Annotated in this window: 105 protein-coding genes and 3 pseudogenes (2 of these 108 only partly in view); 47 read left to right on the top strand and 61 right to left on the bottom strand. The window is 66.5% G+C overall.

From position 1 onward, the window contains the following. A protein-coding gene (locus ACQI5H_RS08820) for a hypothetical protein (protein ID WP_427079007.1) crosses the window boundary here: on the top strand, window positions 1-264 show its 3' portion. The gene continues 180 nt to the left of window position 1, outside the view; the window shows 264 of its 444 coding nt (coding positions 181-444); its start codon lies off the left edge, out of view; its stop codon occupies window positions 262-264. A gap of 70 nt (window positions 265-334) precedes the next feature. Further along, window positions 335-535, top strand: coding sequence for a hypothetical protein (locus tag ACQI5H_RS08815; protein WP_427079006.1), 201 nt, complete (start codon window positions 335-337; stop codon window positions 533-535). 24 nt (window positions 536-559) lie between these two features. On the opposite strand, the gene ACQI5H_RS08810 is transcribed toward ACQI5H_RS08815, so the two are convergent. Beyond that, on the bottom strand, window positions 560-1225 hold the full coding sequence (locus ACQI5H_RS08810; protein WP_427079005.1) for a TetR/AcrR family transcriptional regulator: 666 nt from the start codon (window positions 1223-1225) through the stop codon (window positions 560-562). 122 nt (window positions 1226-1347) lie between these two features. Here ACQI5H_RS08810 and ACQI5H_RS08805 point away from each other — a divergent pair, with 122 nt between their 5' ends. Next, on the top strand, window positions 1348-2652 hold the full coding sequence (locus ACQI5H_RS08805) for a cytochrome P450 (protein ID WP_427079004.1): 1305 nt from the start codon (window positions 1348-1350) through the stop codon (window positions 2650-2652). On the opposite strand, the gene ACQI5H_RS08800 is transcribed toward ACQI5H_RS08805, so the two are convergent. After that, window positions 2649-3293, bottom strand: a complete 645-nt coding sequence (locus ACQI5H_RS08800) for a cutinase family protein (RefSeq protein WP_427079125.1) — start codon at window positions 3291-3293, stop codon at window positions 2649-2651. The two genes, ACQI5H_RS08805 and ACQI5H_RS08800, sit on opposite strands and share 4 nt — an antisense overlap. Window positions 3294-3412: 119 nt before the next feature. Here ACQI5H_RS08800 and ACQI5H_RS08795 point away from each other — a divergent pair, with 119 nt between their 5' ends. Continuing rightward, on the top strand, window positions 3413-4075 hold the full coding sequence (locus ACQI5H_RS08795) for a class I SAM-dependent methyltransferase (protein WP_427079003.1): 663 nt from the start codon (window positions 3413-3415) through the stop codon (window positions 4073-4075). Here the strand turns inward: ACQI5H_RS08795 and ACQI5H_RS08790 are convergent. Genes ACQI5H_RS08790 through ACQI5H_RS08780 form a run of 3 tightly spaced genes read right to left on the bottom strand, consistent with a single transcriptional unit; the run spans window position 4072 to window position 7116 of the window. Then, window positions 4072-5148: a prenyltransferase gene (locus tag ACQI5H_RS08790; protein WP_427079002.1), complete on the bottom strand. Its 1077-nt coding sequence runs from the start codon at window positions 5146-5148 to the stop codon at window positions 4072-4074. The genes ACQI5H_RS08795 and ACQI5H_RS08790 overlap by 4 nt on opposite strands. After that, entirely contained in the window at window positions 5135-5893 is a 759-nt protein-coding gene (locus tag ACQI5H_RS08785) for a class I SAM-dependent methyltransferase (RefSeq protein WP_427079001.1), read from the bottom strand. The genes ACQI5H_RS08790 and ACQI5H_RS08785 overlap by 14 nt, the downstream gene beginning before the upstream one ends. Then, window positions 5887-7116 (bottom strand): glycosyltransferase family 4 protein, encoded by a 1230-nt coding sequence (locus ACQI5H_RS08780; RefSeq protein ID WP_427079000.1) that lies wholly within the window; start codon window positions 7114-7116, stop codon window positions 5887-5889. The genes ACQI5H_RS08785 and ACQI5H_RS08780 overlap by 7 nt, the downstream gene beginning before the upstream one ends. A 169-nt stretch (window positions 7117-7285) precedes the next feature. Here ACQI5H_RS08780 and ACQI5H_RS08775 point away from each other — a divergent pair, with 169 nt between their 5' ends. Beyond that, window positions 7286-8056: a DUF1906 domain-containing protein gene (locus ACQI5H_RS08775; RefSeq protein WP_427078999.1), complete on the top strand. Its 771-nt coding sequence runs from the start codon at window positions 7286-7288 to the stop codon at window positions 8054-8056. A 154-nt stretch (window positions 8057-8210) separates the two neighbouring features. Here the strand turns inward: ACQI5H_RS08775 and katG are convergent, their stop codons facing one another. From katG to ACQI5H_RS08760, 3 genes are all read right to left on the bottom strand, one after another. Next, a complete protein-coding gene (gene katG, locus ACQI5H_RS08770) occupies window positions 8211-10451 on the bottom strand; it encodes a catalase/peroxidase HPI (RefSeq protein ID WP_427078998.1) in 2241 nt (746 codons plus the stop codon). A gap of 49 nt (window positions 10452-10500) precedes the next feature. Then, window positions 10501-10941, bottom strand: a complete 441-nt coding sequence (locus ACQI5H_RS08765) for a Fur family transcriptional regulator (protein WP_427078997.1) — start codon at window positions 10939-10941, stop codon at window positions 10501-10503. A 98-nt stretch (window positions 10942-11039) separates the two neighbouring features. Further along, entirely contained in the window at window positions 11040-12263 is a 1224-nt protein-coding gene (locus ACQI5H_RS08760; protein WP_427078996.1) for an Ig-like domain-containing protein, read from the bottom strand. Window positions 12264-12350: 87 nt separating this feature from the next. Between ACQI5H_RS08760 and ACQI5H_RS08755 the strand changes: the two genes are divergently transcribed. Together ACQI5H_RS08755 and ACQI5H_RS08750 are read left to right on the top strand one after the other, a co-directional pair. After that, on the top strand, window positions 12351-13106 hold the full coding sequence (locus ACQI5H_RS08755) for a hypothetical protein (RefSeq protein ID WP_427078995.1): 756 nt from the start codon (window positions 12351-12353) through the stop codon (window positions 13104-13106). A 60-nt stretch (window positions 13107-13166) separates the two neighbouring features. Continuing rightward, on the top strand, window positions 13167-14672 hold the full coding sequence (locus ACQI5H_RS08750) for an FAD-dependent oxidoreductase (RefSeq protein ID WP_427078994.1): 1506 nt from the start codon (window positions 13167-13169) through the stop codon (window positions 14670-14672). A 17-nt stretch (window positions 14673-14689) separates the two neighbouring features. Here ACQI5H_RS08750 and ACQI5H_RS08745 read toward each other — a convergent pair whose 3' ends face one another. Beyond that, on the bottom strand, window positions 14690-15682 hold the full coding sequence (locus ACQI5H_RS08745) for a class I SAM-dependent methyltransferase (RefSeq protein WP_427079124.1): 993 nt from the start codon (window positions 15680-15682) through the stop codon (window positions 14690-14692). Window positions 15683-15788: 106 nt separating this feature from the next. Further along, on the bottom strand, window positions 15789-16976 hold the full coding sequence (locus ACQI5H_RS08740; RefSeq protein ID WP_427078993.1) for a glycosyltransferase: 1188 nt from the start codon (window positions 16974-16976) through the stop codon (window positions 15789-15791). A 71-nt stretch (window positions 16977-17047) separates the two neighbouring features. Between ACQI5H_RS08740 and ACQI5H_RS08735 the strand changes: the two genes are divergently transcribed. Beyond that, window positions 17048-17848 (top strand): MOSC domain-containing protein, encoded by an 801-nt coding sequence (locus ACQI5H_RS08735; protein ID WP_427079123.1) that lies wholly within the window; start codon window positions 17048-17050, stop codon window positions 17846-17848. 200 nt (window positions 17849-18048) lie between these two features. Further along, complete coding sequence (locus ACQI5H_RS08730; protein ID WP_427078992.1) at window positions 18049-18333, top strand: DUF732 domain-containing protein; 285 nt, start codon at window positions 18049-18051, stop codon at window positions 18331-18333. A gap of 63 nt (window positions 18334-18396) precedes the next feature. On the opposite strand, the pseudogene ACQI5H_RS08725 reads toward ACQI5H_RS08730, so the two are convergent. The 5 genes and pseudogenes from ACQI5H_RS08725 to ACQI5H_RS08705 all read right to left on the bottom strand — a co-directional run bounded on the left by ACQI5H_RS08725 (window position 18397) and on the right by ACQI5H_RS08705 (window position 22565). Continuing rightward, a pseudogene (locus ACQI5H_RS08725) lies at window positions 18397-19406 on the bottom strand (D-2-hydroxyacid dehydrogenase family protein). Beyond that, on the bottom strand, window positions 19406-20614 hold the full coding sequence (locus ACQI5H_RS08720) for a glycosyltransferase (RefSeq protein WP_427078991.1): 1209 nt from the start codon (window positions 20612-20614) through the stop codon (window positions 19406-19408). The pseudogene ACQI5H_RS08725 and the gene ACQI5H_RS08720 overlap by 1 nt, the downstream one beginning before the upstream one ends. A 37-nt stretch (window positions 20615-20651) precedes the next feature. After that, window positions 20652-21200 carry a thioredoxin family protein gene (locus ACQI5H_RS08715; RefSeq protein ID WP_427078990.1) on the bottom strand — a complete coding sequence of 183 codons (549 nt, stop codon included), beginning with the start codon at window positions 21198-21200 and terminating at the stop codon, window positions 20652-20654. Between the two features lie 36 nt (window positions 21201-21236). After that, complete coding sequence (locus ACQI5H_RS08710; protein ID WP_427079122.1) at window positions 21237-21830, bottom strand: DUF1345 domain-containing protein; 594 nt, start codon at window positions 21828-21830, stop codon at window positions 21237-21239. Window positions 21831-21899: 69 nt separating this feature from the next. Continuing rightward, a complete protein-coding gene (locus ACQI5H_RS08705) occupies window positions 21900-22565 on the bottom strand; it encodes a cutinase family protein (RefSeq protein WP_427078989.1) in 666 nt (221 codons plus the stop codon). Window positions 22566-22660: 95 nt separating this feature from the next. On the opposite strand from ACQI5H_RS08705, the gene zwf reads away from it, so the two are divergent. After that, window positions 22661-24175 carry a glucose-6-phosphate dehydrogenase gene (zwf, locus tag ACQI5H_RS08700; RefSeq protein WP_427078988.1) on the top strand — a complete coding sequence of 505 codons (1515 nt, stop codon included), beginning with the start codon at window positions 22661-22663 and terminating at the stop codon, window positions 24173-24175. On the opposite strand, the gene ACQI5H_RS08695 is transcribed toward zwf, so the two are convergent. Then, entirely contained in the window at window positions 24172-25413 is a 1242-nt protein-coding gene (locus tag ACQI5H_RS08695) for an esterase/lipase family protein (RefSeq protein ID WP_427078987.1), read from the bottom strand. The two genes, zwf and ACQI5H_RS08695, sit on opposite strands and share 4 nt — an antisense overlap. Before the next feature lie 126 nt (window positions 25414-25539). Between ACQI5H_RS08695 and ACQI5H_RS08690 the strand changes: the two genes are divergently transcribed. Both ACQI5H_RS08690 and ACQI5H_RS08685 read left to right on the top strand, forming a co-directional pair. Further along, on the top strand, window positions 25540-26772 hold the full coding sequence (locus tag ACQI5H_RS08690) for an osmoprotectant NAGGN system M42 family peptidase (RefSeq protein ID WP_427078986.1): 1233 nt from the start codon (window positions 25540-25542) through the stop codon (window positions 26770-26772). Between the two features lie 182 nt (window positions 26773-26954). Further along, on the top strand, window positions 26955-27758 hold the full coding sequence (locus ACQI5H_RS08685) for a transglycosylase SLT domain-containing protein (RefSeq protein WP_427079121.1): 804 nt from the start codon (window positions 26955-26957) through the stop codon (window positions 27756-27758). A 9-nt stretch (window positions 27759-27767) separates the two neighbouring features. On the opposite strand, the gene ACQI5H_RS08680 is transcribed toward ACQI5H_RS08685, so the two are convergent. Next, window positions 27768-28343, bottom strand: a complete 576-nt coding sequence (locus ACQI5H_RS08680) for a cyclic nucleotide-binding domain-containing protein (protein WP_427078985.1) — start codon at window positions 28341-28343, stop codon at window positions 27768-27770. Window positions 28344-28535: 192 nt separating this feature from the next. Here ACQI5H_RS08680 and ACQI5H_RS08675 point away from each other — a divergent pair, with 192 nt between their 5' ends. After that, window positions 28536-29846, top strand: coding sequence for an FAD-dependent oxidoreductase (locus ACQI5H_RS08675; RefSeq protein WP_427078984.1), 1311 nt, complete (start codon window positions 28536-28538; stop codon window positions 29844-29846). On the opposite strand, the gene ACQI5H_RS08670 is transcribed toward ACQI5H_RS08675, so the two are convergent. Continuing rightward, window positions 29843-30319, bottom strand: a complete 477-nt coding sequence (locus ACQI5H_RS08670) for an SRPBCC family protein (RefSeq protein WP_427078983.1) — start codon at window positions 30317-30319, stop codon at window positions 29843-29845. The two genes, ACQI5H_RS08675 and ACQI5H_RS08670, sit on opposite strands and share 4 nt — an antisense overlap. 9 nt (window positions 30320-30328) lie before the next feature. Next, window positions 30329-31015, bottom strand: coding sequence for a DUF899 domain-containing protein (locus ACQI5H_RS08665; protein ID WP_427078982.1), 687 nt, complete (start codon window positions 31013-31015; stop codon window positions 30329-30331). Window positions 31016-31177: 162 nt separating this feature from the next. On the opposite strand from ACQI5H_RS08665, the gene ACQI5H_RS08660 reads away from it, so the two are divergent. Both ACQI5H_RS08660 and ACQI5H_RS08655 read left to right on the top strand, forming a co-directional pair. Continuing rightward, complete coding sequence (locus tag ACQI5H_RS08660; protein WP_427078981.1) at window positions 31178-31984, top strand: PPOX class F420-dependent oxidoreductase; 807 nt, start codon at window positions 31178-31180, stop codon at window positions 31982-31984. A gap of 64 nt (window positions 31985-32048) precedes the next feature. After that, complete coding sequence (locus tag ACQI5H_RS08655; protein ID WP_427078980.1) at window positions 32049-32495, top strand: nuclear transport factor 2 family protein; 447 nt, start codon at window positions 32049-32051, stop codon at window positions 32493-32495. Between the two features lie 13 nt (window positions 32496-32508). Here the strand turns inward: ACQI5H_RS08655 and ACQI5H_RS08650 are convergent, their stop codons facing one another. Beyond that, a complete protein-coding gene (locus ACQI5H_RS08650) occupies window positions 32509-33372 on the bottom strand; it encodes an alpha/beta fold hydrolase (RefSeq protein WP_427078979.1) in 864 nt (287 codons plus the stop codon). Between the two features lie 128 nt (window positions 33373-33500). Then, window positions 33501-33947, bottom strand: coding sequence for a YybH family protein (locus tag ACQI5H_RS08645; RefSeq protein ID WP_427078978.1), 447 nt, complete (start codon window positions 33945-33947; stop codon window positions 33501-33503). 223 nt (window positions 33948-34170) lie between these two features. On the opposite strand from ACQI5H_RS08645, the gene ACQI5H_RS08640 reads away from it, so the two are divergent. The 4 genes from ACQI5H_RS08640 to ACQI5H_RS08625 all read left to right on the top strand — a co-directional run bounded on the left by ACQI5H_RS08640 (window position 34171) and on the right by ACQI5H_RS08625 (window position 37915). Beyond that, a complete protein-coding gene (locus ACQI5H_RS08640; RefSeq protein WP_427079120.1) occupies window positions 34171-34428 on the top strand; it encodes a hypothetical protein in 258 nt (85 codons plus the stop codon). A 357-nt stretch (window positions 34429-34785) separates the two neighbouring features. Next, window positions 34786-35142 (top strand): type II toxin-antitoxin system Phd/YefM family antitoxin, encoded by a 357-nt coding sequence (locus ACQI5H_RS08635; RefSeq protein WP_427078977.1) that lies wholly within the window; start codon window positions 34786-34788, stop codon window positions 35140-35142. A gap of 13 nt (window positions 35143-35155) precedes the next feature. Then, window positions 35156-35827: a zeta toxin family protein gene (locus ACQI5H_RS08630; RefSeq protein ID WP_427078976.1), complete on the top strand. Its 672-nt coding sequence runs from the start codon at window positions 35156-35158 to the stop codon at window positions 35825-35827. A gap of 96 nt (window positions 35828-35923) precedes the next feature. Next, window positions 35924-37915, top strand: a complete 1992-nt coding sequence (locus ACQI5H_RS08625; RefSeq protein ID WP_427078975.1) for a protein kinase domain-containing protein — start codon at window positions 35924-35926, stop codon at window positions 37913-37915. A gap of 76 nt (window positions 37916-37991) precedes the next feature. Here the strand turns inward: ACQI5H_RS08625 and ACQI5H_RS08620 are convergent. Beyond that, window positions 37992-38333 (bottom strand): annotated as a pseudogene (locus tag ACQI5H_RS08620) (DUF742 domain-containing protein); the annotation flags it as partial. A gap of 135 nt (window positions 38334-38468) precedes the next feature. Then, window positions 38469-38987 (bottom strand): annotated as a pseudogene (locus ACQI5H_RS08615) (peroxiredoxin); the annotation flags it as partial. A gap of 140 nt (window positions 38988-39127) precedes the next feature. Between ACQI5H_RS08615 and ACQI5H_RS08610 the strand changes: the two are divergent. Both ACQI5H_RS08610 and ACQI5H_RS08605 read left to right on the top strand, forming a co-directional pair. Further along, window positions 39128-39595: a hypothetical protein gene (locus ACQI5H_RS08610; RefSeq protein ID WP_427078974.1), complete on the top strand. Its 468-nt coding sequence runs from the start codon at window positions 39128-39130 to the stop codon at window positions 39593-39595. 109 nt (window positions 39596-39704) lie between these two features. Then, window positions 39705-40112: a DUF4189 domain-containing protein gene (locus ACQI5H_RS08605; protein ID WP_427078973.1), complete on the top strand. Its 408-nt coding sequence runs from the start codon at window positions 39705-39707 to the stop codon at window positions 40110-40112. Window positions 40113-40144: 32 nt separating this feature from the next. Here ACQI5H_RS08605 and ACQI5H_RS08600 read toward each other — a convergent pair whose 3' ends face one another. After that, a complete protein-coding gene (locus tag ACQI5H_RS08600; RefSeq protein WP_427078972.1) occupies window positions 40145-40600 on the bottom strand; it encodes a DUF1942 domain-containing protein in 456 nt (151 codons plus the stop codon). Window positions 40601-40921: 321 nt separating this feature from the next. On the opposite strand from ACQI5H_RS08600, the gene ACQI5H_RS08595 reads away from it, so the two are divergent. Beyond that, on the top strand, window positions 40922-41530 hold the full coding sequence (locus ACQI5H_RS08595) for an LGFP repeat-containing protein (RefSeq protein WP_427078971.1): 609 nt from the start codon (window positions 40922-40924) through the stop codon (window positions 41528-41530). A gap of 436 nt (window positions 41531-41966) precedes the next feature. Here ACQI5H_RS08595 and ACQI5H_RS08590 read toward each other — a convergent pair whose 3' ends face one another. The 7 genes from ACQI5H_RS08590 to ACQI5H_RS08560 all read right to left on the bottom strand — a co-directional run bounded on the left by ACQI5H_RS08590 (window position 41967) and on the right by ACQI5H_RS08560 (window position 49333). Next, entirely contained in the window at window positions 41967-42830 is an 864-nt protein-coding gene (locus ACQI5H_RS08590; RefSeq protein ID WP_427078970.1) for an SMP-30/gluconolactonase/LRE family protein, read from the bottom strand. A gap of 196 nt (window positions 42831-43026) precedes the next feature. Next, window positions 43027-44820 (bottom strand): N-acetylglutaminylglutamine synthetase, encoded by a 1794-nt coding sequence (gene ngg, locus ACQI5H_RS08585; RefSeq protein ID WP_427078969.1) that lies wholly within the window; start codon window positions 44818-44820, stop codon window positions 43027-43029. After that, window positions 44817-46622: an N-acetylglutaminylglutamine amidotransferase gene (locus ACQI5H_RS08580; protein ID WP_427078968.1), complete on the bottom strand. Its 1806-nt coding sequence runs from the start codon at window positions 46620-46622 to the stop codon at window positions 44817-44819. The genes ngg and ACQI5H_RS08580 overlap by 4 nt, the downstream gene beginning before the upstream one ends. 48 nt (window positions 46623-46670) lie before the next feature. After that, window positions 46671-47348 (bottom strand): nitroreductase family protein, encoded by a 678-nt coding sequence (locus ACQI5H_RS08575; protein ID WP_427078967.1) that lies wholly within the window; start codon window positions 47346-47348, stop codon window positions 46671-46673. A gap of 31 nt (window positions 47349-47379) precedes the next feature. Next, window positions 47380-48093, bottom strand: coding sequence for a 2OG-Fe(II) oxygenase (locus ACQI5H_RS08570; RefSeq protein WP_427078966.1), 714 nt, complete (start codon window positions 48091-48093; stop codon window positions 47380-47382). Then, window positions 48093-48605 carry a methylated-DNA--[protein]-cysteine S-methyltransferase gene (locus ACQI5H_RS08565; protein ID WP_427078965.1) on the bottom strand — a complete coding sequence of 171 codons (513 nt, stop codon included), beginning with the start codon at window positions 48603-48605 and terminating at the stop codon, window positions 48093-48095. The genes ACQI5H_RS08570 and ACQI5H_RS08565 overlap by 1 nt, the downstream gene beginning before the upstream one ends. A 53-nt stretch (window positions 48606-48658) precedes the next feature. Then, entirely contained in the window at window positions 48659-49333 is a 675-nt protein-coding gene (locus ACQI5H_RS08560; RefSeq protein ID WP_427079119.1) for an alpha/beta hydrolase family protein, read from the bottom strand. A gap of 135 nt (window positions 49334-49468) precedes the next feature. Here ACQI5H_RS08560 and ACQI5H_RS08555 point away from each other — a divergent pair, with 135 nt between their 5' ends. The 6 genes from ACQI5H_RS08555 (at window position 49469) to ACQI5H_RS08530 (ending at window position 55918) form a co-directional block, all read left to right on the top strand. After that, the gene (locus ACQI5H_RS08555) at window positions 49469-49975 is read left to right on the top strand and encodes an RNA polymerase sigma factor (protein ID WP_427078964.1); all 507 of its coding nucleotides are present in this window, start codon (window positions 49469-49471) and stop codon (window positions 49973-49975) included. Continuing rightward, window positions 49972-50571 (top strand): methylated-DNA--[protein]-cysteine S-methyltransferase, encoded by a 600-nt coding sequence (locus ACQI5H_RS08550; protein ID WP_427078963.1) that lies wholly within the window; start codon window positions 49972-49974, stop codon window positions 50569-50571. Before ACQI5H_RS08555 ends, ACQI5H_RS08550 begins: the two co-directional genes overlap by 4 nt. 89 nt (window positions 50572-50660) lie before the next feature. Beyond that, on the top strand, window positions 50661-51602 hold the full coding sequence (locus tag ACQI5H_RS08545; RefSeq protein ID WP_427078962.1) for an alpha/beta hydrolase: 942 nt from the start codon (window positions 50661-50663) through the stop codon (window positions 51600-51602). Between the two features lie 122 nt (window positions 51603-51724). Continuing rightward, on the top strand, window positions 51725-52333 hold the full coding sequence (locus ACQI5H_RS08540; protein ID WP_076058626.1) for a TetR/AcrR family transcriptional regulator: 609 nt from the start codon (window positions 51725-51727) through the stop codon (window positions 52331-52333). A gap of 265 nt (window positions 52334-52598) precedes the next feature. After that, on the top strand, window positions 52599-53015 hold the full coding sequence (locus ACQI5H_RS08535) for an MmpS family transport accessory protein (protein WP_427079118.1): 417 nt from the start codon (window positions 52599-52601) through the stop codon (window positions 53013-53015). After that, on the top strand, window positions 53012-55918 hold the full coding sequence (locus tag ACQI5H_RS08530; RefSeq protein WP_427078961.1) for an RND family transporter: 2907 nt from the start codon (window positions 53012-53014) through the stop codon (window positions 55916-55918). The genes ACQI5H_RS08535 and ACQI5H_RS08530 overlap by 4 nt, the downstream gene beginning before the upstream one ends. Before the next feature lie 6 nt (window positions 55919-55924). Here ACQI5H_RS08530 and ACQI5H_RS08525 read toward each other — a convergent pair whose 3' ends face one another. Then, the gene (locus tag ACQI5H_RS08525; protein WP_427078960.1) at window positions 55925-56707 is read right to left on the bottom strand and encodes an SDR family oxidoreductase; all 783 of its coding nucleotides are present in this window, start codon (window positions 56705-56707) and stop codon (window positions 55925-55927) included. A 108-nt stretch (window positions 56708-56815) separates the two neighbouring features. On the opposite strand from ACQI5H_RS08525, the gene ACQI5H_RS08520 reads away from it, so the two are divergent. Next, entirely contained in the window at window positions 56816-58282 is a 1467-nt protein-coding gene (locus ACQI5H_RS08520; protein WP_427078959.1) for a multicopper oxidase family protein, read from the top strand. On the opposite strand, the gene ACQI5H_RS08515 is transcribed toward ACQI5H_RS08520, so the two are convergent. The 6 genes from ACQI5H_RS08515 to ACQI5H_RS08490 form a co-directional block, all read right to left on the bottom strand. Next, entirely contained in the window at window positions 58279-59166 is an 888-nt protein-coding gene (locus ACQI5H_RS08515; protein ID WP_427078958.1) for a universal stress protein, read from the bottom strand. The two genes, ACQI5H_RS08520 and ACQI5H_RS08515, sit on opposite strands and share 4 nt — an antisense overlap. A 92-nt stretch (window positions 59167-59258) precedes the next feature. Beyond that, on the bottom strand, window positions 59259-60125 hold the full coding sequence (locus tag ACQI5H_RS08510; RefSeq protein ID WP_427078957.1) for a hypothetical protein: 867 nt from the start codon (window positions 60123-60125) through the stop codon (window positions 59259-59261). Window positions 60126-60139: 14 nt separating this feature from the next. After that, on the bottom strand, window positions 60140-61369 hold the full coding sequence (locus ACQI5H_RS08505; protein ID WP_427079117.1) for an acyl-CoA dehydrogenase family protein: 1230 nt from the start codon (window positions 61367-61369) through the stop codon (window positions 60140-60142). Window positions 61370-61440: 71 nt separating this feature from the next. Further along, entirely contained in the window at window positions 61441-61806 is a 366-nt protein-coding gene (locus tag ACQI5H_RS08500) for a DUF1801 domain-containing protein (RefSeq protein ID WP_427078956.1), read from the bottom strand. Between the two features lie 2 nt (window positions 61807-61808). After that, window positions 61809-62810 (bottom strand): NAD-dependent epimerase/dehydratase family protein, encoded by a 1002-nt coding sequence (locus ACQI5H_RS08495; RefSeq protein ID WP_427078955.1) that lies wholly within the window; start codon window positions 62808-62810, stop codon window positions 61809-61811. Next, a complete protein-coding gene (locus ACQI5H_RS08490) occupies window positions 62810-63781 on the bottom strand; it encodes an aldo/keto reductase (RefSeq protein ID WP_427078954.1) in 972 nt (323 codons plus the stop codon). The genes ACQI5H_RS08495 and ACQI5H_RS08490 overlap by 1 nt, the downstream gene beginning before the upstream one ends. A 68-nt stretch (window positions 63782-63849) precedes the next feature. Here ACQI5H_RS08490 and ACQI5H_RS08485 point away from each other — a divergent pair, with 68 nt between their 5' ends. Then, window positions 63850-65169 carry an acyltransferase family protein gene (locus ACQI5H_RS08485; RefSeq protein ID WP_427078953.1) on the top strand — a complete coding sequence of 440 codons (1320 nt, stop codon included), beginning with the start codon at window positions 63850-63852 and terminating at the stop codon, window positions 65167-65169. Here ACQI5H_RS08485 and ACQI5H_RS08480 read toward each other — a convergent pair. Beyond that, window positions 65166-65819, bottom strand: coding sequence for a TetR/AcrR family transcriptional regulator (locus ACQI5H_RS08480; RefSeq protein ID WP_427078952.1), 654 nt, complete (start codon window positions 65817-65819; stop codon window positions 65166-65168). The two genes, ACQI5H_RS08485 and ACQI5H_RS08480, sit on opposite strands and share 4 nt — an antisense overlap. Window positions 65820-65917: 98 nt before the next feature. Between ACQI5H_RS08480 and ACQI5H_RS08475 the strand changes: the two genes are divergently transcribed. The 4 genes from ACQI5H_RS08475 to ACQI5H_RS08460 are packed head-to-tail and all read left to right on the top strand — an operon-like array spanning window position 65918 to window position 70691. Beyond that, window positions 65918-67045 (top strand): VOC family protein, encoded by a 1128-nt coding sequence (locus ACQI5H_RS08475; protein ID WP_427079116.1) that lies wholly within the window; start codon window positions 65918-65920, stop codon window positions 67043-67045. Continuing rightward, window positions 67042-67989, top strand: a complete 948-nt coding sequence (locus ACQI5H_RS08470) for a fumarylacetoacetate hydrolase family protein (protein WP_427078951.1) — start codon at window positions 67042-67044, stop codon at window positions 67987-67989. Before ACQI5H_RS08475 ends, ACQI5H_RS08470 begins: the two co-directional genes overlap by 4 nt. Further along, window positions 67986-69542: a bifunctional 3-(3-hydroxy-phenyl)propionate/3-hydroxycinnamic acid hydroxylase gene (locus tag ACQI5H_RS08465; protein WP_427078950.1), complete on the top strand. Its 1557-nt coding sequence runs from the start codon at window positions 67986-67988 to the stop codon at window positions 69540-69542. Before ACQI5H_RS08470 ends, ACQI5H_RS08465 begins: the two co-directional genes overlap by 4 nt. A 15-nt stretch (window positions 69543-69557) precedes the next feature. Next, complete coding sequence (locus ACQI5H_RS08460) at window positions 69558-70691, top strand: M20/M25/M40 family metallo-hydrolase (protein WP_427078949.1); 1134 nt, start codon at window positions 69558-69560, stop codon at window positions 70689-70691. A gap of 13 nt (window positions 70692-70704) precedes the next feature. Here ACQI5H_RS08460 and efeB read toward each other — a convergent pair whose 3' ends face one another. The 9 genes from efeB to ACQI5H_RS08415 all read right to left on the bottom strand — a co-directional run bounded on the left by efeB (window position 70705) and on the right by ACQI5H_RS08415 (window position 80911). Then, window positions 70705-72024, bottom strand: coding sequence for an iron uptake transporter deferrochelatase/peroxidase subunit (efeB, locus tag ACQI5H_RS08455; protein ID WP_427078948.1), 1320 nt, complete (start codon window positions 72022-72024; stop codon window positions 70705-70707). A gap of 2 nt (window positions 72025-72026) precedes the next feature. Beyond that, window positions 72027-73265, bottom strand: a complete 1239-nt coding sequence (gene efeO / locus ACQI5H_RS08450) for an iron uptake system protein EfeO (RefSeq protein ID WP_427078947.1) — start codon at window positions 73263-73265, stop codon at window positions 72027-72029. After that, window positions 73225-74832, bottom strand: a complete 1608-nt coding sequence (gene efeU, locus ACQI5H_RS08445; RefSeq protein ID WP_427078946.1) for an iron uptake transporter permease EfeU — start codon at window positions 74830-74832, stop codon at window positions 73225-73227. Before efeU ends, efeO begins: the two co-directional genes overlap by 41 nt. Before the next feature lie 88 nt (window positions 74833-74920). Further along, complete coding sequence (locus tag ACQI5H_RS08440) at window positions 74921-75754, bottom strand: DUF3097 domain-containing protein (protein WP_427078945.1); 834 nt, start codon at window positions 75752-75754, stop codon at window positions 74921-74923. 62 nt (window positions 75755-75816) lie between these two features. Beyond that, window positions 75817-76890, bottom strand: a complete 1074-nt coding sequence (locus tag ACQI5H_RS08435; RefSeq protein ID WP_427078944.1) for an ABC transporter ATP-binding protein — start codon at window positions 76888-76890, stop codon at window positions 75817-75819. A 3-nt stretch (window positions 76891-76893) separates the two neighbouring features. Then, on the bottom strand, window positions 76894-77736 hold the full coding sequence (locus tag ACQI5H_RS08430; RefSeq protein ID WP_427078943.1) for a carbohydrate ABC transporter permease: 843 nt from the start codon (window positions 77734-77736) through the stop codon (window positions 76894-76896). Beyond that, window positions 77723-78613, bottom strand: a complete 891-nt coding sequence (locus ACQI5H_RS08425; RefSeq protein ID WP_427079115.1) for a carbohydrate ABC transporter permease — start codon at window positions 78611-78613, stop codon at window positions 77723-77725. Before ACQI5H_RS08425 ends, ACQI5H_RS08430 begins: the two co-directional genes overlap by 14 nt. Before the next feature lie 53 nt (window positions 78614-78666). Further along, window positions 78667-79989, bottom strand: a complete 1323-nt coding sequence (locus ACQI5H_RS08420) for an ABC transporter substrate-binding protein (protein ID WP_427078942.1) — start codon at window positions 79987-79989, stop codon at window positions 78667-78669. After that, window positions 79979-80911: a sigma-70 family RNA polymerase sigma factor gene (locus tag ACQI5H_RS08415; protein WP_427078941.1), complete on the bottom strand. Its 933-nt coding sequence runs from the start codon at window positions 80909-80911 to the stop codon at window positions 79979-79981. Before ACQI5H_RS08415 ends, ACQI5H_RS08420 begins: the two co-directional genes overlap by 11 nt. A gap of 119 nt (window positions 80912-81030) precedes the next feature. On the opposite strand from ACQI5H_RS08415, the gene ACQI5H_RS08410 reads away from it, so the two are divergent. Then, a complete protein-coding gene (locus ACQI5H_RS08410; RefSeq protein ID WP_427078940.1) occupies window positions 81031-81381 on the top strand; it encodes a DoxX family protein in 351 nt (116 codons plus the stop codon). A 23-nt stretch (window positions 81382-81404) separates the two neighbouring features. On the opposite strand, the gene ACQI5H_RS08405 is transcribed toward ACQI5H_RS08410, so the two are convergent. Together ACQI5H_RS08405 and pncA are read right to left on the bottom strand one after the other, a co-directional pair. Beyond that, on the bottom strand, window positions 81405-82205 hold the full coding sequence (locus ACQI5H_RS08405; RefSeq protein WP_427078939.1) for a nuclear transport factor 2 family protein: 801 nt from the start codon (window positions 82203-82205) through the stop codon (window positions 81405-81407). Further along, window positions 82205-82765: a pyrazinamidase PncA gene (gene pncA, locus ACQI5H_RS08400; protein WP_427078938.1), complete on the bottom strand. Its 561-nt coding sequence runs from the start codon at window positions 82763-82765 to the stop codon at window positions 82205-82207. Before pncA ends, ACQI5H_RS08405 begins: the two co-directional genes overlap by 1 nt. A 104-nt stretch (window positions 82766-82869) precedes the next feature. On the opposite strand from pncA, the gene ACQI5H_RS08395 reads away from it, so the two are divergent. After that, window positions 82870-83898, top strand: coding sequence for a DoxX family membrane protein (locus ACQI5H_RS08395; protein ID WP_427078937.1), 1029 nt, complete (start codon window positions 82870-82872; stop codon window positions 83896-83898). Here ACQI5H_RS08395 and ACQI5H_RS08390 read toward each other — a convergent pair. From ACQI5H_RS08390 to ACQI5H_RS08375, 4 genes are read right to left on the bottom strand one after another with little or no spacing between them, the layout of a single operon-like run. Continuing rightward, window positions 83870-84268, bottom strand: a complete 399-nt coding sequence (locus tag ACQI5H_RS08390; protein WP_427078936.1) for a DUF2784 domain-containing protein — start codon at window positions 84266-84268, stop codon at window positions 83870-83872. The genes ACQI5H_RS08395 and ACQI5H_RS08390 overlap by 29 nt on opposite strands. A gap of 5 nt (window positions 84269-84273) precedes the next feature. Further along, window positions 84274-84762: a gluconokinase gene (locus ACQI5H_RS08385; protein ID WP_427079114.1), complete on the bottom strand. Its 489-nt coding sequence runs from the start codon at window positions 84760-84762 to the stop codon at window positions 84274-84276. A gap of 38 nt (window positions 84763-84800) precedes the next feature. Then, window positions 84801-86804, bottom strand: a complete 2004-nt coding sequence (locus ACQI5H_RS08380; RefSeq protein WP_427078935.1) for a phosphotransferase — start codon at window positions 86802-86804, stop codon at window positions 84801-84803. Between the two features lie 18 nt (window positions 86805-86822). Next, window positions 86823-88334 carry a carboxylesterase/lipase family protein gene (locus ACQI5H_RS08375; RefSeq protein ID WP_427078934.1) on the bottom strand — a complete coding sequence of 504 codons (1512 nt, stop codon included), beginning with the start codon at window positions 88332-88334 and terminating at the stop codon, window positions 86823-86825. Window positions 88335-88412: 78 nt separating this feature from the next. Between ACQI5H_RS08375 and ACQI5H_RS08370 the strand changes: the two genes are divergently transcribed. After that, window positions 88413-89105 (top strand): hypothetical protein, encoded by a 693-nt coding sequence (locus ACQI5H_RS08370; protein WP_427078933.1) that lies wholly within the window; start codon window positions 88413-88415, stop codon window positions 89103-89105. Window positions 89106-89122: 17 nt separating this feature from the next. Here ACQI5H_RS08370 and ACQI5H_RS08365 read toward each other — a convergent pair whose 3' ends face one another. Beyond that, window positions 89123-90076 carry an SDR family NAD(P)-dependent oxidoreductase gene (locus tag ACQI5H_RS08365; protein WP_427078932.1) on the bottom strand — a complete coding sequence of 318 codons (954 nt, stop codon included), beginning with the start codon at window positions 90074-90076 and terminating at the stop codon, window positions 89123-89125. Beyond that, window positions 90073-91290, bottom strand: a complete 1218-nt coding sequence (locus ACQI5H_RS08360) for a cytochrome P450 (protein WP_427078931.1) — start codon at window positions 91288-91290, stop codon at window positions 90073-90075. The genes ACQI5H_RS08365 and ACQI5H_RS08360 overlap by 4 nt, the downstream gene beginning before the upstream one ends. Window positions 91291-91380: 90 nt before the next feature. Between ACQI5H_RS08360 and ACQI5H_RS08355 the strand changes: the two genes are divergently transcribed. Further along, window positions 91381-92007, top strand: a complete 627-nt coding sequence (locus ACQI5H_RS08355) for a TetR/AcrR family transcriptional regulator (RefSeq protein WP_427078930.1) — start codon at window positions 91381-91383, stop codon at window positions 92005-92007. 5 nt (window positions 92008-92012) lie between these two features. Here ACQI5H_RS08355 and ACQI5H_RS08350 read toward each other — a convergent pair whose 3' ends face one another. The 3 genes from ACQI5H_RS08350 to ACQI5H_RS08340 all read right to left on the bottom strand — a co-directional run bounded on the left by ACQI5H_RS08350 (window position 92013) and on the right by ACQI5H_RS08340 (window position 94776). Further along, the gene (locus tag ACQI5H_RS08350; protein WP_427079113.1) at window positions 92013-92819 is read right to left on the bottom strand and encodes a mycofactocin-coupled SDR family oxidoreductase; all 807 of its coding nucleotides are present in this window, start codon (window positions 92817-92819) and stop codon (window positions 92013-92015) included. Window positions 92820-92835: 16 nt separating this feature from the next. After that, window positions 92836-93918: a dihydrodipicolinate reductase gene (locus tag ACQI5H_RS08345; RefSeq protein ID WP_427078929.1), complete on the bottom strand. Its 1083-nt coding sequence runs from the start codon at window positions 93916-93918 to the stop codon at window positions 92836-92838. Window positions 93919-93987: 69 nt separating this feature from the next. Continuing rightward, window positions 93988-94776: an SDR family NAD(P)-dependent oxidoreductase gene (locus tag ACQI5H_RS08340; RefSeq protein ID WP_427079112.1), complete on the bottom strand. Its 789-nt coding sequence runs from the start codon at window positions 94774-94776 to the stop codon at window positions 93988-93990. A gap of 209 nt (window positions 94777-94985) precedes the next feature. Between ACQI5H_RS08340 and ACQI5H_RS08335 the strand changes: the two genes are divergently transcribed. The 9 genes from ACQI5H_RS08335 to ACQI5H_RS08295 all read left to right on the top strand — a co-directional run bounded on the left by ACQI5H_RS08335 (window position 94986) and on the right by ACQI5H_RS08295 (window position 101885). After that, entirely contained in the window at window positions 94986-95585 is a 600-nt protein-coding gene (locus tag ACQI5H_RS08335; protein ID WP_427078928.1) for a TetR/AcrR family transcriptional regulator, read from the top strand. A 268-nt stretch (window positions 95586-95853) separates the two neighbouring features. Further along, window positions 95854-96564, top strand: a complete 711-nt coding sequence (locus tag ACQI5H_RS08330; protein WP_427078927.1) for a hypothetical protein — start codon at window positions 95854-95856, stop codon at window positions 96562-96564. Between the two features lie 162 nt (window positions 96565-96726). Continuing rightward, complete coding sequence (locus ACQI5H_RS08325) at window positions 96727-98256, top strand: nitric oxide reductase activation protein NorD (protein ID WP_427078926.1); 1530 nt, start codon at window positions 96727-96729, stop codon at window positions 98254-98256. After that, the gene (locus ACQI5H_RS08320; protein WP_427078925.1) at window positions 98253-99044 is read left to right on the top strand and encodes a CbbQ/NirQ/NorQ/GpvN family protein; all 792 of its coding nucleotides are present in this window, start codon (window positions 98253-98255) and stop codon (window positions 99042-99044) included. The genes ACQI5H_RS08325 and ACQI5H_RS08320 overlap by 4 nt, the downstream gene beginning before the upstream one ends. 15 nt (window positions 99045-99059) lie before the next feature. Then, window positions 99060-99188, top strand: a complete 129-nt coding sequence (locus ACQI5H_RS08315; protein ID WP_255376723.1) for a hypothetical protein — start codon at window positions 99060-99062, stop codon at window positions 99186-99188. Then, window positions 99185-99889, top strand: coding sequence for a hypothetical protein (locus ACQI5H_RS08310; protein ID WP_427078924.1), 705 nt, complete (start codon window positions 99185-99187; stop codon window positions 99887-99889). Before ACQI5H_RS08315 ends, ACQI5H_RS08310 begins: the two co-directional genes overlap by 4 nt. Window positions 99890-99905: 16 nt before the next feature. Continuing rightward, window positions 99906-100334, top strand: a complete 429-nt coding sequence (locus tag ACQI5H_RS08305; protein WP_427078923.1) for a hypothetical protein — start codon at window positions 99906-99908, stop codon at window positions 100332-100334. A gap of 21 nt (window positions 100335-100355) precedes the next feature. Continuing rightward, entirely contained in the window at window positions 100356-100781 is a 426-nt protein-coding gene (locus tag ACQI5H_RS08300; RefSeq protein WP_427078922.1) for a hypothetical protein, read from the top strand. Window positions 100782-100859: 78 nt separating this feature from the next. After that, window positions 100860-101885 carry a fused (3R)-hydroxyacyl-ACP dehydratase subunits HadA/HadB gene (locus ACQI5H_RS08295; protein WP_427078921.1) on the top strand — a complete coding sequence of 342 codons (1026 nt, stop codon included), beginning with the start codon at window positions 100860-100862 and terminating at the stop codon, window positions 101883-101885. 20 nt (window positions 101886-101905) lie between these two features. Here the strand turns inward: ACQI5H_RS08295 and ACQI5H_RS08290 are convergent, their stop codons facing one another. Both ACQI5H_RS08290 and ACQI5H_RS08285 read right to left on the bottom strand, forming a co-directional pair. Continuing rightward, the gene (locus ACQI5H_RS08290; RefSeq protein WP_427078920.1) at window positions 101906-104473 is read right to left on the bottom strand and encodes a sugar epimerase family protein; all 2568 of its coding nucleotides are present in this window, start codon (window positions 104471-104473) and stop codon (window positions 101906-101908) included. A 19-nt stretch (window positions 104474-104492) separates the two neighbouring features. Then, on the bottom strand, window positions 104493-113449 hold the 3' portion of the coding sequence (locus tag ACQI5H_RS08285) for a type I polyketide synthase (protein ID WP_427078919.1). 3565 nt of this gene lie beyond the right edge of the window; the window shows 8957 of its 12522 coding nt (coding positions 3566-12522); its start codon lies beyond the right edge, outside the window; the stop codon is at window positions 104493-104495.

Below are 113449 nucleotides of genomic sequence, written 5' to 3'. Positions count from 1 at the left end.
CTGATCTTGCGCCACCACCGATGGGCCGCCGACGCGGCGATCGCCGTCGGTTTCGGCAGCGCGCTGGTGTTCGTCTATGCGCATGTGCTGCCCACTTTTCTGCCCCGCTTTCAGGACAGCTTCGTTTCCGGACCGCGGATCAACGTCACGTGGTTCTCTTGGCTGACGGCGGTCGGCGAGATCGGGACCGGACTGGTACTCGGTTACGTGGGTTTGCACGCGCGGAGACGGTCGGCCGTGGCCTTTGACCGGCACCAAATGTGACGAATCGTCTTGCACGACAGGGCAATAACGAATGCTACACATCAATGAATACGTCGGCATCATGCTTTCGGTGCCGCGAACATACAGAACCAAGGCGCTCGCCGACCCCGCGCAGTCGCATGGTGCGCTGCTGCACGAGTTGGAGCGCTACATCGAGGCCAACAATCCCGGGATGACCGAGGTCAGCGTGATCAGCGCGGTGGATACCGGTCAGGTCGACAAGAGCGACAAGCCGGTTCGCCACTGGTACCACGTCGAGTACGAAGCGTGAGATTGCGACATAGCGTCGCTCCCGTCAACGTGGGCCAGTGATCATCGGAAGCAGGTATTGGCGCACGAATGCGCGGGTGTCGTCGATGGTGGCGAGATTGATGCCGCTGTGTTGGGTGACGATGAAGGACAGGGTCAGGCGGGTGTGGAGCTCCGCGACGGTGCGTAGGTGGCGCTCCTGGTCGGGCGTGGTGGCCTTCGTACCGTAGATTTCGGCCCTCAACTCGGCCGCGGATTGGTCGATGGCGAAGTCGAGAATGGGGCCGGCGTCGATGGTCAGGCTCGGCAGGATGGTCTCGGGCTCGGTGCGCAGCAAGTTCTTGAGCAACGCGTGCTCCCGCAGGAACGTCACGGTGAACACGGTGCCGTAGACCAAGCGATCTTCGAGCGTGGTGGCGTGCGCGCACGCTTGCTCGTTGCCCTCGAAGTAGCGCCGGGCCTCGGCGAGGACGACCGCGTCGATGAGGGCGGTTTTGGTGGGGAAGCGGCGATACAGCGTCGCACGGCCGACCCCGCTACGGCGGGCGACGTCTTCCATTGTGATGCGCCGCATTCCGACGAGTCCGGCCTGCTCGAGCGCGGCACCCAAGATGCGGGCGGTGATGTCGTCGGGGCGGTGGAGTTGGGCGAGCACGGCAGGCTCGGGCGCGGTCAGGCGCCGCACGAACTCAGCCGTTCGGCTCGTGGTCACGATTGCTCCTTGCTGGCCCATGCCGTTCGTCGTATCGTAGCCATTGATACATGCGAGACATTATTCGTCTATTTGTCTCGCTGCTACTAGCCTAGCGAGTTTTCTGCTGGTAGGGGGTTGTTATGGGGGTTCGTATGTGGGTCCGGTGGGCGGCCATGCACGGCGTGGCCCGCACGTTCATGAAGGTTCAGGCGCTGCGCGGCGAACCGTTGGGCCGCTTGATCGCCAGTCACGGTCACGCCACCGATCCCTATCCTTTGATGGAGGAGATCCGGGCACGCGGACCGCTGGTGCGGACACCGTTCACCTGGGTCAGCGTCGACCACGGCGTATGCCGAGAAGTTCTGCGCGACAAACGTTTCGGCGTGACAGCGCCGTCCAGCATGGATCTGCCCCGTCCACTGCGGGCGCTGATCGCCCGGACCGCCGACCACGGGGCGGCCAATCCCGTCGAACCGCCGGCCATGGTCGTCGTCGATCCACCCGAGCACACCCGCTATCGACAACTGGTGGCGCAAAGCTTCACTCCGCGGGCCACCGATCAGCTCAGCACCCGCGTCGTCGAGGTGACCGATCAGCTCATCGATCGCCTTGCGGACGCGCCGGATCCGGATCTGATCGCGGACTTCGCGTCCCAGCTGCCGGTCGCTATCATTGCCGAGATCCTCGACCTCGACCCCGACACTCACCCGTGGATGTTGGGGTGGGGCCACAGCGGAGCGCCACTGCTGGACATCGGGATCGGCTGGCGCACCTATCGGCAAGCCGTTACCAGCCTGCGCGGTGCGGATCGCGAACTGCGTGAGCGCTTCCACGAATTGCGTTCCGGTGAGGCCGGCGACAATCCATTCAGCCGGCTGGCCTCCCACGGCGCGATGACCGACCACGAGTTCACCGCGAACGCCGCACTGCTCATCGGCGCGGGGTTCGAGACGACGGTCAACCTGATCGGAAACGGCATCGTGCTGCTCCTGCAACATCCCGACCAACTTGCGCGCTTGCGCGCCGACCCCGAGCTTTGGCCGACCGCCGTCGAGGAAATCCTTCGGCTCGACAGCCCGGTGCAGATGACCGCGCGCACCGCGCTATGCGACATCGAGCTGGAGGGTCAACGCATCGCGGCCGGCGACATGGTTGCCTTGCTGCTCGGCGGCGCCAATCGCGACCCGCAGGTGTTCGCCAATCCCGACAATCTCGATATCGACAGGCCCAACGCGCGCGACCATCTGGCATTCGCGTCGGGGATCCACGCCTGCCTGGGCGCCGCCCTGGCACGCGTCGAAGGGACGACGGCGCTACGCGCGCTGTTCGAGACATACCCCGATCTACAGCTGAGCGGTCCCACACAACGGCGTGGACTGGTCAATCTCCGCGGATTCGCCCGGCTGCCCGTCAATCTCGGCAGCCGGAACGCGGTGACCGTCTAAAGCTTGCTGACGACGAAATCGGCGGCCTGGTTTGCCATTCCGGCGTCGATGTAGGCGCTCGCGAGGTGTTGCGGCCAGTTCTGTTTCCAGGTGTTCGGGTCCGCGGGGTTGCACACGGGGTCGGCGCCGTGGCACAACTCGATGGTCCGGTCGTTGTACGTCGGGTTGAAGTTGGTGATCGGACCCGCCCACTGGCTTCCGTTGCCGAACAAGGCGACGGCGGCGATGTGCTGATCGATGCCCGGCGGCAGCGGGCTGTCGAAGCCGAAGGCCGAGATCGGCGCCGCGAGCACGACGTCGGTGACCGCCGCCCCGAGCGAGTAGCCACCCAGCACCAGCCGGGTGTTCGGGCAGTTGTTGACCACGTCCTGGATGTGGTGACTCATGTCGTTGGCGCCGACGTCGACCTCGGTGTCGGCGGGATACTTCACGGCGTAGGTGCCGATGGTTCGGTTGCCGGCTTTGGATTCGACGGCGCTGATGAACGCGTTGCCGAGGACGCCGGGCCCCGGTGACTCGTTACGGCCGCGGGCGAACACGATTTGCACCTGGGGGCAGTTCGCCGCGGCGGCCGCCCCCGCGGCGCCCGGTGTTTCGGGCGGTAGTACGGCGGCGGCGATCGTCAGCGCAGCTGTCACCATGGCCGCAGCCAGGCCGACGTCGACCAATTTACGGAGAGGAAAGACATGCACAGCATGATGGTAAAGCGAATGCGGGCCGGCCGCTGGGCGGCCCAACATGGCCCTTCTACGATCAGCTGATGAGTCACGTACATGCCGGTGCGCCCGAGCGGTTGTTCGCGCTGGCCGAACGGGTGCCGGGTTTCATGCCCACCGACGAGGGCCGCGCGCTGTACGACGCCGCATTGCGGTACCTCGACGGCGGTGTCGGCGTCGAGATCGGCACTTACTGCGGCAAATCCACCCTGTTGCTCGGTGCGGCCGCCGCGCAAACCGGTGGCGTGCTCTACACCGTCGACCACCACCATGGCTCCGAAGAGCACCAGCCCGGCTGGGAATTCCACGATGCCTCGTTGGTCGACGCGGTCACCGGGCTGTTCGACACGTTGCCGACTTTCCGCCGCACGCTGGACGCCGCGGGACTGGACGACCACGTCGTCGCCGTCGTGGGCAAGTCACCCATCGTGGCGCGCGCCTGGTGCTCGCCGCTGCAGTTCTTGTTCATCGACGGCGGCCACTCTGAGGCCGCCGCCACACAGGACTTCGACGGCTGGGCGAAGTGGGTGACCGCCGGCGGCGCGCTGGTGATCCACGATGTGTTCCCGGACCCCAAGGACGGCGGGCGCCCGCCGTACCACATCTATTGCCGCGCCATCGATTCCGGTCAGTTCCGGGAGGTTTCTGTTACCGGGTCACTGCGGGTGCTCGAACGCACCAGCGGACGCGCGGGCGAGCCGGTCTAGCGGCCGGGCCCGGCGACCACGCATTCGCAATCGAAGTCGGTCTGCAGGCCCATCGGCAGCTCGTCGCCGCGGAAGATGCCCGCGCCCGGTGTGGTGTCCGAGAGCGCGTCGGCCGCCAGGATCATCGCCGCCCCGGTCCAGGTGGTGCGCTCCTCGGGCCAGCGCTTCCCATCCGCGAACACCAAACCCGTCCAGTACGATCCGTCACCTTCGCGCAGATGGTGCATCGCGGCGAATTGCTCATGTGCGGCGGACCGATGGCCGATGGCCTCGAGCGCCATCACCAGTTCGCATGTCTCGGCGCCGGTAACCCAGGGCCGATCGTCAACGCAGCGGATGCCCAGGCCGCGGACCACAAAGTCGTCCCACCGCTGCCGGATTCGCACGGCCGCCGCGGGGCCCCGCAGCGCACCGCCGAGGATGGGGTAGTACCAGTCCATCGAATAGCGGTCCTTCTCGGTAAACGCCTCCGGATGTGCGACGATCGCGTGGCCCAGCCGGCCGAGCGCCAGCTCCCACTCCGGCTGCGGGTCCCCGATCAGGGTGGCTAGCGCCAGCGCACAGCGAATGCTGTGAAAGATGCTGGCACACCCGGTCATCAACGCTTCCGAGAGCGGTCCGGCTTCGCTTTGCGCCCAACAGATCTCGCCGTAGCCGACCTGTAAGTCGATGACAAAGTCGATCGCCTTGTGCACCACCGGCCACATCGCGGCTCCGAACGACTCGTCGCCGGTCACCAGCACGTGATGCCAGACACCGGTGGCGATATACGCGCAGAAGTTGCTGTCGCTGTTGGCGTCTTCGACTGCCCCCGACCGGAATTGGATTGGCCATGAGCCATCCGGCCGCTGGGTGCGGCGGCTCCATTCAAAGGCGGCCCGCGCCGGCTCCAGCAGTCCCGCCGCCGTGAGTGCCATCGCGCATTCCACGTGGTCCCACGGATCCGTGTGACCACCGTCGAACCACGGGATCGCGCCCGAGGGTTCCTGCGCCGCGGCGATGGAATGCGCGGTCTGCCGACACTGCTCGGGTGTAAGGACGCCCGGAACCGCCGGCGGGTTAGACCGATGCAACTGAATATCCCGGAGTTTTCTGGCTTTCGGCCACCTGCTGCTTGACGAAATACATCGCGACGCTCTTGCCCACGATCGGATTGAGCAGTGACTCGGCCAGCTGCGTTATCTTGGGCCGGCGCATCAAATCCCACACCAGGAGCTGGTGGTAGGCGGCCACCGCCGGATGATCGGTATTCGACACGCCCACAGCGCATTTCAGCCACCAGAAGGGGGAGTGCAGCGCGTGCGCATGATGGGCGTGCGTCAATTCCATTCCGCCGCAGGCGATCTTGTCGCGCAAGCGGCTGGCCCGGTAGATACGCACATGGCCGCCCTCGTTGCTGTGATATTCGTCGGACAGCAGCCAGCACACTCGCTCGGGAAGCCACCTCGGGACGCTGACCGCCAACGTGCCTCCCACCTTGAGCACCCGGATCAATTCGGCGATGGCAGCGTCGTCTTCGGGTACGTGCTCAAGGATTTCGGACGCGATCACGCAGTCGAATGTCTCGTCGGCATACGGCAGGCTCAGCGCGTCACCGATGACCACTTTCGCCGACGCCGACGCCGGCACCTCACCGTTCTCGGCCATCGCACGCAGGATCGTGTCCACCGAACGCAGTTCGGACTCGTCGCGGTCGAAGGCGACGACGTCGGCACCGCGCCGATACGCTTCGAAAGCGTGCCGGCCCGCCCCGCAACCCACGTCGATGACCTTGGTGGAGGGCCCGATGCCCAGCCGGTCGAAATCGACGGTCAGCATCGCGCGATCGCCCGCTCATAGACCCGCACGGTCTGCGCGGCCACCGCCTCCCAACTGAAGACGTCGACGGCGCGCGCCCGTCCCGCCTTCCCCAGATTGCGGCGTTTTTCAGGGGAGTCGAGCAGCTCGCCGAGGGCGCGGGTGAGCGCATCCACGTCGGCCGGTGGCACTAGCTCGGCGCAGGCACCATCGGTGCCCAGGACCTCGGGCAGAGCACCCACCCGGCTCGCGACGATCGGGGTGCCGCTCGCCATGGCTTCGACCGCGGGCAGCGAAAACCCTTCGTAGAGAGAGGGAATGCACGCGACCTCGGCCGATGCGAACAATGCGGCCAGTTCGCCGTCGGAGAGGCCACTGGTGATGTGGACGATGTCGGAGATGCCGAGTTCGGCGATGAGTTTGTGGGTGGGGCCATTGGGTTCCACCTTGGCGACGAGCCGCAACTCCAGGTCTCGGCTGGTGCGTAGCCTGGCGACCGCGTGCAGCAGGGTGCGGACACCCTTGAGCGGGGTGTCGGCGCTGGCGATCGCGATGACTCGGCCCCGAATCCGCGGCGTCGGTCCCGGCTTGAACAGGTCCGTGTTCACGCCGAGCGGCACGACGTGTAGTTGGTCCGGCATGACACCGAAGTCGGCGACGATGTCGGCCGCCGAGGAAGACGACACCGTCAACAGGTCGGGGATCTGGCGCGCCACTTGCTCTTGCATCGTAGAAAACCCATACCACCTGCGCACCAAGGGTTTTCGCCACCAGCGCGCGGCGGCGAGATCCAGCACCCGATCCCGGGTGATGGGGTGATGCACGGTCGCCACCACCGGCAACCCCGTGCGGGCAATGCTCAGCAGTCCGGTGCCCAGGCTCTGGTTGTCGTGGACGACGTCGAAATCGTCCGCTCGCTCGGCCAGCAGCCGAGCGACACGCAGCGTGAAGGTTCGTGGTTCGGGAAAGCCCGCGGTCCACACGGTGAGGAGTTCCAACAGGTCGATCGAATCGCGAATCTCGCTCGGGCGCGGCACCCGGAACGGGTCGGGCTCGCGGTACAGATCAAGGCTTGGCACCGTGGTCAGCCGCACCCGCGGGTCGAGCAGCTCCGGATAGGGCTGGCCGGAAAACACCTCGACCTCGTGACCCAGTTCCACCAAACCGTGGCTGAGGTGGCGCACGTAGACGCCCTGTCCACCGCAATGGGTCTTACTCCGGTAGGACAGCAGGGCAATTCGCATACTCAACTCTTATCCGCTGGCCGACGCACGCCGACGGGCACCCCCCGAATCCACTGCCATCAACGCACTCCCGAAGGCGGTGACAGCAAACTGGACATGTGTCCAGACTATAGTTCGATCAGCTAATCGATGCAACGAGCATGGTCGACCCGTTTGCTACCATCGCGCGGTGCGCGGTTCGGTTTCGCGACGCGATGTCATTAAGTACGCTGCACCGGTTCTGCTGGGCCTGGGGTCGGTCGCCGCGACGGTCAACGAGCCGAACGCACGAGCCGCGGGCATCACGCTGATTGACTTTGCCGAGCGCAGGATCGCGCCGGACGAGATCAAATCGGCAGGCTACGACGGGGTCGTGAACTACGTGTCCGAGGAGCGGCCCGGGGCGCACTTCGAGGCAAAACCCATCACCCGCGAGTACGCGGACTCGCTGCGCGCCGCGGGTCTTCACATCGTCAGCAACTTCCAGTACGGCAAGCCCGGTTGGCCAACGCCGTCGGACTACACCCGCGGGTACGACGGCGGCGTGGCGGACGCCCAGACCGCGTTGCGCCTCCACGGCGCGGCCGGGGGTACGAATTCCGCGCCGATCTTCTTCAGTGTCGACGACAACATCGACGAAAACACCTGGAATGGCCCTGCGGTGCAATGGTTTCGGGGGATCAGCTCGGTCCTGGGCGTGGGCCGCACCGGCATCTATGGGCATGCCCGGGCCTGCGGCTGGGCGATCCGCGACGGCGTCATAGGGAACTCGACCACCCCGGGCCACCGCTGGGCCTGGCAGACGAGGTCGTGGTCGAACGGCGCCCGCGAACCGATGGCGGTGCTTTATCAGGCCGTGGTCAACAGCCCGTCAAACCCGGGTCCGCTGCTGGGCGGCATCAACGTGGACGTCGACGAGGTTCTCGCGGCCGACTACGGGCAGTGGGATTTGGACCGCTGACCTAAAAGTCACGCTCCACCTATACCGAGACATAAACCATTGCGACCGACCACGGCGTGTCGTGTGCGTGGTTTATGTGTCGCGGAATGGCCGAAACGACGAGGCCCCGCGAGCCAGGTGACTCGCGGGGCCTCGCCCGTGACCAGACCCTGCGTTACTTGAGGTCGAATCGGTCGGCATTCATGACCTTGACCCACGCCGCGACGAAGTCCTCCACGAACTTTCCGTGGGCGTCGTCCTGCGCGTAGACCTCTGCCAGAGAGCGCAGCACCGAATTGGAGCCGAACACCAGGTCGTTGGCGGTGGCCGTCCACTTCAGCTGGCCCGTCGAGCGGTCGAGCACCTCGTAGACGTTCTCCGCCGACTCCGATGCCTTCCACTCGTTGCCCATGTCGACCAGGTTGACGAAGAAGTCATTGGTCAACGTGCCGGGCCTGTCGGTGAAGACGCCGTGCTTGCTGCCGCCGTGATTGGCGCCGAGGGCACGCAGACCACCGACCAGCACCGCCAATTCCGGAGCCGTCACGCCCAGCAGGTACGCCCGCTCGACCAGCAGCTGCTCCAGCGGCGCCTTCTCGCCGGGACGGATGTAGTTGCGGAATCCGTCCGCGCGCGGCTCGAGCACCGCGAACGAGTCGACGTCGGTGTTCTCCTGCGATGCGTCGGTGCGGCCCGGCGCGAAGTGCACCGAGATCTCGTACCCGGCGTCCTTGGCCGCCTTCTCGACCGCCGCGGAACCGGCCAGCACGATCAGGTCGGCCAGCGAGATCTTCTTGCCGCCGGACGCCGATGCGTTGAAGTCCTGCTGGATGCGCTCCAGCACCGGCAACACCTTGTCCAGCTCGGAAGGCTCGTTGCACTCCCAGCTGCGCTGCGGCTCGAGGCGCAGCCGTCCACCGTTGGCGCCGCCGCGCTTGTCGGTGCGACGGAAGCTGGACGCGGCCGACCATGCGGTCTTGACCAGCTGCTGAACCGTCAGGCCGGATTCCAGCGCCTTCTTCTTCAGCGCCGCGATGTCCTTCTCGTCGACCAGCTCGTGGTCGACGGCCGGAACCGGGTCCTGCCAGAGCTGGGGCTCGGCTACCCACGGCCCGAGGTAGCGGGTGATTGGTCCCATGTCGCGATGCAGCAGCTTGTACCAGGCCTTGGCGAACGCCTCGGTCAGCTCCTCGGGATGGTCGAGCCAGCGACGCGTGATGTCGCGGTAGATCGGGGACTCCCGCAGCGAGATGTCGGTGACCAACATCGTCGGGGCGCGACCCGGCCCGCCGAACGGGTCCGGGATGGTGCCCGCACCCGCACCGTCCTTGGCGACGAACTGCCAGGCATCGCCGGGGCTCTTGGTCAGCTCCCATTCGTAGCCGTACAGGGTCTCCAGGAAGGTGTTGTCCCACTTCGTCGGGGTGGGCGTCCAGACCACCTCCAGGCCGCTGGTGATGGCGTCCTCGCCGGCGCCACTCCCGAACGAGCTCTTCCAGCCCAGCCCCTGTTGTTCGAGCGGGGCGGCCTCCGGTTCGGGGCCGACCAGGTCGCCACTGCCGGCACCGTGGGTCTTGCCGAAGCTGTGGCCCCCGACGATGAGCGCGGCGGTCTCCTCGTCGTTCATCGCCATCCGGCCGAACGTCTCGCGGATGTCGATCGCCGCCGCGATCGGGTCCGGCTTGCCCTCGGGGCCTTCCGGATTCACATAGATCAGGCCCATGGTGGTCGCGCCGTAGGGCTGCGCGAGGTCGCGCTTACCGGAGTAGCGCTTGTCGGTGCCAAGCCAGGTGTCCTCTTCGCCCCAGAGGATCTCTTCGGGCTCCCAGACGTCCTCGCGGCCGAAGGCGAACCCAAAGGTCTTGAATCCCATGGACTCCAGGGCGCAGTTGCCGGCGAAGATGATCAGATCCGCCCAGGAGATCTTGTTGCCGTACTTCTTCTTGACCGGCCACAGCAGGCGGCGGGCCTTGTCCAGGCTCACGTTGTCCGGCCAGCTGTTGAGCGGGGCAAAGCGCTGCATGCCCTGTCCGCCGCCGCCGCGGCCGTCGTGGATGCGGTAGGTACCGGCGGCGTGCCAGCTCATTCGGATGAACAGACCGCCGTAGTGGCCGTAGTCGGCGGGCCACCAGTCCTGCGAGGTGGTCATCACCGAGATGACGTCGGCCTTGAGCGCGTCGACGTCGAGCTTGGCGAACTCCTCGGCGTAGTCGAAGTCCTCGCCGAGCGGATTGCCCGCCGGCGCATGCGGGTGCAGCGTCGACACGTCGATCTGGTCGGGCCACCAGTCCCGGTTCGTCAGCGGGGCATGCGCTTTCGGTTGGGGTGAAGGGATTGCTGGGCTTTCGCTCTCGCTGGTGCTAGCCGTCTTGCTGTCTGGTTGGGGTGGACGGCTATCGGATGTATCAGATGACACAGCATTCCTTTCCGGGGTGGGTGATTCGGGCTGTGATCACGGCTGTGATCTACGAACTTGCGGTCGAACAGTCGGGGCAGAGGCCCCAATAGATGACTTCGGCCTCGTCGAGAACGAAACCATCCAGGACGTTGTCGGCATCCGACGGGGTTAGGCACGGCGCCGCACCGACGGCGCAGTCGATGTCGGCGATGACGCCGCAGGATCGGCACACGACATGGTGATGGTTGTCGCCGACCCGGGACTCGTAACGGGCGACCAAGCCCAACGGCTGGATCCGACGAACCAGGCCCGCCGAGGTCAGCGCGTTGAGAACGTCGTACACCGCTTGTCGGGAAACATCGGGCAGCCCGAGCCGCACCGCCGAGAAGATCGTCTCGGTGTCGGCATGCGGATGGGCGTGCACCGCCTCCAGCACGGCGACTCTGGGCCGTGTCACACGCAGATCGGCCATCCGCAGCTGTTCCGCGTAGTCCGCCGATGAGGACACCCTGCCAATATGGCCCCTTATCTGGAATCAGTCAAGAGTTTCCGGGCGGGGGATACGGACGAATCGGGCCGATCAGCGCGGCACCGGCGGCGGGCAGCTCAGGACGGCGGCGCCAAGGCGCTGCCCTTGCGCCATTGATCCCAGCTGAGTGTCCAGTCGCCGTTCTGCGACAGCTTCAACGGCGGTCCGCCGGTGTTGCGGACCTCGACGACGTCGCCGGGCACCGAGAAGTCGTAGAACCATTTTGCGTTGTCGCCGTTGAGGTTCAAGCATCCGTGCGAGGTGTCGGTGTGTCCCTGGGCCCACACCGTCGCGTCGAGCTGGTGCAGATAGATGCCGTCACTGCTGATTTTGGTGGCGTAGTTGATGGTCTCGCGGTATCCGAGGCGGGAATTCTTGGGCAATCCGAAGGTGGAGGAATCCATCACGACCGGGTTGTCCTTGTCGAGCACGGTGTAGACGCCCGGGGGAGTCCACAACGAAATCGTCTGCGAACCGATGGTTTCCGTGCCGCCCATTCCCATCGACGTGGGCATGGTCCGGACCAGGGCGCCGTTGTTGAAGACGCTGACGATTTTCGTGGCATCGTCGGCGATCGATACGTGCGCGTCGCCGATGCGGAACGATACTCGGGTGTCCTCTTGCCCGAATAGGCCGTCGCCCAACGCAATTCCGTAGATCTTGGCTTCGGCGGTGATTGTGGTGCCCGGCGCGTAGTAGCGCTCGGGTCGCCAGTGGGCGTTTTGGCTGTCGACCCAGAACCACGAACCCTGCACGGCAGGATTGGTGGTCACTTTGAGCTGTCGTTCGGCGGCGGCCCGGTCGGCGACTTGCTCGTCGAAGTGGGCGACGACAACCGTTCCCACGCCGTAGGTGCCGCCTTCCTGCAGGGGCGCCTCGGATGTCGTGGTCAGTGAGACCTTGGTCTGGTTGGGCGGCAGCAGGGTGGAGAACGTCGACACGTGAGTGGCCGCAACGCCGTTCGGCCCGACACTGGTGAGGGTCAGCGTGTACGTGCGTCCGTAGCCCAGGGCAACGGTGGGCTTCCAGACGGTGTTGTCCGGGGTCATGATTCCCTCGACCGGTCTGCCGGCGTCGTTGACCATGCGGACACCGGTCAGCTTCCCGGTGTCGGCTTTGACCATGACCGGCGTCAGCGGATCGACATCGCGCGTGTCGGGGCCGGGCATGATCGTCACCCGCGCCGGTCCGGATGCCTCCGACGTCGGACGGGCGCAGCTACCGGCACCGACCATGCCGACGACAACGAAGACGGCCAGCAGGTATCGACGAACGAGCCGTGCACGGTTGCTGGATGTCATAAGAGTTGGCCGAATCCTCGCGTTGTTGTTGATCAGGTACCCGCGGCGCGTGGGGCCTGAAACAGCGCGCCGAGGGATCATGGCGTGATGGCCGACGACGAACTTGACCGTCTGTACTGGGTGCAGCCCGGCGCATTCACCGCGCAGCGCACCGAATTGACCGCGGCCGCCAGGCAGCGCGGCGACGACGCCGCCGCCAAACGGATCTCCGCGGCGCGCAAACCTACGACGTCGGCGTGGATCGCGAACCGGCTCGTACTCCAACGCAAGGACGTCAAACAGCGCCTGGCCGACCTGGGTGACCGCCTGCGCGCCGCGCACGCCGCGATGGATGGCGACCGTATCCGCGATTTGTCCGCCCAGCAGCACCGGCTCATCGACGAACTCGTGCGGGCCGCCTTCGATGCCGCCGAGGTGAACAAGCCATCGCCGACGCTGCGTGACGACCTGACCGGCACACTGCAGGCGGCGATCGCCGATCCCGACGTCAGGGCGCGACTCGGCCGGCTGGCCAGGGCCGAAACATGGTCGGGTTTCGGCGAATTCGGCGGCGCAGCCCCGGTCGCGAAGGAACCGGAGCGCCACCAGGATGCCCATCGGGACAAGTTGAATGCGGCCCTGACCGCCGCGGAGCGGGCGAAAGCCGAAGCCGAGCGCGTGATGTCACGCCGTCGCGCCGAGCGTGATGCCGCGCGGCAGCGTCGCGACGACGCGGCGGAAAGCCTGCGTGAGGCCGAACGCGAGTTGAAAAGGGCCGACGACCGGTACGGCAAAGCGCAGCAAGAAAACCGCGCCGCCGAGGAATCGCTGAAGCAGGCGAAAGCGCAGCTGAAGCGCGCATAAGCAAGCGTGCGAGGCCGACGCTCCCGTTTCCCGACGCCGCTGCCGGGTACCAGCCCAGGCATGACTTCTTTGTGGTTTGCCGAGCGAGCCGAACAAACCTGGACCGCTAGCCGGCTTGCGGACGGCCCGGCGTCCGCCGATGTAATCGTCGTCGGGGCCGGGATCACCGGGCTGATGACCGCGGTGCTGCTGAGCCGGGCCGGCAAGGACGTGTTGGTCGTGGAGGCGCACACGGTCGGTTCCTGCGCGACCGGAAACACGACCGCCAAAATCAGCTTGTTGCAGGGGACCCAGCTGTCGAAGGTCCTGCCGAGGCACGGCAAGAACGTGGCTCGGGCCTACATCGACGGCAACCGGGAAGGCCAGGACTGGGTGCTCGAGTACTGCGAGTCACACGGCATCGCGGTCCAACGCGAGGACGCCTACACCTATGCGCAGTCCGCCAAGGGCGTGCCGTCCGCGCGGCGGGAATTGCAGGCGTGCGAGGCCGTCGACCTGCCCGCGGTATGGGAGGACGACGCCGACGTGCCATTCCCGTACCACGGCGGTGTGCGGCTGCCCGACCAGGCGCAGTTCGACCCGATGCCGTTCCTGGACATGTTGGCCACGGAGTTACTCAACCGCGGTGGGCGATTGGTCGAGCACGCCCGTGTCCGGCGGGTGTCGACCCGCGGCGCCGGGGTACACGTGCACGTCAACGACGCCGACCAGCAGGACGTGGAACTCGCGGCCGGGCAGCTGGTGCTTGCCACCGGGATCCCGATCCTGGATCGGGGCGGTTACTTCGCGCGGGTGAAACCGAGCCGGTCCTACTGCTTGGCCTTCAAGGTTCCTGGCAACATCACCCGGCCGATGATGATCTCCGCCGACTCGCCGACGCGGTCGGTGCGCTACGCGCCGGTCGCGGCCGGGGAACTGCTGATCGTCGGCGGGGCGGGCCACACCGTGGGCCGCGAAAAGAGCCCGTCCGAAGCGCTGGCGGAGCTGTCGTCGTGGGCACGCAAGCATTACCCGGGCTCGGTGCAGACGCATTTTTGGTCGGCGCAGGACTACACGCCGATCGACCATCTGCCGTATGTGGGCCCCATCCTTCCGAACAACGAAAGCATCTTCGTCGCAACGGGTTTCAACAAATGGGGCATGACCAACGGCCCCGCTGCGGCATTGGCGCTGTCGAGCCGCATCCTGGGCGGGCGGATGGACTGGGCCGGCGCGTTCGCCAGCTGGAGCCCCCACGAACTGTCGGGCCTGCTGACTGCGGTGCAGGCCAACCTCGAGGTCGGCTTCAACCTGACCAAGGGCTGGATCACGCCGGTGATTCGCACCGGCCATCGCAGCCCCGTCAACGGCGAGGGCGGGGTCGTGAGCGGACCCCCTTGGCACCTGGAGGCCAGGTGCAAGGTCGGCGGCACCGAGCACACCGTCTCGCCGGTGTGCCCGCACCTTGGCGGAATCGTGAACTGGAACGACGCGGACCAGGCATGGGAGTGCCCGTTGCACGGTTCGCGATTCGCCCCGGACGGCACGCTGCTGGAAGGGCCCGCCACTCGCGATTTGACCGCCTAGCCCGCACCGGCAGTCAGTCACCCTTCCTTCTGGTAGACGAGCCAGTGCAACTCGATGGGCGACTCGTCGCGCTCCACGTCGAACACGTCCAGGCCGTGGGCCCATCCCTCGAACCACGCGGTGGGCGGCCAAGCGCCCTCGGGCAAGTGGGTTCTCTCGTACTCGTAGGCGAGGTCGTCGGCGATGAGCGCAAGGGGGAGCTCGGCCGCCGCCTTCCCGAGCTCGTCGCGGGTGAAGATCGTGCTGTTGCATTGCTGGCCGAATTCCCGCGCGGCGTCGTCGGGGGTGTAGCCCTGCCGCGCCGCGAAGGTGTTGAACACCAGGCGTCCTCCGGGAGCCAGGCAGTCCGCGGCGAGTTCGAACATGCCGCGCAGCTCCCGCGTCGTCCGGAAGTCCGGCACCAATTCCGAGGCCACGATGAGCTGATACGCGTCGTGAACGCCCTCCACGGCCGTAAAGACATCGCTCTCGATCACACGCACGGACAGTGAATCCCGTTCTGCCTCAGACCGAATGATCTCAGCGAACTTCGGGGCCATCTCGACCGCGTCCACCGGGTGCCCCCGCCGGGCCAGCGCCAGGGCGTTACGCCCGGTTCCGGCGCCGATGTCGAGCACGCGGGTGGACCGGGGGTCGGCGGCCTCGTCGGCCAATGCCACCACACGCGCATCCGCTTCGGTGCCGAACAGCGGCCCCTTACGAGTGGCAACCCAGTGGTCGTATTCGACCGCGATGGTCGACACCTCGGCTTTGACGCGATAGTTCAGCCCCGTCCCGAAGGGGGTGTCAAACGAGATGACGATGTTCGACCGCGACGAGGCCTTGAATGCCTTTTCCAACTCGTGCTGGAGCACGGACTTGAGCTGAGCGGCTTGGTCAGCCGTGTGTTGTATGCCCAAGCTGGCAAAGAGGTTCTGACACATCGTGACGTACTCGTCGAGCAAGCCCGGGACGGCCGGCAGCCTGATTTGACCCTCGGCCTCCGCGCGGCGATACAACCGCCGGGCCATCGCTTGCCGCAGCCCCGACGGATCGAAAGATCTCGGGCCCCGATCGTCCACCAGACTCTTCTACACGACTGACCCGGTCTGCACCAGCGATGCGCAGCGGCTCAGCCTAGTTGTCCGGGCGGGCGGCGTCTTCAAGCAGATCGGCCGCCCTGGCAACGCTTTCGGCCGGCGCCGTCATTTGGGTGACGATCTCACGCGCGCGGGCGACACACTCCGGAACGAGTATCGACCGCAGATCGGTGACCAGTGATTCCCGGGTGGTGGCCGAAAATTGGCGCCCGGCACCGACTTTCAGCCGTTCGAGGGCCGCCGCCCAGACCGGCTGGTCCCACACAGCCCACAGGATCAGCGTCGGGACTCCGGAGCGCAGGCCCGCGGCCGTGGTGCCCGAGCCGCCGTGGTGGACCACCGCGCGGCAGGCCGGAAAGATCTCCGCGTAATTGAGCGCACCCACCACGTTGACGTGGTCGAAGTGCGGGACGCGACTGAAGTCGCTCGCACCGCTGCATATCAGCGCCCGCTCGCCCAGCTGCGCGCAGGCCGCGCCGATCATGGCCGCGGTGTCGGCGGGAGAGTCGATCGGCGTGCTGCCGAAGCCGAAGTAGATCGGCGGTGTTCCAGCGCCAATCCACGCTAAGACGTCGTTGTCGGCATCCGTCGGCAGCTCCAGGGTCAGCGCGCCGACGAAGGGACGCCGGCCGGGCTCCACCCAGTCGGCCGGTTGCCCGGGCAAGCAGAGCTCGTCGTAGGTCTGGATTTCCAGCAATCCGCCGTCCGCGTGCTGTGGCGCTGACGGTCCGGCTGCCTCCGGTAAGCCGAGCGCACGGCGTTGGGCGACTTCAGCATCCTTCGTTATGCCCGAATACAGCCGCCCAGATGCCAGGATGCGCGCTGGGAAGACGTGCAGTGCCGCGAGCGGAATGGCGTGATACTCAGCGACATTGGCGGCGAGCATCTGATCGTTCATGTGGGCCACCAGCAGGTCGGCGCCCGTTGCCAGCGATGTCAGCGTCGCGCTTTTGTCCAACCAGACCCGGCTGACTCGCTCTACGAGTTGGGGCAACGCACTGATCAGGTTCCCCACGCCGCCAATGAAATTCATGGCGCCGTCCATCTGCTCGCGCGTATCAGGCCCATAGGCGACCGCGGTGAGTCCCGCAGAGTTGGCGAAATCGACCATGTTGGGCGGGACGGCCGAGCACACCTCGTGACCGCGGCGCAACAGCTCCCGGCCGACGGCGACGCAGGGTTCGACGTCGCCGCGTCCTCCGTAGGCTGCCAGCACAAATTTCATCGCCGCAACCGTACCGCTCGGCACACGCCGTAGGTCCCCGCCGCATACTGGTCTGCGTGGTGGAAAAGCAGATGCGGGTCGAGAGTTTGCTCCGCTACCCGGTGAAATCGATGCTGGGCGAAGTTGTAAGCCGCCTCTTCGTCGACGAACGAGGCGCCGAAGGAGACCGGCGGCTGGCACTTGTCGACACGCAGACCGGGCATGTGGCCAGCGCCAAGCAGGCCCGGCTGTGGCGTGGGCTGCTCAAGTGCACCGCGAACGGAAGCACCGGGCGCGTGAGCATCGGACTGCCCGACGGGACAAGCGTCGCGGCCGACGACCCGGGCGTCGATGAGCTGCTTTCGCAGCTGTTGGGGCGCCCGGTCCGGCTGATCAGCCAACGGCCGGACGGCGCAACGCTCGAACGCCCGGATCCCGAGAAGCTGCTCGAGCTCGGGGTGGACGCGGAAGTCGGAGGCCGCATCCTCGAGATCGGCCAGGCGACACCGGGCGATTCATTTACCGATGACGCCCCGCTGCACGCAATCACCACGGCGACGCTGGAGCGCATCGGCGTCGAGGCACTGCGCTACCGGCCGAACCTGGTGATCGCGACCCCGGCGGGTTACCCGCCGTATGACGAAGACAACTGGCTCGGGCGGGAATTGACGGTCGGCGCGGTACGCCTGCGTGTCCTAGCATCCACCTCTCGGTGTGTAGTGCCCACGCTCGAGCACGGGACACTCGCGCGGGCACCGGAGGCGCTTCGCACGCCCGCGGCCGAAAATCGTTTGCCGGCAGGCAGTTCCGGGGCGCAGCCCTGCGCGGGCGTCTATCTCGAGGCGCTCGAAGAGGGCGTCATCGCGGTCGGCGACCCCGTCGCACTGCGCTAGGCGCAACGCGCGGCTCGAATTTACACAAATTACGCCAAAAGAATTGGCCTATTCAGGTCTCCACAAGCTGTTTCACAGATTTCACCGTTCTTCATATTTACGCCTCTTTTAAAGCTCATACTGGGACCTCGTCAACGCCCCGATGAAAGGAAGCGCGTCAAATGCCCTCACCCCGCTGGCTGGCCAGACTGTCTGTCCCCATGATGGTCGGTGCTGCCCTTCTTACGAGCACTGCGATTGCGGTCGCGGATGCCACCGATGACACATTCCTCAGCAAAATGCACACTCTCGGCTTTACCTGGCCGTCCGGAGACGACGCCGACATTGTCGCGATGGGCCATCAAATATGCGCCGATCGCATGGCAGGCAAAACTCCGGACGCTATTGCCGCGGACATCCACTCCACGCTCGGCGCGAAAGGCATCTCGTTCGCGGATGTCACATCGATGGTGAGTGCCGCGGAATCGACTTATTGCCCGGGTTAGTCCGCAAGTTCCGGCGATCAACCCCGTGGTCGGCTTGTGGGCTGGCCACGGGGTTGCGTTTTGCTACTTCGAATTTCGCCGCTGCAATGCCTCGGGGTTGGCGATCCTGACGGGCGCCCCGGTCAACCAGGCCGCGACCGCGTCGACGGTGTCCGCATAGAAGGCGCCCAGGATTTCGCGGGTGGCGTAGCCCAGGTGGGGAGACAGCGTCACGTTCGGTAGACGCCGGAATGGATGATCCGGCGGAAGCGGTTCGATGCCATAGACATCGAGGCCGGCCCCGGCAATGCGCTCGGCCGCGAGCGCGTCGATCAGGGCCTGCTCGTCCACGATCGGCCCCCGGGAGGTGTTGATCAAGTAGGCGTCTGGCTTCATCGTGGCCAACTCGGGCGCGCCGACCAGTCCGCGCGTGCGCTCCGAGAGCACGAGGTGGATGGAGATCACGTCGGATCGTTCGAAGAGCGTCGCCTTCTCGACCCGACGAGCGCCGGCCGCCGCGGCCGACTCGTCGCTGAGGTTTTGGCTCCACGCAATGACTTCCATGCCAAACACTTTCGCGTATTCGGCCATACGTTTACCGATCCTGCCCAGACCAAGAAGGCCGAGCGTCTTGCCGGACAGCGTCAGACCGGTGGTCGTCTGCCACGCGCCCTCACGCATGCGACGATGCTCTTCGGCCAGATTGCGCACCGTCGCAATAATCAACCCCCAGGCCAATTCCGGCGTGGCATCGCGGACGACCTGAATCGCGGATGGCCGAAGTCCGAGTGGGCGACGAGGACGCGGTGTTCGGTGGCCGCGGCCATGTCCAAGTTCGGCAGGTTTTTGCCGACGATGGTGATCAGCTTCAGGTTGGGCAGCCGCTCGATGAGACTGCGCGGAAACGCCATCCGCTCGCGCATGGTGCACACCACGTCGAACGGCGACAGGGCGTCCGCGGCTTCCTCCTCGGAAAGGTGGCGGTCGAAGACGGTCACTTCGGATCGGCTCTGCACCGGCGACCAGTCGGCGAGCTCGAGGGCCACGCCGGCGTAGTCGTCGAGTATCGCCACCCGGGGTAGCCGTTCTCCCATCACGTCGCCGCTTCTTCCAGAAGATCGGCGGTGGCGGCGGCACTCTGCGCGGGCTTGGTCATCTGGGCGGCGAGCTCGCGAGCGCGAGCGACGCATTGCGGAGCGAGAACGGAACGCAGGTCCGCGACCAGTGATGCGACGGTGCTGGCCGAAAAAGCCCGGCCGACGCCCACTTCGAGCCGTTCGACCGCGGCTGCCCACATCGGCTGATCTTCGAGCGAGAACCAGAGGATCAAGGTGGGGATGCCGGCGCGCATGCCGGCCGCCGTGGTGCCGGCACCGCCATGGTGCACGACCGCTCGGCACGCCGGAAAGATGGCACCCTGGTTCACCGCGCCCACGGACTTCACGTTGTCGAAAGACGGTATGCCCGAGAAGTCGCTCGCCCCAGCACAAATCAGAGCCCGTTCGCCCAATTCCGCGCAGGCCCTGCTGATTGCGGCGATCGTCTCGGCGGGGGACGGGAGCTGGACGTTATTGCCGAAGCCGAAATAGATCGGTGGTGTTCCCGCGGCGATCCACGACAGCACCTCGTCGTCGGCATCGGTGGCCAACTCCAGTGTCAGTGCACCAACGAAGGTTGATCGCCCACCCGTGGATTGCGTTGCCATTTCGGGAAAGCAGAGCGCGTCGTATGCGTGGATCTCCAGCGATTCGAAGGATCCGGTTGCCTCCGGCAGGCCCAGCGCGCGGCGTTGGCCTTCTTCGGCATCCTTGATGACGCCCCCCAGCATGCCACCCGCGCGCGACCGTCCACCGGGGAAGAAATGCAGCACGGCAAGCGGAATGCCGTGATACTCCGCGACGTTGGCGGCCAGCCCCTGCGCGCCCTTGCCCGTAAGTATGAGGTCGGCCCCGTCCGCCAGCGTCGTCAGCGCCTCACCCCAGTCGGCCCAAGCCCGGGCCACATGTTCCATCACTTCGACCATCGCGCCCAACGGGTTCTGGCTGTTCGTGTCGCGGTTGAGATCCCCGACGCCGGGGCCCGGCGGGCACCCACCGAAGAACCACTTCAACGAATCCGATTGGAACGCAGCGGGTTGCGGCCCGTACGCGACGGCCGCCAGCCCCGCCGACTCGACGAAGCCAACCATGTTCGGCGGGACCGCCATGCACACGTCGTGACCTCGCCGCAGCATCTCCCGCCCGACGGCGGCGAAAGGCTCGACGTCGCCGCGACTTCCGTAGGCGGCGAGCACGATTTTCATCGACGCCGCGCGGCTCGCGGCTCGGCGTGCGCGTGACTCAGCGCCACTTGATGCCGCACCCGATCGACGGTCGCTGGTCCGGGTCGACCGGCCGGCCGGCGAGCACGGCGTCGACGGCGGCCCGGACGTCGGCGGCCGTCACCGGCAGGTCGTTCTTCGGTCGGGAGTCGTCGAGCTGACCGCGATAGACCAGCCGACGCTCGGCGTCGAAGACGAAGGTGTCCGGCGTGCACGCAGCGGAGAACGCGCGGGCGACGTCTTGGGTCTCGTCGTAGAGGTACGGGAACGTCCAGCCGTGGCGGCGGGCCTCCTCGGCCATCTGGTCGGGCCCGTCCTGCGGGTAGGTGACGACGTCGTTGCTGGAGATGCCGACCATCGCGACCCCCTGATCGGCGAGGTCTCGGCCGAGCGCTGCGAGCCCGGCGGCGACGTGCTGGACATAGGGGCAGTGGTTGCAGATGAAGGTCACGACGAGCGCGGGACCCGTGAGCTGATCGAGGCTGACCGTGGCGCCGGTGGCCGGCTCGGGCAGCGTGAAATGTGGCGCGGGGGTGCCGAGGGCGAGCATGGTGGACTCGATTGCCATGCCGCCAGATTAACCGCCGCAAGGTGATTGGCGGGCTTAGAGCTTGGCGCCCAGCCCCGCGATCAAATTGACGGTGACGGCCAGAACTACGGCGCCGAGCAGGTAGGACAGCATCGCGTGGCGCAACACGGTGGCCCTGATGGCTGTCAGCCCGATCTCCGTGTCCGACACCTGGAAGGTCATGCCGACCGTAAAAGCCACATACGCGAAGTCGCGAAAACGGGGCGGCTCCGGGTCGTGGAAGTTGATGCCGCCGGGTTCGTCCGAGTAATAGAGCCGCGCGTAATGCACCGTGAAGAGCGTGTGCACGGCAAACCAGGACGCGGCGACCGCCAGGATGCCGAGAATGGCGGCCGCTATGGCTTGGGCACCTGCGTGTGACCCCGCGGCCACCACGTAGCCGACCCCGGCCAGGCTCGCAACGCTTGCCGACACGACGACCACGTCGGCGATCCACCGGGTCGGATCCTCGCGTGTCACATATCTGCGGGTTTCCTCGGCATCCATTCCGCCCAGGATGAGTCGCGTCCACACGACATACACCCCGGCGGTCACGACCCAGCCGACAAGCGCGAATCGCCAGCCGATCGTGTTACCCACCGCGACGGCAACGGCGACTCCCAGCACCATGGCGATCGATATCCGAATCGCGACGGTGTCACGCGAGGACGTAACCAGGGATTTCACGGTCAGCACTCGCTACGTGCGCGACGGCGCCCCTTGACTGAGGTGGTTGGCCGCGAACGTCGCGGCCTGGTTAGTCATCCCGGCATCGATGTAGGAAACATGCGCCATGATGTTCCCGCCCCCGGAGCAGATCGGGTCGTCGGGGGCGCACAAGCTGATGGTCTTGCCGCTATACACCGGGTTGATCGTCGGCAACGGCTGGCCGCCCCACAGCATGCTGGAAAAGCCACTCGACGGCTCGCCGAAAAGCGCGACGGCGGCGACGTGGTCAGCGACCGAAGCGGGCATCGCGTTGGTGGCCAGATCGATCACCGTCGAGCCCTGGGAATATCCACCGAGCACAATTTTCGAGTTCGGGCAGCTGGCCACCGTGTCCTGGATGTGAGCGCTGGCGTCGTCGGCGCCGGCGTTCGCGCTGTTGTGGTAGTCGTCGTTGGCCGGGTAGTTGACCGCATAAACCCCGACCGACCGCCCACCGACCTGCGAGGTGAGCGAGTCGACGAAGGCCTGCCCGATATTGCCGAGACCGGGCTCCTGGTGGGTGCCGCGCGCGAAAACGACGGCGACGTCGGAGCAGGCATCGGCTTCCGCGGCCGGACTGCCGAGGGGCACGCTGAGTAGCGCCCACGCCGTTGCCACCAAAACACCACCGATGCGAGCCAAGCTGCGTGCAGTCATGTCCGAATCCTGACATACGGCCCGCGACCGCGACGCGGGCGGTTCGCCGGCAATCAGTCGTGCGCAGGCGGCGCAGCGGTGGAAGTATCGCAGAAGTGGCCACCAAGAAACCGCAGACGATCTCTTATCCTGCACCCGACGCGCGCCCGCGCCGCCACGGCGAGCAGCCGCTCGACCCCCACGTCATAGTCCTGTTCGGCGCGACGGGCGACCTAGCTAAACGCAAGCTGCTGCCCGGCCTGGCCTACTTGGATCAGTCGGAGCTGGCCCCCGATATCCAAATCGTCGCGACATCGCTGGAAGACTTCAGCGACGACGAGTTCCGCGAACTGGCCAAGACCGCGATCGACTCGTTCGGCATGCACAAGCTCACGTCCGATGAGTGGGCCAGCTTCGCGAAAATCGTCAGATACGTCCCGCAAAGCGCCGGGCCCGAAGCCCTCGCCGACGCCGTCGCCGACGCTGAGTCCAGCCTGGGCGAAGACGTGCGGCGCCTGCATTACCTGTCGGTCCCTCCGAAAGCGGCGCGCGACGTCATCACCATGCTGCGCGACGCCAAACTCGTCGAGCGCTCCCGCGTCGTGATGGAGAAGCCGTTCGGCACCGACCTGCCCAGCGCGGTGTCGCTCAACGACTTCCTGCACGAAACATTCGAGGAAGCCCAGATTTTCCGCATCGACCACTTCTTGGGCAAGGAGGCGGCCCAGAACATCTTGGCGTTCCGCTTCGCCAACGGTCTGTTCGAGCCGATCTGGAATCGCAATTTCATCGATCACATCCAGATCGACATTCCCGAGGCCCTGGGTCTGGATCAGCGCGCCAACTTCTACGAAAGCACCGGCGCCTACAAGGACATGGTCGTAACGCACCTGTTTCAGGTAATGGCCTTCGTCGTGATGGAACCACCCACGGCCCTCGAGCCGTATGCCATCAGCGAAGAAAAGAACAAGGTGTTCCGATCGATGCTCCCCGTCAAGCCGTCAAATGTGGTGCGCGGCCAGTACAACGGCTACCGCCAAGAAAAGGGGGTGGCAAAGGATTCCGACACCGAGACGTTCATCGCGCTCAAGGTCGGCATCGACAATTGGCGCTGGGCCGGGGTACCGATCTATCTGCGCACCGGCAAGAAGATGGCCGAGGGCATCCGCATCATCTCGATCGCCTTCAAAGAGGCTCCCCGAAGCATGTTCCCGCCGGGATCGGGAGTGGGGACCCAAGGTCCGGACCACCTCACGTTCGATCTCGCTGACAACTCGAAGGTTTCACTGTCCTTCTACGGCAAGCGACCCGGCCCCGGGATGAAGCTGGACAAGTTGTCCATGCAGTTTTCCTCCCAGGAAATCGACACCGTCGTCGACGTGCTGGAGGCCTACGAGCGGCTCATCCTCGATGCGATGCGGGGCGACCACACGCTGTTCAACACCGCCGAGGGCATCGAATCGTTGTGGGAGCGTTCGCAGGACCTGCTCGACGACCCGCCGCCGGCCAAGATGTACCAGCCCGGCACCTGGGGCCCCAACGCCATTCACCAACTGATCGCCCCCAATGCGTGGCGGCTGCCATTCGAGCGGGGCTGGCGCGAGTCCAGGAGCCAGGACGACTCGGCCTAGCCGTTGACCTCCGTCGGTCCGGACGACGGACCAAGCCACTCATGCAATTTCGCATAGATGGCGGTGTGATTGAGCAAATCGAAGTGATGCAGGCCCGTCAGCGTCAGCCCATGCGCCGCGTCGAACGGAACCTGGCGGGACTTACCGACACCAGACGCGCTGTCGGGTCGCACCAAGCGGTCGCCCAGGACAACCCCGACCGCTCGCGGGCCCGCGCTGCTCGCCACGAAGTGGTAGACGGCGCCCGGCAGGAACGGCACCTCATGGCAGCGGTCCCGCAGGAACTCGTCGGGGTCGCATTCGCTCCAGTCCTCGTCGAGCAATGCGCCGTAGCGCAGGTCCTTCGTGCCCGAGCTGCGGGCATTGAGAAACGAAGAGACGGCCCGTGTTTCGGGCAGCCGGGCCAGCACCCAGGACGCGGCGTTGACGCCTTTTTCCAAGTCGGCTCCCAAGTGCGGAGAGCCCAGGCACACGACGTGGCGAACGGCGTCCGGCCAGCGCTGCGACTGTTCGACTCCGTAGTGGCAGGCGCTGCGCGCCACCAGCCCGCCCATCGAATGACCGATCAACGCGATCTCCTCGACCGGCACCGGCCACAGCGCCCGCAGCTCGTCGATCAGCGCGGCCAACGCCTTGCCGTTGTCGGAGATGTGCAACCCCGTGTTGTAGCGCAGATACACAGGCGTAAACCCGAGATCACTGCGCAGCCGGGTGCCGTAGGGGAGCGCCATCTCGCCGTCGCGCGGCTGCCGCCGCCACGACATTTCGGTCATGCACCAGCCGTGGACGAACACCGCGATCCGGCCGGTGGCTTCGGGAAACGCCGCCGCGACGGCGGCGGCATCCAGCGCGACAGGCTTCCCGCGCTGGCGGATCTGCATCGTCAGCGCGAATTCGTTGCCGCGGTTGGTTAGCTCGTCGCCGTAGATCCCATTGAGCGCGGCGACGACGCCGGCGACCGTGGGATGCGATTGGACGGTGTCGTCCTCGTCGCTGCCGCGGACTTCGGCGGCCAGCTCACCGGCACCGTGCAACGACGCTCGCACCCCGCGGTCGACGGCGTAGTACGTCGCCGCGGCAAGCGTGTTGTGGACAATCTCCACGGGTTTCGACGCCGGCCCTATGGCGCCGAAAACGCGCTCCGCGATGCCGCTGTGCGTGTCCCGCACGAAACTGGTGAGAATGCGGGTGCCTTCGCCCGCTAGGTCTGCGAGTGACCGGATTTCCTGTCGCTGCACGAGCTGCTCCTCCCTGCTCTGACCATGGGTTCCCATTCTGCGCAAGTCTTAGCGCCCGCTCCGCCAATGGGGGCCGACCACGCGGTAGGTTGAACGCGATTCCGCACAACACCGAAGGGAGGCACCGTGCGCCACACCGCGGCCATGACTGAGGCCGACCGCGCGTGGATGGTCGACACGCTGCTCGCGCTGCTGCAGACGCCGAGCCCGTCGGGGCGGACGGACGCGGTGATGCAGCTGATCGGCGACACTTTCGATCACTTCGGCGTCCCGTTTTCGCTGACCCGCCGCGGAGCGTTGACCGCCGAACTCACGGGTGAGTCGCCGACGATCGACCGGGCGATGGTGGTGCACGCGGACACGATCGGGTGCATGGTGCGGAGGCTCAAGGACAATGGCCGACTCGAAGTGATGCCGGTCGGCACCTTCTCGGCCCGCTTCGCCGCGGGCGCCCGCGTGCGGATCTTTCCCGACGACCCCGACGAGTTCATCACCGGCACCGTTTTGCCCCTCAAGGCCAGCGGGCACGCCTTCGGCCATGAGATCGACAGCCAACCCACGGACTGGGAGAACGTCGAGGTTCGGGTCGACCGCAAGGTGTCGTCCCGGGAGGACTTGGTCCGGCTCGGCCTGCAGGTCGGTGACTTCGTCGCGCTGATCACCAGTCCCGAGCTCACCGCCGACGGCTTCATCGTGTCTCGTCACCTCGACGGGAAGGCCGGCATCGCCATCGCGCTGACCCTGGCCAAGAACTTCTCCGAGAAACGGGTGATGCTCCCGCACCGCACCATGATCATGGTCACCATCACCGAGGAGGTCGGCCACGGGGCCAGCCATGGCCTGCCCGCGGACGTCGCCGAGCTCATCTCGGTCGACAACGCGGTGTGCGCGCCCGGCCAGCAGTCCATCGAGGACGGCGTGACGATCCCGATGGCCGATATGCACGGCCCCTTCGACTACCACCTGACCCGAAAGCTGTGCCGGCTCGCCGAGGAGCGCGGCATACCGTACGCGCGGGATGTGTTCCGCTACTACCGATCCGACGCCGCCGCGGCGATCGAGGCCGGCGCAGAAACCCGGGCCGCACTCGTCGGCTTCGGCCTCGACGGCAGCCACGGCTGGGAGCGCACCCACATGGACTCGCTGGAGGCGACATACAGCCTGCTGCACACCTGGCTGCAGACACCGCTGACGTTCGCCAAGTGGGACGCGAAGCCTTCCGGCAAGCTACGCGACTTCCCCTCCTCGAAGCAGCCCGCGCCGAGCGAGCAGTGGGTGCCCCTGTCCCGAGGCGAGCACGGCGAGCCCGGCGAACCGTCACCGGGTTCGCCCTGGCCACCCGCGGGGCCCCAGAGCTGAGGCTGCGGCCGCTCGGCACCTCGACACAGCGGCTACCGTTGACCTATCCCGACTTTCCGACGGGAGTGAACAACGTGAGCCGTAACCATGCAGCCGCAGTCGTGGGCGTGGGTGCGATCGTGGTCGCGCTCGCAGGGTTTGCGCATCCCGCACCGGTGGCCATCGGGCTCGCCTCGATCACCATGCTGGCCGACGCGCCGAGCACGCCCGACGGCGCGCAGCCGCACCTGGCGTCCGACCCCGCGCAACTGGCCGACGACCTCGTCGCCGACGAAAACGCGCTGCGTGATCCATCGACGGGGGAGGCGGCGCTGGTGGCGGCGGCGCATCGCCAGCAGGCGGCCTATCGCGCCATCGCGCGCCACCCCGAATGGGATGCGACGACGCGGCCGCGCATCCCGTCGTCATTGCTGGACGTCTACGACCGCAATGTCGACGCCCGGCGGCAGCTCACCGCGATGACACCGGTGCGAGACACGCTTCCCGCGTGGCGCGTCGAGCCGCCGGCTCCCGCCGACCAGTTGCTGGGCTACTACCACCAGGCGGAGTCGGAAACCGGCGTCGGCTGGAACTATTTGGCCGCCATCAACTTCATCGAGACCCGCTTCGGCAGCATCGTCGGCGCGAGCACCGCCGGCGCGCAAGGGCCCATGCAGTTCCTGCCCGCGACGTTCGCGACCTACGGGGCGGGCGGCGACATCGGGTCGCCCCACGACAGCATCATGGCGGCGGGCCGCTACCTCGCCGCGAATGGCTTTGGCAACGACCGTGATCACGCCATCTACCGGTACAACCACGCGAACGAATACGTGCGCGCGGTCGATCAATACGCGACGCTGATCGCCGCCGATCCCGCTGCGTTCGCCGGCTATTACCGGTGGGACGTCTACTGCTACACGAACGCGGGCGACGTGTTGCTGCCCATCGGGTACGCGGCGACATCACCGATTCCGGTGGGGGACTACCTGGCATCCCACCCGCAGTAATCCGGCACCTTATGTGCCGTGTCGTTCGATCCATTCGGAGAGCGCCGCCTCCAGCGCGCCCGCGACGTCCACACCGGCATGGTCTGCGGCGCGCTCGAAGCGCTCGACCAATTCCGTCGGGATCGAGGCGTTTACCTTGGAGCGCGCCGGTTTCGGCTTCGGCGGCGGCGTGACGGGGACGTGTTGCGCGGCGGTCGCGTCCATGGTTTCGCGCAGCGCGGGTATTTCGTTGAGCAAGCGGGACAGATCGTCGCGTTCGATACGCAGCACTTCGGCCGGCCCCGTCGTCGTCACTGTCGCGGAACGCAATTTCCCACGGCGCAGCGCGGATTCGCCGATCACCTCGCCCGGCCCCAGGACGGCGATGCGGTCGTCGCCGACATACACGCCCGCCTCTCCGCTGAGCAGGATGTAGCACGCGTCCGACGGCGTCTGCTCACGAATCAGCGGCCACGGCACCGATCGCGAAGTGTGGTGCGCCGCTTGCATGAGACGCTCCAGTTCGTGATCCGAAAAGTTGTCGAATGCGGTGAATTCGCGTAGCCGGCGTGGGTCTAGTTCCGGTTCCTGCGCGTCTGACTTCATGGCGGGCTCCCGATGCGCGATGTGACCGTGCCACCGAGGAGCCTAACGCCGGATTTGCTGGCCGACGACGAATTCCGCGGCGACCTGCGTCGGCGGGCGGATATCTGAAAGTTATCTAAGAAGTTCTTACTCTTCTCTTAATCTTTCGGTAGTGTCCCTGGCAATAGCTCTTCGACAAACCGAAGGAGCGGTATGACGCGATTCGATGTGGTCGTAGTCGGCGCGCGGTGCGCCGGATCGCCGCTGGCGGCAATGCTTGCGCGACGGGGTTTGAGTGTCTGTCTGGTTGACCGCGCCCGGTTTCCGTCGGAGACCCCGTCGACCCACATCATGCAGCCCTCCGGCACACGGGTGCTGGATCAGCTCGGCGTGCTCGAAGCGGTCATGGCCGCCGGCGCGGTACCGCTCGATCGCATGACCATGGTGATCGACGACGCCGTTCGAATCGAGGCGACCGTCGATCCCGCGATCTCCACTCACCCGAGCCTGTGCGTTCGGCGGGTGACGCTGGACGCCTTGCTCGTCGACGCTGCGGCCGCGGCGGGCGCCGATGTTCGCACGGGGCTGCGCGTCACGAACATCATCACCGAAGACGGGCGCGTTATCGGGGTAGACACCGCCGCGGGCCCCATCGAAGGCCGGCTGGTGGTCGGCGCCGACGGCCGTCACTCGACGATCGCCTCGCTGGTCGGATCCCGCGAATATCACATCGCATCGGCGGGAAAGATGTTCGCCTGGGCCTACTTCGAGCATGTGCGCGACCGGGAAGGGCACGCGCGGCTCGGCCGCCGGGGAGACCTGGGGTTCTTGGCCGGCCCCACCGACGGCGATCTTTACATGGCCGCGATCGCGATCGATATGCCGAAACAAGCCGAGTTCCATGCCAATCGAGACGCCAACTTCGCTGCCGGTCTGCGAGCCTGGCCTGAGCTTGCCGATGTAATCGGAGACGGGCGACGTGTGGGTCCGATCCGGGTGCTAACGAACTGGCACGGCTACTTCAGGGAGGCCGCCGGACCCGGATGGGTCCTCGTGGGCGACGCGGGGCACTTCAAGGATCCGGCGCCGGGGCAAGGCATCAGCGACGCATTCCGCCAGGCCGAGCGGCTAGCCGATTCCATCGAGGACGGCATGGGCAACTCGAGCCCCGACGATGCCATGCAGCGTTGGGGTCGCTGGCGCGACGCGGATGCTTACGAGATGCATTGGTTTGCAAGAGATTTCGGCCGGGCCGGCGCTTCGACACCCTTCAACACGCGCTTGATGAAGGATCTCGGAGCCGATCCCGTTGCCACCCAAAGGCTTTTCGGTGTGCTGAACCACGACGTCCGCCCGTCGCAGGTGTTCACGCCGGGCATGATTGCGCTGGCCGCGGCGCGCTCGCTGCGGGATAGGCCCGATCGGCTTATCGCAACGGCCAAGGAGATCGTCAGGGCGGGAAGGGACAACGCACGCCGTGCCCGACAGAGGGGGACCGCCGCACCGGGCAAAGATAGCCGTTAGCCCGCGACGGATCGCTCCAGTGACGCCAGCGAATCGGCAAGATAGTCCTCACCGAACAATGGCATCGTGCCGACCCGGTCGCGGAACGACTGCGGCGTGCCGCTCCAGTCATAGGTGAGCGTGACGTCGGTGCCGTCCCCGTTCGGAGCGAGGTCGTAGCGCCAGAACCAGCCCCCGGGCGAGTGATTGCCGGCGTCGTCGAGCACGCCCGGCATCCACCCAATGGCGCGATCCTGGTCGAAGACATTGACCAGGTTGTACGTGACGTAGTCACCGCCGGCCCGAGTCAGAAACATGTTCATCGCGAACATCTGGCCCGCGCCGGTGATCGGGGTGGTGTCCACGGCGTCGCGGACCCAATCGGTGGGCTCGGTGGCGCAGTGGCGGGAGGGGTCGGCGAGGACGGCGAAAATCGCTGCCGGGCTCGCGCCGATCGTGCGGGTGACGACGTAGCGTTCGGTGGTCATGGTCATGCGTTGTCCCTACTTGTCACTGGGTCCGTAGGCGCGGGCGATATCGGGGGAGTCGAGCCAACCCGAGTATGTGGGGCGCGACGGCCAACCTTCAGGCGAATCGAGCCATTCCTCCTGACGGCCCCACGGAAGTATGTCGATCAGCGCGAAGCTATGGCTGAGCTGCTCGGTACCCCGCCCGTTCGTATGCCACGTGCGATACACGCTGTCACCGTCGCGCAGGAACACGTTGACGGCGAAGCCGCCGCCCGGCGGTGCGTCCATGTCGGCGCCGAACGAACTCTCCGACGACGAGTACCACTCCATCCGGTTGCCGACCTTCCGCTTGTAGGCGAGCGCCTCGTCGATAGGTCCGTTGGTGACGATGACGAAGCGGGCGTCGTAGCTGTCGAGGAACTCCAGCCGGGTGAACTGCGACGTGAAGCCCGTGCACCCGCCGCATTGCCACTCCGCGCCGTCCGTCCACATGTGGTGGTAGGTGATGAGCTGTGAGCGGCCATCGAACACATCGACCAGCCGGATCGGGCCGTCGGCGCCGATCAGCGTGTAGTCGGGCAGCTCGACCATCGGCAGCCGGCGTCGCTGGGCGGCGATCGCGTCCAGTTCTCGGGTAGCGGCCTTCTCGCGCTTGCGCAGTTCGTCGAGGGCGGCGCGCCACGTCTGGTGATCAACAATTGGCGGTATTGCGTTAGGCATGGAATCAACCTTTGCTGTGATCTGTGGGTCTCAAAGGTATGACCGGTGGCGCGCTAGGAATTCATCGCTAGATCGTCCGTAGATCTTCGGTCGTGCTGTCACATGTCGGCGCGCTACTACGTCTAGCGATTGAAGACAAACAAGCAATGTGGACGAGGGGGCGTGATGAATCGGTTGAGCAGCCTGGCGCGGGTATACCTGGTCGCGGTGACGGCTCTGGTCGGCGCGATCACCGTTGGGATCGGGATCTGGTGCCTCATCGGTCCGACGTCATTCGCGAAGGCCGTCGGCTTTGATGTGCACAGGCACTTCCTGCACGATCTCGGCGCGTTCCAGATAGGCCTGGGGGTGGGGCTCCTGCTCGCGCTGATCTGGGCGGACGCCCTGGCCACGACGATCGCGGGATTCCTTGTGGCCAACACCCTGCACACTGTGAACCACGTGATGGACCTCGACCTGGGCGGTTCGCCGGCCCAAGCGTGGGCGCTCGGCGTTGTGTCGGTGTTGTTGGTGGCGGCATTCGCGCTGCGGTGGCGTCAACTCGGCTACGTTCTGGGTGCCGTTGGCGCCGCCACCACTCCGGCGTTGGCGCGATTCGTGCGGCAGAAGACGATCCGGCTCATCACGTTTCGCAAGGACGGCACGCCCGGCTCGAGCCCGGTGAGCATCGTGGTCGACGGCGAGCGCGCCTACTTCCGCAGCTTCGAGCGGGCGATCAAAGTTCGCCGGATTCGGCGCAACCCGAGCGTCGAGTTCGGCCCGGCGACAGCGTCGGGCAAGCCGACGGGATCCGCGCAACCCGGCACTGCCCGCATCCTGGAAGGTGCTGAGTATCGCAACGTTGGACGCCTGCTGCGGCAAAAATATCCCGTCCTGCATGGCCTGGTGGTGCCGCTGACGCACCGTCTCATGCGGTCCAAGTTCGGTCGCACGATACACGTGGAGCTCACCCCGTCGTCGTCGCAGTAATTTGGCAGTCGTTGGCAGCGCCGTGGGTCGAAATGGCAGGGCACCAACACGCATCGTTGACGAAGTGAACACACACTCGGATCCAGAAGAGTTCGTCGCCAGATTTGCCGACTTCTGGAGCAACCCATCACCACAACGCCTGCCGGAACTCCTTCACCCGGATGTTGTCTTGCTGCAGCCTCTCGCGGCTCCCATGGTCGGGATCCAGGCTGCGCAAGCGGACTTCCAACGCATCTGGTGCTGCCTTCCTGACCTGCGCGCGCACGTTGATCGCTGGTGCGGAGCGGGCGACCTCTTGTTCATCGAGTTCCGGCTGCGCGCCCGCATCGCGAGTTCCGTCATCGAATGGCCCAACGTGAACCGACTGCTGCTGCTCGATGGCAAGGCGATCGAACGCGTCACCTACTTCGACCCTCTCGCGATCCTGCCCAAGCTTCTTCGGCATCCCTCCATATGGTGGCGATGGTGGCGCTGCAGAGCCGCGAGGACGACACCGATAGCCGTGGCGTAACTGTGCTACTCGTTCACACCTGACGCCCAGCCCCGGGCCTGCGGGCGGCGATATCCGTTATCGCGTCGATGACCGTGTCCGGCTGGTCAAGGGAGACAAAGGTTTTCGCGTCGGGCACCTCGATCAGCTTCGCGTCGCTGAACTGCTTCGCCAAGCGCCGACCCAAGCCCGGGGTGAAGCAGCGGTCTCGCTGTCCCCATACGAGCGTGACCGGCTTGGTGAAGCGGGGGAGCCGGGTTGCCACGTCCGTCAGATCGGTGACCGCGACCTGACGCAGAAGGGCCGCCAGGTCGCGGCAGATGCGTGCGTCCTTCAGGCAGGGTCTCAGCCAGGCCGCGGTGACGTCGGGCTGGGGATGGTTGATCAGCAGGCCATAGCCGAGCGGCGAATCGCGCAGCGCCCGCAGCCGCATCTGTCCGAATAGCGTTCTGATCGAGATGGGGCCGCGAAGCAACGCGAACACGAGGTCAAACGGGAAGGGCGGGCACTTGTCGAAGGCGTCGCAGTTGGTGAGCACCAGACGTCCAATCCGGTCCGGATGAGCGTCGACAACCAGTTGGCATATCCCGCCACCGGTGTCGCTGCCGACCAGCGTCACGTCGGAAAGGTCGAGGGCGACGATGGCGTCGTTGACCATCTCCGCGACACCGTGCAGTGAGAGCGCGGTGGCATCTCTGACCGGGATGTTGTGCGAACCGAGCGGCAACGTCGGCACGACGCAACGGAAACCACGGCGCGCCAGGCCTTCAGCGACCTCGCGCCACAGTCGCCCGTCGACCAGGATGCCGTGGACGAACAGCACCGGTGCATGCGGAGAATCCTGCGGTCCGAACTCCTGATACTCGATCGTGCCCTGCCGAAGCGCCAGCTCTGCCATGTCGGTTGTTCCTCCTCGTGCATCGGTGCCGACCCACCCACAATCGAAGCCCGACAGCGGCTGCCGGGGCCACCCCGCGAACTGCCAAATACTGCCAATCTCCCGAAGGGAGGGCGCGAACCGCGCGGTCAGGGCTCCAGATTCAGCAGCGCCGCACCGGTTGCCGGATCCAGGCGTGCCGACGCGTGGTCGTGTACGACGAGCCAGCGGCCGTTGACCTTCTGGAAGCACATCGTCGCTCGAACCCAGAAGCCGGCGGTCGTGCTTCCGCCCTTCAGGGTGCCGCTGAGCCGATTGAGGCTGTGCGCGAATGCGACGTCGCCGCGCACGGTGATCGTCAGGTCGCGAATCTCGTAATCCGGATGCTCGTAGGCCGCGAATACGCGCTCCCAGTTCTTCCGTTTTGCTTCCGTCCCCACGTGTCGGAGGGGCGGCTCGATGTCGAACGACACGACATCTGTCGTGTAAGCCGACATCACGGCCTCGAGATCCCGGGTCCGAATCGCGCCGGCGAGCGTGTCGATCCGCTGTCGAATGTCAGCTTCGTCAGCCGGATGTTCGGTAGGAGTGGTCACAGAATTCACGGTAGCCGGGGCAAACCGGTGCTTGACCTGTCCGGCCGGGGCGGGTTCGATAATGCATACGGCTAGGGGGAGGCCCGCAATGAGGACGTTCATTCGCCATCTGGTTTCCGTCGTCATGGTTGCGTGGGCAACGATGGCCACCGTAACGATCGCGACTCCGGCCGTGAGCTCGGCCGACTGCGGCAACGGCGATGTGTGGGACCCGAAGGCCGAGGTGTGTCGGCCCGCAGGAGGGCCGATACCTCAGCAATGCGAGCCCGGACAGTGGTGGGATCCGACGGGCGACGTATGCCGGCCGCTGGGTGTCGGGCCGCAACCCTTGGCATGCGATCCGGGCCAGTGGTGGGACCCCACGGCGAATGTGTGCCGCCCGCTTGGGGTGGGGCCACAACCGTTGGCGTGCGACAACGGCTGGTGGTGGGATCCGACCGCCAACATCTGCCGTCCGCCAGCGGTACCGCCCGCCGGCTAGGCGCCGCGTGCCTGTAGACAATCTTTTAGTAGCCGCTAGCGTTCCTTCGGCGATGCGGGTAAGCTGCATTCCAATAGTGAACGGATACGTCTACAATTGAGCAGGAACGGCCGCATGTACAGCGCACCGTCGCCCTTTGACGAGCCGACTGCACCGATCGACGCACAAACCTTGCGGTTGTGGTGGGCGCACCAACATCGTGAAGGGCACGCAATCGAGCCGCGTAAGCGCTGGCGCGCGTCCACCCGGGCAACGTCGAACGGCTAAACCGGGGAGTACCGCTACCGAGCGCCATTCGCACAAAATGGACAAAATAGCTAAACTGTGCGGGTACCGGCAACCAGCGAGGGGAGCGCCATGTCTACCGTCTCGTTCCGCAACCGCGACGGCAAGCTGGTCGATGTGCCGAAGGTGACGGCCAGCCGTCTTAAAAACGAGTTCGGCACGGTCTTTGAGGAGGCCGCACTCAGTGGGGCGGTGGTCATCACTAAGCACGACACGCCCAGGGCGGTGTTGGTGTCGTTTGCCGAATTCGAGGCGCTGACCGCGCCGGTCACACCTGCACTCGACGACCTCAGCGAGCGCTTCGACAAGCTGCTTGCCACCATGCAGACACCGAAAGCCAAAGCCGGGGTCGCCGCGGCCTTCGACGCCACGCCGGAGGAATTGGGCGCCGCGGCGGTGAAGGCGGCACGCGCGGCACAGCGACGGTGATCCAAAGCGAGCCATGGTTCGCAAAACAACCACGCCGCCGCAGATCCACGTGCTGGCGGGCGTCAACGGCGCCGGCAAGAGCAGCATCATCGGCGCGACGATCCGCGACAAGGGCGGTGAGTACTACAACCCCGACGAGGCCGCGCGCGAGATCATGGCGGCCAACCCCGGATTGGGCCAGACCGAGGCGAACGCGGCGGCCTGGGACCAGGGCCGAAAGCTGCTGGAGCGGGCGATTGACGAAGGCCTCGATTTCACGTTCGAGACCACACTCGGCGGCAACACCATGCCGCGGCTGCTGGCCGACGCCGCCAAGCGTGGCATCGAAATCCACGTCTTCTACGTCGGGCTCGACACCGACGACGCCCACATCGCGCGAGTCCGGCAACGGGTCCGCGGCGGCGGGCATGACATTCCCGAAGCCGACATCCGACGCCGCTGCCGCCACAGCCTGATCAATCTCGTGACATTGCTGCCTGTGCTGACCGAGCTACGGGTGTATGACAACTCCGCGACCGCCGACCCCGCGAGAGGGCAGGCACCGCGGCCGGTCTTGGTGCTGCACGTGCAGCGCGGCCAGATCGTCGGGCCGCCCGACTTGACCTCGACACCGGCCTGGGCCAAGCCCGTCGTCGCGGCGGCGCTGGAGCAGGCAAACGGGAGGGGTGCCCGCCGGGGTCGGTGAGCCGCGCCGTCCGGAATCGCCTGTTGCAAAGGTTTCCCCAAACTGCGTCGGCGGTGGACTATGGTGTTGCTGGCTTGCTGCTGTCGGGAGGTTTCGGTGGAAGGGACCCCGTTCGGCCAGTACCGACTAATCAACCTGCTTGGCCGCGGCGGCATGGGCGAGGTCTGGCGGGCCTATGACACCGTCACCGATCGGATCGTCGCGCTCAAAGTGCTCCCAGCGCATTTTGCTGCGGACAGGACTTTTCAACAGCGATTCCGGCGCGAGGCCCACGCGGCGGCACGGCTAAACGACCCTCACGTGGTGCCGATTCACACCTACGGCGAGATCGAGGGCCGGCTGTTTGTCGACATGCGGCTGATCGAGGGTCGCGACCTGGCAACCGTGCTGGCCTCCGGTTCGATGCCGCCCGCACGCGCCGTGCACATCGTCGAGCAGCTCGCGCACGCCGTGTATGCCGCGCACAAGATCGGATTGGTGCATCGCGATATCAAGCCCTCCAACATCTTGCTCGACGACAACGATTTTGCGTACCTGATCGACTTCGGGATCGCGCGCGCTGTGGGCGAGACCGGTCTGACGGGGACGGACGTGGTGATGGGCACGCTGCGCTACATGGCACCGGAGCGTTTCGGTGTCGGTCAGGCCGACGCACGCTCCGACATCTACGCGCTGGCGTGCGTGCTCTATGAGTGCTTGACGGGAGGCGCCCCATTTCCGGGTGACAGCATCGAGCAACAAGTAGCAGGGCATCTGTCGGCCCCGCCGCCGCGACCGTCCGACTCCGGCGCGCCACCGGGGTTCGATGCGGTCATCGCTACGGGTATGGCCAAGGACCCTGACAAGCGCTACGCCACCCCGGTGGAAATGGCACGCGCCGCTCGTGACGCGATCACCATGCCGATGCGCTTACCCGACCCGACCGTTCAGTCACCCACGGTCGGTGAGCCTACGGAGCACGTGCAGCAACCATTGCCCCGCAACACATTCCAGTTCGTCGAGGGAAACCTCAAACGCGCCAAACGGCCATGGGTGGTCGCCGCGGTGGTTGCGGTGATCGTGGCCTTGGTGGTGGGCGCGAGCGTATACCTGCTGCGCACGCACACATCCACGACTGCAACTACACGGACGACTGCGTCCCCGGCGGCCGCCATGCCGCCTTCGGCACCGAGCGCGACGGTCACGGCACCGCCGATTGGTCCACCTACGATCGCCGGCTCAATCCGGGTCGGCAACGGCGCCTTCGGCATCGCGGTCGACGCCGCCCGACACACCGCCTACATCGCGAACACCGGTTCCAACTCCGTCTCGGCCGTCGATACCGCCAGCCGCACAGTCACAGCCACCACCGCGGTAGGACGACACCCCGTCGGCCTGGCGGTGGATCCGTCGACCAAGACCATCTACGTCACCAACTACGACGACTCCTCCGTATCGGTCATCGACATCGCGAGCAATAAGGTCATCGCCTCGGTAGGTGTCGGTACCCATCCCGGTGGAGTGGCGGTCGACCCGGATGCCCGAATCGTCTATGCCACCAATGGTGATGGCGCGTCGGTGTCGGTCATCGACACGACGACGCATGCCGTGACTGCCACGGTGCCCACCGGAAAAGGACCAAGCCGGGTAGCCATCGATCGGACCGCGCACCGCTTGTTTGTCACGACTGCCGATCCGACAGTGACGGTTATCGATACGACGAACCGAACCGTCATCGGTTCCGTCGCGCTTCGCGGCCGCCCGGCCGGTATCGCAATCGATACCGAATCGCACACCGCCTATATCGCCAGCGGCGACGACGCGTCGGTGTCCTTCGTCGACACCAACAGTCTCACCGTCACGGCGAGTGTGCCCGTCGGACAACGCCCCGCCGGTGTGGCGGTGGACCCACCCACGAAGACCGCGTACGTGGCCAACTACAGCGGTGCGTCCGTGTCGGTGATCGACACCGCCAAACGCACCGTCACGGGAATCCTTCCCGTCGGGAACAATCCGCTCGCCATCGCCGTCGACCCAAACACACACTTCGCTTACGTCACCAGCGACCTGAACCATGGTTCGGTGTCAGTGATCGAACGTGGGTCATAGGCACCGCTTGATCCGAGCATTGCTCGTACCTGTTGCCAGGCGAGGGGACGGGCCGATCCTGCCCGAGGACGCTGCGTCAAGCCGAGTGGCGTGCCCGTAGGCCGCGCAGCGTCCTTTTTATCAGTTCACGTCGTTCGTCGATTGTCATCGAGTCGCCGAGGGGCGCGTGCACCCGCAAATAGCCCTTTGTCACCAGGTCGCCGACCAGGAACCGCGTCGCGCCGAGCGGCAAGGCCAGATGAGCGGCGATCTCCGCGACCGAGGGGGTGTCCACGCACCATGCCAGGATCTGGCCCCGGACATCATTTCTCGGCCAGCGCGGCGGCTTCCCTGCGGTGTTGAGCACTTCGATCCGCGCCTCGAGCGGCAGGTCGACACCCGAGTCGGTACGTCCCGCCGTCAGCGCGTATGGCCGGACCGGGCTCGGCTCGTCCGCGGTTTGCGGTTCGGTGAGCCAGTCGCCGATCGGTTCGCCGTTACCCTCCGACTGCTGATAGGCGTCGGTGTGTTCCTCCCGGACGTGTGACGAACCATGCGACACGTTGTGATGCTCCAAGAACCACAACGCCTGGTCCGCGTGCACCGAAGCGCGCAACTCGTTGGAAACGACCTTCAGTACGGTGCGGTCGGTGTCGATGACGAATGTCGTCCGCCTGACCGGCAGCAGCCGGGCCAGCAGGCCGCGGCGCCGACTGTGCCGGCCACGCCGGGACGCCTCACGCGCCACGACGGATCTACGCAGCTTGGCCAGCCTGCCCCGACGCACCCCGAACAGCTCGGACACCACACCGTCCGCGTCAGAGAGCAGCGGATAGTCGAACGAGCGCTGCTGGGCGAAGTGGGCCTGCTTGTCGACGGTGTCGGTGCTGATGCCCACCCGCTGGGCGCCCACCCGGGCGAATTCGTTGCTCAGGTCCCGAAAATGACAGGCCTGTGCTGTACAGATCGGTGAAGACGCTAATGGGAAGAAGAACAGCACCACCGGGCCGTCGGAAAGGAGCGCCGCCAGTGTCCGAGGCTGACCGGTGTGATCGTGCAGAGTGAAGTCAGGCGCCTTCTCGCCCGCGATCATCGGCAAAGACTAACGCGGGGAGGCGCCGAAGCGGAACGACTCCGATAATTCGGTCATCGCCGAACAGCGAGCAGGTCGTGGCCGACACACCCGGTGGGGCAGTCCTTACCTGATACGGGTTAGGGGTATACAGTGCTCCCATGACGGTCCGGTATCTCGCGTCCGACGGGCCCTCGGGCGGGCTGGTGAAGCACGCCAACAGGGGCAAGTGGCGATGGCTGGTGTCGGTGGTTGCGGTGGGGGCCGTCGTGTGGGCGCTTGCGGCTGTGGGTGCTCACGGGAGGTTGCTGTCGGCGCACCACCATGTTTTTCATCCTTCGCATCCGTTGCTGTCGTCGCTGAGTGCTGAGTTTGCGGCCAATGTTGATCAGGCGCATGTGGTGGATGGATCGACGCATTCGCATCATCCGGAGGAGTTCGCCGGCGCGGTGCTGCCGCAACGGGCGGCGACGGCGTTAGTCGCGTTGGGTGTGGTGGTGGCGGCTCTGACAGTCGCCGGTCTGCTGGGCACCGTGATGGTTCCGACTGGGCGCGGGCCTCCGTGGGCGCCCGCCCGTGTTCTTGCCGGTCAGCATCTGTTGACTCGGCTTTGCCTCACTCGTCGCTGAGGGCTCAGCGTCAGGCCTTTGTGCCGTTGGCACGCATGGCCGGTGATCGCTGACCGACGTCAATGGGCGCGCCCAAATTTGGCGGCCCTCATGCGCAAGTGAGGCGCAAATGAACCATGTCCTGACTGCGAAGCTTCGGCGGGGAGCCGCGCATGCAGTCGCCGCCCTGACGGCTTGGGCCGCGTTGACCGTGAGTTTGCCGACAAGCGCTCATGGCGTCGCGACTGCCGATGTGCCCGCTTCGCCTAGCGTCCGTTACGGTGCAATCGCTTATGCCCCTGCCGACAAAATTGGCGTTGCTTGGGACCAGCGCACTCGAGCCCAGGCTGGCCAGGCCGCGCTGGCGAAGTGCGGGGCCCAAAATTGCGAAATCCTTAGCACTTTCATCCGCTGCGGCGCGCTCGCCACTGACGGCTCGCACTACCAAGGGGGATTAGGCTGGGCCCGCCGGATGGCAGAAGACGACGCGATAAACCGGCTCGGCGGGGGGCGGATCGTGGCGTGGGCATGCAACTAGTTGGCTGAAAAAGCCACGCGCGCGCCGAGTTGCTAGCCTTTCCAGACGACCTTGTCAGTGCCTCCGGCGTCCCGGTACACGACACTGTCGGGGTTCGTACCGTTGCGAACGTCGAAGTAAATGCGCCCCTTAACAGGGGTTCCTAAGGGGAGTGGCCCCTCAGGAAGGCCGTCGGTCTGGTTGCCCTTCATCACCGCGAACGTTGAACTGTTGACGGCCCGAGCATTGAAGTCGGCAATGTTCGGAGTTGCGTTACCGCTTACACCTGTGGCCGTGACGTCGGAGTACCAGATGCCGTCGTTGTGGCCGCTGGGCTGCAGGTTGCTCACGGTGTAGTCGATGGTGCCACCATTACTGGAAAGCTCTGCCATCTGGCCGAATTGCAGCACTTGCGGATCCGCGAATGCCGGCGTCGCCGCGAGGATTCCGGCCGCCGCCAGTGCAGCCGTTGCTGCCATTGTTTTCGATGCAATGTGTGAGAACGCCACGTCGGGCTCCCTTCGTGAGGTGCCGGCTGTCGAAAAGGCGGCAGCCGATTCACAGGTGAGGTCTATCCAAAGCTCGGAACTTCAAACCATCGATGCGATGTCGCGGAGCGAGCCCGACCGAGCCCATGGTGGATTTCATCGAGCACCGGCGATCCCTGCTCAGGTGCTATGCCGCGCCGGCTATGTCCGCGTCGTAAGGTCGTTCGGAGCTACGACGACCGCGGCCGCCTGCGCCACTCAAGTGGTTCGGTTGTGGTCCGGGGCCGGACGGGAAGGTCAGCCGCAACTTGACCCACACCACGGAAGACGGGGAGGAAGCCCATGACAACGATCGCATACCGCCACCCGGCAGTCGTCGGCCTGGCCGCCGTCGCGCTGATCATCGTCGGCTGCAGCACTGGCCAGGGCGTCGACGCGTCGCCACCGTCTCAGGTCGGGGCGAACGCCACGTCCACGTCTAAAACCCCGGCGCCGCCCACCGAGGTGAAGCTGATCGGGGAGAGCGACGTCCAGGTGACGCTGACCGGCCCGATCGCTGCCAAGTACTCGTCGGCAACCGAGGATCAGAAGAAGGCTCTCGGCAAGCCGCTAACGGGTGACCGCAACGCCGGAACACGGGACAGCGGCGTGGTGTTCCAGCAGTTCCAGGGCGGCGCGATCACCGCCAAGAACGGCGCGGCCGGCACGCCCGCATACATCACCGTGGGCAAGATCCGGGAGGCCTGGAATGTCCCACGCGACCCTAACGGCGTGCCAGCGGTCACCGGCACTAACGGTTCGGCAGGTCCGCTGGGCTTGCCCACCAGCGACGCGAACGCCGTCGGCGATCTGGTCGTCTCGAACTTCGAGCACGGCAAGATCGAGTACAACCCGAAGACCGGCCAGGTCGAGGTGACGGTGAACGGCAAGGTCGTACCGTCCGGGCTGTAGCCCGAATCAGGCATTCATCAAACTGCATCGTGGGTCTGATACGCGATGCGATCGCGCATGAGCATCTTCGCGAACACTCGTTTCCACGTAGTCGGGGGATCTGGCTCGGCGGCCACAGTCTCCGGCTGACTTGACATAATGTCGCTTATCGGTAAAAGGACGCCCAGGTGCATTTGGTTGAAAGAACTCGCATCCCTGGTTGATCGGATACGCCGGTTCAGTGCAACCCTGCCCCGGACCCGTCGCGGGCACGCGCGGTGCCGAGGGAATTCTCACAGTAGCGTGGATGGTTCGGACGTTACGCGACGCCTTGTAGGTGTCGGCAATCCGTGGAGCCGCCAGTCGGCCACCCGTCCCCGCTCCTGCCGCACCACCAGCAATACGTCACGGTGACGAAATGCCCTGGCCCGCAGGCCTATTGGCGATACCGTGAATCTCAGCCTGCCCTCGGGACAGGCGCCTCGGTGACGAATATCTTGGCGGACCGGCGGGCCTGCACCGCCTGCAGCTGGTCGACGCCCTCGAATTCGTTGCAGAGCAGGAACAGGTGCCGGCCGTCGGGACCGCCAAGGGTGCACGCGAAGCAAGGCAGCTCGGTCTCGACGCGGTGGGTGATCTCGCCGCCGTCGAGCACCCGGACGCACGCGCCGGCGGGAGCGTCCGGATCGCCCGTATGCGAAAAAACGTCGGCGGTCTGGGACCAGATCGCCGACTCGGCGTCGATGCAGATGCCGTCCGGGCCCAGCCCCTCGGCCCAGACCCGACGGCCGGACAATGAACCGTCCTCGTGAATATCGAACGCGCTCAACCGCCCAGCGAACGACTCGGCGATTACCAGGGTGGAGCCGTCGGGCGTAACGACCATGCCGTTGGGAAACTCGATGTCACCCGCGACCTGACGGTAGGTCCCGTCGGGCGCGACCAGGTTGATCCAGCCCGGCTCGGGCGTGCCGCCGCCGACGAAGTCGAAATCGAAGCCGTTGACATACATGTGGCCGCGCGGGTCCATCACGATCTCGTTGCCGCCCCGCTCGCAATGTGTCGCCAGCGCACCATTCGGTTCGTGCCGAGTCACCAACGGACCGGTCGTGATCAGACGCCCGTCGGGCAGCCAATCGATCGACCAGCCCATCTGGCGCGGACCCGGGGCCATCACCTCCGCCGTACCGTCCATGTCGACCGCGACGACCTCGCCCACACCCCAGTGAGCGAACCACAATCGGCCCTCGTGCCACCGGGCTGACTCGACCATCACCAGGCCGGCAAGCAGAGTGCGGACTGGGGGCAGGTGCTCGACCATGAGGCCATATCGTAGTAGTCGCGCGACGACTCCCCCGACGCTGGCCGTTTCTCACTTGGAGACATCGATCTCAATTCGTCAGTGTGACGAATTATGTTGTGGCTCAGCGGATTTTCCCCGGGACGTCCGGCCAGCACTACCCTACTGAATCGTCACAGTGATGAATTCGATTGGTGCGCACGCCAATACAAACAGGTCAGTCGCGCGGGTGCTGCGCCTCTTCGGGAGTCCAGGCGAGCGGATTGCCCGGCTGACTGGGAAAGAGGTAGTCGAGAAAGGCCGCGGCCGTGGGCTGTGGTTCGTGGTTGGCCAGCCCCGGTCGCTCGTTGGCTTCGATGAAGGCGTATTCCGTGCCGGCAACATCAGGCACGATGAGGTCGATGCCGGTCACCGGGATACCGATCGCCGCGGCGGCCGCCACCCCGACATGGCACAATTCCGGGTTCACCTGGGCGGTGACATCGTGAATCGTGCCGCCCTGATGCAGGTTGGCGGTATGGCGAACGCGAAGTCGCGTTCCCTTGGGTAGCACATCGTCGAGCGTCCAACCGGCTTCGACGACCGTCGCCTCGGTGACCTCGTCGAGGGGAATCCGAGATTCACCGCCGGTGGCCGCGGATCGCCGTCGACTCTCGGCTGCGATCAAGTCCCGCACGGTGTGGTCACCCGTGCCGATGATTTCGGGCGGCATCCGCAGCGCGGCGGCGATCACCCGGCCGTCGATCACCACCAACCGGAGATCATTGCCCGATACCCGCTCCTCGATCAGCACCTCGTGGTATTCCGCTTGCGCCCTTCTCAATGCTGCGCTGAGCTCATCGGGGCCATCTTCGGTAGTGATGCCGACGGTGATGCCGTTGCCTTGCTCGCCGCGCGTCGGCTTGACGACGACCTCCCCAACTTCGGTCACAAAGTCGAAGTCGCTCTTGTCGAACGTGGCCAGCCGGGCGCGAGGCACCGTGATGCCCACTTCGGAGACAAGGCGTCGCGTCAAACGCTTGTCGTCGCAACGGGACATCGCGATTGCCGACGTGAACTCCGACAGCGATTCGCGGGTGATAACGGTGCGGCCGCCGTGCGCGAGTCGCATCTCGCCGGTTTCTGCATCGAGGACCTCTACCCAGATGCCGCGGCGCAGCGCCTCGTCGGCGATGATCCGGGCGTAGGGATTGAGGTCTTCGACAGTCTCGGGTGGCGGGGTGAACAGAGGTTCGTTGATCGCGTTCTTCCGCTTGATGGCCAGCACCGGAACTCGTCGAAAGCCCAGCTTCTCGTAAAGGGCAATGGCGCCGGCATTGTCGTGCGCCACCGACAGATCCAGATAGGCGCGCCCCTTCCTGCGGAAGTGCTCGGCCAAAGCCCGGGTCAGGGCTTCACCTATTCCGGGAAGTGCCGCGGCAGGGTCGACGGCCAGTGTCCACAGGCTGGATCCTCGCTCCGGATCTTTGAACAGCAACTCGTGGTCGACCCCGGTGACGGTGCCCACCACCGCGCCGTCGTTGTCGCGCACCGCGAGTAGATATGTCACCGCCTCCACGTGTTGGTGGTTGTCCCAGATCGTTTCGACCGGCGCGGGAACCATTCCGCAGCGCACGAATACGCGGTTCATCGCGTCGGCATCGTCCGGGTCGTTCAGCGTCCGTACGGTCACGCCGAGCGGTGAGGGTGTCAAGTCTTGCTGATCGGATTCGCCGAAGCGCAGCCGATAGGTGTGGCTGGGGTCGATAAAGAGCTCGCTCGGGGATCCGGCGACCACCACGTGGGACTCGTGGGCATAGATGCAGATGTCCCGCCGCCCGGGCGCTTCCCGTCGCAACGTCTCGGTCAGCTTGCCCGCGTCGACGAAAGTCTGACCGAAAATCAGCCGCCCCCAGCCCAATTCGAGCTCGACGTCCTCGGCCATGGCCTTCGCCAGGTGGTCCGGCGACGCGTCGTGCAGGCTGAGTGTGATCGCCTCGGGATTCTCCTCGGACGGTTCGATGGCGGTCACGCCGCTGATCCCGTCACACCGTGGCGCTGCAACCAGAGTTCGAGCAATGCGATCTGCCAGAGTTCATTGCCGCGCAGTGGGGTCAGCTTGCCGTTGGGGTCGGCCAGGAGCGCATCGACCGCGTCGGTGTCGAACAGCCCGCGTTCTTTGGCCTCCGGTGAATAGAGTGCATTGCGAACCAAATCGAGGTACGGGCCTTCCAAGTGAGTCAGGGCGGGCACCGGGAAATAACCCTTGGGCCGATCGATGACTTCCGACGGGATTACCCGCCGCGCGGCCTCTTTGAGGACTCCTTTGCCGCCTTGAGCGATCTTCAACTCCGGGGGGCAGGTCGCCGCGAGCTCGACCAGCTCATGGTCGAGGAAGGGAACCCGGCCCTCCAACCCCCAGGCCATCGTCATGTTGTCCACTCGCTTGACCGGGTCGTCCACCAACATCACGGTCGTGTCGAGCCGGAGCGCACGGTCGACGCCGGTGTCAGCATTGGCCTGCGCGAAATGCTCGGTGACGAAGCGCACGCTGGGATCGCCCGGGGCCGCGTTGCCCGGCCCGAGAAGCGCCGCAACGCCTTCCGCGTCGCGATCGAAGAAGGCGCCGCGATATTGCGCGACCGCACCCTCCAGGGTGGCCGCGGCGGGCGACCGCATCGGCGGGTACCAGTGATAGCCGGCGAACACCTCGTCGGCGCCCTGACCCGACTGGACGACCTTGACATGACGCGACACTTCCTGGCTGAGCAGGTAGAAGGCGACGCAGTCGTGGCTGACCATGGGCTCGCTCATCGCGGCGATCGCCCCGTCGAGCGCGGGCAGCATGCGGTCCGTCTCGATGCGGATCTGATGATGGTCGGTGCCGAAACGTTCGGCGATGATGTCCGACCAGCGGAATTCGTCGCCCGCGACGCCGCCTGCGGATTCGAAGCCGATGGAAAAGGTGGACAGGCCGTGCTGCCCGGCTTCGGCGAGCAGCCCGACGATCAGGCTGGAGTCGACACCGCCGGACAGCAGGCAGCCGACCGGCACGTCAGCGACGAGGCGGCGCTTGACCGCAACGCGCAGGGAGGACAGCACGGCGTCCTCCCAGTCGCGTTCGGACCAGTGCGCGCGGTCTGCGCTCCTTGTGAATTCCGGTGTCCAGTACGTGGTGGTGGTGCGTTTACCGTCGGGCTCGATGGCAACGAGCGACCCGGGCGGGACCTTGCGAACTCCACGCAGGATGGTCAGCGGTGCGGGCACGACGGAGTGAAACGTCATGTAGTGGTGCAGCGCGACGGGGTCGATCCTGGTGTCTACGCCACCCCCGGCAAGCAAGGCCGGCAACGTCGACGCGAAGCGGATCCGGTGACTGTCTTCGGTCAGGTACAGGGGCTTGATACCGAGCCGGTCGCGACCTAACAACACCCGGCCGCTGTCTCGTTCGACGATGGCGAACGCGAACATCCCCATCAGACGGCTGACGAAGTCGTCGCCCCAGCGGTGGTAGGCCTTGAGCAGCACCTCGGTGTCGCTGTGGGAAAAGAAGCGGTAGCCGTGGCCCTCGAGCTCGCGGCGGAGCTCCTTGTAGTTGTAGATGCAGCCGTTCCAGGCAAGCGCCAGGCCGAGGTCGGAATCGACCATAGGTTGGGCGCCGTGCTCGGTCAGATCGATGATTCTGAGGCGACGATGACCAAGGGCAACCCGTCCCTGTGACCAGGCACCCGCCCCGTCCGGCCCTCGCGGCGCCATGACCTCAGCCATCGCTGCTACCGCCGCTACATCTGGGACGCGGCCGTCGAGTCGCACCTCACCGGTGGCTCCACACATCCGTTCCAGCGTACCGAGAGCCATTCCGGCGCGCGCACGGCGCCTTGTTCAGCAAGTTGTTCGGCAAGCAAAGGGCGGACCGTCGAAGCGCTCGCGGGTAGCGAACTCGGCGACGGGCCGTCGCCGCAGCTTCGTCACTTCGCGCACCGGTTTGCCCAACGGCAGGATCGCGGCGATCGCGAACGTGTCGGGCACACCGAGAAGTTCTTTGACGCGTGGCTCCTCGGCCACCGCCATTGTTGTGAGCACGCCGCCGTAGCCCTCGTTGCGCGCGGCCAGCAACACGTTCCACACGAACGGGTACACCGACGCCCCGGGTACCACGGCGATACGATCGAGATCTTGATCGGTTGCGGCGACGACGGCGAGATCCAGGCAGATCACCAGCGCCACGGGCGCTTCGCGCATCGGGGCCGACATCTGCGGCGGCGGCTCGGTCGCCTCGATCGTTGATCGGTCTACGGCACTGGGCTGCAACGGATTCCACGGTGACTCGCCCTTGGCGAGCTGCGCGGTGTAACGGCGTGCGGCGGTAAGCCCGAGGTCCGCCAACGCCGCCCGGGTGTGCTGATCGCGAAGCACGACGACGCGCACGCCCTGGCGATTACCGCCCGTCGGCGCGAATCGTGCGCTGTCGAGTATCCGTTCGAGAATGTCGTCGGGAAGCGGTGCGTCGGTGAATTCGCGGACGGCGGGCGTGGTGCGCATGACGTCGTAAAGCTCCATGAGCATCATGGTGCCCGAAGCGAAACGGCTTTCAGGCGGCGTCGTGAAAGATCAACCCGAGGGTGTAGCGCTCGCCGGAGCGGACCGCCGACACTCCGTGGCGGACCGGGGCGGCCGACCATCCCCGGGTCGAGCGGACCGGTCGTTCTCTGGTGGTGAAGATGTAGCCGTGTCCGTGCGGCAGCGTGGTGGCCGTGCCGCGTGACTGCGCCCGGGGCCTCTGCTCGACGAGCAGGAATTCGCCACCCGTGTGTGTCGCGCCCGGCTCGCTGAGGTTGATGACGACCTGCAGCGGAAACACCAGGTCTCCGTAGAGGTCTCGGTGCAGGGCGTTCCAGTCCCCCGGACCGTACTTGAGCATCAGCGCGGTGGGCTTGGTTTGGCCGGCGCGATGGCACATTGCCAGCCATTCGTCGAGAGTGTCGGGCCACGGGGCCTCGCGGCGCAGTTTGGTCCACCAATCGCGGGCGATCGGCAGCAGCCGGGGGTAAAGAGCTTGCTTCAGCGCTTCGATCGGGTGTGGGTAGGGCTGATTGAAGTAGCGGTATTCGCCTTGCCCGTAGCGGTGACGACCCATGTCGATCGTCGCGCGAAACAGCCCGTCGTCGGGATAGAGATCTCGGACCTTCCCACACTCGCGTGCGGTGAGCAGCCGTGGGAGCAGTGCGCCGCCGACATCGTCCATCTCCGCGGCGACCGCGTCCCAGTCGGCGGCATCGACGCGCCGGCGCCACGTCGACGGCATCAAAACAACCTGCCGGCCGCCGCGGGCACCGGCTCCTCGAGGTCCAGCAGGAATCGCTTGCGCTTCAGGCCGCCAGCGTAACCGGTTAGGGCGCCGTTCTTTCCGACGACGCGGTGGCAGGGCACGACGATGCTGACGGGGTTGCGCCCCACGGCTTGGCCGACGTCGTATGCGGTGGTGCCGTCCGCCAATTTGGCAGCCAGCTCGCCGTAGGTGGTGGTGTGGCCGTAGGCGATGTCGGGGAGCAGATCCCAGATTCGCCGGTCGCTCGGGTCGCCGGTCAGTACGACCGGAAGATCGAATTCGGTGCGCTTCCCGGCGAGGTACTCGTCGAGCTGCTTTTGGGTGCGATCGAACAACTCGTCGGCGGTTGCCTCGACGTAGCTGCCCAGTGTGTCTGCCGTGGGCGGGTGCCAGTGATGCCTGAAATACACGCCGGTCAGGGCGTCGCCGGTGGCGACGAGTGTCAACTCGCCCAGTGGGCTGTCGATCACCGTGTGTCGTGTGGTCATCGTTTTCCCTCCTTTCTGGGTAAACGACGACCGAGCCGGAAGCGTGAGACCGATCAACGGCCGAGTATCGCTGCGATCCGAGCGGCGACCTCGCCGGCCACCTGCTGGGCCGCTCCGCCCTTCGCCGGCTCGTAGCGATCGGCGAGCGCGTCGTACACGGCGCCGGCGATCGACCCATGATCGGCTTGCAACTCCACCAAATCCACCGGCCAGCCGATGTGTTGGAGGCCGTTGGCGAAGGCCTTGCTCGCTGCCGCCGGCACCGCCTCGTCCGCGAGACCGTGCAACAAAGTGAATGGCGCGCCGACACGCGCAGAAGGAAGTGCCTCGGTGAGGGTCCGACCCGAAATGGGATCGGGGACCATGAAAGCGCCCGCGAGGCAAACCGTATGGGCGACAACGATTTCGAAGCGTTCGTAGTCGAGCGCCAGGCCCGCCGCGGCCGCGCCTCCCAGAGACCAGCCGACGAGCACGATGCCGCCCGTGTCGCTGGCCCGCTGTCGGACGAAGTCAACCGATCGCACGAGGTCCGCGCGCCCGCCGTCGTGAGCATGGGAGTTCCAATCCGGGACGACCACGCCGACGCCGTGGCCGGCGAGCAAACCCGCAAGGGGCCGTACGACAGTGCGCGCATCGGACTGCATGCCGTGCCACAGCAAGACGGCAGGTTGCGTCGCGTCGCCGTAAACATCGACTAACCGTCCCGGGGCGTACTCGACCGTCTGCACGGACACCAGGGTGCCCAGGCGCCGGGGATCCAATCGTTTCTCACATTCCATGGCGCGCCGACGTCTTCATAGTTGAGTTGTTTAATCCGTACGGAGGAGCGCGAATGCATACCCGAGCCTGCCGGTGATGCCGGGGTGACGGCCCACCAGCATCCGAAGCCGCCGTTCGAGGCCGTTGTGACACGGCACGGCGCCACGGTGCTGCGCGTGGTCCGCGCGGTGGTCGGCCACAGCGATGCCGATGACGCATGGTCGGACACCTTCCTGGCCGCCCTGAAGGCCTACCCGCGGCTGCCGTCCGACGCAAACATCGAGGCGTGGCTGGTGACGATCGCGCATCGCAAGGCCATCGACATCACCCGCACAGCGTCACGCCGGGCCGTCCCGGTCGCCGACCCGCCCGATGTCCCCGCCCCCGACCGGGCAGATAGCCACGATCTCGACCTGGACACCGCGGTGGGCGCATTACCACCCAAACAGCGCCAGGCCGTTGCCTACCACTACCTGGCCGGCCTGCCCTATTCGGAGATCGCGCTGATCCTCGACAGCAGCGAGGCCGCCGCCCGGCGCGCCGCCGCCGACGGGATCGCCACACTCCGACGCACCTATCCGCTTCTCGACAACACAAGGGAAAATCAATGACCACACCAAGCCTGTCCCGGCACTTCCCCGTTGACCCGGCCCATCTCAAGCGGCTGCACGCGCGCCTGGAAAGGGACGCCCAGAACGGCGATCTACTCGACATCGCCTATCGCACAGTGGATTCCGCTCTTGGCCCACTGCTGTTGGCAGCGACCCCCCTCGGCTTGCTGCGCGTCGCGTTCGCCAACGAAAGCCGCGACGCCGTGCTGCAGAACCTCGCTGCCCGCGTCAGCCCGCGAGTGCTGGAGGCTCCCGCGCGGCTGGATCCGGTTGCGCGGCAACTCGAGGAATTCTTCGCCGGCCGGCGCCGGAGCTTCGAGGTTGCGCTGGACTGGACGCTGTCGCAAGGGTTTCGGCGCACGGTGCTGGAACGCCTCAACGCCGATATCGGCTACGGCACCACCACCAGCTATGCCACGCTGGCCCGGCTGTCCGGCTCCCCCAAGGCGGTGCGCGCCGTCGGCACCGCGTGCGCGACCAACCCGATCCCGATCGTCGTGCCGTGCCACCGGGTGATCCGCTCCGACGGAGCCGTCGGTGCGTACCGGGGCGGGCCCGACGCCAAGCGCGTTCTGCTCGACCTCGAGCGGCCCTGACGGCTTCGCCGGCGGTGGCGAATTCCTATATCGACACTGTTTCCGCTGTGTATGGTCAACGTGGCCTGGCACCGGAGCAGAGGGCACCCATGGCAAGCAGATCGTCCGGCAAACCGTTCACGTCACGACGGGCGTTGGATCCCGGCTTGCGCAAGGTGGCCCCCTTTTTGCCCCGTGGATATGCGCTGCACCGCGGCTACAGAGTCCAGCGGGCGCTCATGCTGCTGATGGGCAATGCGGGCCGACTCCGCAACGTACCGGTGGTCGCGGTCAACGCGCACGTCAAGGTCCGACTCCATCGCCCGCCGGGCCTTCCCGATCGGGCGCCGGCGCTGCTGTGGATCCACGGCGGGGGCACGATCATGGGGACCGCCGTCCAGGACGACAAGTACTGCCGCAAGCTGTCCCGCCTCACCGGTGTCGCGATCGCGGCGGTCGAATATCGACTCGCTCCCGAACACCCGTATCCCACACCGGTGGAAGACTGCTACACGGCGCTGCGGTGGCTGGCGCGCCAGCCATGGGTGGACCCCGATCGCGTCGCCGTCGGCGGAGCAAGTGCCGGTGGACATTTCGCGGCCGCGGTGGCACAGCGTGCGCACGATCGCGGCGACGTCAAACTCGCATACCAGATGCTCGTCTACCCGATGCTCGACGATCGCACGGGCACCACTCGCGATGGTCTGAAGCGCATCATGTGGACCGAATCCGACAACCAGTTGGCCTGGCGCTGGTACCTCGACGGCGCGGACCCGAATGAGGCGGTGCCGGCGCGCCGGGAAGATTTGGTCGGCCTGCCGCCGGCCTGGATCGGCGTCGGGACGCTGGACCTGTTCTATCAGGAGTGTCTGGAGTACGCGCGGCGCCTGCGCGAGGCGGGCGTGAGCGTGCACGAGGAGATCGTCCCGGGCGCGTTTCATGCATTCGACCAGATCGCGGACAAGGCTCCGATATCGGTGAACTTCTTCGCCAGCCAACGCGATCACCTGTGGTCCGCCCTCGCCGCGCCAACCGGAAACAGTTGTCTTTGAACGGTTTACGGTGGCATCGGCGGCTCGCCGTCCATGCCGTGCCGCGGGGCCGTCCGCGAGCCATTCGAATCCACTTTGCGCCAGTTGACTGCAAAGTGTGCAGAACGTGCAACTATAGGGTTATGACCAATCAGGTGGGTCTGCGTGAGCGCCGTCGCCGCCAGACCAGCGCGGACATCCGCGACGCCGCGGTGCGCCTGGCACAAGAACGCGGCTTCGACAAGGTGACCATCGAGGAGATCTGCGTCGAAGCCGGACTGTCGACGCGCACGTTCTTCAACTACTTCCCCAACAAGGAGTCCGCGATCGCCTATGGGCCCTCGGACCTCCCGCCCGAGCTGGCCGCGGACTTCGTCGCAGCCGGACCCGCCCCCTACTCGGTGGTGCTGGCAGAGCTGATCGCCCTGGCCGCGCACCATCTCCGTGACACGCCGCCCCGGCGCGAGCAGGCCACCGGCATGCTCGAACTCGCCAAGACCTCCCCCGCGGTGCTGGCGGCATTCCTGGCCGAGCTCGAACGGTTTCAGAACCAATTGACCGACATCATCGTCCGCCGCCAGGCGATGCGTCCCGACGACGAGATGGCCGCCCTGATCTCCGCGCTGGCGTTGACGGCCGTGCGTTCTGGCATCGAGAAGTGGGCAAGCGGGAAGCCGAAAGACCCCGACGACACGCCGATGCCCTATGTGGAGCGCGCCGCCGCGCTGGTCAACAGCATCTTCACGAAGTGATCTGAAACACCGCCCCTGATTGTTGCATGATGTGCAAGATATGCACATCATGTACTATGCTCTGGTTGCGGTACTCGAGGAGGCCTCCGCAATGCGAGGTGGGGGTCGAGGCGCAGGAATCACACCAATCGCCGAATTTCATTGCTGAGCGGTGTAAATCGCGCGCCCACCTGGCGACGATTCCGCGCGCGGGGAACGTTCTCGCCGACCACATCACCGTTGCGCGGTAAGGAAGGGAATCACCCAAGTGCAGACGTCAAAGGCTCTGCGAAACGCGTGGTTGCCGCTGTTGATCGTCGCGGTCGTGGTTGTCGGCGGCTTTGCGGTGGTCCGCGTCAAGTCGTTCTTCGGCGCCCACGACACCGGCGTTATGACAAGCCCGCGGCTCGATGATTCCAAGCCGTTCAAGCCCAAGGTCGTCAAGTACGAGGTCTTCGGTTCGGCAAGCCACGCAAACGTGAACTACCTGGATCTCAACGCCGACCCGACGCGCGTCGACGGCGCACCGCTTCCCTGGACGCTGGTCCTGAGCACCACCGCCCCCTCGGTCTTCCCGAACCTTTCAGCCCAAAGCGACGGCGACTACCTCGGGTGCCGCATCACCATCGACGACGAAGTCAAGGACGAGAAAACAGTCAACGGCGTTCACGCCCTGACCTTCTGCTTGGTGAAATCCGCATGAGCACAACCGCTGAAGACACGGCCGACACCCGCACCGACGCCATCCCCGTCGCCAAACACAAAGCGCGGCCGTCGATCCCGCGGATCATCCGAAAGTTCGCCATACCCATCATCCTGGGCTGGATCGCTCTCATCGGGGTTCTCAATGTAGCCGTGCCGCAGCTGGACGAGGTCGGCAAGATGCGCTCGGTGTCGATGGCTCCCGACGACGCCCAGTCCGTGATCGCGACCAAGCGCATGGGTGCGGTGTTCAACGAGTACAAGTCCAACAGCTCGGTGATGATCGTCCTGGAGGGCCAACAGCCGCTGGGCGCCGACGCCCACACCTACTACGACCAGATCGTCAAAAAGCTCGACGCCGACACGAAACACGTTGAGCACGTTCAGGATATGTGGAGCGACCCACTGACCGGGGCCGGTGCCCAGAGCAACGACGGCAAGGCCGCCTACGTTCAGGTCTACCTCGCCGGTAACCAGGGCGAAGCCTTGGCCAACGAATCGGTCGAGGCCGTGCAAGACATCGTCAAGAGCGTGCCCCCGCCTCACGGGGTCAAGGCCTACGTCACCGGGCCAGCGGCGCTGTCGGCGGATCAGCACATGGCCGGCGACCGCAGCCTGCAAGTCATCACAGCGGCCACGTTCACGGTGATCATCGCGATGCTGCTGCTGGTCTATCGATCGATCGTGACGGTGCTGCTCACGCTGGTGATGGTGGTGCTCGAGCTCTCGGCAGCGCGCGGAATGGTCGCTTTCCTCGGTTACTTCAAGATCATCGGACTCTCGACGTTCGCCACCAACCTGTTGGTCACCTTGGCGATCGCCGCGGCCACCGACTACGCGATCTTTCTGATCGGCCGATATCAGGAAGCCCGATCCCTCGGCGAGTCGCGAGAAGACGCCTACTACAACATGTTCGGCGGTACCGCACATGTCGTGCTGGGCTCGGGGTTGACTATCGCCGGCGCGACGTTCTGCCTGCATTTCACGAACCTGCCGTATTTCCAGACGCTGGGCATCCCATTGGCCATCGGCATGGTCGTCGTGGTGGCGGCGGCGTTGACGCTGGGCCCGGCGGTCATCTCGGTGGCAACCCGGTTCGGCAAGACGCTGGAACCCCGGAGAACGCAACGGATTCGCGGCTGGCGCAAGGTCGGCGCGCTCGTCGTCCGCTGGCCCGGACCAATCCTGGTGATGACGATCGGGGTGGCGCTCGTCGGCTTGTTGACCCTTCCCGGATACCGCACCAACTACAACGACCGCACCTACCTGCCCACCGACCTACCCGCCAACGAGGGATACGCGGCGGCGGATCGGCACTTCTCGCAGGCGCGGATGAATCCCGAGGTGCTGATGATCGAAAGCGATCACGATCTGCGCAACTCGGCGGACTTTCTGGTCATCGACAAGATTGCCAAGTCGGTCTTCCGGCTGCCGGGAATCGGTCGCGTGCAAGCCATTACACGGCCGCAGGGTACGCCGATCGAGCACACCTCGATCCCCTTTCAGATCAGCATGCAGGGCGTCACCCAGCAGATGAACCAGAAGTATCAGGCGGACCAGATGGCCGACATGCTCCGCCAGGCCGACATGATGCAGTCGACCATCGACAGCATGGTCAAAATGCAGAGCATCACCGTGCAGATGTCCAACGATATGCATGTGATGGTGCAAAAGATGCACGACATGACTATCGACATCGAAGACTTACGGAACAAGATGGCCGATTTCGAGGACTTCTTCCGGCCCATCCGTAGCTACTTCTACTGGGAAAAGCATTGCTACGACATCCCGGTGTGCTGGTCGCTGCGCTCGGTCTTCGACGCCCTCGACGGCATCGACACGATGACCGACGACATCCAGAGTCTGCTGCCCGTCATGGATCACCTCGACACGCTGATGCCGCAGATGGTGGCGCTGATGCCCTCGATGATCGACAACATGAAGGCCATGAAAACCACGATGCTGACCATGTATTCGACCCAGAAGGGTCTGCAGGATCAGCAGAACGAGGCGCAGAAGAACTCCAATGCCATGGGCAAGGCTTTCGACGCGTCCAAGAACGACGATTCGTTCTACCTGCCCCCTGAGACGTTCAACAATGCCGAGTTCAAGAAGGGCATGAAGAACTTCCTCTCCCCCGACGGCCACGCCGTTCGTTTCATCATCAGCCATGACGGCGATCCGATGTCGCAGGAAGGCATTTCGCACATCGGTGCCATCAAGAAGGCCGCCTACGAGGCGCTCAAGGGCACGCCGTTGGAGGGCTCGAAGATCTACCTCGCGGGCACCGCGTCGATGTACAAGGACCTCAGTGACGGCAACACCTACGATCTGTTGATCGCCGGAATCGCCTCGCTGTGCCTGATTTTCATCATCATGCTCATCATCACGCGAGGCGTGGTGGCGTCGGCGGTCATCGTGGGCACGGTCCTGCTCTCGCTCGGCGCGTCGTTCGGGCTGTCGGTGCTGATCTGGCAACACCTGATCGGGATTGAGCTGCACTGGATGGTGCTCGCGATGTCGGTCATCATCCTGCTCGCCGTGGGCGCCGACTACAACCTGCTATTGGTGGCGCGGTTCAAGGAGGAGATCCACGCCGGGCTGAACACCGGCATCATCCGATCGATGGGCGGCACCGGTTCGGTTGTCACCTCGGCGGGGCTGGTGTTCGCCTTCACGATGATGACCATGGCGGTCAGTGAGCTCACCGTCATCGGACAGGTCGGCACCACCATCGGCCTCGGCCTGCTCTTCGACACGCTGATCGTCCGGTCGCTGATGACGCCGTCCATTGCCGCACTGCTGGGCAAGTGGTTCTGGTGGCCGCAGCGCGTCCGCCAACGCCCGGTCCCGTCACCCTGGCCCACCCCGGCCAAGAAAGAAGAATCCCTGACCAACGCCTGACGCGGGCTAGGTGACCCACTCCGGCTGTTCGGCCACGTCGATGGCGGAGAAGTCCTTGTGGCCCAGGCCGGCCATCGTGCCCCCGTCGACGACGAACTCCGATCCGGTCGAGTAGCTGGATTCGTCACTGGCCAGATAGACCACGAGGTTGGAGACCTCCGCGGGCTCCGCGGCGCGGCCCAATGCGCTTTGGAATATGTCGTCGGGAACCCATTGCGTCATCGGTGTCTTGATGAGCCCGGGGTGAATCGAGTTGACCCGGATGCCGTTGAGCCCCAATTCCATTGCTGCGGACTTCGTCAGCCCGCGGACACCGAACTTGCTCGCCGTGTAACCGTGGCAGGCCATGGTGCCGGCCATTCCCTCGATCGAGGAGATGTTGATGATCGATCCGCGGCCCGCTTCCTTCATCGGTTTCACCACCGCGCGGATGCCGAGGAACACCCCGGTCAGGTTCACGTCGAGGATCTTTTGCCACTCGGAGAGCTCGTAGTCCTCGAAGGTGCCGACGTTGAGGATGCCCGCATTGTTCACCAGCACGTCGATGCCGCCGAACTCACCGAGAGCGGTGTCCACAGCCGCCTCCCATTGCTCGGGCTTGGTGACGTCGAGGTGCACGTAGCGGACAGCGTCACCGAGTTCGGCCGCGACGGCCTTGCCCTCGTCGTCCAGGATGTCGCCGAACACCACCCTCGCGCCCTCGGCCGTCATCGCGCGCACGTGCGAGGCGCCCATCCCCCGTGCACCGCCACTGACGAGTGCGACCTTGCCCGCCAACCGTTCTGCCACTTCGATTCTCCTGTCGTGTCGGTACTCGCACCATACATATGCGTATTGGTGTATGGCCAGGGTCTCGTCGCGGGCGCCCGGTGGCCGTGATGCGCTACCGTTTGAGCTGTGCTGGACCGGCGCGGCTTCCTGAAGCGCGGCGCAGCCGCGGCGCTGCTTGCGGCCACCGGTTCAGCGACCGCGGCGGCAGGATGCGGCCGGCAAGGCCCGCCCGAAAAAGCCGATTACACGCTTCGCATCGGACAGGGTCCGGTGGAGCTGGCGCCCGACCGGGTGGTGTCAACCACCCTCTACAACGGCCAGTTCCCCGGACCGCTGCTGCGGCTCACCGAAGGTAGGGCCGTGGTGGTCGACGTCCACAACGACAGCGACACCCCCGAACAACTGCACTGGCATGGCCAGACACTGCCCGTCGACGTCGACGGCTCCGCCGAGGAAGGCACCCCGTATATCCCGGCGCACGGGATGCGCCGGCTGTCCTTCACCCCGGGTCCTTCGGGGTTCCGCTTCTACCACACCCATCTCGTCCCTGGAGCGGACCTGAGCCTGGGCCAGTACAACGGGTTGGTCGGGCCGGTGTACATCGAACCGAAATACAATCCCGGCGCCTACGACCAAGAAGTATTTCTCACCCTCAAGGAGTTCGAGCCCGCCTTCAGCAGGGGCGGTGATATGGCCACCAATTTCCTGGCCGGCCAACCGATCCCGGAGCTGCGCGACAAGGGTGAGGCGGAGATGGGCGCGTCCCTGGCGTCCGGAAAGCCGCATGGATTCGAAGTCGGCTATCGCGCGTTCGCGATCAATGGCCGCATGCTCGGCCACGGCGAACCGATCAAAGTCACGCAGGGCCAACGAGTGCTGCTGCATGTGCTCAACGCCAGCGCCACCGAAAACCGCAGCCTCGCGCTGCCCGGGCATACGTTCACCGTCGTGGCCCTCGACGGCAATCCCGTCCCCAAACCGGTTGCGGTGCCGGTACTGTGGCTCGGCGCAGCGGAACGGGTTTCGGCGATCGTGACCATGAGCAACCCTGGAAAATGGGTGCTTGGTGACTTGTCCGACGACGACCGCGGCAACGGCATGGGCACCGTCGTCGAATACGCGGGGAGCACCGGCGACCCCCAATGGGTGCCGCCGGCTCCGTTCACATGGGACTATCGGCTCTTCACTCAGCCGAGCGCGACGGCGGCCCCGCCCGACCACACGATCGAGCTGCTGATCGGTAAACGCAACGCGGACCACGACGGCTTCAACGTGTGGACGCTCAACGGCGCGTCATTCGATATGCGCACAGGCACACCGCAATTCGAGCTGAAGCTCGGTGCGCGATACCGGCTGCGGCTACGCAACGGAACCGACGACGTGCACCCCATCCACCTGCACCGGCACACCTTCGAAATCACCAACACCGCCGGGACTGCCACAGCTGGGCTGCGCAAAGACGTCGCCATGATCGGCGGCTATCAAGCCATCGACATCGACTTCACCGCCAACCAACCCGGCCTGTCCTTGCTGCACTGCCACCAACAGCTGCACATGGACTTCGGGTTCATGGCGCTACTGCACGCCGTTTAGCGCGTGTCGCGGACGACGATCACCGGCACCCTCGCCGATTGGGCGACCGCGGAGCTGACCGAACCCAGCAGCATGCCCCGGAACCCGCCGCGGCCGTGGCTACCGACCACCACCAGCTGAGCGTTCTCGGACTCCTGAAGCAACCATCGGGAAGGCTTGTCGCAGAACAGCAATCGATTCACGCGCACATCCGGGTACCGTTCTTGCCAGCCGGCGAGACGTTCGGCGAGCACCTCCTGCCCCTTCGTCTCGCTGTCGCGCCAGTCCATTCCGAGCATCGGGAACACCCCCACGTCACTCCACGCATGCAGCGCGACAAGGTCAACGCCTCGACGGGAGGCCTCATCAAATGCCAATTCAGTCGCCGGTTCCGAAGCGGGCGATCCGTCGACACCCAGTAGCACGGGCGCATTCGAATCGGGAGCCGCACCGTCATCGGTATGGATGACCGCGACCGGGCAGCAGGCATGATGAATCAGCCCGGCAGTGACCGACCCCAGCAGCAGGCGGCCCAGCGCTCCCATGCCCTGGCTGCCGACGACGATCATCCAGGCCTCCTTCGAGGCGTCGATGAGCGCCGGTAGAACACTGGAATACACAATCTTCGTGTGCATCTTGGGCGGCGTGGACCCGCCCACACTGGCGCTCACCGTCTTGCGGGCTTCATCGATGACATGCTGGCCGTTTTCCTGCTGCCACTCGGTCATGTCCGCATACATCTGCCCTACGGGCCACCCGACGACCACGGGAGGGATAGCGTGCATGACCGTGATCGGCAACTGGCGGAGGATGGCCTCGCGGGTGGCCCAGGCAGTGGCGGCGTGAGAGGCCGCAGATCCGTCGACGCAGACCAAGATTCCGTGCTTTGCTGTGCCCTCCGACATTTCGCACTCCTCGACGCCATCGGATCGGCCTATTCAGGGCATGACGTTATGCCTGATCTGCGCTTTTCGGAAGGGTCTATAGACCCGGCCGGTCAGCTCACGACGTCGAAGACTGCCGCGGCGGAGGTGATGGCCTTGTCGGCGTTTCCCTCGTCGTGCAGAAGCATGCGCACGCCGATGCGTCCGGGCCCACCGCCATGTGCGGTGCCCTGCACCCGGAACGGGCCAACCTTGCCGCGTGACATGAACATGACGTGCCAGCTGACCACCTGAACCTTGCGTGTTCCGGCGATGTCCGCGGCAAGGTCGGTTGCCGCGGTCTCGAGGACGACGTGTTGGGGTCCGATGTGCAGGGCGGCGTCCGGCGAGGCGAGTTCGGCGCTGAGGGCGGGCAACACCCAGTGACCATCGTCGCGCTTGCTGGCGCCGAACGCTTGCCACAGCGGCGGTAGGTCGGGCGAGTCCTCGATGACCAGCTCGGTGCCCGAAACATCCATCTTGTCCAGGCCCTCGGGCGGTACGCCGATGATCGCTCCCTGTCCCTCGTTGAACGCGATCACCCGGTCTGGGTTGTCGGCGTCGACGATCTTGCAGCGCCCGTAGCCCATGGTCCGGCCCTGGTGCACGATGCCGGAGCCGACGATCTCGATTCTCGTCACGTCGTAACCGGGATCGATGATCTGTACCGACGCGATGACCGGGTTGGGCACCGCGACCATGTCGGTCTGGCACCCCTCCGGTGACGAAATGGCAAGCGGCGCAACCATGATCCCGCCTGCCTCGTTTCGCATGTCGCGGCGGATGGTCACGGTGTCATCGGTCTCGCCGATGTTCATCGACGAGTGCGTGCGCCCGATGTAACGGTAGCTGAGCAGGCCGGTCCAGCGGCGGTACAGCTCGTCGCGGTACGCATCGGTGTCGTTGGTCAACTCTCGGATGTCGCGAAGTTGGTCGCTCACAGTCGCTCGCCTTCCTACGCTTTGCTCCGCCGCACCTGTTTGAACGGGACACCGCGATCGGCGGCGTACTCGCGCGGAAAGTTCAAGACCCGCTCGCCGATCACGTTGCGCGCCATCTCGGTAGTGCCACCGCCGATGCTGGCGATCTGGCGGCCCAGGTAGCGCGTGCCGACGTCGAGCAGCTGAGCCTCGTCCTCAACCGCGCCCGACGAACCCGCGAGCGCGTGGGCGGTGTCGGTCTCGACATTGTGAACCTCGGCCATGTCGAGCCTGATGATCGATCCGGCGGCCGCGGGCAGGGATCCATCGGCCACGGCGTGGTAAACGTGCTCACTGAGCTGACCGTGCACCGCCCGGTGGACCAGCGCCCGGCCGACCATCTCCCGGACGCGTTCGCTGTCCCCCTGGCTGGTCCTGTCGACCAACGACATCAGGTCGATCGAAACATCTTCGGCCTCGGCGATTCCCGGGCCGGTGGTGTACTCCGAACCGTCGCCCATGGTTCTGCGCTCGTGGTAAAGCTGGCGCGACGCCACCTCCCAGCCTTTGCCCGGCTCCCCGACGACGGCGTCGTCGCCGACATCGACGTCGTCGAGAAACTCCTCGCAGAATTCCACCGATCCATTGACCTGCCGGATGCGGTTGATGGTTATCCCGGGATGTTTAAGCGGCACCAGGAACATCGTCAGCCCGTCGTGTTTAGGCACGTCCCAATCGGTCCGGGCCAGACACAAGCCATAGTCGGCCGCGAACGCCCAGGTGCTCCAGGTCTTGGCGCCGTTGATGATCCATCGCCCGTCACGCCGCTCGGCACGGGTGATAACGCCCGCCAGGTCCGAGCCGCCGCTGGGTTCGGACAGCAGCTGCACGAGGACCTCGTCCCCTCGTAGCGCCGCGGGAATGTGCGTGCGCTTCTGTTCCTCGCTTCCCATGTCGAGGATCGTTGCGCAGCAAATGGCGAACGACGGGACATTGAGCAGGATCGGGATCTCATACGCCAGCGACTCGGCGTCGAATGCCTTCTTGTACTGGTAGCTCAGTCCGAGCCCGCCATACTCCCGGGGGAAGCAAATTCCGGCGAATCCACCGTCGTACAAGGTCTTTTGCAGCTCACGGGCTCGCTGCCAGGATTTCTCTTCGTCGCGCTCGAGAAGCGCCGCCTCGGCCGGGTCGAGTCGCGGCATGTTCTCGGCCAGCCAGGCCCTGGCCCGGCTCCGAAATTCTTCGACGGACTCGGAAGTCAGCGGAATGGCCTCTCACTCGAGCATCGGTGCTGAGCGACTGTACAGCACGGGTGCGGGGCTGTACAGACCGGCTATGCCGTGTTCAGGTCTACCGCGGCGCGGACGAGTGCCGTCAACGCCTTGTCGTCGATCGTGTCGCCCTCATGGAAGTCGATGGCGCGGCGGGTGTTGCCGTCGAGGCTGGAGTTGAAGAGGCCTTCGGGATCCGGCAGCGCGGCGCCTTTGGCGAAGGTCATCTTCACGACGTTCTTGTACGTCTCGCCGGTGCAGATCATCCCGTCGTGATACCAAACCGGGACGCCGCGCCACTTCCACTCCTCGACGACGTCGGGATCGGCCCGCTTGATCAATTTTCGGATGTGGGCGAGGGTTTCGCCGCGCCAGTCACCGAGTTCCTTGATTCTGGCGTCGATCAGTTTGGAGGGAGAGCCCGCCATTGTCATGCCTTTCTGCTGCCGGTCTGCCGTGATGCGAAAAAGAGGGCGGCCCTGCGGATCGAATCTTCGACGGGGTCGGGTGTCCAGCCGAGCTCACGTTCGGCCTTGCTGTGGTCGAGGGGCGACATCAGTTCGGCCATTTGCATTCCGGCGTAGGCGAACGGCAGGTCGCGGCGCAGCAGCCGCGCGGCCGCATCGTTGACACGGGCGCCTGCGCGCAGCACCGGCATCGGGATGCCGATGCGGGGCGGCCGTTTCCCGACGGCCGTCGCGGCGATCCGGTGCAGTTCGCGGATGCTCATGTAGCGGTCGGAGACAATGTAGCGTTCGCCGTTGCGGCCGTGCTCCGCCGCCAGAAGCATTGCCCTGGCCGCGTCTTCGATGCCCACCACTTCGGACGAGTAGCCGAAGTAGAACGGGAAGCGCCCGGTGGCGACGAGCGCGATCAGGGACCCGTGTGGAGTCGGCGCCCAATCGCCCGGGCCATACGTGGTGGATATGCACATGGCGACGGCGGGCAGCCCTTTGTCCCGCGCGTACGACATCACCATCTTTTCGGCGGCCACCCGGGCCTCGATGTACGCGCCGCCCTGATCCCAGTTGTGCGGGTCGTCCTCGGTGACCGCCCGGGTGTCGCTGATGGCCAAAGTGCCTGCGGTGCTGGTGAATACGAACTTCTTCAGGTCGGCGCCCAGGGCCGCATCGAGGACATGTCGCAGCCCGTCGACATTCGTCCGAAACAGTGGCGCCGGGTCGCGCAGCCACATCCGGGCATCGACGACGCAGTAGTAGACGACGTCGCAGCCCGTCATGGCCGCGCGCAAGGCGTCGTCGTCGAAGACGTCGCCGTAGCAACGCTCGACGTCGAGGTCGTCGATCCCTTTGGTGGAACTGGTGCGGCGCAACATGACTCGCACGTCCGCGCCCGCGATGACAAGCTGCCGAGTGACATGCGCGCCCAGGAAACCGCTGGCCCCGATCACCAGCTTCTTGTCGCCACCCACTAGCGGTCGATCCAGCCCATCTGCGCCTCGGCGTGATGACCGCCGACGGCCGGGGTTAGTCGGTCGAGCCTGGTCAGCTGGTCGGGGGTGAGCTCGACGGTGTCCGCAGCGGCGTTCTCCTCGAGACGCGCCACCCGTTTGGTGCCCGGAATCGGCACGATGTCGGGGCCTTTCGCGAGCAACCAGGCCAACGCGACCTGAGCCGGAGTGGCGCCGACGTCGGCGCTGATATCGCGCAACTCGTCGGCGCTGTTGAGGTTGTGCTGGAAATTCTCGTCGAAGAATCGGGGGTTGGTCTTGCGGTAGTCACTGTCGGGCAGCTCCTCGGTGGAGCGGATCGCGCCGGTGAGGAAGCCGCGGCCCAGCGGCGAGTACGCGACGAACCCGATGCCCAGTTCGCGCAGGACGTCGAGCACTCCCTCTTCCGGGTCACGGGTCCACAGAGAATATTCGGATTGCACGGCGGTGAGCGGATGCACGGCGTGCGCGCGGCGGATGGTGTTCACGCCGACTTCGGAAAGCCCGATGTGCCGGATCTTTCCGGCGGCCACCAGCTCAGCCAACGCGCCGATCGTGTCTTCGATCGGAGTGCCGCGATCGAGGCGGTGTTGGTAGTACAGGTCGATGTGGTCGGTCCCCAGCCGCTGCAGGGAACCATCCACGGCGGTGCGGATATTGGCGGGGCTGCTGTCTAGGCCGTCGCGGCCCGTGTGCGAGATCAGGCCGAACTTGGTGGCCAGCACGACCTGATCTCGCCGGCCCGACAGCCCGCGCGCGACGAGTTCCTCGTTGACGTAGGGGCCGTACACCTCGGCGGTGTCGATCAGGGTGACGCCGAGATCGATGGCACGATGAATCGTCCGGATGGACTCGGCATCGTCGAACCCCCCGATCGAATAGGCGGCGGACATGCCCATCGCACCCAAGCCGATACGGCCGACCTGCAGGTCGCCGAGCTGAGCCTGTTTCATGGCGCGTTCTCCTGTCATTCCGCCGGGTACCGTGGCGCTGTGCACCGCGTCGAGCTTCCCGCGATCTGATGGACCACGCAAACACCGCGCGGCCCACCCGCAATCTGGCGGTGGATTTCTACCGGGTCTCCGGCGTCGTCCTGATTGTGCTCGGGCACTGGCTGGCCGGATCGGTGACGTATCACGACGGGCAGTTCGGCCGGCAGAACCCACTCGTGGACATGCCCTGGACCCAGTGGCTGACCTGGCCGTTCCAGGCTGTCCCGACGTTCTTCCTGGCGGCCGGCTACGCCGGCGCGGTGTCCTGGGCGCATCGCCACGACACCGACGGTATGCCCCGTCCGATCTGGCTTCGCCACCGGTTAGCCCGGGTTCTGGGGCCGACGGCGATCTACGCCGTGCTGGTGTCGGCGATTGTCGTGGTAGCGGATGCCAACCACGTCGCCGGCTCCGTGCTGGAATACGCGGGTTGGGCGGTGGCCATGCATTTGTGGTTCCTCGCCGTATACGTGATAGTGGTCTCGCTGACGCCGATTGCGATTGCCGCACAACGACGTTGGGGTCTTAGGGTACCGGCGGCGCTCGCGGTGGGAATCGCGGCGGTGGACGCGATATCGATCGCCGGCCACGTGCCGTACGTCGGCTGGCTGAATTATCTACTGGCCTGGGGAGCGCTCTACCAACTCGGAATCAGTTGGCACGCCCGGCAATTGAGCACTCGCGGAGCCGCGGCGCTCGGGACCGGGTCGGCGATCGCGCTGGCACTGCTGATTTGGCTGAAACTCTATCCGGTGAGCATGATCGGCGTTCCCGGACAGACCATCGACAATACGACGCCCCCCACCGTGGCGCTGCTCGCGTTCGGCTGCGCACAGACAGGCGTGGCGATGGCCCTTGCGCCCGTGCTCAATCGAGCGCTGCGCGCCGGCCCAGTCCGCCGCGTGCTGTCGATCGCCAACAACAATGTGATGGCGCTGTACCTGTGGCACATGATCCCCGTCGTGATCGTCGCGGTCGTCGGCTATCCGGCCGGACTGTTGCCGCAGCCGCCGGAAGGAACGGCGGACTGGTGGCTCGCCCGGCTGGAATGGGTGGTCATCCTCGGTCTCGTGACCGCGGTCGAACTGGTGCTGCTGTGGTGGGGACGGCGGCTCTTCGCCGCCCCGCTGCCGACGTTCGGGATACCGGTTCCCGATCGATGGGGCGAACCGGTCATGCTGGCCGGTGCCGCCATGGCCGCGTATGGTCTGGCGTTCATCGCGGCGGAGGGTTTCGCTCCCGATGGACACCTGCCCTGGGTGACCGCCCTGATCTTCGCCGTCGGGGTCACCCTGGTCGCGCTCCGACCCGCGAAAGTCGGGCTGCAGTCGGTGGATTCCGCAACCTAGGTCTCGGCGAGTGTGTCCTCGGGCAGCGGGCGTTGGCACACGGCGTGCGCCTCCTCGGCGCTCAGCCCGAAGAGCCGCAGCACATTCTCGGTAACCGTGTCGGCGGCCCGCGCGTCGTCACGATCCGGGTCGTCACGCAACAACTTTCCGAGTCCGAGCAGCGCGCCGCCCGCCATGGCGAGGGCCAGTTCGGGATCATCGATGTGGAACCTGCCCGCGTCGACCCCGGCTTTGATGTCACGCAACGCCCGCGGCGCCAAGCCGCGTTCCGACGACAACAACGCCGGCACGCTGGCCAACAAGATCTCGCTCTCCTGAGGGCGCTGACGGAACAGCCGCCCGGTCAGCCGGAAGCTGGCGGCGAACGTTTCGGCGGGGTCGTCGATCGACGCGGTGAGCCGGTCCAGCCTCGCCCCATGGGCGTCGAGTACGTCGGCGACCGCGGCCTCGAACAGCTGCTCCTTGCTGTCGAAGTGGTTGTAGAAGGAACCCATGCCGACGTCGGCGGCCTGAGTGATTTCCAAGACCGGGACATTGACCCGCCCCTCGGCGATCAACCGCTGCGCGGCCTTGACCAGCGCCGCCCTGGTGCGTTGCTTACGCCGCTCCAGGCGATTAGGTGACGCGGAATCGTCGGGCATCGCGCTCATGGGTAGAAGTATGCATCACTTTTGAGGATTTCGTCAGGACTCTTGACTGAACGTTAACTCGTATGTGACGATTTCGTCAGTTAGAGGGATGGTCAATGATGCAGACGCAAGGCGCCCACCGGGACCTGCACAGTGAGCAGGGCGCATTACCCGGCGAACACCCCGGCCGCTCGCGCAACCCGGTGATCAAAATCGCCGACATTGCCTGGCTGGAATTCGAGAAGCCCGACCTGACGCGCGCCGAGGCGTTCGCGCGGGCCTTCGGCTTTCACGCCGAACACCACGGTCCGGACGAGGTTCAACTGCGCGGCACCGATGCGGGCGCGCCGTGCGTGATCGTGCGCCGCGGGCAGCGGACGCGATTCACCGGCGCGGCGTTTCGGGCCGGTGATGAGGCCGACGTGCTGCGGCTGGCCGACAAATCCGGCGCCCCCGCGCGGCCGCTGCCGGAAACCATCGGCGGCCTGTCGGTCGACCTCGTCGATCCCAGCGGCATGCCGGTGCGGGTCGTCGCCGGCATGCACGAACTGCCGGCGCTCCCAAGCCAGTCGCCGCACGTGTTCAACTTCGGCCACGACGTGCAGCGCACCAACGCCGGTCAACGCCCCCCGCGTGCGCCCGCTCGGGTGCAGCGCCTGGGTCACCTGGTGGTGCAGTCGACCAAGTACCTCCAGACGCTGAACTGGTATCTGGACAACCTGGGCATGATCGTCAGCGACTTCCTGTTCTTCCCCGGCCAGCGCGGCCGCGGGCCTGCTATGTGCTTCATCCGCTGCGACCGGGGATCCACACCGGCCGATCACCATACGCTGGCGCTTGCGCTGGGTCCGTCCAACCGCTACGTGCACTCCGCCTACCAAGTCAGCGACATCGACGCCCTTGCGGCCGGCGGCGAATACCTCAGGGAACGCGGCTATTTCCGGTCCTGGGGCATCGGCAGACACATCCAGGGCAGCCAGATCTTCGACTACTGGCGCGATCCCGACGGCTTCCTGGTCGAGCACTTCGCCGACGGCGACATGTTCGACAACACCCTCGAACCGGGTTGGGCGCCCTTCGCCGCCTCCAGGTTGGCCCAGTGGGGGCCGCCGGTGAGCAGAGACTTCCTCGGGACCGGGTTCAAATCGGCCCGCCACGAACTGGTTTCGATGATCTCCGCCCTTCGCGACACCAACGAGTTCGACGTCAGCCGCCTTTTCGGCCTCCTGAAAGTACCCACCTCATGACCGTGTCCGTCCTGCACAGCGCTTCTGAAACCGGCCATGCGTGGTGGCGCAAAACGCCGAACGGCGCAGCGATAATCGACACCGCCGCGACCACGACCGCGCAGCTGCTGGCCGACCGCGCCGCGATCGATGCGGCCGTCAGCGCGGACAGCGTCGCCGTCGACAGCCTCAAGCTGATCTCGCCGGTGACCAGGCCGTGCCGAGTTGTGGCCCAGATGACCAACTTTGCCTCGCATGTCAAGGATGCGGGCATGGACCCGGCGACGGTTCCGCTGACCTTCTTTCGCAAGGCATCGGCGTCGATCAACGGGCCGTTCGACGACATCGTCAAACCGGCACACGTGAAGCTCCTCGACTACGAGGTGGAGATCGGGTTGGTGATCGGGCGCGCAATCCCGGTCGGCACAAGCATTTCCGAGGCCAACCTTGCCGAATTCGTCGCCGGCCTGGTCGTCACCAATGATGTTTCGGCGCGCGACATACAGCTTCCGCAGACACAGTTCTACGAAGCCAAGTCCTATCCGACGTTCACCCCGGTCGGTCCGGAGTTGGTGCTACTGACCGCCGACGAGCTCAAGCGGTTCGGCGAGCTGCGGCTGCGCCTGAGCGTGAGTGGCGAGGAGCGGCAGAACGCGCTCGTCGACGGGGACATGCTGTACCGACCACTGCAGGCGCTGCAGTCGCTCACCCAGTTTCAGGAACTCGCCGCAGGCGACCTCATCCTCACCGGCACCCCGGTCGGCACCGCACTGAGCGCACCGCCCAAGCCGGTGGAGATCATCGGAAACCTATTGCCGCCCGCGATCAAGTGGAAGGCGTTTTTCAAACGTCAGGCCGGCAACCCGAAGTATCTGGGGCACGGCGACATCGTGGAGGCGTCCGTGTCCACCGACGACGGGGCGATCGACCTCGGGACGCAGCGAAGCGCTGTTCGATTCGCGTGACCGACAAGGCCATTCGGCACGTTCCCGTTGTCGTAGTCGGCGCGGGCCCGACCGGCGTCACCGCGGCCACCCTGCTGGCGCAATACGGCGTGGAATGTCTCGTCCTGGACCGCTGGCCCGGCGTATACCCGCAACCGCGCGCCGTGCACCTGGACGACGAAATCTACCGCGTCATCGCCCGTTTGGGGATCGCTGACGAGTTCGCGGCGATTTCACGACCCACGCTGGGGCTGCGATTGCTGGACAACCGATTCAGGGTGCTCGCCGAGTTCAACCGCGACACGTCGCGTAGCCGCAATGGCTTCCCGCAGGCCAACATGTTCGACCAGCCGGAATTGGAGGCCCTGCTACGCACAAACCTCGAGCGCTTTCCGAACGCGCAATTGCGCGGCGACACTGAGGTGACCGAGGTGACGGACAACGGAAAATACGTGCGGGTCACGTTCGCCGACCGCTCCGACGGCCAGGTTCACCACGTCGATTCCGCGTATCTGCTGGGCTGCGACGGCGCCAACAGCGTGGTGCGGGCGCAGATCGGCTCGGTCATGCACGATTTGAAGTTCGAACAGCGCTGGCTCGTCGCCGACGTCGCCGCCGCGGCCGACCTACACCAGTGGGAGGGCGTGCATCAAATCTGCGACCCGGTTCGCGCGGGAACGTACATGCGCATCGGAACGGCGCGGTACCGCTGGGAGTTCCAGTTGCTAGCCGGCGAAAGTGCTGACGACTTCGGAACTCTGGAGTCATTGCGGCCGTTGATCGCGCCCTGGACCGCCGGCGTCGACGACGGCGACCTGACCCTGCTGCGCGTCACCGAGTACACCTTCCGCGCCCAAATCGCCGATCGGTGGCGCCGCGGCAACGTCTTCATCCTGGGCGACGCGGCGCACCTCACTCCCCCATTCATCGGCCAGGGCATGGGCGCGGGCTTGCGCGATGCCATGAACCTCGCTTGGAAGATCGCCGGGGTCGTAAACGGCACGCTCTCGATAGACGTCCTGGACAGCTACGAACAGGAGCGTAAACCACACGCCCGGGCCATGATTCGGCTGGCGCTCACAGTCGGTCGCTCGATGACCGGCGGCGGCCGGCTGGGCAACCTGGTGCGCCGCGTGGCCCTGCCCCGGCTGCGGCTGGTCCCGGGTCTGCGCGAGAAGGTTGTCGACTCCACCACGCCGGCTTTGCACTCTTCCGCCCTGGTGCGCAGGGCCCGCCGGCCGGGCGGGCTGGCCGGCACGCTGTGCCCGAATCCCGTTCTGCCCGATGGTGATCGGCTCGACGACGTGGTGGGGGCCGGTTTTGCCATGATCACGTCCACTCCGCCGGGCGCTCAGGTAGCAGTATCGCTGCGGCAGCGCGGGGTCGTCGTGGTGGTCGCTCAACCCGGCACCGTGCTCGCGATGTGGCTGCGGCGCGGGTATGCCACCGCCGCCCTCGTCCGTCCCGACCGAACGGTCATGCGCGCCGGGCGTGACGTTGCGGCGCTGTGCGCGTGGACGCTCACGACGGTCGGGCGACGATCAACCGCCTCCGAACCGATACCGTTGCACTGACACGAGGGGGACCCGATGGAACACCACGATCAGTCCACCGACGGCCTGTTGCAGGAGCTGTTGTGGACGTACGGGCCGTGCGGCCAGGAAAATGCCGTGCGCGACGTGTGCGCCCGCGAACTCCAACCCGTCGTCGACGACATGTGGACCGACGACGCCGGCAACCTGGTCGGCTACCTCAGCGCCATCGAGGGTCTCCCCGAAGGCGCCGCACACCGGTCCGCCACGACGGCGGGTCCGGCCACCTCGACGCGGGTCATGGCGCACATGGACGAGTTGTCCATGATCGTCAAGCGCATTGAGTCCGACGGCACGCTGCACGTGACGCAATTGGGGACGATGTATCCCGGCAACTTCGGGCTCGGCCCGGTCGCCGTGCTCGGCGACCACGAGACGTTCACCGCGGTGCTCACGCTCGGGTCCGAGCACACCACCAAGGAGAGCCCGCGGATCTGGGAGACCAAGCCCGATCAAGGCGACAAGGCGCTCGACTGGCAGCACGTGTACATCTTCACCGGGCGCAGTCCCGATGAGCTGGATGCCGCGGGGGTGCACGCCGGCACCCGCGTGTGCGTGGAGCGGAGCAAGAGGACGCTGGTCGAGATCGGAGACTACGTCGGCTGCTACTTCCTCGACGACCGCGCCGCGGTCACCGCCCTGCTGCGCGCCGCCCGCCTGCTGCGCGATCGCGGCGAACGACCCGCCCACGACGCCTATTTCGTGTTCACCACCAACGAGGAGATCGGCGGCGTGGGCGGCTCCTATGCCAGCGCGTCACTGCCCGGCACCCTCACACTCGCCCTCGAGGTCGGGCCTACCGAGCAGGAGTACGGGACCAGCGTCGCCGGCGGTCCGATCGTCGGTTACAGCGATGCTTTGTGTGTTTACGACAAGGACGTCGCCGACCGGCTGATGAGGATCGCCGCCGACCGGGAACTGGAGCCCCAGGCGGCCGCGCTAGGCGCATTCGAATCGGACGCCTCTCACGCGAAGGCCAACGGGCTGACGCCGCGCGCGGGGTTACTGTGCCTGCCCACCTTGAGCACCCACGGTTTCGAGGTCATGGCCCGCAGCGTGATCGATTCGATGGCCGTGATCGTCGCCGACTTTCTGCTGCGACCCGACGGTGATGCCGGGGCGGGCAGCTAGTGGTGAATGTTGTTCAGCTGAACAGGCTTTGGGCGATGTAGTGTCCCTCGGCGGGTGCGGGTGGCACCGCGAAGATCGCCGAGCCGATGTGGCGGATGTACTCGTTGAGTAGGTCGTTGGCCCCGAGGCGGTTCTGTAGCCGGATGAAATGCTGTGGATCGTTCTGATAGGAGACGAACAATAAACCGGCGTTGAGTTGGCCGTTTGCGTCGAGGCCGTCGGTGTAGTTGTAGGACCTCCGGCGGATCATGATGCCGTCGTTGTTTTCTCTGGCGGCCAACCCGATGTGCGACCGCGGGTCGATGAGCGGATCGCCGTCGGCGCCCTTGGCGCTGAAATTCGGCGTGTCGAACTCGGCCTTGCCGCTCAGCGGCGCGCCCTCCTCCTTGGTGCGGCCGAAGATCTTCTGCTGATTACCGACGCGGTCGACGTCCCAGGTCTCCATCAGCATCCGGATTTTCCGGACGACCTGATACGTTCCCCCGTTCATCCAGGCCTGGTCACTGTTGTCGACCCAGACGAAGCGGTCGTATTCCGCCTGGGTGGTGATGTTGCGAGTACCGTCCTTGAATCCCAACAGGTTTCGCGGCGTGTGCTGGCCGGGGCCGGCCGAGGCTCGTCCGAACCCCAGCACCGCCCAGAACGGCGACACGATGTTGCGGCCGAGCCGGGCCAGGTTGCGCACGGCGTGGTAGCAGACCTGTGGGTCGTCGGCACACGCTTGCACCGACAGGTCGCCCCCATGCAGGCGGGGATCGAGGTTGTCGCCGTTGAGCGGGGGCAGGTCGGTGAACACGGCGGGGCGCCGCGCGGCCAGCCCGAAGCGTTCCCCGAACAGGGACGGCCCCAGGCCGACGGTGACGGTGAGGCTGGCCGGGCTGAGCCCGAACGCCTCCCCGGTGTCGGTGGGCGGCTGCACCTCGACCTGCGGCTGCACGGTGCCGACGGGATTGCCCTGCTGCAGCACCGCGGCCGCGGCCGACCAGCGCGCCAGCAGGCCTTGCAAATCGCGGCGGCTGGCGCTGTCGGACAGCGAGAAAGACATGAAAACCGCGTAACGCTGTGGCAGCGTGGCGATTCCGCCTTGGTGAGTCTGGCCGTAGAACGGGTAGCTGCGGCGAAGGTCGACGGTGTCGTTGTCGTCGTCGCGCTGCGTGGCCGCGGTCGCGTAGCCGGCGAACCCGCCGCCGACGGCGCCGACCGCGGTGCCGGTGAGCCCGGCCAGCATGGCGCCGCCCAGCATGCGCCGGCGCGATACGCCGCCGTTGTCCACCGGCGACTCCACGTCATTCCCCGTCCCCGGGGCGGATTCGGCCAGCTCGTCGTCCGCCATGGTCAGCCTGCCGAGACGACTTTTTGGGCGACGGTGGACAGGCTCTGGTGCAGCGGCTGGGTCACCGCGGTGAGTTTGGTTGCGTCGCTGGCCCGCAGCGCCGGCGTGTACGTTCGGTAGCCGCCCAATGCGGACGGGTCGCGATAGCCGTCCAAGACAGTGCGCACCGCCTGGAACTGCTGATCGATCTGGTTGACCAGATTGGCGTCGATCTTCTCCAGGCCTGGTCGCAGCGAAGCGTAGGCTTGTTGAGCGCCTTCGACGTTGCCCGAGAAATCGACCAGGTCGATGTGGCTGAAGGCCTCCTCTTCGCCGGTGATCTTGGTGTTCTGCACCTCTTCGATGAGATCGCTGGCGCCGTTGGCCAAGTCCTCGGGCTTGTATTGAAGCGTGGCGACGGTGGTGTTCAATTTGCTTACGTTGCCGACCAATTCGGTGCTGAACGCCTTTGTGCCCGGGGTGATCGCGCCGCCCTGCCACAGGTCGCGTTCGATGGCGTGGAAGCCCTTCCAGCCGACTTTGGCGTCGACGGGGGTGGACTCACGCATGTCGATCAGATAGTCGAGGTTGCCGGCGTTGTCGCCGACGGCGAAGCCCGGCAGGACGAAGCCCTCCACGCTGGATTCCGATCGCTCCCAGAACAGCCGAGCCTTCGCGTAGGCCGCTTTCGCGGCATCGACGTTGCCCGATTGCACGGCAGCGTCGAGCGCCCTCACGCCGTCGCCGAGCTGAGCGATCTGGTTGACGATGTAGGCGCCGTAGTCCTTGGTGCCCTGGCTGAGAATGCTCGCCACCGTGCCCGTCGGCGTCGCCGGCGCTTGGCCCGTCACCGTCAGGGTTTGATATTCGGCGCTGGCGCCGGGGCAATACAGCTGATACGAGCCGCCGTCCAGGGTGATGGTGAACGACACCGGATCCAGGCCGGGCGCGAGGTTTTCTTTTTCGCCCACGATGCGCTGGTCCCTGAGCAACTCCATTTCGGTGATCCCCGGCGCGCCGGTGTTGACCACCGTGAAGGTGACCGGCCCGGCGGGCACGCTGGTGGTGTCCAGCGCACAGCCGTCCTTGCCGCCGTTGTTGGCCATCGTCACCTTCACCGCGTTCTTGCCGCCGGGTTTCGCGGGGGTCGAGCTGCCGCTCGAGTGGCCGCACGCGGTCAACGCCACGACCGCGAGCAAAGCCGGTGCGGTCAGCCAGAATTCACGAAACCGGCACCGTGCCCGGACGGTGTGATTCACCATCGATGGATCTCCTCTCCTGTTCGCCCCCGCGGTCACCGCGTCCCGAAACTACCGCGCCCAGGGCGCACCCCACCGCGAATGCGCCCAGCACCAACGGAAGCCAGACTTTCCAGAGTTGCCGCTCGTCGCGCTCACGCGCGCTGGCCGAGATGCGTGCCGCCGTCGCCTGGTCTTCGGCGCCGGCGGTGGACCAATCGGTGGGCAACGCGCCGATGCTCACCGTCTTCGGGCCGGCGAGCCCGCCGCCGGTGAGCACGGCGGTACGATTACTGTTCGCTTGGGCGCTCACGACCGAATCACCTTGGGCCAGAACCGTATACACGGTGCTGGCGGCCCACTGCGCCCGGAATGGGCCCGGGGTGCGGGCCAGTGTCACGCCGACGGGCAGCCGCCCCCCGGTCAGGCTCGACAACTCCTCCAGCGCGACCGTCGGGGAGCCGGGGCCGGGGTCGGCGGGAACCGTCGCCTGCCACGCCTGCACCGTGACCCCGCCCACGGTCTGGAGACCGGCCGCGGCGAGTTCGACGCTGCGGGTACCGTCCCCGCCCGTGATCGCCAGCGAGCGGCCGTCGGGTTTTGAGAGCAGCGACACGCTGGCGGAGTGACCGAGGCGGTCGGTGACGGCGCGGGTTCGCGATCCGGCTGCGGAGCCACCCGCGGGCACCGCGATCGCCAGCAGCGCCGCGGCGATGAGCAGGGCCGCGGAGGTGGCGGCCAACAGGCGACGCCGGATTCGGGGCGAGGCGGCGAGCCGGGCCGGCCACAGGAACACGACGAGCACCGGGACCGCATAGAGAAGCCAGCCGAGCACTTCAATGAGGCGGGGATCGGGGGGCAGACCAAACACGCCGGTGATCAGCGCACCCAGCATGGATTGGCTGGGCATCCACGCCGAGAAGTCGAACACCTGTTGCTGGCCGATGGTCACCCAGCCGGCCTCGTGCGCGGTGCGCAGGCCCCCCATCACCAATCCGGCGGCGATCAGTACCAAAAACACCCCGGTGACACGGAAGAACCGGCCGAGATTGAGTTTCAAACCACCGAAGTACAGGCCGACGCCGAGCGCGATCGATGCCGCGATCCCCGCGGCCCCGCCCAGCACGGAGAACCACCGGTTGCCGTGCGACGTCTCGGCGGCCGCCAGCAGGAACACCGACGTCTCGAAGCCCTCCTTGAGCACGGCGAGGAAGGCCATGATCACCAGCGCCAGCGCCCCGCCCCGGTTGAGCGCCTGACGGGCCTCACGCTCGAGCTCGCCCTTGAGCCGCGGGGCGTTGCGGTTCATCCAGATGATCATCGAGGTCACGAACACGACCGCGATGGCGTTGATGACCGTCTCCATCATTTCTTGCTGGGCCTGCGGCAGGGTCGCCGAAACCAGATCCAACCCGACGCCAACCGCGACGCTGATCGCCACGGCCAGGCCGACACCGATGAACATCGGTCGCGTCGACTGACCGTTGCGCTTGAGGAAGGCGCCAACGATGCTCACGATGAGCGTCGCCTCCAGGCCTTCGCGCAGGCCGATGAGGAAGGTGCCTATGAAAACGCCGTATATCCCCTGCATCCACCCGGTTCCTGTCCCGCCAATCGGGACCTCCAAGTTAGCGTAGCCTAACTAACCGCCGCCGTTAAGCGGGGGGTTTACCTCGCTTTCACGCGCCGGCAGGCTGCGTCACAAAGTCGATGAGTTCTTCGACTCGGCTGATCAGCGCCGGCTCCAGGTCGTTCCAGTCCCGCACGCGCGAACGGATGTGTCGCCACGCGCCGGCGATGTCCGCCTGGTTGGCATGGGTCAACCCGAGCGCCTGACATGCGCCGTGCTTCCACTCGACGTGCCGCGGCACCTTCGGCCACGCCTGCAGGCCGAGCCGCTGCGGCTTTACCGCCTGCCATATGTCGACGTAGGGGTGCCCGACGACCAGCGTGTGCGGGCCGCCCGGCCCGCGGCGCACCGCGTCGGCGATGCGTGCCTCCTTCGAGCCCGCCACGAGGTGGTCGACGAGCACGCCCAGCCGCCGGCCCGGGCCGGGAGCGAACTCGGTCACGATGCCGACCAGGTCGTCCACCCCGCCGAGGTGCTCGACGACGACACCTTCGATGCGCAAGTCCTCGCCCCACACCTGTGCGATGAGTTCGGCGTCGTGGCGGCCCTCCACATAGATGCGGCTGGCGCGGGCAACCCGGGCGCGCACGCCGGGCACCGCGACGGACCCCGACGCCGTCCTGCCCGCGGCGGCACGTGCCGGGCGTCGCGGCGCCGTGAGAATCACCGGGCGGCCTTCGAGCAGGTACCCGGGGCCCAGCGGGAAACCGCGGACGTGGCCGTGTCGGTCCTCCAGTTCGAGGCGGCCGTGTTCGACGCGGACCACCGCCCCCACATAGCCGGTCTCCGCATCCTCGACGACCAGTCCGAGCTCGGCCTGGTGCTCAGTCGAACGGGGCTTGCGCCGGCCGGCGGCGAGAACATCGGGTCCGTAGCGATCCACGCGGCAATACTAGGAAGCCTTGCGGCCAAACGTCGTTACGGCGCGCCACAAGATCAGGCGCATCACACTGAAATTCGTTGGCCGTCGACGCCGAAGAAGTGCAAATGCCCCGGTTCCGGATGCAGGCGCACGCGGCTGCCCTTCTCGGGCGGGTGACGCCCGTCGGCCCGGGCCACGATCGGCCGGTCGATCACCTTGCCGGAACCCGTGATTCGGCCGTACAGGTAGGCGTCGGCCCCGAGCTCTTCGACGACGTCGACCTCCATCTCGACGCCGAGATTGCCCAGCTCGAAGTGTTCGGGACGGACCCCGACGACGACCTCGGTCGCGGCGTCCCCGATCTCGCGGGGCACCCGAATGGGCCAATCCCCCAGCGATACCGACGAGTCCACGATCGGAAGGGTGAACAGATTCATCGCCGGGGAACCGATGAATCCCGCGACAAAGACGTTGCCGGGATTGCGGTAGAGCTCGCGGGGGGTGGCGAACTGCTGCAGCACGCCGTCGCACAGCACCGCGACGCGATCGCCCATGGTCATGGCCTCCACCTGGTCGTGGGTGACGTAGACGGTGGTGGTTTCGAGTCGTCGCTGCAGCGCCGCGATCTGGTTGCGGGTCTGCACCCGCAGCTTCGCGTCGAGATTGGACAGTGGCTCGTCCATCAGGAACACCTGGGGGCGGCGCACGATCGCGCGCCCCATTGCCACCCGCTGGCGCTGCCCACCGGAAAGGTCCTTGGGTTTGCGATCCAGATAGGGTTGCAGGTCAAGCAGTTTCGCCGCCGCCAGCACCCGCTCGCGGATCTCGGCCTTAGAAGTTTTGGAGATCTTCAGCGCAAAGCCCATGTTCTGCGCAACCGTCATATGCGGATAGAGCGCGTAATTCTGGAAAACCATCGCGACATCGCGATCCTTGGGATCGACGTGGGTGACATCGCGATCGCCGATCCGGATCCGCCCGGAGTCCAGGGTCTCCAGGCCGGCCACCATCCGCAGCGACGTGGTCTTGCCGCATCCGGACGGCCCGACCAGCACGACGAACTCGCCGTCGCCGACCGCCAGCTCGAGGCCATCCAGGGCCGGCCGATCCGCGCCCGGGAAACGTCGCGTCGCCCCCTCGAAAGTCACCGAAGCCATGTGCTACCCACCGAGCCCGGTGACGGCGATGCCGCGCACAAAGGAACGCTGCGCGATCGCATAGATGAGTACAAGCGGCACCATGATCAGCATCGAGGTTGCCATGATTATCGGCCAGCGGGCTACGTATTCGCCGCGCAGCCGGACCAGGCCGAGCGTCAGGGTCGCCAGGCTGTTGCGCTGCAGCATCAGCAGCGGCCACAAAAAGTCATTCCACACGTTGACCCAGGTGAGCACCGCGAGCACCATCACCGCCGGCCGCGCATGCGGCAACAGAATCCGCCAGTAGATCTGCCAGGGCGAGCAACCGTCCAGAATCGCGGCTTCCTCGAGATCGGTTGGCAGCGTCCGGAAGAACTGCCGCATCAGATAGGTGCCGAACGCGCTGCCGAACAGGCCCGGCACGATCATCGCCCACGGCGTGTCCACCCACCCGAAGGTTCGCATCAGAATGAATTGCGGGATCACCGTCACGGTCAGCGGCACCATCAGCGTGCCCAGGTACAAGACGAACAACGTGTCACGGCCGCGGAACTGCAGTCGCGCGAATGCATAGCCGGCCAACGAGCAGAAGAACACCTGCCCGGCCGTGACACACCCGGCGTACAACACGGTGTTGAAGAACATCCGCCCGAACGGCATCAGCGAGAACACCTCGGTGTAGTTGGACCACCGCGGGTGGGCCGGCAACAGGGTGGGCTCGGTGACCTCGCCTTCCCGCTTCAGCGAACCCGACACCGCCCATGCGATCGGAAACAGCCAACACCATGCGATGGCGATCAGGGTGGTGTAGACCAGCAGCGCGCGAAGGACATTTCGCTTGAACACACGATCAGCCGAGACCACTGGAGGCCTCCCGAGAGCGCTGCTGGGTGAGCCGCAACTGAAACACGGTCAACACCAACAGGATCGCGAACATCACCCACGCCAGTGCTGACGCATAGCCGAATTCCAGGAACGAAAACGCATGCTGAAACAGCATGATGCCCAGCACATAGGTGGCGGTCTCCGGGCCGCCGTTCGCGCCGTTGAGGACGTAGACCAGGTCAAAGGCCTGAAACGCGTGGATGATCGAGATGACCAACACGAACGACATCGCCCCGCGGATCAGCGGCACGGTGATGGACACGAACTGCCGGATCTCGCCCGCCCCGTCGATTTTGGCCGCCTCGTACACGGTTTCGGGCACCCCCTGCATCGCGGCCAGCAAGATGACCGTCGCGAAGGGAACGCTGCGCCACACGCTGACCATGCACAGCGAGAACATCGCCCACCGGGGGTCGACAAGCCACGGGATCGGGCCGATCCCGATCCAGCCGAGCATGATGTTGAGCAGCCCGTTGTCGGTGTTGAAGACGAACTGCCACACGACGGCCATCACCACCGACGAGATGGCCAGCGGCATGAAGACGATCGTCCGAAAGATACCGATGCCCTTGACCTTTCGGTTCAGCACGCCGGCGACGACGAGGCTGATGAGCAGGGTCGGCACGACGGTGCCCAGGGTGAAGATCACCGTGTTGCGGATCGCAATCAAAAACAGTGGGTCTGAGGTGAAAAGGTCTTCGAAGTTCTTCGTTCCCACGAACTTTGGCGGTCGGAAGACGTCCCAGCTCTGGAAGCTCATGTAGAGCGAGAACCCGAGCGGAAAAAGCATGAACACCGCGACCGCGGCCAGGTTGGGTGCGACGAACAAGCGACCGGCCCACGCGCGGCGTCGCATTGGGCGGGGGCCGTTGGGGCGTTTCGCGTCAACCGGCGCGGAGTCGACCGATGTCATGGGGTGCGCAGCACCTCGTCGAGGGCGCCCGACATTCCCGCCAGCGATGCTGCGGGACGGGACCCGCGCAGCACGGGCCCGAAGTTGCGGTCCATCAGGGCGGCGACCTTTTCCCACGCCGGTGTGACCGGCAGCGCTTCCGAATGCGCGGGCCCCTCGGTGAGCACGGCGAGGTTGCCGACCCGCTGGTGGGCGTCGGCGAATCCCCTCGAGTCGAGCGCGGACCGCAGCACCGGGACGAATAGGGAGGACTCGGCGATCAACGCCTGCCCCACAGGACCCGTAGCGAACTTGACGAACTCCCAGGCCTGCTCCTTACGTTGACTGCTCGCCGAGATGGCCAGCCCGGTAGTGCCGATGTCGGAGGCAGCCGCCCGCCCCTGGCGGCGCGGTCCGACCGGTAGCGGCGCGACGTCGAAATCCAGGCCGTCGGCGCGCATGAACGTTTGGTATCTCCAGTGGCCGCCGAGTGCGATCGCCGCCTTGCCCGCCGCGAACAGATCGGGTGTCGACATCGATTGCACCTCGGACGCGTTGGGCGCCACCCGATACCGGTTTGCCAGGTCTGCGTAGAACTGGACCGCCTCGATGAACCCCTCGTTGTCGAAATTGAAGTGGGTCGGATTCATCCGCGGGGTGGCCCACGGCACACCGTTGTTCATCGCGAACAGCCCGGCCGAGTAGTACGACGACCAGGTGTTGACGAAGCCCCACTGGCTGGTACGGCCCGAACCGTTGCGCTTGGTGAGAGCGCGTGCGGCGGCGAGAAATTCGGCGAAACTCCACGGCTGATCCCATGTTCGCGGCGGCGCGGGCACACCGGCCTCGGCGAAGAGCCGTCTGTTATAGAACAGGTAGTTTCCCGACCATTGCTCGGGGAATGCGTATTGTCCGCCGTTGAACGTGAACGTCTCATACAGCGCCTCGATGCTGTCGGACTTCAGTTGCGCGGCGAAGGCCGGATCCCGCGCCAGCAGGGTGCCGAGATCCAGCAGCACTCCCCGGTTGGCGAGCTCCGCGTACGTCAGTTCCCACGCCATCAGTACATCGGGGCACTTGCCACCGGCGCAAAACGTCGACAGCTGCTGCATGACGCCAGGCGCCGACAACACCGCGCGGACCTTGATGTCGGGGTGGCGGCGCTGGAATTCGTCAACGATGCGCATCCGGGCGTCGCGCTCGTCCGGATTGGCGGAGAAGAAGAAGGTCAACGCTTCGTCGTCGGCGGCGCAGCCGGCGGGCCACGGTGCCAGCGCCGCCGCGGTGAGCGCACCCGCGCCGCGCAGCAGACTCCGCCGTCCGATCGGCTTATCGAGCATGGTGCTCCCGATCTTGCCCCGTGACCGGCCAACGCGGCAGTGCGAGAACGACCCGGCGCAGGCTCTCGGCGTCGCCGGTGATGTCGATCGTGTGAATGCGGTCGTCGGTTCCGATGCCGATCCGCAGCATGATCTGGGGACGCCCGCGCGGCGCGATCACGACGCCCGGGGCGCCGTCGATGAGCAGGACGACTCCCGCCCGCGCCCGCAGGGCGAAGCGACGGGTCTCCTCGGCCACCTCCCGTGCGCCGCGCACCTCGATCGGCACATCGCCGGGAACCAGCGTCGGGTCGACCCGGCGGAGCACGCCGGGTGCGAGCAACTCGAGCAATCTCGCGATATCGCCGCCGCGGGAGGCGGCCAGGAATGCCTCTACGATCTCGACGTGTTTCTCCGCGCGGCGAGGTTCGGCGGGCGCACCGCTTAGCACTCGGCCACGGGCCCGGCTTGCCAGCTTCTTCGCGGCCGCCGGCGACCGCTCCAGCAGATCCGCGATCGTCTCGAATGGCATGGCGAACACGTCGTGCAGCACAAACGCAACGCGCTGCGCCGGTGAGAGCCGGTCGAGCACGATCAGCAGCGCGCGACTCACCGAGTCGGCCAGCAGCGCGTCCTCGTCGGCCGGCGCCGAACCCGTCCCCGCCAGCCGGTCCAGGTCGTCGGCGTCGGCCAGCGGTTGTTCGCCGCGCCGCTTGCGCGCCCGAAGCTGGTCGAGCGCCTCATGCGCGGTGATCGTCGTGAACCAGCCGGTGAGGTTTTGGACGGCGCCGAAATCCGAACGACTGGCCTTGAGCCAGGCCGACTGCACCGCGTCATCGGCGTCGGCGGCCGAGCCGAGCAGCTGAAACGCGACCGACCTCAGATGTCGGCGATCCGCGTCGAACCGTTGCGCGAGATCCTCGAGCCTTTCCGGAGCGCTCAAAAGGTCACCTTTTCCGCATGGGAGTCGTCAAGCAGATGACCGCATTCATCGAACCCTCTGTCGCAAAGGAGACCCAGCACCATGACCCTACCGATTGTGCGCCGCACCAGGATTGACCCATGAACACGACATTCATCGCGGTAACCGTGACCACCGCCGTCGTCATCGCGGCAATCGCCGTCGCGGACCTCATTCCCGCAAAATTCGTGCTGGCAAACTCGGCCGAGGTCGGGGTGCCACGGTCCTGGCTGCCGGCGCTGGGTGCGGCGAAGCTGGCCGGCGCCGCCGGCCTGGCTGTCGGGCTCCTGGGGCTGCGGGCCTTGGGAATTGCCGCCGCCGTCGGCCTGGTCCTGTTCTTTGTCGGCGCGGTGATCACGCACCTGCGGGCCCGCGTCCTTTACAACATCGCGTTTCCCGGCGCCTTTTTGTGCCTGTCGGCCGCGGCGCTGGCGCTGATGGTCGCGCAGTGAGCTAGGCCAGGCAGCGAGCGGGGTCAGGATGGGAAATACCGGATCTGGTCGATGGTGTCGGCGCGCCGGACCATATCGGCGAACATGATGCCGCGCCCGTGATCCGAGTTGACCGAGACCGCGACCGTCGTGCCCGCGGCTATCACCTTGCTCCAGCTGGCCCCGGCGAGTTGCTCGACGAGTTCGGCGGGGTCGAGCGGATTGTCGTCACCCAAAGTTATTGGGGCACTCGGTGATAGCGCGCGCATAGCGGCAGCCGAGTCGTTGCGTGCAACGGCGCCGAGGAAAGCCTCCGCCAGTCTTTTGTGCCGCGCCCCGACCCGCCGAAAGCCGGCCATGAAGCCCGCGGTCCCCCGCCATCCCTGATTTGCAACCAAGCCTCGTGACAGCTGCAGGGCGGGCGTCACGGCTCGGGACCCGCGTCGCAGGAACTGCAGCATCATCGCAGGCAATTCCCAGTAGGCCCGCAGCTCGGCAATCTGCCACTGGCCGTTGGCTTCTCGGAGGTCGTAGCGCAAGACCGCGGGAATGTACATCGTCACGGCCGGCCCCATCGACACCTCGAGCTCGAGGTCACGCAGCACGGTGGTGCCCAAGACGATGTCGAGATCGCGATGAAACTTGATGTCACGTGGACCGACGAAGGTGTCGTAGAAGCGATAAATCTGCTCGTGTCCCGCGTGCGGCTGCGATCCCACCGGGTCCTCAACCCGGGCATCGGCGGTGAAGACGCCCACCCAGCCGTCGCGGTCGTGCGCGGCGACCGACTGCGGCGAGCGCTCTACTGCGGCAAGCAGACGCTCCCGGTCCAGTGGCACCACCATCAGTGGCTCTGGACCAACTCGATGTTGGCGGATCGCATCTCGGCGAGGGCCGTCGCGGCCGAATCGGGCGCCACGGCCGCGGTGAGATCCACGATCACCCGAGTGGTCAGATCGGCGCGGGCAGCGTCCTCGGCGGTGCGCCGGACGCAGTGGTCGGTGGCGATTCCGACCACGTCGACCTCGTCGACATCGCGCTGGCGCAACCAGTCGAGGAGCAGTGTTCCGTTCTCGTCGACGCCCTCGAAGCCGCTATACGCGGCGGCGTAGGCGCCTTTGCGGAAGACCGCCTCGATCGGTCCGGTGTCGAGGTCAGGATGAAAATCGGCTCCGAAGCTGCCCGCGATGCAGTGCGGCGGCCAGGAGGTCGAAAAGTCCGGCTTGTCGGAAAAGTGGTCGCCCGGGTCGATGTGAAAGTCCTGAGTGGCGACGACATGCTGGTAGCGCGGCCGGCCCGCCAGATAGTCGTTGATGGCAGGGGCCAGGGCGGCGCCGCCCGTTACGGCCAGCGAGCCGCCCGCGCAGAAGTCGTTTTGGACGTCGACGATGATCAACGCTCGCACGCAATCCAGCCTATCGCCGCCTGTCGTCGCACCGGCACGACCGCGGACAGCTGGGGGGATGCGTCGCCGGTTTGTTTGCCGGAGCGTCGGGTAACCCACCTGCCATGTTGATCCGCAGAATCGCACGACCCCTCTTGTCCGTTGCGTTTATCGGCCAAGGCGTCGAATCGCTGCTCAACCCCAAGTCGGCGGCGGAAGCCGCGGCCCCCGCGGTGGACGGCCTGCAGTCGCTGCCAGATCCGGTGGGCAGCAAGATTCCCAGCGACCCCCAGACGTTCGCGCAAATCACCGCGGCCGTTCAGATCGGGGGCGGCCTGCTGCTCGCCACCGGCAAGCTGCCACGCGTCGCGTCGGCTGCCCTGGCGTTGACGGTGCTACCGGCCAACCTCGGTACGCACATGTTCTGGACCGAGAGCGACCCGCAGCGCAAAGCCGAGTTGCGCCAAGCATTCCTGAAAGATCTGAGCCTGGTGGGCGGGCTGGTCATCGCGTCCGCGGACACCGCGGGCAAGCCATCGCTGGGATGGCGCGGACGCCGGGCGGCCGCACGTCTCTCCGAGCGGGTGTCCTCGGCGCTGCCGGGTTCGCAGGACACGCTCGACGCCGACTTCGGCGAACTCGGCGAGAAGATCGTGCACGGCCTGCAGGTCGGGGCCGAGCGCGGTCGCGAGCTGGCGAGCACCGCCGCCGAGCGAAGCGCGCCCTACGCCGAGGCCGCGCTCGAACGTGGGCGCGAACTGGCGAGCACCGCCGCCGAGCGAAGCGCGCCCTACGCCGAGGCCGCGCTCGAGCGCGGACGCGAGCTTGCCAGCACCGCCGCCGAGCGAGGTGCGCCACTGGCGAAGAGGGCACGCAAACGTGGCGAAGAGCTCGCGAGTACGGCGGCCGAAAAGAGCGGGCCGCTGGCAAAGAAGGCGCGCAAGCGTGGTGAGAAGCTGGCCGACACGGCTCGGGTGCGCGGCACGGAGCTCGCCGACACGGCTAGGGCGCGTGGCGTCGAGCTTGCCGACACGGCTCGGGTTCGCGGCGTGGAGCTCGCCGAGGCCGCGCGCCAACAGGGCGGTCAATTGGCCGACACCGCGCGCGACCGGGTCGGCGGCGGGGTCAAGAGCCGTCGCCGGCGTCCCTGGTAGCCGCATGTTCGTTCCGGAGCCGGTTGGCGCGGCGCCGCGCGTATAGCGCCCACGACACCGCGACCACCACGAACGAGGCGAGCTGGACGCCGACCACCCAACCCGCCGGGTAGATCACCCCGGTGATGTAGTGGGCGATGAATCCGTCCGGTGGCAGTGGCCCCATTCCGGCGCGGGCGCGGGCCCAGCGTTCCAGCCAGGTCAGCGGGCAGTCGACGCGCTTGGCGGCAATGGCTATCCCCCAGATCACCGCCGCGACGTGCAACCAGATCGTGCGCGGCCAGCGAAGCGCGAGGAAACCGCCTGCGACGACGTAACCGATGAAGGCGAAGTGCAACACGACGACGAGCCCAACCACGGATTGGTACATCTGGTTCAACCGCCCGAATTCCACTGTGGCGCTGAGTATTTCAGGAAAGTGTCGACGATGGTACGGACATCGTATTCGATATCGATGGTGACGCCACGCTCGTCGGCGCCGAGCGGTTCCAGGATCTCGAATTGCGACCGCAGCAACGCGGGCGGCATGAAATGGCCGGTCCTCGCCGACATCCGGCGGTCAACCACTTCCGGTGAACCGTTCAGATGCAGGAATTCGACGCGTGGGCAGTGTGCGCGCAAGCGGTCGCGGTGTTGGCGTTTGAGTGCCGAGCAGCTCACCACCCCGCCGTCGCGGTGGCCGGCCAGCCACTGACCCACCCGCTCCAGCCACGGATAGCGATCGTCGTCGGTGAGCGGTTCACCGGCGGCCATCTTGACCACGTTGGCCGTTGGGTGCAGGGTGTCGGCATCCACGAACGGCACCCGCAGGCGTTGTGCGAGCGCGGAACCCACCGTCGACTTGCCCGAACCGGAGACACCCATCACCACGATGGGTGAGGGCACACCATCCCGAACCGGGGTTATTTCGGATTCCCGAGGTTGCGGTTCCATTCCACCCAACCAACGCCGGTGCGGCCGTCCGGTGTGCTGACGCTGGCCCAGGCGCGCGGGAAGTGGCTCACCCGCCCGTCGTCGGCGGTCAGGAGTACCGGCGCGTGACCGCGCACGTCGAGGTCGGCGGTGATGCCACCCGGATCGAGGGTCAGAGTGGCGTTCAGCGGTAACCCGTTGGCGCCGAACGGTTCCCGCGAGCCAACGGTCTGCACTTCGCTGACCGTGCCGTCGGCGCCCTGAACGTAGCCGATGCTGAAGGCGGGTGCGCCGGGAATCCGGATGTTCACGCCGTGCAGATGCGTGCCGTCGTCGAGATGCAGCGCGCTCCATATCCAATCCATGCTCCACCAGTCGCGCACGCCCCACGAGTGGTCGCGCTGCCCGGGGACGGAGTCGACGTGGTAGCTGGTGTCGTTGACCGTGACGGTGCCCGAGACGGTGCACGGGATCTCGTACCGCGTCGTGAGCCGGTATGTGTACGGGGTGCCGTCGGTGGCCCACACCAAACGCATCGTCATGTCGACGGGAGTTCCCGGCTCCCCGCGCAACAATGCCGCCGGGTCGTCGTACGCCTCAGCCCGTCCCCGGACATCGACGCTGTAGGTTTGCAGCGGCGCGGGCGCGGAGTGGCGGACCTCGAAGGCGTCGGCGTTCAGCACCCACGGGTCTGTCGGCAGCGGGATTTGCGTATCGACGGCGACCGTCGGCATCGCGGGCCCGCACAGCAGCGCGTGAACCCACGCCGTCCGCTGGTTGGCTACCAGGCCGATGCGGAACCAACCACCCAATCCCTGTGCCGCATCGGCGAAGTCGGCATACCAGCTCTCGCTCCACAGCGGCTCGTCGGTCGGCGGGTGCGCGAGCTCATCCTCCTCCGAGGGGCGCAGCGGCTCCAGCGCCACCGGCCCGGGCAGCGTCGCCAACGCGTCGGTGTCGAGCACATGGTCACAGTGCCGTTCCAGCATCGTCATGAACATCCGGTCGCCACGTTCGGTGCGTTCCACCAACATCGACGAGACGATGGCCATCATGACGCCGAAAAAGCTTTGCCGGCGCACACCTTCGGCGACGTCGTCGACGGTGAGGGGCGCCGCCGGTCCCAGCGCCAGGTGGTAGGCGCGCAGCAACGCGTCGTAGCCGGCGCGACGATCGCCCGTCGACAGCGCACAACCGAGGAAGTACGCCAGGTCGGTCAGTGCCGGACCCCAGGACACGGTCTGCCAATCCACGACCGTCAGCGGGCGGTCGGCGTCGGGGGTACCGAACAGCATGTTGTCCAGTCGATAGTCACCGTGCACCAGACCCTGAACCCGGCCCGGTTCGGATTCCTGGGCCAGGTACCCGTCGAAGGCGGCGATCAGGTGTTCGCACACCGCGCGGTGCTCCGCGGCGATCCGCTCGCCGTAACGCTCGATGAATCCGGCGTAGAGCTGGGTGATCATCGCCTGGTTGAGCGGCGCGTCCCGATTGAGCCAGGGCGCTTCGGCCAGCGACGTATCGCCGAGCAGCGGGCCGTGCAGCCGCCCCAGTTCGGCGACCGCCAGGGTGGCCTGTTCGGTTGTGGCGCCGGCGATTTCGTCACCGACGACCGCGGGCCCGGCATCGCCAAGAAGCAGGTCGAACGCTCCGGTCGCGGTGTCGATCGCGGCGTGGTAGCACGGCGCGATCGGCCCGCCGAGCCGCGGCGCGATGTCGCCGTAGAACCGGACTTCGCGCTCGTAGAGGCCCAGCGCCAGGCCGGTCTGCCGGCTCACCGGATCCGTCGCCGCGACCTTCAGCACGACCGAGCCCGGTCCGGTCGAGTCGGCGTCGGCGTAGTCGAGCCGGACGCGGTAGCACTCGCTCATCTGACCGGTACCGATGCGCTCGACGGCGAAATCGGCGACGCTCCCGGCGCCGACAGCCGCGGCCAGCCAGGAGGCACTGAGGTCGGTGGGGCGTTCGATGACTCGTTCGGTATCGGCGTGCATGGGGGTCAGCGTGCCAGGTCACTGCGCCAAAGAGAAGCCGTCCCATGCCATCCGGCGCTGCGGGTGCGGGTCGAACTCGATGCGGCTCTTGCGGTCGAAGACCATGACGGCACGGTCCTCGGAGGTGTAGGCGGGCCAGTCGTCGCCGGGGACCCCGGTGCGGCTGAAGCTGTGCCAACGACGCTGCACCTGGTTGCTGACTCGCAGCGCGGCGCGCTGATCGGCCGCGGCGGTCAGCAACGCGCCGAACCTGGTGCGATAGAAGTCGAAGACGGCCAGCAATTCGGTGGCGTGGGTGGCTCCCAAGCCCGACCATCGCAAGGTCCGGGGGGCGTAGTCGTATCGGTACAGATAGGTGGGCGCGTGGCCGCCGTGGGCCTCGGCGATCTGCCAGGCCGCCGAGCTGAACGCGAAGTCGCCGCCGAGCTGCACGCATGCCGAGGGCGACGGGTAGTCCGGGTAGGCGGCGGTAATGCGTTCGCGGGCAGCCGGTTCGGTGTCGGCCAATAGCTCTTCGATCATCGATTCGTTCGTCGGCAGCATCCGAAGGAAGCGGGTGAACAACCGACCCTCTTCGGCATTGGTCCCGACAATCAGCGGGACTCGGTGGGCCCGGCCGGTGCGCATCGCCTCGACCGGATCGATGGGCAGGCAGTCGTCGCCGATGACCGGACCAATTGGGAAGGCTCCCAGCCGTTTTTGCATGCCCTGGTCGATCAGGCGGTCCTGTGTGTCGACCAATTGGGCCGCGGAGGCCTGCATCAGCGCGTTGGCGGCGTCCTGGGTACGGGTCCCGAGGAGGTTGGCGAACCGGCTGGCGAACTCGTCGGCAATCTCTTTCGACCGCACCAGGCCCGACGCCGGGCTCTCTGAAATCGCCCGGGCGAACAGGCCTTCGGCGGCGGGCACCGCCAACAGCGTGGCGGTGATGCACGCGCCCGCGCTTTCACCGAAGATGGTGACATTGCCCGAGTCGCCGCCGAACGCCGCGATGTTGTCGTGGACCCATTGCAGGGCCAGCACCAGATCGCGCAGATACAGGTTGCTGTCGATGGTGATATCCGGTGTCGACAGCGACGACAGATCCAGACAGCCCAGCGCGCCCAGCCGGTAGTTCACCGAAACGTAGACGCAACCGCGTCGAGCCAGCGCGGCACCGTCGTACAGCGGGGTCGCCGAGCTGCCGAGGATGTACCCGCCGCCATGAATGAAGACCATCACCGGCAGCGGCTCGCCGGATTCGGGGCCGGATTCGGGTGCGACGACGTTGAGGGTGAGGCAGTCCTCGCTCATGGGTTGGTACTTGCCGACGCCCAGCATCGTGTAGCGCCGCTGCTGGGGCGCGCAGTTGGCGAAGCCATGACAATGCCGCACACCCGACCAGGGCTGGGCCGGCTGCGGCGCCCGAAAGCGCAGCCTGCCCACCGGGGGGCGGGCGTACGGGATGGATCGCCAGCGGTGCACGCCGTCGCGGGTGAAGCCTTCAACGATGCCGGCGGCGGTGCGTGCGCGGATGCTGCGCTGATGCATAACCCGACGGTAGCCGACACTACGTACGTAGGGCGGGCGGAGCGCCTAAATCCGGTGCGTGGCGGCTAGCCTGACGGAATGCGGTTCACCGCGCTGATCGCCCTGTCGTTGCTGATCGCTGGCTGCTCCCACGCCGGCAGCAGCCACTCGGGGCAGACGCAGACCCCCAACACCACGGCGGTATCGGGCTTCTCGCCGACGGCCGCCACGCCCTCGTCGAGCAAACCTCCCGCGCCGTCGGCGGCGCCCGCCGCCGGGGCGGCGATGCCGGACGTCATCGCGTGGATCGAGGCCGGTCGTCCCGCCGATCCCGGCCGCTATCACACCGTGACGCGCGACGGGGTCGCCACACCGTTGGGTAACGACATCGCCTTCACCGCCGCGGCCGGCAAAGTCGTGTGCATGACGGACTCCAAGCACACCGGCAACGCGCTGGCCTGTCTGGTCGCCCTTGCCAATCCCCCGCCCCGGCCCGAGACCGCATACGGCGAATGGAAGGGCGGCTGGGTCGACTTCGATGGCACGAAACTGCAGATCGGGTCGGCCCGTGCCGACCCCGGTCCGTTCGTCAACGGCAATGGACCCGAGTTGGCGAACGGGGACTCGCTGTCGTACGACGACAATCGCTGTCGCGCCGACGATACGGGGCTGTTCTGCGTGAACTACGCCCACCAGTCGGCGGTACGGTTCGCCGCCGCCGGTGTCCAGCCCTTCGGTTGCCTGCGCTCGGTGCCGGCGCCCGACGGCGTCGGCGTCGCGTTCAGCTGCTGAGCCGCGCGTCGGGCGCGCTAGGTGATCGTCGCGAAGAGCTGGCTCATTTCGTCGGCCGGACCGGCAGGCACGGTGTAACCGGTCTCGTCGCGGATCTCGCCGAGGTGATCGCGCACATCCTCGATGGACAGTGCTGGACTGTAGAAACCCGTTGTCCTGCCGATGAAGAAGCGTGCGACGTGTCCGGCGCCGACGGTGTAGATCTCCCCGGAAACCGGGCAATCCTGGTGGGCCAGGAAGGCCACCACGGGAGCCACCAGCGCCGGGTCGAGCTTCCGAAGGTACTGGCCCACCAGGTCGTCCAGTACCGCTTGCGCCGACGCGTCATCCTGAAAGTCGGCGCCGTCGACGGAGTGTGCCAACATCCGGGTGTAGGCGATCGGGGCGACGGCGTTCACCTTGATGTCGTGATCGGCTCCCTCGGCGGCCAGGACGCGGGTGAGGCCGATCAGGCCCGTCTTGCCCGCGCCGTAGTTGCTCATGCGTTCGGCCCCAAGGATTCCGGCGGCCGAGCAGGTGTTGACCACCCTGCCGTGCCGTTGCTCGCGCATGACTTTCCAGGCTGGCCTCGTCACGTGAAACGCGCCCCGCAGGTGCACGTCCAGCAGGGGCTCGAGTAGGTCGGCGGTCATGTCTTCGAACGGCGCGTCGCGCACGATCCCGGCGTTGTTGATCACGATGTCCACCCGGCCCCAAGCGCGAATGGCGGTGTCCACGATCGCCTTTCCGCCCTCTGGAGTCGTCACGCTGTGGGTGTCGGGGACGGCCTGGCCGCCGGCTTTGCGGATCTCTTCCGCGACCGCGTCGGCCGCCCCGCCATCCGAACCGTCGCCCGCCACCGAGCCACCTGTGTCGTTGACCACGATGCACGCGCCGCGCGACGCAAGCAGCAGGGCGTACTCCTTGCCCAGTCCGCCGCCGGCGCCGGTGATCACGGCGACCCGGTCGTCGAATTGCAGCGGGTTGGTCACCAAGTGACCGGCAACTCTTTCATGCCGTAGATGTCGGCGTCCTTGAATCTGAGTTCATCCGGGGGCACCGCCAATTTCAACCCTGGGAGCCGCCGTGCCAGCGTCGCGAACGCGACCTGCATTTCGGCGCGCGCGAGATTCGCGCCGATGCATTGGTGCACACCATAGCCAAAACCCAAGTGTCTGCGGGTGTTTCGATCGACATCAAAGGTTTCCGGATTGTCTACGAAGGCGGCATCCCAGTTTCCGGCGGGCAGGTTCATCACCACGTATTCCCCGGCGCGGACCAGCTGCCCACCGATCGTGAGGTCTTCGGTCGCCACGCGATCGACCTGGCTGTGCACGATGGTGAGGTAACGCATCAGCTCCTCGACGATGCTGGCGACGCGGGCGGGGTCGTCGGTTTGACCGAGCCTGGCGTAGACATCGGGATGTTGCAGCAGCGCAACGGTTCCCAGCGAAATCATGTTGGCGGTGGTTTCATGGCCCGCCTGCATCATGATCACGCTGTTCATGGCGGCGGTCGCATAGTCGAGCTGACCGGTGGCCACGTATTCGGTGACGAGCCGGCTGATCAGGTCGTGGCCTGGTTCGCGCGCCTTGCGCCCCACCAACTCCTCGATGTAGGCGTACATCGCCCCGAAGGCCTGCGCCTTCTCCGCGTCGGAGGACTTCTGGTCCAACCCGGTTGTGGTGTGCCGCTGGAAGAGCCCGAGATCTTCGGGTGGCACCCCCAGCAGCAGCGCGATCACCAGGGACGGCACCGGCAGACCAAAGCTGCGCACCAGGTCGGCCGGCGGCCCGTTGCCGATCATCTCGCCGAGATAGTGATCGACTATTTCCTGGATCTGCGGGCGCATCGCTTCGCAACGCCTGAAGGTGAAGTTGCTGGTCATCATGCGCCGCAGCCGCTGGTGCTCGGGATCGTCTGTCCGCGCGAACATCACGGGGATGTTGTTGTCGGCGTCGGTCGGCATGATCGCGTCCGGAATGGTCTTCGCGGACAGGCGCGGATCCACCAGCGCCGCCCTGATGTCCGCGTAGCGGCTCACCACCCAGGCCGGTTGTCCGTGGTACATCGCCCGGCGTAACCCCGGCTCCTCCCGCCAGCTCTCGAATTCGGCGGGCGGCTTGAGCGGGCAGTGCGCCGCCCGCGGGACCGGAAGCACCGGGAGTTCGGTATCGGAGCACGAAGCGGAAGTTGTTGGCGTCACCGGCGCTTCCCATTAAGTGGCAGATAGCTGTCAATTGTATGAGCGTAGAACTCCGGCAATTGGCAGTCAACTGTCAGTTAAGCTGTCTTGGTGACCGCCATCGAGGACCGGCCGCTGCGAGCGGACGCCGCCCGCAACGCCGAGCGCATACTGCGCGCCGCGCGGACCGTATACGGCGAGCTCGGACCGGATGCGCCCATCGAAGCGGTCGCCCGTCGCGCGGGAGTCGGCGAGCGGACGCTCTACCGCAGGTTCCCGGCCAAGGCCGACCTGGTCCGGGCGGCCCTGGATCAGAGCATCGCCGAGGATCTGATGCCGGCGATCGAGCATGCCCGACGCGCGGACGACCCGCTGCGTGGCCTGAACGAATTGATCGAAGCCGCAATAGGACTCGGCGCTCGCGAACGCCACCTGCTGACCGCCGTGCACCGGGCCGGGTCGCTGACCGCCGACATCTCCGACTCGCTGAACCAGACCCTGCACGAACTTGTTCGGCGCGGCCAGGGGGCCGGGCTGGTGCGCGCCGACTTGGTCGCCGACGACCTGCCGCGCCTGATCGCGATGCTCTATTCGGTGCTGCCGACGATGGATCCGCGCAGCGATGGCTGGCGGCGCTACGTTGCGCTGATCCTCGACGCGATATCGATCAGCGAGGCAAAGCCGCTGCCCGCCGCCGCCCCCTGGCGCGTCTCGGAGCCCAGCAGCTGGCACTTGTGAGCGACCTAGTTGATGGTCACCCCGGCGTCGACCTTGAACTGCAGCCCCGTCACGTATCTCGCCTCGTCCGATAGCAGGAACAGCACTGCGTTGCTGACGTCGGCGGGCTCGACGGCCGGGGTGGGCATCGCGTTGACGAAGATGGGGATCAGGTCGGACCGCTGCTCGCCCAGCAGAGGTCCGAACGACGGCGGAACCATGCCGGTGGGGACGCCGGTCGGAAGCACGGTGTTGACACGAACGTTCTGCGCGGCCAGTTCGTTGGCCAACGCGAGTGTCAGGCCCACGACGCCGTACTTCGCCGCCGTGTAGGGCGCCTGCAGCGGAAAGCCCTTGACGGCGCCGGCGGAGCTGACGTTGACCAGGCTGCCTCCCCCTTGTTCGAGCAGGTGCGGTATTGCCGCCGCGCAGGTGTTCCACACCCCGACGAGGTTCACGTCGACGACCGTGCGCCACTGATCGGCAGTGGTCCTGTCCCATGACGCGACGGTGAGCACGCCGGCGTTGGCCACCGCGCCGTCCAGTCCTCCCAGTTCGCGAACCCCGTCGTCGACAGCCGCGCGCAGCCGTTGCTCGTCGCGGACGTCGACGACGTAACTCACACAGCGACAGCCGATTTCGCTGACCATCCGTGCCGTTTGGTCCAGATCCTCCTTGCCGGCCAAGGGGTACTCGATCTGCGGCAGGGACTGGCAGATATCCATCAGGATGAGGTCGGCGCCCTCATCGGCGAGCCGCAGTGCATGGCTGCGCCCCAAGCCGCGGGCCGCCCCGGTGATCAGGATGCGTTTCCCGGCGACGCGGCCCCGCATCGATTCCGCCATGCGCCTAGCGCTCGTTCCACATCACGCCGCGCATTGTCGCGGATAGCGGGATGTCCTCCACGGCGACCAGGCCTTGGGGCGCGCGACATACCCAGTCGATCGCGTTGACCGCCCGGCCCGCCGTTGAAATGCAGCCCGCTTCAGTGGAATCAAGGAACGGATGGGAAACGTGAGTGTTTATCTCCACCCGCGGTTCACCCTCCACGACGACCCGGTGCACACCGGTGTGGCCCTCCGGGGGGAATTCCCAGTCGGGCGCCGCGGCCGCGGTAAGCCTTGTCACGTGCTCGAGGGTGATCACCGGTTGCCCGTCGCGCACGCCCTCGGTCGCGAACCGAACCGCGGCCATCTGGCCGGGCTCGACCGTCATCATCGTGCAGTCGATGCGCTCGGGCGTATACCAAGGTTCGCAGCGCTGGCGCACGTCGTCGAGTTTGATGTCGAGATTGTCCGCCAGGCTGCGTACCTGACCACCCCACATCGACACGATCACCCCGGGCAGGAACATCATCGGCGACTCGTCGTCCGGGGCGCTTCCGAAACCCATTGCGGCACCGGTGAACTCGGCGTCATCGTAGTTTCCGTAGTCGAAGATCTCCTGCACGGTGATCGACGAGACTCGGGTGGTCAGGCTGACCGCGGAGTGCACCAGTGTGTCACCCGAGAAGCCGGGGTCGATGCCGTTGACATACAACGACGAGTTGCCTTCCGCGCAGGCGCGCTCCAGGGGCACCCGCAACCAGTCGTCGGCGTGGTGGGGCGCAACAAGCCACACCATCGACGTACCGACGACGTTGGTTCCCGCCGCAAGGAATTTCGCCATCTGTTCGATGGCCTCCATCGGCCGGGTCTCACCTTGCGATGTGTAAACCACGCAGTCGGCGCCGAGGCCTACCAGGGCATCGACGTCGTCGGTGGCGACGATGCCCGTCGGTCGATCCAGTCCGCATAGCTCCGCCGCATCCCGACCGACCTTCTCGGGGCTGGCGGCATGCACGCCGACCAATTCCAGATCCGGTCTGCCGATGATGGCCCGCAGCGAATGCCGGCCGACGTTGCCGGTGGAGAACTGGATCACTCTGCGCATTGTTGCCCTGGCCCTTCCAACGGTGGTGATGACTGATGGTGCCTCGTTCAGATCCGTTGTCAAGCAGGGTCAGTAGTCCGGTATCGGCAGCGGCGAATTGTTCGACTCGATGCCGCCGTCGACATGGAAGGTCGCGTTGGTCGCGTAACAATCGCGCGTGCACAGATACACCGTGAGGCGCCCGAGGTCCTCGACATCGCCCAGCCGATGCAGCGGCGTGGCGTCTTGCATCTTCTCCAGCGACCCGGGCATCAAGTCCAGGCTGCTCTGCAGACCGTCCGTGGCGAACGAACCGAGCGCGATTGCGTTGACGCGAATCTTCGGCGCGAGTTCCTGCGCCATGGCGCGGGTGAGCGCTTCGAGGCCGCCCTTCGCGACGCAATACGCGGTCAACGCCCGAATCCCGAACCGTGCCGAACCCGACGAGATGTTGACGATGGAACCGTGTCCGGCGCTGAGCATGTGCGGGGCCACGAGCTGACTCATGATGAATGCGGAGGTCACGCACCAGTCGAAGGTGTGCCGGAAGTCTTCGTCCGTGATGTCCAGAAACCGCGCATAGGTCGAGCCACCGACATTGTTGACGAGGATGTCGATGCGCCCGAAGCGCTCCATTGCGGTGTTCACGACACGCTCACCGTCAGAACGGCTTATCGCATCCGCAACGAGCGCCAGCCCCTTGCCGCCAGCCTCCTCGATGTTCGCAATCGACCGAACAATTTCAGACTCGGTGCGGGCGGTGCCCACCACCGTCGCGCCGGCCTCGGCCAAAACCCGTGCGATTCCTGCCCCGACACCACGCCCGGCGCCCGTGACGATCGCGACCTGCCCATCGAGCCGGAACTGCTCCAATGCCATGTTGGGCTCCTTCGGCCGCGACGGGTGCGGCGATAACTCTAGGAAGGTTGCTTGACTAAAGTCAATAAATTTGCGCGCTGCCGGGTTTGTATCGGTAGGTCTGGCTCGACAATGCTCAAGCTTTACAAGCATTTCTGGCGCGCGCGGGTCATAATGGGTTGGTTCCGCTAGGAACTTACGGATGAGTCGGGTCAACTGTGAGGCATGAAATGGCGGTGACGGACAGGCCCTCTGCACGAGAGGCGAAGCGCCTGCAGACGAGGGAGCGCTTGATGGGCGCCGCGATCGCGGAGTTCGCCCGCGGCGGGATGGCCGAGGCCGACGTCGGCGCCATCGTGGCCGCGGCGGGAGTGGCCCACGGGACCTTCTTCTTCCACTTCCCGACCAAGGAGCATGTCCTGCTGGAGCTGGAGCGCCGGGAAGAGGACCGCATCGCCAAGCAGTTCGCGCAATTCCTGAAGTCCAAGCACGACCTCGCGTCCGCGCTGAACGAGGCCGTCCGCGTGGTGGTCGGACTGGAGCGTCGACTGGGCTATCTGCTCTTCAATGACTTTCTTGCGCTGCACTTCTCCCAAACCCGCCCGCCTACCGAAGACGGCAGGGATCACCCGTTGGTCGTTCTGGTCGCCCAGGAAATCGCGAACGCTCAGCAACGTGGCGAGGCGGATCCGCGAGTCATTCCGATGAACAGCGCGGTGTTCTTCCTGCTGGGTCTCTACTCTCTCTTGATCACCACGAACCACTGGCCGACGGGCCACGATCTGCTGGAAGACTACGTCGCGAGGACGTTGCGAAGCTTGCAGCCGTGACCCTCGCCGAGGGGAGACGCTACGAGCGGACCACACCGCGCAACGGCACCAGCCCGAGTTCCTAGTGGGTGGGGAATCCCGGTGGGCGTCGCAGACCGCCGGCACCGCACCAGACTTGACTAACATCAGTAACTAGACCCTCCGAAAAGCACGAAATGCCGGTCATGCTCGGCTGACAACCCCATTGGAGCTAGCTCTTTTGTTGACTAAAGTCAGCCTGTTATAGTGCACGCACCTGCTCAATCGGCATCGACGACGGGGAGGGCTCGTGAACGTGCCGAAGCTGCATCAGCGCGGCTCTGCCCTACCGGGGCTGGGGTTCGACGAGCACGCCGAGCAATCGCAGCTCGCACAGCGCCAGGCCGACAAATGGCTCATCTCCGGCAGCCTCCTGATCGGCACGGCGGCCTTGGGCATCTTCGGGCTGCCGCTGTTTCTCTGGGGTGTCCGGTTGCTGCGCCGGGCGCAAAGGGATGGGCTCTCGGTTCGGCCGATGCTGGTCACCCTGCTCGGCTACCTGGTCATCATCGACGCGGCCATCAACACCGTGGGGTGGGCGCTCGACCTGGTGGCGAACCACACCCTGCTCGCCCGCGTCCTGCTGAACGGCTGGGGCAACATGTTCGATGCCGGCTACTTCTGGCACTACAACGAGTTGTGGATCGGCGGCGCGGCGGGCCCCGGCGAAAAAGCCTGGGAGGTCGGGCTGATCCTGACCGTCTTCACGATGCGCATCGCCGCGGCCATCGGCTTCCTGCAGATGAAGCGCTGGGGCCACCAGTGGATGATCGTCACCTGCTGGATGGGGGTGGCGATCTGGATCGGATATGTCTTCAACATGACGATGTTCGCCGACGTGCGCTTCGCCGGTGTCGTGCTGCCGGTCATCGGGTGGTGGCTCTACGACATCTTCTACATCACCCCCTTCCTCGCCATCCCGTATCTGCACACCGTCAACCGTGAACTCTTCGCCGACTGAGACGCGGCAACCACAGATGAATTCGATGATCAGGAGGTCGGGATCGTGGGCTATCTCTGGGAGATCCTTCGCTACGTCGCCGCTTGGGGCGGCACCGGACTGATCATCTGGTTTTGGTATTGGCTGTTCTCCAACATCGGCACGTTTTGAGCGGCTACCGCGATGGCTGAAGGCTCCGACCTCCATGCGATGGCGCTCGAACGACGTTGCGCCGTGACGGCAGTGGCGTTGAGTGACCGGCGCCGCGACGGCGCCCGGCTCGTCACGGGTGAGCGGCGCCGCTTCGGTTTGAACGCTGGGCTGACCTTCGTCCATGTCCCCTACCCCGCCATAGACGATTGGACGCGCAGGACCCTCACATGCGGTGTGGCGCTGCAATGTTCGCCATCCAAGGAACGCATCACCGAATACCGGCTGAACGAGCTGTCCGCACGCGAACTGCGGGCGCTCACGCTCGTCGAAGCGGGCGTCGCCGTCGGCTGGATAGCCTCGCGGTGGCCCGGCCTGCTACCCGAGCTGCGCCGGGTACTGCCGGAAGTCATCTCCGCCAATGGCGACATGAACGCCGAGGAGATGCTCAACCGCGCGATCGCGCTGGCGGCCACGGATAGGGATTTGACGGTCCATCCGCTGCTGGGCGACTTGCCGCTGGCCTACACCATGCCACGGGGATGGACCGACAAGTTGCGACGCAGTTTCGGCAGGATGCCCTGGACGACAACGCAGCAACGGGTTCCGCGGCCCTATTCGGTGCCCGTGGGCGGCGACGGGGGCGTCCGCAACCCCAACCTGCCGCCGCCGAGCCGGCCGCAAGACAACGATCTCGACCTCACCCCGCAACACCGGCCCGGAATTCCCTACCCCGAATGGAACGCGTGGACGCAGCGATTCCTGCGCGACCACGTCGCCGTCGTCGAGACCGCGGACACCCGCAGCGTCCGCGGGCCGGCACCCGTGACAGTCGACGTCCGCAAGTGGTTCGAAGAGCACACCCACCGCGCGATGACGAACCGCCTCGAAGACGGCTCCGACCTCGATGTCGACCAATACGTCAGCCACTACGTCGATCTCACGACCGGCGAGGCCAAGGAGCCGAGGATATTCCGCGACCTGCTGCCCAGCGGACGCGACGTCACCACGGCATTGCTGCTCGACGGCAGTTCATCGCTCGGAGTGCACGGCGGGCGAATCTTCCGGCTGGAATTGGCCTGTGCCGATGCGCTTTCGCGGGCGATGACGCTGGCGCGCGAGCGTCATGGCGTCTTTGTGTTCACGGGCAACACCCGTCATCGAGTCGAAGTGCGCCGCCTGAAGGACTTCCACGACCGCCGGTTCGTGCCGCCGAGCGGGCTGGGCCTGTCCACCCGCGGATACACCAGACTCGGTGCGCCACTTCGCCATCTGACGAGCCGATTGCTGGCGCAGCCCTCCGAACGGCGCCTGCTGATCGTGATCGGCGACGGTCTGATCTCCGACGAGGGGTACGAGGGCCGCTATGCCTGGGCGGACGCCGCGCACGCCGTCGACGAGGCCAGCGACGCGGGGGTGTCGATGTACTACGTGGGCGTCGGACCGACGAGAGTCGATCCCCTCCCGGAGGTGTTCGGTCCTCGTCGGTCCCAACGGATTCGGCGCATCGAGGAGCTTCCGCGGGTACTGGCTCATGTCCATCGTGAACTGGTCGCCGCATGAACGCCGCCACCGATACCTATTTCGCCAACGGCAACGAGGTCGAGCTGTTCGAGCGGGCATTCCAGCGGCGCCTGCCCGTGATGCTCACCGGTCCGACCGGCTGCGGCAAGACCCGGTTCGTCGAGCACATGGGCCTGCTGTTGGGGCGTCCCGTCGTCACCATCAGCTGCCACGACGATCTCACCAGCTCCGATCTCGTCGGGCGCTTCATGGTGACCGGCGGCGACGTGGTGTGGACCGACGGCCCGCTGACCCGGGCGGTCAAGGCCGGCGCGATCTGTTACCTCGACGAAGTCGTCGAAGCTCGCCACGACTCGTTGGCGATCCTGCATTCGCTCACCGATCACCGGCGCTCGCTGTTCCTCGACCGCGCCGGCGAGGTAGTGGCGGCGCCCGACGGCTTCATGCTGGTGTGCTCCTACAACCCCGCATACCGCAGCTCGCTCAAGGAACTCAAACCGTCGTTCCGCCAGCGGTTCGTCACCCTCGCGATGGGTTATCTGCCGCCCGACCGCGAGGCCGAGGTGATCGTCGCCGAATCCGGAATTCCGATCGCCACGGCGCGGCGACTAGTCGATTGCGCTCTCGCGATCCGCACCGCCGACGAAGCCTTTCACTTCGAGCCTCCGTCGACGCGGGTGTTGGTCACGGCCGCGCAGTTGATCGCCGCCGGCGCAACCGAATTGGATGCGGCCGACGCCTGCATACTCGCGCCGCTGAGCACCGACGGCGGGGTCACCGACGGTCTGCGTGAAGTGGCGGCGGCCACCCTGGCTACCTCGCCCTAGAAAGGAGCAATCGGCATGGATCTGAAGGAGCGGAAACGCAAGAGGGCGCTCATCGTCTTCCAAATAATGATCTACGGATACTTGGCGGTGATGTTCGGGATCCAGCTCTACATGTCGTTCGCTCGCGGGTGGTGGGATCTGTGAATCTTCCTCTGCTCAACCGGCTTTCAGGCGGCTCGGTCAGCCTGGAGTATCACCACGACGAATCCCGCCAAGCGCAGCGCCGCGCCGACAAGTGGATGATCGCCGGCGCGGCCCTGATGGGCATGTGGGCCCCGGGGCTGATCGGGTTCCCCATCTTCATGCGGGGGGTCTGGCTGCAGCGCCAAGCCCTGCGCGCCGGCCTGTCGGTCCGGCCCATGATCGTGACACTGATCGGCTATCTGGTGCTGATCGACGGAATGCTCAACAGCCTGGGCTGGGCCCTGGACCTGGTCGCCAACCACACGTTGATCAACCGGGTGCTGATGGTCGGGTGGGGCAACATGTTCGACGCCGGCTACTTCTGGCACTACAACGAACTGTGGGTCGGCGGCGCCGCCGGGCCGGGCGAAAAGGCTTACGTGGCCGGGCTGATCCTGACGGTGTTCTCCATGCGGGTGGCCGCGGCGATCGGGTTTTTGCAGATGAAACGGTGGGGCCACCAGTGGATGATCATCACCTGCTGGATGGGCGTGGTGATCTGGTCGGCCTACGTGTTCAACATGACCATGTACGCCGACGTGCGGTACGCCGGCGTCGTGTTCCCGGTCGTCGGCTGGTGGCTCTACGACATCTTCTACATCACCCCCTTCCTGGCCATCCCCTATCTGCACACCGTCAACCGCGAAATCTTCACCGACTAGGTTTAGGAGCATTGCGATGACCGAACCGTCAGCAACCGAGGAAAAGGACAAGACTCCAGATTCCGAGAAGCTCGAGCCGGGCACGACGCCGTACTACGCGCGAATGCACAAATGGATCAAACGCGCCGTTTTGGTGTGCCTGGTGGCGCTGGTGATCGAGGGCGCGTTCACGCTGCCGTTCATGGCGGTCTACTACGGCTACCCCACGCTCAGCCTGACCGAAATCTGCAGTGAGCTGTTGAAGATTCGGTACTCCAACGACACCTTGGAGTGTAAGTACCCGTACCCGCCGCTCGGGCCGCCGGAGGGCGCCGAGGGCAAGGCCACCGCGCAGGACGTGTGGGGCATCCAGCCGATACCGAAGTACCACCGGCTCGGGTTCCGCGAACTCGTTAGGATCCACAACGAGAGGCTCGCCCGGCAGCACGCAGCGGCGCACCCGTGATCCCCGACTGAAGGAAGTGCGATGACGCCGGACGATCAATCGCCTCTGCTCCATCACATCGTGTTCGCCGTGGCACCCGAGCGGCATGCCACAGCGGCACAATTCTTCGCGGACGTCGGTTTCGTCTTCGAGAATTTCCAGCTGGCCGAACTGGGCGTGGACATTCACCTGGACTGGAATCGCGGTATCGAGCTGATCAGCCCGATACCGGAATCGACGGGGTCGGTGGCCGCTTCGGTGAACAAGTTCCTGGAAAGCCACGGCGACGGCGTGTACAGCGTGGTCATCCGGGTCCCCGCAGCGTCGGCGGCCGAAAACGTCGCCGAGCGCTACGGCGCGGCAACGCGATTCCGGCAGAACTTCGAGGGCGAGGGCACCTTTCTCGACGAAATCGACTTGTCGGTGTTGGGCCTGCCGTTGACATTCCTGGCGACCAACATTCCGTGATCACAGCCGCGCGTCCACGCGTACGGTGACCGCACGTTAGTGTGCTTTGGACACCGATAGAAGAAGTTGAGCAAATTTATGACTGCGGCAGCAGAAACGTCACCAATCGAAGCGCGGGTCGGCCACTACTACCGGATGGACGGCACCTACGTGGTCGGGCGCGAGAAGCTCCGCGAATATGCCCGTGCCGTGCAGGACTACCACCCTGCGCACTGGGATGTCACCGCAGCGGTTGACTTGGGCTACCCGGACCTGGTGGCACCGCTAACGTTCACGTCGGTCCCCGGCATGACCTGCAACCGCCGGATGTTCGAATCGGTGGTCGTCGGTTACGACACCTACCTACAGACCGAAGAAGTCTTCGAGCAGCACCGGCCGATCGTGGCCGGCGACGAACTGCACGTCGACGTCGAGCTGTCGTCGGTGCGCAGGACGGCCGGCCGAGATTTCATCACGGTCACCAACACCTTCACCGACACGGACGGCGAGCGGGTGCACACCCTTCACACCACCGTTGTCGGTCTCACCAACGAGGACGTCAATCCGGCGATCAAAACGGCGGTGCAGAAGATGATGATGCACGACGTCGACATCTTCGGGATCGGTGAAGAGGATTACCAGAAGACGGTGCGCCCCGAGGGCGAGGTTCGAATCGCCCAGGGAAGCACCACCCGGACGCCGGGGACGCCGTCCTTCGAGGACGTCCAGGTCGGTGACGAGCTGCCGGCGCATCACGCCCGACTGTCCCGCGGCGACCTGGTGAACTATGCGGGCGTGGCCGGCGACGCCAATCCGATCCACTGGGATGAGTCCATCGCCAAGCTCGCCGGGCTGCCCGATGTGATCGCCCACGGAATGCTCACCATGGGTTTGGGTTCCGGGTTCGCGTCCGCATGGTCGGGCGACCCCGGTGCGGTCACCCGCTACGCGGTGCGGCTGTCCCAGCCCGCGGTCGTGTCGGCCGCCGAGGGCGCGGACATCGAGTTCAGCGGCCGGATCAAGTCGCTGGACCCGGCCACCCGTTCCGGTGTGGTGATTGTCGCCGCGAAGTCCGGTGGCCAGAAGATCTTCGGCATGGCGACGTTGAACGTCCGCTTCCGCTGACCGTTTTCTCGTCGGCCAGCTCAGAGTTCGAGCACGCGAATCTCACCGGTGCCGCCGTCGACTTCGACGAGCGCACCCGACGGCAAGGCCCTGGTCGCGCCCTGGGCATCGACCACACACGGGAAGCCGAACTCGCGCGCGACCACGGCGGCATGTGACATCGGCCCCCCGAGTTCGGTGACCACCGCGGCGGCGTAGCAGAACGCGGCGGTGTAACCGACATCGGTGACCTCGGCGACGAGAACCTCGCCCGGTTGCAAGTCGTCGATGGTCTCCGGCCGCACGATCCGCACCCGCCCGCGGACCCGTCCCCCGCACACGCCGACCCCATGCAGCGTGTCCCCGCTGGTCAGGCCGGGCGGCGAGGCGTTGGACGGCTGCCAGCTCCCACTGAACACCGTCGGGGGGACGACGCCGGCCAGTTTGCGGTGCTCGGCGCGGCGGCGCGCCACCACGTCGGCCGCATCGGGCGGCAGCGCGTCGAGTTCGTCCACCAGGAGGTAGAACACGTCGTCGGCGTTGTCGAAGATTCCGGCCTCGGCCGATCGGCGGCCGTACTCACGAAGCAGACAACGCAGCACCCAGTTCGCACGGACCATCTTGTCGCGGCGGACTTCGCGGTCGCGGATCTGGCGTGCGGCTAGCGCCGCTATAGGCTTGGCGCGCAACGGAATCCGTGGAGGAGGTGGCGGCGGCGTGGGCGGGGCGGTCATGGCCCTGGCCACCATCCGGACCAGCAGCTCGGGGATGTCGGCGTAGCTGGTCGACAGCATCTCCAGCTCCGCGGGGCCGCGATGGCCGATCAGCTCCAGCTCGGATAGCACCGCCGCGTGAAACTCCGGCGCGTCTGCGGCCAGCTTGCCGAGCCGCTCACCCGGCTCGCCAAGCAGCCGCACCACGTTCGGGTCGCGCCGCGCGGCAACCACCAACCGATGCACCGCCTCCACCGACCGCGCGCTGACCAGCTCCGGCCCCGCCTGCGGGGCCGTGTCGCGCCCGCTCAGGCCTCGCAACAACACGTTGAAAGCCGCACACAACATGAACGACACCGACGACAGCACCCAGCCGTGCACCACGTCGTCGCGCGCCAGCAGGATCAGGCTGAGCAGGCGACGATCGTCGAGCCGAGTGACGTCGTCACCGACCAGTCGTTCCAGGCGATCGACATCGGCCAGGTACTCGGCGGTGTCGCGGGGCGAACCGGCGCTCAGGCCGACCAGGTTGACGCCGAACACGCCGATGTTGCGGACGGTGCGCAATCTCCTTCGGGCGCCGCTGGTTTCGGTGGGCGGGCGTTCTTCGCCGAAGATCGGCAGGGAGGCCATGCTGGGACCGAAGTATCCGCTGTTCCTGACGACCGTCGGCGGCTTGACGAACGGCACGGTTTCGGCCATGAAGTGCGCCGACGTGATCGCCCCGTACAGCCGGTGCGCGAACACCGCGACGGTTCGCAGGGCAATCTCCCGCTGCACGATTCCGCCGGGCCGCAGCCGCTCCGCGATCGTCACTCCCCCGGCGCGCAGCCCGCGCACGGTCGCCGAGGCCGACGACGGCGAAAATGGGCCCGGCAGCGCCTCCGACAGGTTGGTCGCCAAGAAGGTCGGGAAACGCGGGTCGATCGGCGTGTCGAATTCCCCGTTATCTCCCGCCGGGCCAGCCAGATTGGGCTTTACCCCGTCTTCGGACGGTGCGTCGACGGCGGGTAACTCGGCAACATTGGTCAGCCGCCAGGACAGCGAGATCACCCGGTTGGCCACGGTGATTCGGCCACGCACCGCCGGCGCGAAATCGTCGATGCATTCCTGGGCGCTCCACGTCGGCTCGAAGCCCCACTTGTCACGCAGTCGCGAGGTATCCATCAGCGGGGCGCCCCGCACCAGCTGCAGGTCCGCCGGCCCAAAGCCGAACCGCACGATCGGGCGCCCCACGGCCGCGGCGACCTGACGGAAGCTCACCGCTTCATGGGCTGCGAGATTGACAGGGCCGCTACCGATTTCGGTTCCCAGCAGCCCCCGGACGAAGAGCCGAAGCGCATCGTCGAGGTGGACCACCTGCATGCGACGATCGGCTCCCCCGCCGGGAAAAGCCGGCAGCGCCAGCAGCCGGCGCACCCAGTTGTCGACGCCGCGGCCGAGAATCGGCGCCGAACGGATCGCGACCCATTCCCGGTCCGATGACTCAAGCATCTGTTCGACGCGGGCCTTGTGCCGGCCGTCCTCGAGTACCGGGGATAGCGCATCGGACTCGGCCTTCGGCCCGTCTGCCCCGCCGTAGACGTGTGCCGACGACGCGAAAACGATGCGCCCGGTGCCCGTCTCGGCCATCGCCTGCAGGACGTTGCGCGTGCCACCGATATTGACCTGCTCGCTGTTCCTTGCCCAGGCACAATGCGCGACGACGTCCGCACCGGCGATGCCGCGCTTGACCGCTCCCGCGTCGCGGATATCCGCTGCCACGAATTCGGCCGCGCTCGACCAACTTTCGGGCCGATGGCGCGCGATGCCCACGACATCGTGGCCTTGGCTGAGTAGCCGGGCGGCGAGGCCGCGGCCGAGCACACCACTGGCCCCCGTGATCGCGACCCTCACGGAATATCTTTGCTCATGGCTACTCGTCGTCGTCCATCAAGGCCGCGTTGACGAGGGCATCGAGGTCCATGTCCGCGATGTCCTTCTCCGTCGTCACCGCGGGGGCCGCCGCCTGGGCGCCGTCGGCTTCATTCGCCAACGCGAGCAACAGTTCCAGGACTCCGGCCTGCCGCAGGCGCTTGACCGGAATCGACCCGACGACACGCTGGATTTCGGCTTCGCCCGGCACAGTGGCCGGAGCATGTTGCTCCGATGCGCCGACGAGTTCGCGGTGCATGTAACCGGCCAGCGCGGCGGAGTTCGGGTAGTCGAAGATCAACGTCGGCGACAGCGCCAGGCCGGTGGCGGACTTGAGCCGGTTGCGCATCTCGACCGCGGTCAGCGAGTCGAAGCCCAACTCCTGGAACGCCCTATCCGGATGGATAGCCTCGGCGCTGGAGCTGCCCAGCACGGTCGCGATGTTCGAGCGCACCAAGTCCAGCAGAATCGCCTGCTGCTCGTCCTCGGGCAGCCCTTCGAGGCGTTGCAGCAGAGCCGATTTCGACTTGGCGGCGGCCAACGAGTCGTCGACCTGGCGGCGGGTGGGCGCATTGATCAAATCGACGAACATCGGCGGCAGCGTACCGGCGTCGAATTTCACCCGCAGCGCCGCAAGGTCGATGTGGGCGGGCAGCATGAACGGCTCGTCGACGATGAGCGCTGTGTCCATCAATTCCAGCGCCTCGTCCGAGGACATCGCGACAATCCCGTCCCGCCCGAATCGGGCGCGATCGGCGGCGCCCAGCCCCCCGGTCATGGCGCTGGCCTGATCCCATAGCCCCCAGCCCAGCGAGACCGCCGGCAGCCCCTGTGCCCGGCGATGGGCGGCCAACCCGTCCAGGAACGAATTGCCGGCCGCGTAGTTCGCCTGACCCGATGCGCCCGCCAGCCCGGCGATCGACGAAAACATCACGAAGGCAGCCACATCCATATCGCGGGTCAACTCGTGCAGGTTCCACGCCGCGTCGACCTTGGCCCGCAGCACGGCATCGAGCCGCTCGGGAGTCAGTGACGCCACCACCGCGTCGTCGAGCACGCCGGCGGCGTGAATCACGCCGGTCAACGGGTGCTGCACCGGGATCTCGGCGATCACCTTCGCCAACGCCTCGCGATCCGCGGCATCACAGGCCACCAGCTCCACCTGGGCGCCCGCCGCGCGCAGCTCGAACATCAGCTCAGCGCCGCCGGGTGCATCGGGACCGCGCCGGCTGACCAACACCACGTTCCGCGCCCCATGGCGGGCCACCACGTGCCGCGCGAGCGCCGAACCGGCCATCCCCGTGGCGCCGGTGATCAGGACCGTGCCGGCCGTCCAGGCATCCGGCATCGTCATCACGACCTTGCCGACGTGGCGGGCCTGGCTCAAATAGCGCAACGCGGCAGGCGCACGGCGCACATCAAACCTGGTGACCGGTAGCGGCCGCAGCACGTCGTCGCCGAACAGCGCGGCCAACTCGTCGAGCATCTGCGCGATGCGGTCCGGTCCGGCTTCGAACAGGTCGAAGGCGCGGTAGCGCACACCGGCATGATCCCGGGCGACGACCTCGGGGTCGCGAATATCGGTCTTGCCCATCTCCAGGAACACCCCGCCGGGGGCGACCAGCCGCAGCGAAGCATCCACGAAATCACCGGACAGCGAGTCGAGCACCACGTCCATCCCGGCCCCGCCGGTCCTGCCGGTCGCGGCCCGAAACTTCTCCTCGAACTGGAGGCTGCGCGAGTCCCCGATGTGGTCATCGTCAAAGCCCATGGCCCGCAACGTGTCCCACTTGCTCCGGCTGGCCGTCGCGAACACTTCCAGGCCGAAGTGACGGGCCAGCTGGACCGCGGCCATACCCACCCCACCGGCGGCGGCGTGTATTAGCACCCGCTGGCCGGGCTTGACGTCCGCCAGGTCGACCAGCGCGTAGCGCGCGGTAGCGAACACCACCGAAGCCGTCGCGGCGGCGGTGTATGACCATCCTTCCGGCACCTTGACGAGCAGTCGGTGGTCGGTGATCGCGACCGTTCCCGTCCCGTCCGGGAAAAGGCCCATGACGCGGTCGCCGACCGTGAAACGTCCGTCCTCCGAAGCTATTTCTGGGCCGGTTTCCACGACGACGCCGGCGGCCTCGATGCCCATGACCGCGTCCGGATCGGGATACAGGCCCAGCGCGATCATCACGTCGCGGAAGTTGGCCGCGATGGCCGACAACGCGACCCGCACCTGACCGGGCCCCAGCGGCGCATCGGCATCCGGAATCCGCTCCAACCGCAGATTCTCGATGGTTCCCCGACTGCTCATGCCCAGCCGCCACGGCCCGGCATCCGGTGGCACCAGGAGACCGCCGACCGCGCGGCTGCCCAGCACCCGCGCGGTGTGGACCGTCCGATTCCGCACCAACACCTGCGGCTCGCCGACCGCGAGAACCGCCGCTATCGCGTCGGCATCCAAGGCCTCGTCGGTGTCGACGAGCACGATCCGGCCGGGATGTTCGGTCTGCGCCGAGCGCACCAGCCCCCACACCGCCGCGCCCGCCAAATCGGTGACGTCCTCCCCCGGCAGCGCCATCGCGCCGCGGGTGGACACCACCAACGTCTCCGCCCCGTCGCGGGCCAGCCACGACTGCAGCACCGGCAACACCGCGCGCGTCGCCGCGTATACCTCCGTCACGACGTCACCAGCCACCGGTGCCGATTCGAATAGCACCGCCGAGCGCTCGGCCTCGGTGTTGTCCGGCTGCTCCAACTCCGTTGTCCCCCAAGCGGACACCGATACCGGCTGCACCGCCGCCGACGGCTGAGCGGACCAGACGACCTCGAAGAGCCGGTCCGGCCCCGAACTCGACACCGCGGCCAGAAGCTGCTGGTCGGTCACCGGGCGGGCCACCATCGACTCCACCGAGAGCACCGGCAGCCCCAACCCGTCGGCGAGCTCGATCGACACCGCCGATTGGCCGTTCGGCACGATCCGCGCTCGCACGGCCGCCGCCCCCGCGGCGTGCAACGACACCCCCTGCCAGGAGAACGGCACCAGCATCGAGCCCTCGGGCAGCTCGCCGCCATCGGACGCGAGGATGACCGCATGCAGTGCGGCGTCGAGCATCGCCGGATGGACGCCGAAGCCGGCCGTCGACACCCCCGCGTCGGTGGGCAGGGTAACTTCGGCGAAGACTTCGTCGCCGCGACGCCACATCGTCGTCAGTCCGCGGAACGCGGGCCCGTATCCGTACCCACGCTCGGCCAGCCGCTCGTACCCGTCGCCGACGTCCACCGCGACCGCACCCACCGGCGGCCACGCCGACAGATCCGCGCCCGGCTGTATCGATCCCGCCCGCAGAACGCCTTCGGCGTGCAACGACCACCCGGACCCGGTATCGGATCGCGAGAACACCGAAACCTCACGGGCGCCCGAATCATTCGGTCCGCCAACCACGACCTGAACTGCGACCGATCCGTCGGCCGGCAACACCAGCGGCGCCGCCAGATTCAGCTCGTCGACGATCCCGCAGCCCACCTGGTCGCCTGCGCGGATCGCCAACTCGACAAATCCCGCGCCCGGGAACAGCACGACCCCACCGACGGCATGATCGTTGAGCCAGCCCTGCGCGGCCGGTGACAACCGACCGGTGAGCACGACTCCGCCCGAGGTCGGCAGCTCCACCACCGCGCCGAGTAGGGCATGTTCGCCGGCGGCGAGGCCCAGGCCGGCGGCATCGACCGCAGCGCCGTCCCCGGACAGCCAAAAGCGCCGCCGCTCAAAGGCATACGTGGGCAATTCGACGGAATTTGCGTTGCCGACGATGCCGCGCCAGTCCACGGCCATCCCGGCGACGAACCCCTGCGCGACGGCGTTGGTCAGGGCCATCGGCTCCGGGCGGTCCTTGCGCAGGGCCGACATCGTGGTCACGGCGGCATCCGGTAGCGACTCTTCGATCGATGCCGTCAGCCCGCCGCTGGGACCGACTTCGAGGAAACGGTCGCCGCCGGCCGAGTGCACGAAGCGCACGCTGTCGGCGAAGCGCACCGCTTCGCGCACGTGCCGCCTCCAGTACGCCGCCGATGCGAAGTCGTCGCCCGCGAGCTGTCCGGTCACGTTCGACACGATCGGGATGGTGGCGGCGCCGACGGCGAGTCCGGCGGCGACGGTGCCGAATTCGTCGATCATCGGATCCATCAACGAAGAGTGGAAGGCGTGGGAGACGGCGAGCTGATGGACGCGACGACCGTCGGCGCGGAGCCGCTCCGCGATTGCGGTCACCGCCTGCTCTTCGCCCGAGATCACCACCGAGGCCGGGCCGTTGACCGCCGCGATGCCAGCCTCGGGCCCCAGCAGCGGCCGCACCTCTTCCTCGCTGGCCTGCACGGCGATCATCGCCCCGCCCTCCGGCAGCGCCTGCATGAATCGGCCCCGGGCCGCCACCAGTACCGCGGCGTTCTCGAGCGACAGGACGCCGGCTACGTGCGCGGCCGACAGTTCGCCGATCGAGTGGCCCATCACGAAATCGGGGCGCACACCCCAGGACTCGAGCAACCGGAACAGCGCAACTTCCACCGCAAACAGCGCGGGCTGCGCGAATTCGGTGGAGTTCAACAGGTTTTCGTCGGACCCCCAGATGACGTCGCGCAGCGGGCGTAATAGGTGCCGGTCGAGTTCGGCTACGACGGCGTCGAACGCCTCGGCGAAAACCGGATACGCGGCGTGCAATTCCATTCCCATGCCCAGTTTCTGGGCGCCTTGGCCGGGGAAGACGAAGACGGTCTTGCCACCGGGAGTCGCGGAACCACAAATGAACGACCCGGCCGGGTCGTCGTTGGCCAGCGCGTCCAGCCCGGTCAGCAACTGCTCGCGGTCATCACCGACGACGACAGCGCGATGCTCAAATGTCGACCGGCCGGCCAACGACCACCCCACATCGGCGATGTCGAGTTCACCGTGGGCGCGCACGTGCGCCGCCAACCGCGCGGCCTGAGATCTCAACGCCGACGGCGACTTCGCCGACACCGCCCACGGCACCGCCGGCACGCGGGGCCGTGGTTCCGGCTCGGCGGGCTGCTCGGCGGGGACCGCTTCGACGATGACGTGTGCGTTGGTGCCGCTGATCCCAAACGACGACACCCCGGCCCGACGCGGATGATCCGCGGGCCATGGCCGCGCCTCGGTCAGCAACGACACGGAGCCCGCGGACCAATCCACGTGCGGGCTGGGCTCGTCGACATGCAAAGTCGCGGGCAGCATCTCGCGGCGCATCGCCAGCACCATCTTGATGACACCGGCGACACCGGCGGCGGCCTGCGTGTGGCCCATGTTCGACTTGATCGACCCCAGCCACAGCGGTTCGGGCCGGTCTTGTCCATAGGTCGCCAACAAGGCCTGCGCCTCGATCGGGTCGCCCAATGTGGTTCCGGTGCCGTGGCCCTCGACAACATCCACGTCCGCCGCCGACAGCCCGGCGTGCGCCAGCGCGGCGCGAACCACTCGCTGCTGCGAGGGACCGTTGGGCGCGGTCAATCCGTTCGAGGCGCCGTCCTGGTTGATGGCCGACCCGCGGACCACGGCCAGCACGGGGTGCCCTAGGCGTCGCGCGTCCGACAGGCGCTCCACCACGAGCATGCCGCCGCCCTCGGAGAATCCGGTGCCGTCGGCCGCGCCGGCGTACGCCTTGCAGCGGCCGTCCGCGGACAGCCCGCGCATGCGGCTGAACTCCACGAAGATGTCGGGTGTCGCATTGACGGTGACCCCACCGGCCAGGGCCAGGTCGCATTCGCCCGAGCGCAGCGACTGCGCCGCCATGTGCAAGGCCACCAACGACGACGAGCACGCCGTGTCCACCGAGACGGCGGGGCCCTCCAGCCCCAGCGCATACGAAATCCGCCCGGACGCCACGCTCGACGACTGCCCGGTCAGGCGGAACCCCTCGGCGGCCGGCGCGGCACCGATGCCGTAGCCCTGCGTGTACACCCCGGCGAACACACCGGTGGCACTGCCGCGCAGCCCGCCGGGCTCAATTCCCGAGCGCTCCAAGGCTTCCCACGACAACTCCAGGAACAGCCGTTGCTGTGGATCCATCGCCAGCGCCTCACTCGGCGTGATACCGAAGAATGCGGGGTCGAAGTCCGCGACGCCATCCACGAAGCCACCCGTGCGGGTATAGCAGGTGCCCGGAACGTCGGGGTCCGGGTTGTACAGCCCGGCCAGGTTCCAGCCGCGATCGATGGGGAATTCGGAGAGCACGTCGCGGCCCTCGACCAGCATGTCCCACAGGTCGTCCGGGGAATTCACCCCGCCCGGATAGCGGCATGCCATGCCCACGATCGCGATCGGATCGTCGCCGGTGGCGCGGGCAACCGGGGCGGGCTTGATTTCCTGCGGCACTCCGGCGAGTTCGGTGCGGATGTAGCCGGCCAGGCCGTTGGGCGTCGGATAGTCGAAGATGAGTGTGGGCGAAAGCGCCAGTCCCGTAGCGGTTTTGAGCCGGTTACGCATTTCGACCGCGGTGAGCGAGTCGAAGCCCAACTCCTGGAACGCCTTGTCCGGGTCGATCGCCTCGGCGGTGGTGTTGCCCAGCACCGTGGCGATGTGCGAGCGCAACAGGTCCAGCAGCACGGCGTGCTGCTCCGCTTCGGGCAGCCCGTCCAGGCGATGCGCGAGCGCCGATTTCGATTTCGCGGCGGCCAGCGAGTCGTCGACCCGGCGCCGGGTCGGCGCTTTGACGAGGTCGGTGAACATCGGCGGTACCGCAGCCGCATGGGCGCGCAGGGCGCCGAGATCGATGCGGGCGGGCGCGATGAATGGCTCGTCGACAACCAGCGCGGTGTCGAACAGTTCCATCGCCTCGGCCGACGACAACGCCAGGATCCCGTCGCGGCCGAGCCGCGCGAGGTCGGCGGCGTCCAACCCGCCCGTCATGGCGCTGGCCTGACCCCAAAGCCCCCACGCCAGCGACATCGCCGGCAGCCCATGGGCCCGCCGATGAGCGGCCAGCGCATCGAGGAACGAGTTGGCCGCGCCGTAGTTGGCCTGGCCCGACGACCCGACCAGCCCCGCCATCGACGAAAACATCACGAACGCCGACAGATTCAGATCGCGGGTCAACTCGTGCAGGTTCCACGCCGCATCGACCTTGGCCCGCAGCACCGTGTCGATGCGCTCGGGCGTCAGGGACGTCACCACGGCGTCGTCGAGCACTCCGGCCGCGTGAACCACGCCCGACAGCGGCCGTTGGTCCGAGACATCGGCGATCACCCTCGCCAGCGCGTCACGGTCGGCCGAGTCGCACGCGACCACCCGCACCCGAGCCCCGGCCGTCTCCAATTCCGCGACCAAGTCAGCGGACCCGGGCGCGTCGGGACCGCTGCGACTCAGCAGCACCAAGTCGCGAACCCCGTGCTGCGCGACGAGGTGACGGGCCAACGTCGAGCCCGCCATGCCCGTACCGCCGGTGATCAACACGGCGCCGGCCGCCAACGCGTCCGGCATGGTCATGACGACCTTGCCGACATGACGAGCCTGGCTCAGGTACCGCAACGCGCTGCGCGCGCGGCGCACGTCAAATGTCGTCGCCGGCAACGGCTTCAGCACCCCGGCGTCGAAAAGCCCGGCGAGCTCGAGCATCCACTGATGCATCCGCGGACGGCCGGGCTCGAAGAGGTCGAAGGCGCGGTAGCGCACGCCGGGGTATTCCTGGGCGACCGTGCCCGGGTCCCGGATGTCGGTCTTGCCCATCTCCAGGAAAATCCCACCGGGCGCGACCAACCGCAGTGAGGCGTCGACGAATTCACCGGCCAGCGAGTCCAGCACCACATCCATGCCGCGGCCGCCGGTCACCGACCGGAACTTGTCCTCGAACTCCAGAGTGCGTGAGTCCCCGATGTGTTCATCGTCGAAGCCCATGGCCCGCAACGTGTCCCACTTGCCGCGGCTCGCGGTCCCGAAGACCTCGAGGCCGAGATGCCGTGCCAGCTGGACCGCGGCCATTCCGACCCCGCCGGCGGCGGCGTGCACCAGCACCCGCTGCCCCGGCTTGACGTCGGCCAGGTGGATGAACGCCATGTATGCGGTGGTGAAAACCGCTGAGATACCGGCGGCTTCGGTGTAGGACCAGGCGGCGGGCATCGGCAGCAGCAGGCGGACATCGCCGGGCACCAGCGTGCCGCTGCCGTCGGGGAAGAAGCCGTATACCGAATCGCCGACCGCGAACTCGGTGACGCCAGGGCCGACTTCGACGACCACGCCGGCGCCTTCGCCACCGAGCAGGGCGTCGTGGGTGAACATGCCCAGCGTGATCATGACGTCGCGGAAGTTTGTCGCGATGGCGCGCAGGGCCACCCGAACCTGGCCCGGCTCCAGCGGCGCGGCGGCGTTGGGAACCGGCTCCAGTTGCAGGTTTTCGAAGGTGCCCGCGCTGTCGATACCCAGCCGCCAGGGTCCCTCGCTCGGGGGTGTCATGATCCCGTCGACCGCCCGGCTGCCGTGCACCCGCGGGGTGTAGACCTTGCCGTCGCGCAGCAGCGCCTGGGGTTCACCGGCCGCGAGAACGGCGGCTATCGCGGTGTCATCGAGGGCCGCGTCGGAATCCACGAGCACGATCCGGCCGGGATGCTCGGTCTGCGCCGAGCGCACCAGCCCCCACACGGCCGCGCCCGCCAAGTCGGTGACGTCCTCGCCCGCCAATCCCATGGCGCCCCGGGTAGCGACGACCAGGACGCCGGAGTCCTGCTCGGTCAGCCACGACTGCACGGCGCCCAGCGCCTGGTGTGTGCGCTCGTAGGTTTCCGAGACCGGATCGCCGTGGCCCGCAACGGATTCGAATATCTGGTGAACGGGTAAGTCGGCTTGGGTCGCGGCGGTTTTCGTCGCGGCCGGCGACCAGATCACCTCGAACAGCCGGTCCGGGCCCGGGCCCGACACCGCCGCACGCAGCTGCCGCTCGCTGACCGGTCGCGCCACCATCGCGC

This window comes from Mycobacterium heidelbergense (assembly GCF_050205645.1).
Lineage (GTDB): Bacteria > Actinomycetota > Actinomycetes > Mycobacteriales > Mycobacteriaceae > Mycobacterium > Mycobacterium heidelbergense_A.
The sequence above is the reverse complement of the archived record's forward strand: the minus strand, read 5'-3'. Positions and strand labels throughout refer to the sequence as shown.

What these genes read in the sequence shown, in the direction of transcription:
- ACQI5H_RS08550 (WP_427078963.1), top strand. Translation starts at nt 49,972, where the DNA reads ATGACCACACCAAGCCTGTCCCGGCACTTCCCCGTTGACCCGGCCCAT.
- ACQI5H_RS08760 (WP_427078996.1), bottom strand. Translation starts at nt 12,263, where the DNA reads ATGACATCCAGCAACCGTGCACGGCTCGTTCGTCGATACCTGCTGGCC.
- efeU (WP_427078946.1), bottom strand. Translation starts at nt 74,832, where the DNA reads ATGCAGGGGATATACGGCGTTTTCATAGGCACCTTCCTCATCGGCCTG.
- ACQI5H_RS08630 (WP_427078976.1), top strand. Translation starts at nt 35,156, where the DNA reads ATGGTTCGCAAAACAACCACGCCGCCGCAGATCCACGTGCTGGCGGGC.
- ACQI5H_RS08805 (WP_427079004.1), top strand. Translation starts at nt 1,348, where the DNA reads ATGGGGGTTCGTATGTGGGTCCGGTGGGCGGCCATGCACGGCGTGGCC.
- ACQI5H_RS08305 (WP_427078923.1), top strand. Translation starts at nt 99,906, where the DNA reads ATGACCGAACCGTCAGCAACCGAGGAAAAGGACAAGACTCCAGATTCC.
- efeO (WP_427078947.1), bottom strand. Translation starts at nt 73,265, where the DNA reads ATGGTGAATCACACCGTCCGGGCACGGTGCCGGTTTCGTGAATTCTGG.
- ACQI5H_RS08335 (WP_427078928.1), top strand. Translation starts at nt 94,986, where the DNA reads ATGGCGGTGACGGACAGGCCCTCTGCACGAGAGGCGAAGCGCCTGCAG.
- ACQI5H_RS08515 (WP_427078958.1), bottom strand. Translation starts at nt 59,166, where the DNA reads ATGTCGGAGGGCACAGCAAAGCACGGAATCTTGGTCTGCGTCGACGGA.
- ACQI5H_RS08575 (WP_427078967.1), bottom strand. Translation starts at nt 47,348, where the DNA reads ATGGAGCTTTACGACGTCATGCGCACCACGCCCGCCGTCCGCGAATTC.
- ACQI5H_RS08735 (WP_427079123.1), top strand. Translation starts at nt 17,048, where the DNA reads ATGCGGGTCGAGAGTTTGCTCCGCTACCCGGTGAAATCGATGCTGGGC.
- ACQI5H_RS08300 (WP_427078922.1), top strand. Translation starts at nt 100,356, where the DNA reads ATGACGCCGGACGATCAATCGCCTCTGCTCCATCACATCGTGTTCGCC.
- ACQI5H_RS08395 (WP_427078937.1), top strand. Translation starts at nt 82,870, where the DNA reads ATGTTGATCCGCAGAATCGCACGACCCCTCTTGTCCGTTGCGTTTATC.
- ACQI5H_RS08580 (WP_427078968.1), bottom strand. Translation starts at nt 46,622, where the DNA reads ATGTGTGGAGCCACCGGTGAGGTGCGACTCGACGGCCGCGTCCCAGAT.
- ACQI5H_RS08680 (WP_427078985.1), bottom strand. Translation starts at nt 28,343, where the DNA reads ATGAAGTCAGACGCGCAGGAACCGGAACTAGACCCACGCCGGCTACGC.
- ACQI5H_RS08435 (WP_427078944.1), bottom strand. Translation starts at nt 76,890, where the DNA reads ATGGCTTCGGTGACTTTCGAGGGGGCGACGCGACGTTTCCCGGGCGCG.
- ACQI5H_RS08780 (WP_427079000.1), bottom strand. Translation starts at nt 7,116, where the DNA reads ATGCGAATTGCCCTGCTGTCCTACCGGAGTAAGACCCATTGCGGTGGA.
- ACQI5H_RS08315 (WP_255376723.1), top strand. Translation starts at nt 99,060, where the DNA reads ATGGATCTGAAGGAGCGGAAACGCAAGAGGGCGCTCATCGTCTTCCAA.
- ACQI5H_RS08460 (WP_427078949.1), top strand. Translation starts at nt 69,558, where the DNA reads ATGGAACACCACGATCAGTCCACCGACGGCCTGTTGCAGGAGCTGTTG.
- ACQI5H_RS08405 (WP_427078939.1), bottom strand. Translation starts at nt 82,205, where the DNA reads ATGGTGGTGCCACTGGACCGGGAGCGTCTGCTTGCCGCAGTAGAGCGC.
- ACQI5H_RS08785 (WP_427079001.1), bottom strand. Translation starts at nt 5,893, where the DNA reads ATGCTGACCGTCGATTTCGACCGGCTGGGCATCGGGCCCTCCACCAAG.
- ACQI5H_RS08590 (WP_427078970.1), bottom strand. Translation starts at nt 42,830, where the DNA reads ATGGTCGAGCACCTGCCCCCAGTCCGCACTCTGCTTGCCGGCCTGGTG.
- ACQI5H_RS08750 (WP_427078994.1), top strand. Translation starts at nt 13,167, where the DNA reads ATGACTTCTTTGTGGTTTGCCGAGCGAGCCGAACAAACCTGGACCGCT.
- ACQI5H_RS08755 (WP_427078995.1), top strand. Translation starts at nt 12,351, where the DNA reads ATGGCCGACGACGAACTTGACCGTCTGTACTGGGTGCAGCCCGGCGCA.
- ACQI5H_RS08540 (WP_076058626.1), top strand. Translation starts at nt 51,725, where the DNA reads ATGACCAATCAGGTGGGTCTGCGTGAGCGCCGTCGCCGCCAGACCAGC.
- ACQI5H_RS08745 (WP_427079124.1), bottom strand. Translation starts at nt 15,682, where the DNA reads ATGGCCCGGCGGTTGTATCGCCGCGCGGAGGCCGAGGGTCAAATCAGG.
- ACQI5H_RS08720 (WP_427078991.1), bottom strand. Translation starts at nt 20,614, where the DNA reads ATGAAAATCGTGCTCGCCGCCTACGGAAGTCGCGGCGACGTCGAGCCT.
- ACQI5H_RS08320 (WP_427078925.1), top strand. Translation starts at nt 98,253, where the DNA reads ATGAACGCCGCCACCGATACCTATTTCGCCAACGGCAACGAGGTCGAG.
- ACQI5H_RS08795 (WP_427079003.1), top strand. Translation starts at nt 3,413, where the DNA reads ATGAGTCACGTACATGCCGGTGCGCCCGAGCGGTTGTTCGCGCTGGCC.
- efeB (WP_427078948.1), bottom strand. Translation starts at nt 72,024, where the DNA reads ATGGCGGACGACGAGCTGGCCGAATCCGCCCCGGGGACGGGGAATGAC.
- ACQI5H_RS08715 (WP_427078990.1), bottom strand. Translation starts at nt 21,200, where the DNA reads ATGGCAATCGAGTCCACCATGCTCGCCCTCGGCACCCCCGCGCCACAT.
- ACQI5H_RS08295 (WP_427078921.1), top strand. Translation starts at nt 100,860, where the DNA reads ATGACTGCGGCAGCAGAAACGTCACCAATCGAAGCGCGGGTCGGCCAC.
- ACQI5H_RS08485 (WP_427078953.1), top strand. Translation starts at nt 63,850, where the DNA reads ATGGACCACGCAAACACCGCGCGGCCCACCCGCAATCTGGCGGTGGAT.
- ACQI5H_RS08740 (WP_427078993.1), bottom strand. Translation starts at nt 16,976, where the DNA reads ATGAAATTTGTGCTGGCAGCCTACGGAGGACGCGGCGACGTCGAACCC.
- ACQI5H_RS08710 (WP_427079122.1), bottom strand. Translation starts at nt 21,830, where the DNA reads ATGGTGCTGGGAGTCGCCGTTGCCGTCGCGGTGGGTAACACGATCGGC.
- ACQI5H_RS08565 (WP_427078965.1), bottom strand. Translation starts at nt 48,605, where the DNA reads ATGACCACACGACACACGGTGATCGACAGCCCACTGGGCGAGTTGACA.
- ACQI5H_RS08410 (WP_427078940.1), top strand. Translation starts at nt 81,031, where the DNA reads ATGAACACGACATTCATCGCGGTAACCGTGACCACCGCCGTCGTCATC.
- ACQI5H_RS08385 (WP_427079114.1), bottom strand. Translation starts at nt 84,762, where the DNA reads ATGGGTGTCTCCGGTTCGGGCAAGTCGACGGTGGGTTCCGCGCTCGCA.
- ACQI5H_RS08425 (WP_427079115.1), bottom strand. Translation starts at nt 78,613, where the DNA reads ATGCGACGCCGCGCGTGGGCCGGTCGCTTGTTCGTCGCACCCAACCTG.
- ACQI5H_RS08800 (WP_427079125.1), bottom strand. Translation starts at nt 3,293, where the DNA reads ATGGTGACAGCTGCGCTGACGATCGCCGCCGCCGTACTACCGCCCGAA.
- ACQI5H_RS08570 (WP_427078966.1), bottom strand. Translation starts at nt 48,093, where the DNA reads ATGCCGTCGACGTGGCGCCGGCGCGTCGATGCCGCCGACTGGGACGCG.
- ACQI5H_RS08650 (WP_427078979.1), bottom strand. Translation starts at nt 33,372, where the DNA reads ATGGCAGAGCTGGCGCTTCGGCAGGGCACGATCGAGTATCAGGAGTTC.
- ACQI5H_RS08420 (WP_427078942.1), bottom strand. Translation starts at nt 79,989, where the DNA reads ATGCTCGATAAGCCGATCGGACGGCGGAGTCTGCTGCGCGGCGCGGGT.
- ACQI5H_RS08470 (WP_427078951.1), top strand. Translation starts at nt 67,042, where the DNA reads ATGACCGTGTCCGTCCTGCACAGCGCTTCTGAAACCGGCCATGCGTGG.
- ACQI5H_RS08500 (WP_427078956.1), bottom strand. Translation starts at nt 61,806, where the DNA reads ATGGCGGGCTCTCCCTCCAAACTGATCGACGCCAGAATCAAGGAACTC.
- ACQI5H_RS08340 (WP_427079112.1), bottom strand. Translation starts at nt 94,776, where the DNA reads ATGGCATTGGAGCAGTTCCGGCTCGATGGGCAGGTCGCGATCGTCACG.
- ACQI5H_RS08390 (WP_427078936.1), bottom strand. Translation starts at nt 84,268, where the DNA reads ATGTACCAATCCGTGGTTGGGCTCGTCGTCGTGTTGCACTTCGCCTTC.
- ACQI5H_RS08475 (WP_427079116.1), top strand. Translation starts at nt 65,918, where the DNA reads ATGCAGACGCAAGGCGCCCACCGGGACCTGCACAGTGAGCAGGGCGCA.
- ACQI5H_RS08665 (WP_427078982.1), bottom strand. Translation starts at nt 31,015, where the DNA reads ATGCCTAACGCAATACCGCCAATTGTTGATCACCAGACGTGGCGCGCC.
- ACQI5H_RS08705 (WP_427078989.1), bottom strand. Translation starts at nt 22,565, where the DNA reads ATGACTGCACGCAGCTTGGCTCGCATCGGTGGTGTTTTGGTGGCAACG.
- ACQI5H_RS08730 (WP_427078992.1), top strand. Translation starts at nt 18,049, where the DNA reads ATGATGGTCGGTGCTGCCCTTCTTACGAGCACTGCGATTGCGGTCGCG.
- ACQI5H_RS08595 (WP_427078971.1), top strand. Translation starts at nt 40,922, where the DNA reads ATGACAACGATCGCATACCGCCACCCGGCAGTCGTCGGCCTGGCCGCC.
- ACQI5H_RS08530 (WP_427078961.1), top strand. Translation starts at nt 53,012, where the DNA reads ATGAGCACAACCGCTGAAGACACGGCCGACACCCGCACCGACGCCATC.
- ACQI5H_RS08325 (WP_427078926.1), top strand. Translation starts at nt 96,727, where the DNA reads ATGGCTGAAGGCTCCGACCTCCATGCGATGGCGCTCGAACGACGTTGC.
- ACQI5H_RS08545 (WP_427078962.1), top strand. Translation starts at nt 50,661, where the DNA reads ATGGCAAGCAGATCGTCCGGCAAACCGTTCACGTCACGACGGGCGTTG.
- ACQI5H_RS08490 (WP_427078954.1), bottom strand. Translation starts at nt 63,781, where the DNA reads ATGAAACAGGCTCAGCTCGGCGACCTGCAGGTCGGCCGTATCGGCTTG.
- ACQI5H_RS08610 (WP_427078974.1), top strand. Translation starts at nt 39,128, where the DNA reads ATGACGGTCCGGTATCTCGCGTCCGACGGGCCCTCGGGCGGGCTGGTG.
- ACQI5H_RS08670 (WP_427078983.1), bottom strand. Translation starts at nt 30,319, where the DNA reads ATGACCATGACCACCGAACGCTACGTCGTCACCCGCACGATCGGCGCG.
- ACQI5H_RS08605 (WP_427078973.1), top strand. Translation starts at nt 39,705, where the DNA reads ATGAACCATGTCCTGACTGCGAAGCTTCGGCGGGGAGCCGCGCATGCA.
- ACQI5H_RS08345 (WP_427078929.1), bottom strand. Translation starts at nt 93,918, where the DNA reads ATGCGCAGAGTGATCCAGTTCTCCACCGGCAACGTCGGCCGGCATTCG.
- ACQI5H_RS08370 (WP_427078933.1), top strand. Translation starts at nt 88,413, where the DNA reads ATGCGGTTCACCGCGCTGATCGCCCTGTCGTTGCTGATCGCTGGCTGC.
- ACQI5H_RS08635 (WP_427078977.1), top strand. Translation starts at nt 34,786, where the DNA reads ATGTCTACCGTCTCGTTCCGCAACCGCGACGGCAAGCTGGTCGATGTG.
- ACQI5H_RS08480 (WP_427078952.1), bottom strand. Translation starts at nt 65,819, where the DNA reads ATGAGCGCGATGCCCGACGATTCCGCGTCACCTAATCGCCTGGAGCGG.
- ACQI5H_RS08380 (WP_427078935.1), bottom strand. Translation starts at nt 86,804, where the DNA reads ATGCACGCCGATACCGAACGAGTCATCGAACGCCCCACCGACCTCAGT.
- ACQI5H_RS08685 (WP_427079121.1), top strand. Translation starts at nt 26,955, where the DNA reads ATGCTGGCCGACGCGCCGAGCACGCCCGACGGCGCGCAGCCGCACCTG.
- ACQI5H_RS08350 (WP_427079113.1), bottom strand. Translation starts at nt 92,819, where the DNA reads ATGCGGGGCCGCGTCGCCGGGAAACGCATCCTGATCACCGGGGCGGCC.
- ACQI5H_RS08375 (WP_427078934.1), bottom strand. Translation starts at nt 88,334, where the DNA reads ATGCATCAGCGCAGCATCCGCGCACGCACCGCCGCCGGCATCGTTGAA.
- ACQI5H_RS08675 (WP_427078984.1), top strand. Translation starts at nt 28,536, where the DNA reads ATGACGCGATTCGATGTGGTCGTAGTCGGCGCGCGGTGCGCCGGATCG.